The organism is Pseudonocardia charpentierae, from assembly GCF_031845345.1.
Classification (GTDB): Bacteria; Actinomycetota; Actinomycetes; order Mycobacteriales; family Pseudonocardiaceae; genus Pseudonocardia; species Pseudonocardia charpentierae.
Genome location: NZ_JAVREJ010000003.1, coordinates 283,492 through 398,585, shown reverse-complemented (window position 1 = coordinate 398,585; position 115,094 = coordinate 283,492). Strand labels below are relative to the sequence as shown.

General features: G+C 74.0%; 102 protein-coding genes (2 of these 102 only partly in view). 44 read left to right on the top strand and 58 right to left on the bottom strand.

Annotation, left to right across the window (positions count from 1 at the left end; genetic code table 11):
• Nucleotides 1–1,326 carry the 3' portion of a DUF2252 domain-containing protein gene (locus RM445_RS07295; RefSeq protein WP_311555332.1) on the top strand. 96 nt of this gene lie to the left of the window's left edge, so only the last 1,326 of its 1,422 coding nucleotides appear in the window; the start codon falls outside the window, past its left edge; its stop codon occupies nt 1,324–1,326.
• A 173-nt stretch (nt 1,327–1,499) separates the two neighbouring features.
• Nucleotides 1,500–2,141 carry a universal stress protein gene (locus RM445_RS07290; RefSeq protein WP_311555331.1) on the top strand — a complete coding sequence of 214 codons (642 nt, stop codon included), beginning with the start codon at nt 1,500–1,502 and terminating at the stop codon, nt 2,139–2,141.
• A 7-nt stretch (nt 2,142–2,148) separates the two neighbouring features.
• Here the strand turns inward: RM445_RS07290 and RM445_RS07285 are convergent, their stop codons facing one another.
• The 4 genes from RM445_RS07285 to RM445_RS07270 are packed head-to-tail and all read right to left on the bottom strand — an operon-like array spanning nt 2,149 to nt 6,421.
• On the bottom strand, nt 2,149–3,714 hold the full coding sequence (locus RM445_RS07285; RefSeq protein WP_311555329.1) for a CYTH and CHAD domain-containing protein: 1,566 nt from the start codon (nt 3,712–3,714) through the stop codon (nt 2,149–2,151).
• A 32-nt stretch (nt 3,715–3,746) separates the two neighbouring features.
• Nucleotides 3,747–4,979 (bottom strand): cysteine desulfurase-like protein, encoded by a 1,233-nt coding sequence (locus RM445_RS07280; RefSeq protein ID WP_311555328.1) that lies wholly within the window; start codon nt 4,977–4,979, stop codon nt 3,747–3,749.
• A 21-nt stretch (nt 4,980–5,000) separates the two neighbouring features.
• Nucleotides 5,001–5,534 carry an Rv1733c family protein gene (locus RM445_RS07275; RefSeq protein WP_311555327.1) on the bottom strand — a complete coding sequence of 178 codons (534 nt, stop codon included), beginning with the start codon at nt 5,532–5,534 and terminating at the stop codon, nt 5,001–5,003.
• A 44-nt stretch (nt 5,535–5,578) separates the two neighbouring features.
• Nucleotides 5,579–6,421, bottom strand: a complete 843-nt coding sequence (locus RM445_RS07270; RefSeq protein WP_311555326.1) for an alpha/beta fold hydrolase — start codon at nt 6,419–6,421, stop codon at nt 5,579–5,581.
• Between the two features lie 496 nt (nt 6,422–6,917).
• On the opposite strand from RM445_RS07270, the gene RM445_RS07265 reads away from it, so the two are divergent.
• Both RM445_RS07265 and RM445_RS07260 read left to right on the top strand, forming a co-directional pair.
• On the top strand, nt 6,918–8,039 hold the full coding sequence (locus RM445_RS07265; RefSeq protein WP_311555325.1) for a hypothetical protein: 1,122 nt from the start codon (nt 6,918–6,920) through the stop codon (nt 8,037–8,039).
• 150 nt (nt 8,040–8,189) lie between these two features.
• Entirely contained in the window at nt 8,190–8,420 is a 231-nt protein-coding gene (locus RM445_RS07260) for a hypothetical protein (protein WP_311555324.1), read from the top strand.
• Between the two features lie 24 nt (nt 8,421–8,444).
• Here the strand turns inward: RM445_RS07260 and RM445_RS07255 are convergent, their stop codons facing one another.
• From RM445_RS07255 to RM445_RS07225, 7 genes are all read right to left on the bottom strand, one after another.
• Nucleotides 8,445–9,740: a hypothetical protein gene (locus RM445_RS07255; protein WP_311555323.1), complete on the bottom strand. Its 1,296-nt coding sequence runs from the start codon at nt 9,738–9,740 to the stop codon at nt 8,445–8,447.
• 216 nt (nt 9,741–9,956) lie between these two features.
• Nucleotides 9,957–10,385, bottom strand: a complete 429-nt coding sequence (locus RM445_RS07250) for a DUF1810 domain-containing protein (protein ID WP_311555322.1) — start codon at nt 10,383–10,385, stop codon at nt 9,957–9,959.
• A 63-nt stretch (nt 10,386–10,448) separates the two neighbouring features.
• A complete protein-coding gene (locus RM445_RS07245; RefSeq protein ID WP_311555321.1) occupies nt 10,449–10,778 on the bottom strand; it encodes a putative quinol monooxygenase in 330 nt (109 codons plus the stop codon).
• 108 nt (nt 10,779–10,886) lie between these two features.
• A complete protein-coding gene (locus tag RM445_RS07240) occupies nt 10,887–11,456 on the bottom strand; it encodes a nitroreductase family protein (protein WP_311555320.1) in 570 nt (189 codons plus the stop codon).
• 113 nt (nt 11,457–11,569) lie between these two features.
• A complete protein-coding gene (locus RM445_RS07235) occupies nt 11,570–12,559 on the bottom strand; it encodes an SPFH domain-containing protein (RefSeq protein ID WP_311555319.1) in 990 nt (329 codons plus the stop codon).
• A gap of 8 nt (nt 12,560–12,567) precedes the next feature.
• Nucleotides 12,568–13,008: an NfeD family protein gene (locus tag RM445_RS07230; RefSeq protein ID WP_311555317.1), complete on the bottom strand. Its 441-nt coding sequence runs from the start codon at nt 13,006–13,008 to the stop codon at nt 12,568–12,570.
• Nucleotides 13,009–13,116: 108 nt separating this feature from the next.
• Nucleotides 13,117–14,343, bottom strand: a complete 1,227-nt coding sequence (locus RM445_RS07225) for an MFS transporter (RefSeq protein ID WP_311555316.1) — start codon at nt 14,341–14,343, stop codon at nt 13,117–13,119.
• A gap of 160 nt (nt 14,344–14,503) precedes the next feature.
• Between RM445_RS07225 and RM445_RS07220 the strand changes: the two genes are divergently transcribed.
• Nucleotides 14,504–16,366, top strand: a complete 1,863-nt coding sequence (locus RM445_RS07220; protein WP_311555315.1) for a glycoside hydrolase family 15 protein — start codon at nt 14,504–14,506, stop codon at nt 16,364–16,366.
• A gap of 14 nt (nt 16,367–16,380) precedes the next feature.
• Here the strand turns inward: RM445_RS07220 and yidD are convergent, their stop codons facing one another.
• Both yidD and RM445_RS07210 read right to left on the bottom strand, forming a co-directional pair.
• Nucleotides 16,381–16,878: a membrane protein insertion efficiency factor YidD gene (yidD, locus tag RM445_RS07215; protein WP_311555314.1), complete on the bottom strand. Its 498-nt coding sequence runs from the start codon at nt 16,876–16,878 to the stop codon at nt 16,381–16,383.
• Between the two features lie 70 nt (nt 16,879–16,948).
• Complete coding sequence (locus RM445_RS07210) at nt 16,949–17,383, bottom strand: SRPBCC family protein (RefSeq protein ID WP_311555313.1); 435 nt, start codon at nt 17,381–17,383, stop codon at nt 16,949–16,951.
• 85 nt (nt 17,384–17,468) lie between these two features.
• Between RM445_RS07210 and folP the strand changes: the two genes are divergently transcribed.
• The 15 genes from folP (at nt 17,469) to RM445_RS07135 (ending at nt 38,663) form a co-directional block, all read left to right on the top strand.
• Nucleotides 17,469–18,365, top strand: a complete 897-nt coding sequence (gene folP / locus RM445_RS07205) for a dihydropteroate synthase (RefSeq protein WP_311555311.1) — start codon at nt 17,469–17,471, stop codon at nt 18,363–18,365.
• Nucleotides 18,366–18,474: 109 nt separating this feature from the next.
• Entirely contained in the window at nt 18,475–19,497 is a 1,023-nt protein-coding gene (locus RM445_RS07200) for a 3-oxoacyl-ACP synthase III (protein WP_311555309.1), read from the top strand.
• Nucleotides 19,494–22,169, top strand: coding sequence for an alpha/beta fold hydrolase (locus tag RM445_RS07195; protein ID WP_311555308.1), 2,676 nt, complete (start codon nt 19,494–19,496; stop codon nt 22,167–22,169). The genes RM445_RS07200 and RM445_RS07195 overlap by 4 nt, the downstream gene beginning before the upstream one ends.
• Nucleotides 22,166–23,164 (top strand): NAD-dependent epimerase/dehydratase family protein, encoded by a 999-nt coding sequence (locus tag RM445_RS07190; protein ID WP_311555307.1) that lies wholly within the window; start codon nt 22,166–22,168, stop codon nt 23,162–23,164. Before RM445_RS07195 ends, RM445_RS07190 begins: the two co-directional genes overlap by 4 nt.
• Nucleotides 23,165–23,175: 11 nt before the next feature.
• Complete coding sequence (locus RM445_RS07185) at nt 23,176–24,195, top strand: DNA polymerase domain-containing protein (RefSeq protein ID WP_311555305.1); 1,020 nt, start codon at nt 23,176–23,178, stop codon at nt 24,193–24,195.
• 24 nt (nt 24,196–24,219) lie between these two features.
• Nucleotides 24,220–24,408 (top strand): hypothetical protein, encoded by a 189-nt coding sequence (locus RM445_RS07180; protein ID WP_311555304.1) that lies wholly within the window; start codon nt 24,220–24,222, stop codon nt 24,406–24,408.
• Between the two features lie 34 nt (nt 24,409–24,442).
• Nucleotides 24,443–25,357 (top strand): SMP-30/gluconolactonase/LRE family protein, encoded by a 915-nt coding sequence (locus tag RM445_RS07175; RefSeq protein ID WP_311555303.1) that lies wholly within the window; start codon nt 24,443–24,445, stop codon nt 25,355–25,357.
• Nucleotides 25,358–25,427: 70 nt separating this feature from the next.
• Nucleotides 25,428–26,612 carry a xylose isomerase gene (gene xylA / locus RM445_RS07170; protein ID WP_311555302.1) on the top strand — a complete coding sequence of 395 codons (1,185 nt, stop codon included), beginning with the start codon at nt 25,428–25,430 and terminating at the stop codon, nt 26,610–26,612.
• A complete protein-coding gene (gene xylB, locus RM445_RS07165; RefSeq protein WP_311555301.1) occupies nt 26,609–28,015 on the top strand; it encodes a xylulokinase in 1,407 nt (468 codons plus the stop codon). Before xylA ends, xylB begins: the two co-directional genes overlap by 4 nt.
• A 115-nt stretch (nt 28,016–28,130) precedes the next feature.
• Nucleotides 28,131–29,273: an ROK family transcriptional regulator gene (locus tag RM445_RS07160; protein WP_311555300.1), complete on the top strand. Its 1,143-nt coding sequence runs from the start codon at nt 28,131–28,133 to the stop codon at nt 29,271–29,273.
• Nucleotides 29,274–29,412: 139 nt separating this feature from the next.
• Entirely contained in the window at nt 29,413–31,146 is a 1,734-nt protein-coding gene (locus RM445_RS07155) for an ABC transporter ATP-binding protein (protein WP_311555299.1), read from the top strand.
• Nucleotides 31,143–33,155 carry an ABC transporter ATP-binding protein gene (locus tag RM445_RS07150; RefSeq protein ID WP_397469246.1) on the top strand — a complete coding sequence of 671 codons (2,013 nt, stop codon included), beginning with the start codon at nt 31,143–31,145 and terminating at the stop codon, nt 33,153–33,155. Before RM445_RS07155 ends, RM445_RS07150 begins: the two co-directional genes overlap by 4 nt.
• Before the next feature lie 49 nt (nt 33,156–33,204).
• Entirely contained in the window at nt 33,205–36,357 is a 3,153-nt protein-coding gene (locus RM445_RS07145; RefSeq protein WP_311555298.1) for an arabinosyltransferase domain-containing protein, read from the top strand.
• Between the two features lie 132 nt (nt 36,358–36,489).
• Nucleotides 36,490–37,809, top strand: a complete 1,320-nt coding sequence (locus tag RM445_RS07140; RefSeq protein WP_311555297.1) for an oligosaccharide flippase family protein — start codon at nt 36,490–36,492, stop codon at nt 37,807–37,809.
• Nucleotides 37,806–38,663: a glycosyltransferase gene (locus tag RM445_RS07135; RefSeq protein WP_311555296.1), complete on the top strand. Its 858-nt coding sequence runs from the start codon at nt 37,806–37,808 to the stop codon at nt 38,661–38,663. Before RM445_RS07140 ends, RM445_RS07135 begins: the two co-directional genes overlap by 4 nt.
• Nucleotides 38,664–38,931: 268 nt before the next feature.
• Here the strand turns inward: RM445_RS07135 and RM445_RS07130 are convergent, their stop codons facing one another.
• The 5 genes from RM445_RS07130 to RM445_RS07110 are packed head-to-tail and all read right to left on the bottom strand — an operon-like array spanning nt 38,932 to nt 44,996.
• Complete coding sequence (locus RM445_RS07130; RefSeq protein WP_311555295.1) at nt 38,932–40,428, bottom strand: hypothetical protein; 1,497 nt, start codon at nt 40,426–40,428, stop codon at nt 38,932–38,934.
• A complete protein-coding gene (locus RM445_RS07125; RefSeq protein ID WP_311555293.1) occupies nt 40,428–41,360 on the bottom strand; it encodes a Gfo/Idh/MocA family protein in 933 nt (310 codons plus the stop codon). Before RM445_RS07125 ends, RM445_RS07130 begins: the two co-directional genes overlap by 1 nt.
• The gene (locus tag RM445_RS07120) at nt 41,357–42,355 is read right to left on the bottom strand and encodes a glycosyltransferase (protein ID WP_311555292.1); all 999 of its coding nucleotides are present in this window, start codon (nt 42,353–42,355) and stop codon (nt 41,357–41,359) included. Before RM445_RS07120 ends, RM445_RS07125 begins: the two co-directional genes overlap by 4 nt.
• A gap of 26 nt (nt 42,356–42,381) precedes the next feature.
• Nucleotides 42,382–43,944 carry a hypothetical protein gene (locus tag RM445_RS07115; protein WP_311555291.1) on the bottom strand — a complete coding sequence of 521 codons (1,563 nt, stop codon included), beginning with the start codon at nt 43,942–43,944 and terminating at the stop codon, nt 42,382–42,384.
• Nucleotides 43,944–44,996: an ABC transporter ATP-binding protein gene (locus RM445_RS07110; protein WP_311555289.1), complete on the bottom strand. Its 1,053-nt coding sequence runs from the start codon at nt 44,994–44,996 to the stop codon at nt 43,944–43,946. The genes RM445_RS07115 and RM445_RS07110 overlap by 1 nt, the downstream gene beginning before the upstream one ends.
• 74 nt (nt 44,997–45,070) lie before the next feature.
• Here RM445_RS07110 and RM445_RS07105 point away from each other — a divergent pair, with 74 nt between their 5' ends.
• Nucleotides 45,071–46,192: an extracellular solute-binding protein gene (locus RM445_RS07105; protein WP_311555288.1), complete on the top strand. Its 1,122-nt coding sequence runs from the start codon at nt 45,071–45,073 to the stop codon at nt 46,190–46,192.
• A gap of 7 nt (nt 46,193–46,199) precedes the next feature.
• Nucleotides 46,200–47,888: an ABC transporter permease gene (locus RM445_RS07100; protein ID WP_311555287.1), complete on the top strand. Its 1,689-nt coding sequence runs from the start codon at nt 46,200–46,202 to the stop codon at nt 47,886–47,888.
• Here RM445_RS07100 and RM445_RS07095 read toward each other — a convergent pair.
• Both RM445_RS07095 and RM445_RS07090 read right to left on the bottom strand, forming a co-directional pair.
• Nucleotides 47,782–49,284, bottom strand: coding sequence for an NAD(P)/FAD-dependent oxidoreductase (locus RM445_RS07095; RefSeq protein WP_311555285.1), 1,503 nt, complete (start codon nt 49,282–49,284; stop codon nt 47,782–47,784). The two genes, RM445_RS07100 and RM445_RS07095, sit on opposite strands and share 107 nt — an antisense overlap.
• Nucleotides 49,281–50,246 (bottom strand): UDP-glucuronic acid decarboxylase family protein, encoded by a 966-nt coding sequence (locus tag RM445_RS07090; RefSeq protein ID WP_311555284.1) that lies wholly within the window; start codon nt 50,244–50,246, stop codon nt 49,281–49,283. The genes RM445_RS07095 and RM445_RS07090 overlap by 4 nt, the downstream gene beginning before the upstream one ends.
• 128 nt (nt 50,247–50,374) lie before the next feature.
• Between RM445_RS07090 and RM445_RS07085 the strand changes: the two genes are divergently transcribed.
• The 6 genes from RM445_RS07085 to RM445_RS07060 all read left to right on the top strand — a co-directional run bounded on the left by RM445_RS07085 (nt 50,375) and on the right by RM445_RS07060 (nt 55,686).
• Nucleotides 50,375–51,046, top strand: a complete 672-nt coding sequence (locus RM445_RS07085) for a RidA family protein (RefSeq protein ID WP_311555283.1) — start codon at nt 50,375–50,377, stop codon at nt 51,044–51,046.
• Between the two features lie 51 nt (nt 51,047–51,097).
• Nucleotides 51,098–51,397 (top strand): DUF1330 domain-containing protein, encoded by a 300-nt coding sequence (locus RM445_RS07080; protein WP_311555282.1) that lies wholly within the window; start codon nt 51,098–51,100, stop codon nt 51,395–51,397.
• A 56-nt stretch (nt 51,398–51,453) separates the two neighbouring features.
• Entirely contained in the window at nt 51,454–52,383 is a 930-nt protein-coding gene (locus RM445_RS07075) for a dienelactone hydrolase family protein (RefSeq protein WP_311555281.1), read from the top strand.
• A 121-nt stretch (nt 52,384–52,504) separates the two neighbouring features.
• Complete coding sequence (locus RM445_RS07070) at nt 52,505–53,902, top strand: sugar porter family MFS transporter (RefSeq protein ID WP_311555279.1); 1,398 nt, start codon at nt 52,505–52,507, stop codon at nt 53,900–53,902.
• Between the two features lie 70 nt (nt 53,903–53,972).
• Nucleotides 53,973–55,193 (top strand): PP2C family protein-serine/threonine phosphatase, encoded by a 1,221-nt coding sequence (locus RM445_RS07065; RefSeq protein ID WP_311555278.1) that lies wholly within the window; start codon nt 53,973–53,975, stop codon nt 55,191–55,193.
• 1 nt (nt 55,194) lies between these two features.
• On the top strand, nt 55,195–55,686 hold the full coding sequence (locus RM445_RS07060; protein WP_311555277.1) for a DUF6197 family protein: 492 nt from the start codon (nt 55,195–55,197) through the stop codon (nt 55,684–55,686).
• A gap of 47 nt (nt 55,687–55,733) precedes the next feature.
• On the opposite strand, the gene RM445_RS07055 is transcribed toward RM445_RS07060, so the two are convergent.
• The gene (locus tag RM445_RS07055) at nt 55,734–56,102 is read right to left on the bottom strand and encodes a hypothetical protein (RefSeq protein WP_311555276.1); all 369 of its coding nucleotides are present in this window, start codon (nt 56,100–56,102) and stop codon (nt 55,734–55,736) included.
• 85 nt (nt 56,103–56,187) lie between these two features.
• Here RM445_RS07055 and RM445_RS07050 point away from each other — a divergent pair, with 85 nt between their 5' ends.
• Nucleotides 56,188–56,532: an MmcQ/YjbR family DNA-binding protein gene (locus RM445_RS07050; RefSeq protein ID WP_311555275.1), complete on the top strand. Its 345-nt coding sequence runs from the start codon at nt 56,188–56,190 to the stop codon at nt 56,530–56,532.
• Between the two features lie 132 nt (nt 56,533–56,664).
• Here the strand turns inward: RM445_RS07050 and RM445_RS07045 are convergent, their stop codons facing one another.
• From RM445_RS07045 to zwf, 3 genes are all read right to left on the bottom strand, one after another.
• On the bottom strand, nt 56,665–57,234 hold the full coding sequence (locus RM445_RS07045) for a YdeI/OmpD-associated family protein (protein ID WP_311555273.1): 570 nt from the start codon (nt 57,232–57,234) through the stop codon (nt 56,665–56,667).
• Between the two features lie 102 nt (nt 57,235–57,336).
• On the bottom strand, nt 57,337–58,206 hold the full coding sequence (locus RM445_RS07040) for an endonuclease/exonuclease/phosphatase family protein (RefSeq protein ID WP_311555271.1): 870 nt from the start codon (nt 58,204–58,206) through the stop codon (nt 57,337–57,339).
• A gap of 4 nt (nt 58,207–58,210) precedes the next feature.
• Entirely contained in the window at nt 58,211–59,707 is a 1,497-nt protein-coding gene (gene zwf / locus RM445_RS07035) for a glucose-6-phosphate dehydrogenase (RefSeq protein WP_311555270.1), read from the bottom strand.
• A gap of 186 nt (nt 59,708–59,893) precedes the next feature.
• On the opposite strand from zwf, the gene RM445_RS07030 reads away from it, so the two are divergent.
• Both RM445_RS07030 and RM445_RS07025 read left to right on the top strand, forming a co-directional pair.
• The gene (locus RM445_RS07030; protein ID WP_311555269.1) at nt 59,894–60,562 is read left to right on the top strand and encodes an HAD family hydrolase; all 669 of its coding nucleotides are present in this window, start codon (nt 59,894–59,896) and stop codon (nt 60,560–60,562) included.
• A 48-nt stretch (nt 60,563–60,610) separates the two neighbouring features.
• Nucleotides 60,611–62,011, top strand: coding sequence for an FAD-dependent oxidoreductase (locus tag RM445_RS07025; protein WP_311555268.1), 1,401 nt, complete (start codon nt 60,611–60,613; stop codon nt 62,009–62,011).
• 74 nt (nt 62,012–62,085) lie between these two features.
• Here RM445_RS07025 and RM445_RS07020 read toward each other — a convergent pair whose 3' ends face one another.
• The 10 genes from RM445_RS07020 to RM445_RS06975 all read right to left on the bottom strand — a co-directional run bounded on the left by RM445_RS07020 (nt 62,086) and on the right by RM445_RS06975 (nt 75,724).
• The gene (locus tag RM445_RS07020) at nt 62,086–62,523 is read right to left on the bottom strand and encodes a GlcG/HbpS family heme-binding protein (RefSeq protein ID WP_311555266.1); all 438 of its coding nucleotides are present in this window, start codon (nt 62,521–62,523) and stop codon (nt 62,086–62,088) included.
• Between the two features lie 28 nt (nt 62,524–62,551).
• Nucleotides 62,552–63,916 (bottom strand): NAD(P)/FAD-dependent oxidoreductase, encoded by a 1,365-nt coding sequence (locus tag RM445_RS07015; RefSeq protein ID WP_311555265.1) that lies wholly within the window; start codon nt 63,914–63,916, stop codon nt 62,552–62,554.
• Entirely contained in the window at nt 63,916–64,461 is a 546-nt protein-coding gene (locus RM445_RS07010) for a VOC family protein (protein ID WP_311555264.1), read from the bottom strand. The genes RM445_RS07015 and RM445_RS07010 overlap by 1 nt, the downstream gene beginning before the upstream one ends.
• A gap of 16 nt (nt 64,462–64,477) precedes the next feature.
• Nucleotides 64,478–65,305 carry a pirin family protein gene (locus RM445_RS07005; RefSeq protein ID WP_311555263.1) on the bottom strand — a complete coding sequence of 276 codons (828 nt, stop codon included), beginning with the start codon at nt 65,303–65,305 and terminating at the stop codon, nt 64,478–64,480.
• A gap of 61 nt (nt 65,306–65,366) precedes the next feature.
• Entirely contained in the window at nt 65,367–66,146 is a 780-nt protein-coding gene (locus RM445_RS07000) for an IclR family transcriptional regulator (protein WP_311555262.1), read from the bottom strand.
• Nucleotides 66,130–68,883 carry a pyruvate, phosphate dikinase gene (gene ppdK, locus RM445_RS06995; protein WP_311555261.1) on the bottom strand — a complete coding sequence of 918 codons (2,754 nt, stop codon included), beginning with the start codon at nt 68,881–68,883 and terminating at the stop codon, nt 66,130–66,132. The genes RM445_RS07000 and ppdK overlap by 17 nt, the downstream gene beginning before the upstream one ends.
• A gap of 150 nt (nt 68,884–69,033) precedes the next feature.
• On the bottom strand, nt 69,034–70,095 hold the full coding sequence (gene dmpG, locus RM445_RS06990) for a 4-hydroxy-2-oxovalerate aldolase (RefSeq protein WP_311555260.1): 1,062 nt from the start codon (nt 70,093–70,095) through the stop codon (nt 69,034–69,036).
• Nucleotides 70,092–71,000 carry an acetaldehyde dehydrogenase (acetylating) gene (locus tag RM445_RS06985; protein WP_311555259.1) on the bottom strand — a complete coding sequence of 303 codons (909 nt, stop codon included), beginning with the start codon at nt 70,998–71,000 and terminating at the stop codon, nt 70,092–70,094. The genes dmpG and RM445_RS06985 overlap by 4 nt, the downstream gene beginning before the upstream one ends.
• A gap of 112 nt (nt 71,001–71,112) precedes the next feature.
• Nucleotides 71,113–74,463, bottom strand: coding sequence for a SpoIIE family protein phosphatase (locus RM445_RS06980; protein ID WP_311555258.1), 3,351 nt, complete (start codon nt 74,461–74,463; stop codon nt 71,113–71,115).
• A 55-nt stretch (nt 74,464–74,518) separates the two neighbouring features.
• Nucleotides 74,519–75,724, bottom strand: coding sequence for a thiolase family protein (locus RM445_RS06975; protein WP_311555257.1), 1,206 nt, complete (start codon nt 75,722–75,724; stop codon nt 74,519–74,521).
• 139 nt (nt 75,725–75,863) lie between these two features.
• Between RM445_RS06975 and RM445_RS06970 the strand changes: the two genes are divergently transcribed.
• The 3 genes from RM445_RS06970 to RM445_RS06960 all read left to right on the top strand — a co-directional run bounded on the left by RM445_RS06970 (nt 75,864) and on the right by RM445_RS06960 (nt 78,607).
• On the top strand, nt 75,864–76,451 hold the full coding sequence (locus RM445_RS06970; RefSeq protein WP_311555256.1) for a TetR/AcrR family transcriptional regulator: 588 nt from the start codon (nt 75,864–75,866) through the stop codon (nt 76,449–76,451).
• 74 nt (nt 76,452–76,525) lie between these two features.
• A complete protein-coding gene (locus tag RM445_RS06965; RefSeq protein WP_311555255.1) occupies nt 76,526–77,779 on the top strand; it encodes an NAD(P)/FAD-dependent oxidoreductase in 1,254 nt (417 codons plus the stop codon).
• Nucleotides 77,780–77,794: 15 nt separating this feature from the next.
• Nucleotides 77,795–78,607 (top strand): alpha/beta fold hydrolase, encoded by an 813-nt coding sequence (locus tag RM445_RS06960; RefSeq protein ID WP_311555254.1) that lies wholly within the window; start codon nt 77,795–77,797, stop codon nt 78,605–78,607.
• Nucleotide 78,608: 1 nt separating this feature from the next.
• On the opposite strand, the gene RM445_RS06955 is transcribed toward RM445_RS06960, so the two are convergent.
• The 7 genes from RM445_RS06955 to RM445_RS06925 form a co-directional block, all read right to left on the bottom strand.
• Nucleotides 78,609–79,280: a hypothetical protein gene (locus RM445_RS06955; RefSeq protein WP_311555252.1), complete on the bottom strand. Its 672-nt coding sequence runs from the start codon at nt 79,278–79,280 to the stop codon at nt 78,609–78,611.
• A 219-nt stretch (nt 79,281–79,499) separates the two neighbouring features.
• On the bottom strand, nt 79,500–80,384 hold the full coding sequence (locus RM445_RS06950) for a dioxygenase family protein (protein WP_311555250.1): 885 nt from the start codon (nt 80,382–80,384) through the stop codon (nt 79,500–79,502).
• Nucleotides 80,385–80,398: 14 nt separating this feature from the next.
• Nucleotides 80,399–81,430: a uroporphyrinogen decarboxylase family protein gene (locus tag RM445_RS06945; protein ID WP_311555249.1), complete on the bottom strand. Its 1,032-nt coding sequence runs from the start codon at nt 81,428–81,430 to the stop codon at nt 80,399–80,401.
• Between the two features lie 78 nt (nt 81,431–81,508).
• Nucleotides 81,509–82,498 (bottom strand): quinone oxidoreductase family protein, encoded by a 990-nt coding sequence (locus RM445_RS06940; protein WP_311555248.1) that lies wholly within the window; start codon nt 82,496–82,498, stop codon nt 81,509–81,511.
• A complete protein-coding gene (locus RM445_RS06935) occupies nt 82,498–83,310 on the bottom strand; it encodes a citryl-CoA lyase (protein ID WP_311555247.1) in 813 nt (270 codons plus the stop codon). The genes RM445_RS06940 and RM445_RS06935 overlap by 1 nt, the downstream gene beginning before the upstream one ends.
• Nucleotides 83,311–83,323: 13 nt before the next feature.
• Entirely contained in the window at nt 83,324–84,493 is a 1,170-nt protein-coding gene (locus tag RM445_RS06930; RefSeq protein ID WP_311555246.1) for a CaiB/BaiF CoA transferase family protein, read from the bottom strand.
• 61 nt (nt 84,494–84,554) lie between these two features.
• Nucleotides 84,555–85,358, bottom strand: coding sequence for an IclR family transcriptional regulator domain-containing protein (locus RM445_RS06925; RefSeq protein ID WP_311555245.1), 804 nt, complete (start codon nt 85,356–85,358; stop codon nt 84,555–84,557).
• A gap of 144 nt (nt 85,359–85,502) precedes the next feature.
• Here RM445_RS06925 and RM445_RS06920 point away from each other — a divergent pair, with 144 nt between their 5' ends.
• Nucleotides 85,503–86,927, top strand: a complete 1,425-nt coding sequence (locus RM445_RS06920) for an amidohydrolase family protein (RefSeq protein ID WP_397469252.1) — start codon at nt 85,503–85,505, stop codon at nt 86,925–86,927.
• A gap of 4 nt (nt 86,928–86,931) precedes the next feature.
• On the opposite strand, the gene RM445_RS06915 is transcribed toward RM445_RS06920, so the two are convergent.
• On the bottom strand, nt 86,932–88,716 hold the full coding sequence (locus RM445_RS06915) for an ABC transporter ATP-binding protein (protein ID WP_311555243.1): 1,785 nt from the start codon (nt 88,714–88,716) through the stop codon (nt 86,932–86,934).
• A 77-nt stretch (nt 88,717–88,793) separates the two neighbouring features.
• On the opposite strand from RM445_RS06915, the gene RM445_RS06910 reads away from it, so the two are divergent.
• Together RM445_RS06910 and RM445_RS06905 are read left to right on the top strand one after the other, a co-directional pair.
• Nucleotides 88,794–89,234 carry a MarR family winged helix-turn-helix transcriptional regulator gene (locus RM445_RS06910; RefSeq protein WP_311555241.1) on the top strand — a complete coding sequence of 147 codons (441 nt, stop codon included), beginning with the start codon at nt 88,794–88,796 and terminating at the stop codon, nt 89,232–89,234.
• A gap of 131 nt (nt 89,235–89,365) precedes the next feature.
• Nucleotides 89,366–89,635 carry a hypothetical protein gene (locus RM445_RS06905; RefSeq protein WP_311555240.1) on the top strand — a complete coding sequence of 90 codons (270 nt, stop codon included), beginning with the start codon at nt 89,366–89,368 and terminating at the stop codon, nt 89,633–89,635.
• Nucleotides 89,636–89,662: 27 nt separating this feature from the next.
• On the opposite strand, the gene RM445_RS06900 is transcribed toward RM445_RS06905, so the two are convergent.
• The 3 genes from RM445_RS06900 to RM445_RS06890 form a co-directional block, all read right to left on the bottom strand.
• Nucleotides 89,663–91,522 (bottom strand): FUSC family protein, encoded by a 1,860-nt coding sequence (locus RM445_RS06900; RefSeq protein ID WP_311555239.1) that lies wholly within the window; start codon nt 91,520–91,522, stop codon nt 89,663–89,665.
• A 2-nt stretch (nt 91,523–91,524) separates the two neighbouring features.
• Nucleotides 91,525–92,940 (bottom strand): protein kinase domain-containing protein, encoded by a 1,416-nt coding sequence (locus RM445_RS06895; protein WP_311555238.1) that lies wholly within the window; start codon nt 92,938–92,940, stop codon nt 91,525–91,527.
• 99 nt (nt 92,941–93,039) lie between these two features.
• On the bottom strand, nt 93,040–94,641 hold the full coding sequence (locus RM445_RS06890; RefSeq protein ID WP_311555236.1) for a phytoene desaturase family protein: 1,602 nt from the start codon (nt 94,639–94,641) through the stop codon (nt 93,040–93,042).
• 80 nt (nt 94,642–94,721) lie between these two features.
• Here RM445_RS06890 and RM445_RS06885 point away from each other — a divergent pair, with 80 nt between their 5' ends.
• Complete coding sequence (locus tag RM445_RS06885; protein ID WP_311555234.1) at nt 94,722–94,874, top strand: hypothetical protein; 153 nt, start codon at nt 94,722–94,724, stop codon at nt 94,872–94,874.
• 29 nt (nt 94,875–94,903) lie between these two features.
• Here RM445_RS06885 and RM445_RS06880 read toward each other — a convergent pair whose 3' ends face one another.
• Both RM445_RS06880 and RM445_RS06875 read right to left on the bottom strand, forming a co-directional pair.
• On the bottom strand, nt 94,904–95,425 hold the full coding sequence (locus RM445_RS06880; RefSeq protein ID WP_311555233.1) for a gamma carbonic anhydrase family protein: 522 nt from the start codon (nt 95,423–95,425) through the stop codon (nt 94,904–94,906).
• Nucleotides 95,426–95,453: 28 nt separating this feature from the next.
• Nucleotides 95,454–97,961 (bottom strand): hypothetical protein, encoded by a 2,508-nt coding sequence (locus tag RM445_RS06875; protein ID WP_311555232.1) that lies wholly within the window; start codon nt 97,959–97,961, stop codon nt 95,454–95,456.
• 139 nt (nt 97,962–98,100) lie between these two features.
• Here RM445_RS06875 and RM445_RS06870 point away from each other — a divergent pair, with 139 nt between their 5' ends.
• From RM445_RS06870 to RM445_RS06860, 3 genes are all read left to right on the top strand, one after another.
• A complete protein-coding gene (locus RM445_RS06870; RefSeq protein ID WP_311555231.1) occupies nt 98,101–99,081 on the top strand; it encodes a zinc-binding dehydrogenase in 981 nt (326 codons plus the stop codon).
• Nucleotides 99,082–99,094: 13 nt separating this feature from the next.
• Entirely contained in the window at nt 99,095–99,691 is a 597-nt protein-coding gene (locus RM445_RS06865) for a class I SAM-dependent methyltransferase (protein ID WP_311555230.1), read from the top strand.
• An 86-nt stretch (nt 99,692–99,777) separates the two neighbouring features.
• Nucleotides 99,778–100,239 carry a VOC family protein gene (locus RM445_RS06860; RefSeq protein ID WP_311555229.1) on the top strand — a complete coding sequence of 154 codons (462 nt, stop codon included), beginning with the start codon at nt 99,778–99,780 and terminating at the stop codon, nt 100,237–100,239.
• Between the two features lie 126 nt (nt 100,240–100,365).
• Here the strand turns inward: RM445_RS06860 and RM445_RS06855 are convergent, their stop codons facing one another.
• Entirely contained in the window at nt 100,366–101,358 is a 993-nt protein-coding gene (locus RM445_RS06855; RefSeq protein WP_311555228.1) for a hypothetical protein, read from the bottom strand.
• Nucleotides 101,359–101,498: 140 nt separating this feature from the next.
• On the opposite strand from RM445_RS06855, the gene RM445_RS06850 reads away from it, so the two are divergent.
• Both RM445_RS06850 and RM445_RS06845 read left to right on the top strand, forming a co-directional pair.
• Entirely contained in the window at nt 101,499–103,217 is a 1,719-nt protein-coding gene (locus RM445_RS06850; protein WP_311555226.1) for an NAD-dependent malic enzyme, read from the top strand.
• Nucleotides 103,218–103,265: 48 nt separating this feature from the next.
• Entirely contained in the window at nt 103,266–104,075 is an 810-nt protein-coding gene (locus RM445_RS06845; protein ID WP_311555225.1) for an enoyl-CoA hydratase, read from the top strand.
• Nucleotides 104,076–104,094: 19 nt separating this feature from the next.
• Here the strand turns inward: RM445_RS06845 and RM445_RS06840 are convergent, their stop codons facing one another.
• From RM445_RS06840 to RM445_RS06815, 6 genes are all read right to left on the bottom strand, one after another.
• The gene (locus RM445_RS06840; protein WP_311555224.1) at nt 104,095–104,736 is read right to left on the bottom strand and encodes a class I SAM-dependent methyltransferase; all 642 of its coding nucleotides are present in this window, start codon (nt 104,734–104,736) and stop codon (nt 104,095–104,097) included.
• A gap of 63 nt (nt 104,737–104,799) precedes the next feature.
• Nucleotides 104,800–105,768 carry an acyl-CoA thioesterase gene (locus RM445_RS06835; RefSeq protein ID WP_311555222.1) on the bottom strand — a complete coding sequence of 323 codons (969 nt, stop codon included), beginning with the start codon at nt 105,766–105,768 and terminating at the stop codon, nt 104,800–104,802.
• Between the two features lie 97 nt (nt 105,769–105,865).
• The gene (locus RM445_RS06830; RefSeq protein WP_311555221.1) at nt 105,866–106,357 is read right to left on the bottom strand and encodes a pyridoxamine 5'-phosphate oxidase; all 492 of its coding nucleotides are present in this window, start codon (nt 106,355–106,357) and stop codon (nt 105,866–105,868) included.
• Between the two features lie 76 nt (nt 106,358–106,433).
• Complete coding sequence (locus tag RM445_RS06825) at nt 106,434–106,868, bottom strand: TIGR03668 family PPOX class F420-dependent oxidoreductase (protein WP_311555220.1); 435 nt, start codon at nt 106,866–106,868, stop codon at nt 106,434–106,436.
• A 43-nt stretch (nt 106,869–106,911) separates the two neighbouring features.
• On the bottom strand, nt 106,912–107,961 hold the full coding sequence (locus RM445_RS06820) for a molybdopterin-dependent oxidoreductase (protein WP_311555219.1): 1,050 nt from the start codon (nt 107,959–107,961) through the stop codon (nt 106,912–106,914).
• Between the two features lie 71 nt (nt 107,962–108,032).
• The gene (locus tag RM445_RS06815; RefSeq protein ID WP_311555218.1) at nt 108,033–109,598 is read right to left on the bottom strand and encodes an FGGY-family carbohydrate kinase; all 1,566 of its coding nucleotides are present in this window, start codon (nt 109,596–109,598) and stop codon (nt 108,033–108,035) included.
• Between the two features lie 151 nt (nt 109,599–109,749).
• Here RM445_RS06815 and RM445_RS06810 point away from each other — a divergent pair, with 151 nt between their 5' ends.
• On the top strand, nt 109,750–110,781 hold the full coding sequence (locus RM445_RS06810; protein WP_311555217.1) for a zinc-binding dehydrogenase: 1,032 nt from the start codon (nt 109,750–109,752) through the stop codon (nt 110,779–110,781).
• 74 nt (nt 110,782–110,855) lie between these two features.
• Here RM445_RS06810 and RM445_RS06805 read toward each other — a convergent pair whose 3' ends face one another.
• The 4 genes in view from RM445_RS06805 to RM445_RS06790 are tightly spaced (at most 58 nt apart) and all read right to left on the bottom strand, a layout consistent with a single transcriptional unit that may run on beyond the window.
• On the bottom strand, nt 110,856–112,415 hold the full coding sequence (locus tag RM445_RS06805; RefSeq protein ID WP_311555216.1) for an FGGY-family carbohydrate kinase: 1,560 nt from the start codon (nt 112,413–112,415) through the stop codon (nt 110,856–110,858).
• Nucleotides 112,416–112,473: 58 nt separating this feature from the next.
• Complete coding sequence (locus tag RM445_RS06800) at nt 112,474–113,844, bottom strand: iron-containing alcohol dehydrogenase (protein ID WP_311555215.1); 1,371 nt, start codon at nt 113,842–113,844, stop codon at nt 112,474–112,476.
• Nucleotides 113,841–114,701 carry an HAD-IIA family hydrolase gene (locus RM445_RS06795; RefSeq protein ID WP_311555214.1) on the bottom strand — a complete coding sequence of 287 codons (861 nt, stop codon included), beginning with the start codon at nt 114,699–114,701 and terminating at the stop codon, nt 113,841–113,843. Before RM445_RS06795 ends, RM445_RS06800 begins: the two co-directional genes overlap by 4 nt.
• A 2-nt stretch (nt 114,702–114,703) precedes the next feature.
• On the bottom strand, nt 114,704–115,094 hold the 3' portion of the coding sequence (locus RM445_RS06790; protein ID WP_311555213.1) for a dihydrolipoamide acetyltransferase family protein. Its footprint extends 1,031 nt past the window's final position; only the last 391 of its 1,422 coding nucleotides appear in the window; its start codon lies beyond the right edge, outside the window — the gene reads right to left on this strand; the stop codon is at nt 114,704–114,706.

Below are 115,094 nucleotides of genomic sequence, written 5' to 3'. Positions count from 1 at the left end.
GCACTCGGCCGCCAGTTGCGCCAGCAGGCCCCGCGGTCCGCGCTGGGCCGGTGGAAGCCTGCGGACGGCCGGACCGATCCCGTCGACCTCGTGGTGGCCACCAACCAGGGCCGCGTCGAGCGGCTGGTGCCCGTGCGGGTCGGCCGGATGTCGGCCTCCCCGTTCGCCTTCCTCCGCGGGGCGGCGGCGATGATGGCCGAAGACTTCGCCGGGCTGCCCGCGACCGGGATCCTGCCCGTCATCTGCGGCGACGCCCACCTGAGCAACTTCGGCTTCTACGCCTCCCCGGAGCGCGACCTCGTCTTCGATCTCAACGACTTCGACGAGGCCCACCCGGGGGCGTGGGAGTGGGACGTGCGCCGGCTCGTCGCGAGCGTTTGGATGGCCGGGCGGCAGAACGGGTCGACCGAGTTGCAGTGCGGCGACGCCGTGGCGCGGTGCGTGCGCGCCTACCGCGACCACCTGGCGAACCTCGCCGAGCAGCCCCTGCTGGAGCGCGCCTACGAGCGCGTCGACCTCGACCGGCTGCGCGGGGCCGCCACCGACCCCGCGACCCTGCACGAGATCGAACGGGCTGTGCGCCGGGCCCGCCGCAAGACCAGCGACCGGGCACTGCCGCGGTTCACCGAGGGCGGCGGCACGAACGGCGGGCGGCGCATCGTCGACGACCCGCCGCTCATCACCCGGCCCGACCCCGAGCAGTACGAACGGCTCGTCGAGTCCCTCGACGCCTACCTCCGCACAGTGTCGACCCAGTGGGCGCGTGTGCTCGGCGGCTACCGGGTCGTCGACATCGCACACAAGGTCGTCGGGGTCGGGTCCGTCGGGCTGCGGGCCTACCTCGCCCTCTGCGAGGGCAGCAGTTCGGACGACGTGCTGTTCCTCCAGCTCAAGCAGGCCAGGCGGTCGGTGGTCGCCCCGTTCGTGCACGGCGACCGGGCCTGGCACGCCCACCAGGGCCAGCGCGTGGTCGAGTACCAGAAGGCGTTGCAGACCGTCAGCGACCCGCTGCTCGGCTGGACGACGGTCGGCGACCGCCAGTACTACGTCCGGCAGTTCCGCGACATGAAGGGTGCGGTGGTCGTCGACGGCCTCGACGCGACCGCGCTGGCCGACTACGCCGGGGTGTGCGGGCTGCTGCTGGCCAAGGGCCACGCCCGGACGAGCGGCGCGTCCATGATCGCGGGCTACCTCGGGGGCTCCGACAAGGCCGTCGAGGCACTGTGCCGGTTCGCGCGCCGCTACGCCGACCAGACCGAGCGCGACCACGCCGCTCTGGTGGCGGCGATCCACCGCGGGGTGCTACCCGCCGAATCGGGGATCTGAGACTTCTCGCCGGCGTCGACCAGGCATCCACGCTGGCACGAACGGGTGATGCAAAGATCCACGTCTCGCGTGGGGTGTCCCGCACGGGACGTGCGGAGCACACTGGCAGCGCGTACCGTCAGCAACGGCGGATCTACGCAACGTCGCCATCTGGCACGAGCCCCGGAGGGCCGATGTCCACGAGCACCCTGTCCCGCCCCCAGGCGCGGCGCACGACCGTCCTGGTCGTCGTCGGGCCCGCGCCGGGAGTGCCGGACTGGGCGGCGCGCTGGGCCGGCCGGTCGGGCTGGACCCTGCAGCGCCAGGCCGGCGGAGGGCCCGGGGAGGCGGCGGCCGCCGCAGGCCCCGGTGCACGCGCCCTGCTGCTGCGACCCGACTCCCCCGTCGACCGGCCCGCCGAGCGCCGGCCGCACGTCGTCGCCGCGCTCGAGACGCTGCCCGACGACGACGCCGTGGTGGCCGACGCCGTCGCGTGCGCAGTCGCCGTCGGCGGCACGCTGACCCTCGTGCACGCGGTGCCCCGCTCGTTCGGCGAGCGCAGCGTCGGCCTCGACGGGGCCGTGGCGCACGGGCTGCGCGTGCTCGACGCCGCCGTGGCGCACGCCGTGGCCCTGCACCCCGAGCTGGTCCCGGCCACCCAGCTCCTGCGGGTGCGGCCGCACGAGCTCGTCGGCGAGGCGCTCGACGCGGACCTGCTGGTGGTCGGCGGACCGCATAGCGACCACCGGGGGTCCGTGCAGCCCGGTGGTCTCGGCCTGGTCGCCCACAGCGCGCTGCACCACGCCCCCTGCCCGGTGCTGGTGGCGCCGCGCTGATCCCGGGTCAGCCCGTGACGGCCGCGGCCCGCCGCTTGACCGTCGCCCAGGCGTCGTCCACGGCGGCCTCCACGCCCTCGGCGCGGGCCTGCTCGTCGCGCAGGAGCCAGCCGTACGCGAACCCGTTGGCGCCCTCGGCAGCCGCGGCAGCTCCCAGCTCCCGCAGCAGGTCGCGGGCGACGAACGAGTCCTGGTGCTCCCCCAGCAGCTCCTGGAGCTCCTTGACCGCCTTCACGAGCCGCTTCGCCTTCTTCCCCAGCGCCGGCTCGCTCACCTCGGCGGCGTAGCGCAGGCGCTTTCCGGCCTTGCGCATCTCGTGCAGCTCCAGGTCGCGCTCGTGCCCGGCCGGGTGGGCGTGTGCGGCCTTCAGGTGCTTCGCGGCGCGCTTCGTGGCCTTGCCGATCAGCCCGGGCAGGACCTCGACGGCCGGGCCGGCTGCCTCGTCGGTCAGCGGGGGGTGGGCCAGCAGCGCGTCCACGGCGTCGAGCAGCGCGAGGTAGCGGTCGCTGTCCAGGGCCGCGGTCGCGGTGGCCCCCGCCGAGGCGCGGCGCGTGGCGAAGAACCGCGTGGTCTGCGCGGCGACAGGACCCAGCGCGAGCTCGGGCGGGAGCGCTGCGACATCGGCGGTGATCCGGGCCTCCTGGACCTCCAGGTCGCGCGCCCCGCCGAGTTCACCCGCCAGCCAGCGCAGCTCGGCGACGAGGTCGTCGGTGTGGTTGCGGTCGAGCAGCCCACGGAAGGACTGGAAGGTGCTGCGCATCCGCCGGCAGGCCACGCGCATGGTGTGCACCCCGTCGGGGGCGTCGCGGCGGACCTGCGGGTCCGTGGCGCGGATCGTCTCGGCCTGCTCGGTGAGGTAGGCGAGCACGACCTCGCCTGCGGTCGCGTCCTTCGAGGCCTCGGGCCGCGGCGGCGCGGGCGGGACCCGGTCGGCGAGCACCCGGCCCAGCTTCGAGGACGAGGCCGACCGGTGCACCCCGGCCCGCTGCAGCGCCTCGTCGATCCGGTCGAGCACGTCGACGGTGCCCTGCCCGGTCAGCTCGACCTCGATCTCGGCCCATTCGATGGGCTCGGTCTCGACGGACGTACCGCTGCCGGCACCGGCGCCCAGGGTGCGGGCGGTGACCCGGTCGTCGGTGACGGTGGCGACGGCCTCGCCGTGGCTGTCGGTGAGCGTCCACTCGTTCCGCACGGTGTCGAGCTCGACGACGGGCTCCAGCGGCGCGTCGCGGTGCGCCGCCCGGCTGAGCGTGACCAACGGCTTGGGCGGTTTGCGGGCTCGGCCCAGCGGGTGCCGCACCTCGTCGCGGCTGTCCGCGCCGGCGGGCAGCTTGAGGTGCCAGCCGGCGTCGTCGCCGCCGACGCGGCGGCGCAGCGTGAGCTTGGACCGCAGCAGCCGCAGGTCCGCGGTGTCGTAATACGTGGCCGACAGCTCGTGCCGGGCGGGCGCGGCCGGTGCGGCGCCGCCCGCCGCCGCGGCGAGCTCGGCGATCAGCTCGGCTCCGGGCGGCTCGGCGGACTCGTACTTGCGCTCGGTCTCCCGCACGATCTGCGATTCGCTCCCGTTACCCACGGCACTAGTCCTACCCGACTCGGCGCGCGGGATCACGGTCGAGCGAGGAAGTCACCCAGCGCGGCGAGCAGCCGGTCGACGTCGCCGTCGTCGGTGTAGGGGGCGAGGCCGACCCGCAGCGAGCCCCGGTCGCCGAACCCGAGGCGCCGCGAGGCCTCCAGCGCGTAGAAGGTGCCGGCGGGGGCGTTCACGCCCCGCTCGGCCAGGAACCGGTAGGCGTCCTGCGGGTCGCGCCCCGGGAACGACAGCAGCATCGTCGGTGTGCGCGACTGGGCCCGGGAGTGCACGACGACGCCGGACAGCTGGGCGAGCCCGTCGTCGATCCGGTGCCGGAGCCGGTCCTCGTGCCGCTCCACCACGGTCATGCTCGCCGTCAGCCGCTCCCGCCGGGTACCGGTCGCGGCCGGATCCAGACCGGCCAGGAAGTCGACCGCGGCGGTCGTGCCGGCGAGCAGCTCGTAGGGCAGGGTGCCCAGCTCGAAGCGTTCCGGCACGGAGTCGGGCGACGGCAGCAGCTTGTGCGGCGTGAGCGACTCCAGGAGATCCGGGGCGGCGGCGAGCACGCCGCAGTGCGGGCCGAGGAACTTGTAGGGCGAGCAGGCGTAGACGTCAGCGCCCAGAGCGGCGACGTCGACCGGCGTGTGCGCCGTCAGGTGGACGCCGTCGACGACGACCAGCGCGCCCCGCTCGTGCGCCGCAGCGGCGATCAGCGGGACCGGCGGGCGGGTGCCGAGCAGGTTCGACGCACCGGTGACCGCGACGACACGGGTCCGCGACGACAGCTCACGCGCCACGTCGGCCACCGTGAGCTCGGCCGTGCGGGGATCGAAGTCGGCCCAGCGCACCGTCGCGCCGACGGCCTCCGCGGCGTACACCCAGGGGCGGATGTTGGCGTCGTGGTCGAGCCGGGTGACGATCACCTCGTCGCCCGCCCGCCACGTCGCGGCGAGCGTGCGGGCCAGGTCGAACGTCAGCGCCGTCATGCTGCGGCCGAACACCACCCCGCGCGGGTCGGCGCCGAGCAGGTCGCCCATCGCGGCCCGCGCCGCCAGCACGATCGCGTCCGCCGCCCGTTCCGCCGCGGTGACGGAGCCCCGGTTCGCCAGCGGCGACAGCAGGGTGCCGGCGACGGCCGCCGCGACCGTGTCGGGGACCTGGGATCCGCCGGGTCCGTCGAAGTGCGCCGCGCCTGCGGCCAGTGCCGGGAAGTGGGCGCGGACCGCCCGGACGTCGTACGTCGTACCCATGCCCGTGCCCACACCCATGCGGACCAGCCTTGCAGATCGCTACCGGGCCATGTGTCGCCACCGGGGCTCGACGCGGGCCCACTCCCGCGTCCAGCCGGCGTCGTTGCACGCCGCGGTCACCCGGCAGACCGCGGACCAGAGCAGAGCCAGGACCGCCCACGTCAGCGCGATCACCGTCAGCCCGGCGCTGATCCCGAAGGCGACGGCCTGTGCGGTCCGCTCCGACGGATCGGCGACCACACGCCCGGTGCGGTCCAGCCACACGGTGACCGACGAGCCCGCCGGTAGCGCGGGCGGGACGGTCACCTCGACGACGTGCACGATGCCGTCCACGCCGGTCCACGCCACCGGAACGCGGTGCCGCCCCGCCGGAACGCGCTGGTGGGCCGCCGACCTCGCCGGGGCGTCGTCCAACAGGACCGCCCGTATCGGGATCGGCGCGCCGTCGCGACCGAGGGCGGCGCCGTGCGCGGCGTGGCCGACGAGCACCGAGCCGAGCACCGCCAGCAGACCCAGGCACGTCAGCAGCCAGGCGACGAGGTCCTCGACCCGGTCGGTACGCCGTCGTGACATGCACCGGGGGTCGCGGAGAGAGCGCGGAGCGTTACCACCCGGTGCTAGCTGGCCTGCTCGCTGCCCTCCGGCCGCCGGTCGTCGACACTGGTGGCGAGGCAGGCGTCGACCAGCGCGTGTGCGAACGCCCGTGGCGCGCCGAGGAAGACGTCGTGGTCGCCGTCGATCTCGACGACGACGGCACCGGGCAGCGCGCGGGCCAGGCGCATCTGCCGGCTCGGCGGGACGACACGGTCGTTGCGCGTAACCAGCACCGCCGCGGGGACGTCGACGGCGGCAATCCAGCGGTGCGAGCTGAAGTGACAGACCGCCTGCATGGCGGCGAGCGCGGTGACGAGCGGGATGCGCCGCATGCGGGCGAGCGCGGCCCGGCGGACGCGGGGCTCGAGACCGTCGCCGAGCAGATGCCCGCCGACCAGGTCCGCGCGCATCGGAAAGACGGGCGGGATCCAGCCCATCGCGCCCACGACGAACGGCATCGTCATCGCCGTCAGCTGCTCGAGGAAGGAGCCCGACACGTTGCGGGCCGTCGCACAGAGCACGAGCCCGGCGGTCAGCTCCCGGTGCCGGCGCCAGAACGTTTGGGCGATGATGCCGCCCATCGAGTAGCCGACGACGATCACGGGACCGGTGCGCAGCTCGCGGACCACGGCGGCGACGTCGTCCGCACAGTCCTCCAGCCGGTACGGCATCCGCGCCGGTGGCCCGTCTCCGTGCCCGCGCAGGTCCATGGCCAGCACGCGGAAGTGCTGGGCGAGCGTCGGGATCGCGCCCGACCAGTTGGTCTCGACGTCCAGGGTGACGCCGTGCAGCAACACGAGTGTCGGTGCGCCCACGGGGCCGGCCGCGTCCCAGACGACGAAACGGCCGCGATCGGCCGTTTCCACGATCCGGGCTACCGAGCCCACTTCAGCGTGAGGTACTCGCATGCTGACCCCCATTGGCCGCAAACACACTGCTCGGCAACCCGCCGTCCACCTGGGTACCACGGTAACGCCCGTCGTAGTCCTCGCGGAGGAGCGAAACGGCTGTATCCCCCTCCGGGGCGTGCCTCCGCTGCGTGAGCGCCGCCGTCGCCGTGGACGATCCGGACCGCTCACGGACCTGCTGTCGGTGTGGCCGCACCCGCGCTGTTGCTCCGGTCGAGTGAAATTCGCGACTACGCCGGGTATCCGTCGCTGAGAGTCCGGAACGGCCGTCGGTACGACCTCGCTCGGCCGGATGGCCCAGTGGTGCGCGTCGAGCGGTAGATCACGCACGTCGGGTGCACACCGCTTCGTTCCGAAGGCAAGGATCGCGGTGGGTGCCGCGTGTCGCGGCCGAGGACCTGGTCGAGTAGACAGCGACGGTCCGCTCCCCGCTCCCCGGCGAAAGGCGTCGCCCGTGGCATCTGCCGCCGCTCCCCGGCACGGCCGCACCCGCGTGTCACCTCTGATCGCCCCCACCGACGCGCCTCCGGACGGTCCCGTCTCCGTCGGCTCGCTGCTGCGTCGGGAGGGCCGTCGCGCGGCGCACGCCCTGGACCGGCCGCTGGTCCCCCGCGCACGCGACCTCGCGGAGGCCGGCGCGCGGTCGTCACACGGGGTCGCCGTCGCGGCAGGTGCGCTGATCGCGGTCACCGCCGTCCTCGGCAGCAACGCCGTCGGCGACCCGACCATCCTCGCCGGGCTCGGGGTCGACGACGCGGCGGACACCGGCCCGGCCGGTGCGCCGGCCCCCGGCACACCGCTGTCGCCGCCCGCGGGCGTCCCGGCACCCGGGCAGGCGGCGGCACCGCAGGCGGAGCTCGGCGACGCGATGCAGGGGGTCCTGGCCGACAGCATCGCGGCCGCCCCGGTGGCGACGGTGTCCGGCGCGGGGATCGTCGCGGCGGCACTGCAACAGCCCGCCGACGGTGGCGGGCAGCCATCCGTCACGCCGGTGGCCGACGACTCGTCGGGTGAAAGCACCGGGGGACGGCACCGCGCCGACGACACGGACTCGGACGGCTCCGGTTCCCGCTCCGGCGACTCGGGTGCCGACGACCGCGCGTCGGAGAACCGGTCGACCGGCAGCTCCGAGCGGGTGCGGGAGCGGAGCTCGGACCGGGACCGCGGTTCCGAGTCCGCCGACGACTCCGACGACTCCCGTGGACCGGATTCGGCTCCTGCACGACCGACGGTCCCCGCCGTGGACCCCGTCGACGAACCGGCGGAACCGGCCTCACCTTCGGGTGGGGAGAAGCCCGACAGCTCCGTGTCGCCCGACGACAGCGACAACGGGTCCGGCGACCCCTCGACGGACGGCTCCGGCGACAGCGGCTCGGACGACAGCGGCGCCGACAGCGGCGCCGACAGCGGCTCGGACGACAGCAAATCCGGCGACAGCGGCTCCGACGGCACGGACGGCGCCGCCGGCGCTCAGGACGGCGATTCCGGCGGCAGCACGGCCGGCGACAGCAGCGGCAGTGACTCCTCGGACGGGAACGACGGGCAGGACGGCAGCGGGTCCACCAAGAACGCCTGACCTTCTGATCGGACTCCGGACGGATCGTGACGGATCCGTGACCCAGGTCACCCGATCGACGCGGAACGCGTCCATGATCCACGACGACGAAGGGATGCCCGGCCTGTTCGGCCGGACGACGCGGGGCGGCCCGCGAGAGACGGAGTGCCGGTGTCCCTCCCCCTCGACGACCTGCCGCAGCGCACGCTGCTGATGCTCCTGCTGCTCGCGCGCGAGGCGGAGCTGCCCGCCGCGCAGGTCGACAGCCCGCGGTCCCGGGCGCTCGTGCGTCGCGGACTCACCGAGGGCACGCGGGTGAGCCTGCCGTGCAACCCGGCCCGCCGGACCGCCGACTCCGCGGGCAGCCGCATCTGGATGTGTCAGGCCCGCCTGGCGGGCTGACATCCGCGGCGCTCGACCGGAGCCCTACCAGCCGTCGGCGGTCCACGCCTCCGGTGCATCGGCCTCGGCCGGGGCGTCCGCAGCCCGGTGGCGGCCCTGCTGGAGGCCTCGCTGGTAGGTCGCCAGCCGGTCGCGGACCCGCTCCGGCACCCGCTCGTCCGGCGGTGCCGCCGGGCGGGAGGCGCGGGGCGGCGGGACGAGCCGGTCGCCGGGGCTGCGCCGGGGCAGGCCGCTGGCGGTGGTGGCCGGCGGCGCGTCGGTACGCGTGGCGCGTGCGGCGGCCGCACGCCACTCCCGGTCGCCTGCGGTCTCCCAGTCGACCGTCGCCGGCCCGCGCTCGTCGTCGCGGAACCAGGCCGACGCGACGGCCTCGAAGATCGGCGTACCGACGGTGCCGACCGACGTCGGCAGCGGGCCGAACAGCTCGTCGCCGCCGTTGCGGGGGCCCCCGCGGGTCGGGAGCGAGGAGCCGGGCAGCGCCGATGCCATGAGGTGCGTGGAGTCCGGCGAGGTCGAGTTCATCAGGTGCGTGGAGTCGCCCAGGTACCAGGGGTCTCCGCCGCCCTGCGCAGTGACCAGGGCCGCCGGGCAGTGCAGAGTGGCGACCACGCCTTCGCGGTGGTCGATCAGCGGCCGCTCGAGCCGGATCCCGCCGCTCGACCGCCGGGCGAGCCGCTCGGCCACCCGCGACATCCGGCCCGAGCCACTGCCGGTGCCGCCCAGGGCGTCCGTCCAGCCGCGACCGGCCACCAGGACCTCGACCCTGAGTGCGCCGTCGGGCTCCAGGCGCGCATCGACCTCGACCCGCGCACCGGGCGACGCCGCGGCGGCCTCGTCGACCAGCTCCGCGACCAGGTGCCGCAGCTCCACCGCGGCGGTCGTCGACAACGTCGCCTGCGGCGCGGGGTGCACCGTGGCGCGCGAGGGCTCGTCCACCAGGGCCACCGCGTCGCCGAGAACGGCGGACACGGTGTGGGGCGCACCGCGGTGTACACCGGGGTCCGAGCCGCACAGGAGCAGGAGCGCCTCGCTGTCGCGCCGGAGGCGGCGGCCGATGTCGCGCAGCTCGGCGATCCGGGCGCGGTCGTCGGACAGCTGGGCGAGAACGGCCACCCGCTCGAGCAGCGCCTCCTGGCCGTCGACCCGGTCCTGCAACCTGCGGGCCAGATCCGCGACGGCACGGTCGTCGCCGGGCGCGTCCGACCCGTTGCCGAGCCTCGGATACGACCCCGACGAGGGACCGGCGGCGAAGCCTGCCCAGGGGTCGCGTCCGCCCATCGGGCCTCCACCCACCGAGCTGGGCTCGGGGACGGACCTCATGTCACCCACAGTCGGGCCTCCCGAACGGGTCGATGCGCTCGCGCCGCTCCTCGCGTGGACCCGCTCACCCGTACGGGCCGGTCCTCCTGCGGCAGGCACACTACCGGGCGTCCCGTACGGCGCCGCACGGGCGCACGTCCACCGCCGGACGGGGCCCCGTGGAGGCGCCCGTCCGGGTGACATCCGCGCTGGTCGTGACCGTGCGTGTGAACCGGATCATCGCAGCAGGTCCACGGTCCGCGGGTCAGGCTCGCCGTCGAAGTACCGCTCGAGCACCTCGGCGAACACGGAGGTCCCGTCGGCGGCGCGGGCGAACAGCGTCATCGACGACCGCAGCTTGAGGTCGTCGGGATAGCCGAAGATCTCCGCTGCGGTCCGCCCCTGCACGGCGGCCACCAGCTCGGCGCACTCCTGCAGCCGTGGGCCCAGGACCGGATGCGCCAGGTACGCGCGCGCCTCGTCGAGCCCGGACAGGGCGTACGCGCGGGCCGTGGGGCTCGATCCGAGGCCGGCGACCTGCGGGAAGACGAACCACATCCAGTGGCTCGTCTTCCGGCCCTGCCGCAGTTCGGCCCGCACCCGGTCGATGACGGTGTCCTGGGCGGCCACGAACCGCTCCAGGTCGTAGGGGTCGGAGGACGGCACGCGGCCATGATCGCGGTGACGCGGTCCGGGCGCACCCCGGAGGTGCGCCCGGACCGCGGAGGATCACGCCTGGCGCGGGCTGATCTCGCCCATGGGGCCCCAGTCGTTCTGCTCGATGGTCGTGTTGATGATCAGGGGCTGGCCGGAGACGAGGTCGGGGGCCACCTCGACCATGTTCTTGAACGCTGCGGAGTTCACGTGCGCGACGGCAGCGTCCTGGTCGCGGAAGCCCTCGACGCAGACCCACTCGTTCGGGTCGTCGAGGGTGCGGTGCCAGGTGTAGAACAGGCAGCCTTCCTCGGAGTTCACGTCGCGCGCGTACTGCCGGGCGAGGGTCTCCCACTCGTCGGCCTTCTCGGGGCGCACCGGGAACTTCACGACGATGAAGATCATGGAATGCGTGTCCTTTCTCACGGACAGGGCTGGGCTCCGGACGCTACCGCGGATCATGCCCCGCGTCCGTCGCACTGTGCGACATCAGGCGCGACATCAGGCGCGACATCACGCCACGTCGAGCAGCAGCTCGTCGAGGGGGCGGCGACCCCGGGCCGGGAGCCGGGTCGCCGGGTGTCCCTCGGGGATGCGGTCGGCGGGGAGCGCGACACCGACGGCCACGACGACCAGCGGGGTGATCCGCTCGGGCAGGGCGGGCAGGTCGGCCGCGGTGAACCCGCCCATCTGGCGGATCGAGAGACCGAGCGCCGAGGCCTGGGCGGTGAGGTGCGCCGCCGCCTGGCCGGCGTCGTACGTGGCCCAGGGCCGCGGGGTGCCCTCGGCGTCGGTCGTCTCGGCGGCGACCAGCACGAGCGCGGCGGCGTCGCCCGCCCACTCCCGGTTCGCCGGGGCCAGTGCGGCGAGCAGGGCGTCGAAGGCGCGGTCGCCCCGGCGCCCGGCGAGGAACCGCCACGGCTGGGTGTTGGATGCCGACGGGGCCCAGTGCGCGGCGTCGAGGAGCAGGTCGAGCTGGTCCGCGCCGAGTGTCGCGGTGGCGTCGAAGGCGCGGGGGCTGCGGCGGTCGGCGAGCAGGGGGTGCAGGCCGGTGGTCGGGGCGGAGTGCGTCGCAGCGGTCACGGTTCTCCTAGCACTGCTATCGGTTGAGCTTTCAATGACTCTCAACCGGACCGTGACCGCCGTCGTTCCCCACCGTCCTGTGATCCAGGACGCGTGCTCCCGTACCCGTCGCCTCAGCCGCTCGTGCCGGTCCTCCCGCTGCCGTTGAGCTCGGCCGGGCGGGGTTCCGCCCCGTCGATCTCGGCGACGGCCGCCTCGGGCCGGGTCGGGATCTGACCGGCTGCGGCCGGGGGCGTCCCCGGACCGAACGCCTGCGCGATGCCCGACAGCGCCGAGGTCACCTCGCTCGGGATCACCCAGAACGTGTTGCCCTCGCCGCGGGCGAGCTCCGGCAGCGTCTGCAGGTACTGGTAGGCCAGCACCTTCGGGTCGAGGTCGTTGCGGTGCACCGCGGCGAAGACCTGGTCGATGCTGCGCGCCTCGCCCTCGGCCCGCAGGATCGCCGCGGCCCGCTCGCCCTCGGCTCGCAGGATCGCGCCCTGCTTGTCGCCCTCGGCCGTCAGGATCTGGCTGGCCCGCGCACCCTCGGCCGTCAGGATCGACGCGCGCTTGTCACGCTCGGCGCGCATCTGCTTCTCCATGGCGTCCTTGATGCTCTTGGGTGGGTCGACGGCCTTGATCTCCACCCGGTTGACCCGCAGCCCCCACTTGCCGGTGGCCTCGTCGAGGACGCCGCGCAGCCGGCTGTTGATCTCGTCGCGCGAGGTGAGCGTCTGCTCCAGGTCCATCGACCCGACCACGTTGCGCAGGGTCGTGACCGTCAGCTGCTCGACGGCCTGCAGGTAGCTGGCGATCTCGTAGGCGGCCGAGCGGGGGTCGGTGACCTGGAAGTACAGGACCGTGTCGATCTCGACGACCAGGTTGTCCTCGGTGATGACCGGCTGCGGCGCGAAGGTCACCACCTGCTCGCGCAGGTCGATGGCCGGGTACACGCGGTCCACGAACGGCACGACCAGGTTCAGCCCGGGGGTGAGCGTGCGCTGGTACCGCCCGAGCCGCTCGACGTTGCGGGCGCGCGCCTGCGGCACGATCCGCACGGCCTTCATGAGCACCGCCACCGCGAAGAGCACGATGACGAGTGCGACGATCAACAGCGGTTCCATCTCTCCACTCATTCCTGTGGGTACACGAGCGCGGTGGCGCCGCGTATCGCCATCACGGAGACCGTCGCCCCGGTGGGGATGACGTAGGCCGGGTCGTACGGGTCGCACGGCCGGGCGCTCCACTCCTCGCCGTCGATGCGGACGGTGCCGCCCTGGCTGCTGACCTCGCGGACGACGTGCGCCGTCCGCCCGATCAGCGCGTCGACGCCGAACTGCTGCGCCGGCGCGGAGTGCAGATGCCGCAGGACGACGGGCCGCACCAACCCCATCGCGGCGGCGGATCCCGCGAGGAACACCAGCAGCTGCACCGGCACCGGTGCCCCCAGCGCCGACGCGGCAGCGGTGATCGCCGCGGCGCCGCCGAGCAGTCCCAGGGCAGCACTCAGCGTGAACAGTTCGGCGGCGCCGAGCACCGCGGCCAGCAGCAACCAGATGAGCCAGACGTCCATAGTCGACCGGACCTCCGTGGAACGGGGCGGGTGTGCCCCGTACCTCCACGTTAGGCCTGGTTCGGCGGGCGCGCGCGGACTTGACCCAGGTTTGACCTGACGGGGTTCTCAGCCGGTCCGCGACCCCGTCAGACCGGCCGAGAAGGTGCCGGCCGTACCCAGCAGGATGATCGCCCCGAGGACGACCAGGAGCGGCGCCGTCCACCCCGCGGTCGCCTCGTGTACCGCACCCACCACCGTCGGTCCCGTCGACGCGACGACGTACCCGCCGCCCTGCACCAGCGCGGAGATCCGCCGGTTGTCGGCCAGGTCACGGGCCGACCGCACGATCAGCGAGAAGACCACCACGAGCCCACCACCCTGGGCCGCACCGCCCACGGCGCACCACACCGGCCACAGCGCCGGCGCGAGCAGCAGGCCGAGCGGCAGGGTGGACCAGGCCGCCACGACGATCAGCACGACCGCGCGGGGCCCGGGCAGCACACGCAGCAGCACCGGCACTCCGAACGCGCCGGTGATGGCGGCGATCTGGAAGATCGACGCGCTCAGGCCCGCGGCGCCGGGGGCCATCCCGAGCTCGTCGCGCAGCAGCAGCGGCAGCCACGCCGTGACGCCGTAGTAGGCGAAGGCCTGGCCGGAGAACGCGATCGTCAGCAGCCACACCACGGGGCGGCGCCACCACGTGCGGTCGTCCTGGGCGGTCGTGGTGGCTCCGGCCCCGTCGGCAGCGCCCGGTGTGCTGCGGACCGCGCCCCGGGTGGCGTAGACCCAGAGGGCCAGGGCCGCCACCACCAGCACGCCCCACGACGCCACCGCCGTCCGCCAGCCCAGCGACGCCGCGAGCGGCACCGTCAGCGAGAGGGTCAGCATCGAGCCGACGTTCAGCGCCGCGGTGTAGGCCCCCAGGACCGGCCCGGCGTGGCGCGGCAGGTCGCGGGCGATCACCACCGGCACCGCCACGTTGCCGACCGTGATCGCGATGCCGATGAGCAGCGTGCCCGCCAGCGCGGTGGGCAGCCCGCCGACCGAGCGCAGCAGCATGCCGGCCAGCAGCACGACCAGCGAGATCGACACCCCGCGACCGAGCCCGACGCGCGCGAGCAGCGCCGACGCCGCCGGGGTGGCCAGGCCGAAGCACAGCACGGGCAGGCCGGTGAGCAGTCCGGCCGTCGTCGCGCTGATGCCGAGGTCGGCGCTGATCGCGTCGAGGACCGGCGAGACGGCGACGATCGGCCCGCGCAGGTTGATCGCGAGCAGCAGGATCGCCGCGACGACCAGGAACGGGGGCACGACGACGGGGACGCCCGCGGCACGGGACGGACGGGCGAGGGTCACGTGTCTTCATCCTCCGCGCCGCCGGGCGGGAACGCACTCCCTGGTGACGGGCCCGACAGTGGCGTCGCTCCTGGGGCGCCGCTGCAGGGGCGGCGCTGCCGGAACGGCCCGGCCGAGTGAGACTGGCACGGCGCCCGGCCCCGTCCCGACCGGAGGTTCCATGCCCGCCCCCGACCTCGACCCCGTCACGAGCGCGTCAGGGCCCGGTCCGGACCGCCCCGACGGCTACGCAGACCTGCGCTCCTACGCCCCCATCGGCGACACCCGCACCGTCGCGCTGGTCGCGCTCGACGGACGCATCGACTGGTGGCCGATCCCCGACCTCGACTCCTGCCCCACCTTCGCCGCGATCCTCGACGCGCCCAACGGAGGCCGGCTGGAGCTGGCTCCCACCGAGCCCGCCCGCACGACGCGGCGCTACCTGCCGGGCACGAACGTCCTGGAGACCACGCACGTCACCGCCTCCGGGACCGTGCGCGTCCTCGACGCGCTGAACACCGGCGGGGCAGGCCGCCTGCCGTGGACCGAGCTCGCCCGCCGGGTCGAGGGGGTCGCGGGGCGGGTGCCGATGCGCTTCGCGGTCGCGCCCGGGACGTGCCTGAACTCGGCGTCGCCCTGGGCCCACGACACCGTGCACGGCACGGTCCTGCGCGTGCACGACGTGACGCTGGCCGTCCGCCTCCTCGGCGAGGTCGAGACCGAGGTGACCGACCAGGCCGTCCACGGCACGTTCCGCACCACACCCGGGTCGCGCCACCTGGTGGGCGTGACGGCGTCGGAGTCGGAGCCCCTGCACCTGTCCACACCGCGCGAGGTCGATGCGCGGCTGGACCGGACCGTGGAGGCGTGGCGGCGCTGGTCCGGCCAGTTCCGCGCCCCCGGGCCGTGGGCGGACGACGTGGAACGCAGCGCGCTGCTGCTCAAGCTGCTGCTGCACGGCCCGAGCGGGTCGGTCGCCGCGGCGGCGACGACGTCGCTGCCGGAGAGCCTCCCCGATCGTGGACAGAGTGGGGCCAAGAACTGGGACTACCGCTTCGCCTGGATCCGCGACGCCGCCTACACGCTCAAGGCGCTGTTCCGGTTCGGGATCCGCGAGGAGACCCAGGCCGCGATCAGCTGGCTGCTGCACGCCATCCACCGGCACGGGCCGCAGATGCAGGTCTTCTACACGCTGCAGGGCGAGCTGCCCGCTCCGCCGGAGTTCCCGGAGGTCCCCGGCTGGCGCGGGATCGGGCCGGTCGTCGTCGGGAACGCGGCGGTGGACCAGCTGCAGCTGTCGGTGTTCGGCGACGTGTTCGACATGGTGCGGCTCTACGTCGACCACGGCCACGTCCTCGACGCCGGCACCGGGCGGCTGCTGGCGGGGATGGCGGACCAGGCGTGCGACGCGTGGCGCCACCGCGACGCCGGACTGTGGGAGCTGGAGCGCCAGGAGCACTACACGTCGTCCAAGCTCGGCTGCTGGCAGGCGCTGCGGTGCGCCTACCACCTGGCGCGGATGGGGCAGATCCCCGGCGACCCCGACCGGTGGGCGGGCGAGGCGGAGCGGATCGCCCGGTGGGTGCACGAGCACTGCTGGTCCGAGCGGCGCGGCGCGTTCGTCTGGTACCCCGGCACGGACGACCTCGACACCTCGATCCTCCTGCACGCCGGCAGCGGTTTCGACGTCGGCCCGCGCATGTCGTCGACGATCGACGCCCTGCGCGCCGAGCTCGGCGCCGGCCCCCTGCTGTACCGCTACACGGGTGCGGCGAAGGAGGAGGCGGCGTTCGTCGCGCCGTCGTTCTGGGCGGTGTCGGCCCTGCACGCGGTGGGCCGCACCGGCGAGGCCCTGGCGCTGATGGACGAGCTGGTGCCGCTGGCCAACGACGTGGGCGTGCTCGCCGAGATGATCGACCCCGCGGACGGCGCGTTCCTCGGCAACCTGCCCCAGGGCCTGAGCCACCTCGCCCTGATCGGGGCGGCGCTGGACCTGGAGGAGGAGCCGGAGGTGGTGCGGGAGGCCCGGGCGCGGGAGGGCTGAGGCCGCGCGGGTGGTCAGGCGGGTCGGGGGACGGGGTCGGCACCCCGGCGCCCACCCGGACGGCAGCGGACGATCCGGCGCAGCGCCAACGCGGCACCCCGGGCCGCGCCGTGCGCCTGCAGCGCCTGGGCGGCGTACTCCGAGCACGACGGGGTGAAGCGGCAGACCGCCGGCCGTCCCGCGCTGACCCGCTGCTGGTAGACCCGGACAGCACCGACGAGCCGGTCCGCGATGCTCCGCCTGCCCGATCCGCTCCCCCGCGCCCCACCGAGGAGGACCGCGGCCAGCTGGGGGCCGGAGAGCAGGGTCAGGACCAGGCAGTTGCCGTCGAGGCTTTCCGCGACGCAGCACCCGGTCTGGAGCAGGCAGGCGTCGCGCAGGCACGATCCGCCCGGGGCCGGGGCGTAGTGGCGGCGGGGCGGGCCCCACCGGCGCCGGTTGCGCGGGTCGTAGGGGTCGTAGGGGTCGTACGGGTCGTCGTAGCGGTCGTACCGTCGTCGGAACCGGGCCACGCCGCCGAGTGACCCCTTCCGCGTGCGCTCAACCCGGCGTCTTGTGTGTCCAATGTCGCCCGCATCGCCGTCAGGGCGTGCCCGCCTCCGCCAGCAGCGCCAGCCGCCGCAGCGTCTCGACGTTGCGCGCCCCGATGATCGCTGCCCGCACCCGGGCCGGGACCAGGTGCGCGGGGCCGGACACGACATCTTCGGTGATCTCCAGCACGCACCCGGACGGCGCGTCGTCGACCCGCACTCGCACGTCGACCCCACCGAACGGCGTCCGGCCGTGCAACGCCAGCTCGCGCCCCGGAATGCAGGCCGTCACCTCCGCCGAACCGGGCAGTACCAGCGGCCAGCCGCCGATGCCGTACCGCAGCTGCGCACCGACCACGGGCCAGGTCCGGTCCACCGCGGCGACCCGCGCCGCACCGACCACCCACGCCGGCAGCCGCCATCCGTCCGCCAGCACCGCCCACACCGCGTCCGCCCCGGCCGTCGTCGCCCGCCGCACCGTCACCATGCCCGTGGATATCCCGACGGCAGGACGGCAACCCGACGCGGCGGTTATCGTGGCTGGGACCGCCGCCCGCCCGGGAAGGACCTGAATGCGCTTCCCGACCGTCGAGCCGGAGCTGGGCGACCCCGTCCGCACGATCGGCGCGCGGACGTTCGACTTCTCCCGTCAGGTCGCGGTGATGGGCATCGTCAACCGCACCGTCGACTCGTTCTACGACCGCGGCGCGACCTTCGCGCTCGACAAGGCCGTCGGCGCGGCGCTGCAGGCCGCCGAGCACGGGGCGGACTGGGTCGACATCGGTGCCGTGCCGTTCTCGCCGATCGCGGAGAGGGTCGACGAGCGCGCCGAGCTGGACCGTCTGCTGCCCGTCGTCGAGGCGGTCCGGGCCGGGACGGACGCGGTGATCTCGATCGACACCTTCCGCGCCGAGGTGGCCCGGCAGGCGCTGCGGGCTGGCGCGGACGCCGTCAACGACACCTCCGGGCTGCACGACCCGGACATGGCCCGGGTCGTGGCCGACGCCGGCGCGACCCTCGTCGTGACCCACAGCCGCGCCGCTCCCGGCCGGGAGCTCGCGCGGCCGCACTACGACGACGTGGTCGCCGAGGTCGGCGCGTACCTGCTCGACAGGGCCGGGCGCGCCGTCGCGGCGGGCGTCGCGAAGGACCGGATCGTGGTCGACCCCGGCCACGACCTGAACAAGAACACCATGCACTCGCTGGAGCTGACGCGGCGGCTCGGCGAGCTCGCCGTGCTGGGGTTTCCCCTGCTCGCGTCGGTGTCGAACAAGGACTTCCTGCAGGAGACCCTCGATCTCCCGCGGGACGACGTCGCGGAGGCAACCCTGGCGACGGTGGTGTTCTGCGTGCTGGCGGGGGCACGGATCGTGCGTGTGCACGACGTCCGTGCGGTGCGGCGGGTGGTGACGATGACCGAGGCCGTGCTCGGTTGGCGCAGGCCTGCTGTGTTGCGGCACAACGTGTGACCCGGGAACCGGGGGGAAGTACAGGAGACGAGCGGCACGTCCGGGAACCGTCGGACGGCCGCTCGCGTGGTACTCACGGGGACATGTCAGCGGCCAGGAAAGGCAGTTCATGAGCGGCAACGCGACCCAGCGCTACGCGAACACGACGGTGTTGTCCGTCTGCGGAGTGGACGCTCCGCACGTCGTCACCTCCGCCGAGCTGGACGAGCGGCTCGCCGCGACCTACCGGCGGGTGGGGCTGCGCCCCGGCCTGTTGGAGAACCTGGCAGGGATCACCGAGCGCCGGTGGTGGCCGCGTGACGTCGGTTTCGCCGACGCCGCGGCCATGGCGGGGGCGAAGGCACTCGCCGAGGCGGGGGTGGACCCGGCGCGGGTCGGGCTGCTCGTCGACAGCTCGGTGAGCCGGGCCCACCTCGAACCCTCGGCCGCCGTCGCCGTGCACCACGCGCTCGGCCTGCCGCCGATGTGCATGAACTTCGACGTGGCCAACGCCTGCCTCGGGTTCCTCAACGGCATGCAGCTCGCCGCGATGATGATCGACGCGGGGCGGATCGACTACGCGCTGGTCGTCGACGGGGAGGGTGCCCGGGAGATCCACGAGAACACCCTGGAGCGGCTGGTGCGACCGGACGCGACCCGCGACGACGTGCTCAGCCAGTTCGCGACGCTGACGCTCGGCTCGGGTGCCGCCGCGATGGTGCTGGGCCGCGCCGACGAGCACCCGGAGGGGCACCGCCTCGTCGGTAGCGTGCTGCGGGCCGCCACCGAGCACCACGAGCTGTGCATCGGCGACCTGAACGGCATGAGCACCGACACCAAGGGCCTCCTCGACGCCGGGATGGCGATCTCCGCGGCGATGTGGGCGGACGCGCGGTCCGAGTTCGACTGGTCGGACATGGACCGCTACATCGCCCACCAGGTCTCCCAGGTGTTCACCGCGGCGATGTGCCGGACGCTGGAGATCGACTCCAACCGCGTGCCACGGTCGTTCCCGTTGCGCGGCAACATCGGCCCGGCGTCGATCCCGTTCACGCTGGCCAGCCAGGTCGACTCGCTGCAGACCGGTGACCGGGTGCTGCTCATGGGGGTCGGTTCGGGCCTGAACGGGTGCTGCACCGAGCTGGAGTGGTGATCCCCGCAGAATCCGGCGCAGCATTCCCCCCGGCGGGCCTGCCCGGACTCGACCCGGCCTGGTCGCGGCTGGTCACCGACTCCCGCGGGCACACGTGGCACGTCCTCGACCACGGGTCGCCGGAACACGGCACGGTGGTGTGCGTCCACGGCAACCCCACGTGGTCGTACCTGTGGCGACGGTTCGTGGCCGCCGCACCGCCGGGATGGCGCGTGGTGGCCGTCGACCAGCTCGGGATGGGCTACTCGGAGCGGGGTACGGCGCGGACGCTGGCGGAGCGCATCGACGACCTGGACGCCGTGCTCGACGCCCTCGACGTCACCGGGCCGGTGGTGACGGCGGGCCACGACTGGGGCGGAGCGGTCTCGCTGGGCTGGGCGGTGCGCAACCGCGCCCTCCAGAGGTACGACGCCGCGGAACCGGGCACGAACCTCTCGAGCGGCCGGTCGGCCGCGGCCTCCTCCCCCTGTCTCCTCGCCGTGGTGCTGGCCAACACCGCGGTGCACCAGCCGGCCGGCGCGGCGGCACCGTCGCTGATCCGGCTGGCCCGGACGCCCGCGCTGCGGCAGGCGGTGTGCGGGGCGACGCCGATGTTCGTGCGGGCGACGACGGCGCTCTCGCGGCCGGCGCTGCCGTCGGCGGTGCGCGACGCGTTCGCCGCTCCCTACGCCTCGGCGGACCGGCGACGCGCGGTGGACGAGTTCGTGGCCGACATCCCGCTCGAGCCCGAGCACGTCAGCGCCGCGACGCTGGACGGGATCGCCGAGGAGATCCGCAAGCTCGACGACGTGCCGGTGCTGCTGCTGTGGGGCCCGCGCGACCCGGTGTTCTCCGACCGCTACCTGCGCGACCTGCGCGCGCGGCTGCCGCACGCGGACGTCCAGCGCTACGAGCGGGCGTCGCACCTCGTGCTGGAGGACGCCCCGGAGGCGGCCGCCGACGCGTGGAACTGGATCAGCGATGTGGCCGGTCCGGACGAAGGGCCCGTTCGTCGCCCAGGTTCGGACGAACGGGCCGGTCGTCCATCCGGTGACGGGGACGGGCAGGGAGCGCCGACGCTGTGGGCCGCGCTCGAGGCCCGCGCAGGCGACCCCTCCCCCGCTGTGGTGGAGCCGGGCGTCCGCGCGATCTCCTGGGACCTGCTCGTCCGGCGCGTGCACGAGCTGGCAGTCGGGCTCGCCGACCACGGGGTCTCCCCCGGCGACCGGGTCGCACTGCTCGTCCCGCCCGGCGCCGACCTGACCGCGGCCGCGCACGCCTGCTGGCGGGCCGGGGCGTCGGTCGTCGTCGCCGACCCCGGGCTGGGTGCCGCCGGGCTCGCGCGGGCCCTGCGCGGCGCGCACCCGGCGCACGTCGTCGGCGCCCTTCCCGGGCTCACCCTCGCGGCCGCGCTGGGCATCCCGGGCAGCCGGATCGCGGCCGGGCCGATCCCGCCGGGGCGACTCCTGGGCGCGCCCGTCACGCTCGCCGCGCTGGCCCGCCGAGGCCGGGCCCTGCTGGACCGCGGCACGGCGCTCCCGGCCGAGGCGGGGCCCGACGACGAGGCCGCCGTCCTGTTCACGTCCGGTGCGACCGGGCCCGCCAAGGGCGTCGTCTACCGGCACCGGCAGGCGCGCGCGCAGATCGCGGCCCTGCGCGCGGCGTACGGGATCACCGGCGACGACCGGCTGGTCGCCGCCTTCCCCCCGTTCGCGCTCTACGGCCCGGCACTGGGCATCCCGTCGGCCGTCCCGGAGGTGCGCAAGCCCGGCGCCCTGACCGCCGCCGCGCTGGCCCGTGCCGTCGCCGCGGTCGACGCGACGATGGTCTTCGCCTCACCGGCAGCGCTCCGCAACGTCGTCGCCACCGGTGCCGTTCTCGACCCGGGTCAGCGCGGCGCCCTGGCCGGCGTCCGCCGCGTCGTGTCCGCCGGTGCACCGGTGCCCGCCGCGCTGCTCCACGCGTTGCGCGGCGTCCTGCCGAACGCGGCGGCGCACACCCCGTACGGGATGACCGAGGCCCTGCCCGTCACCGACGTCGCGCTCGCGGAGATCGACGCCGCCGGCCCCGGGAACGGGGTGTGCGTCGGGCACGCGCTTCCCGGCGTCGACGTCGCGGTGGTGCCCCTGTCGCGGCTGGGTGTTCCGGACGGGGAGCCGACCCGCGCGCCCGGGATCACGGGTGAGATCAGCGTCGCCGGGCCGCACGTGAAGGACCGCTACGACCAGCTGTGGGCCGTGCAGCGGCGCAGCGCCCGCGAGCCGCGACGGCACCGCACCGGCGACGTCGGGCACCTCGACGCCGAGGGCCGGCTGTGGGTGGAGGGCCGGCTGGTGCACGTGATCACCGCCGCCGACGGCCCGGTGACCCCCGTCGGGGTCGAGCAGCGGGTCGAGGCGGTCGACGGGGTCGCGTCCGCGGCGGTGGTCGGGGTCGGGCCGGCCGGTACCCAGCAGGTGGTCGTGGTCGTGGTGCCGGAGCCGATGATCGCGGCCCGGCGCGCGGGCGCACCGCTGCTCGCCGTCGCTCCCCTGACGGACGCGGTACGCGCGGCCGCAGGGGTGGCCGTGGCGGCGGTACTGGTGGCCGACGCCCTACCCGTCGACATCCGGCACGCGGCGAAGATCGACCGCACGCGGGTGGCGGCGTGGGCGGGCCGGGTGCTGGCGGGTGCGCGGCGGCGGCGGCCGTGAAGGTCCTCGTCACCGGCGCGCGCGGGATGCTCGGCGGCGCCGTCGCGCGGGCGCTGGCCGCCCGTGGCGACGTCGTCACGGTGCTGCAGCGCCGTCAGTCGGGGCTGCCGGTCCGGGAGGTACTCGGCGATCTCGGCGATCCGCATGCGCCCCTGGACGCGGCGCTCGCCGGGCACGACGCCGTCGTGCACCTCGCCGCGAAGGTCGACGTGGTCGGGCCGTGGCGGGAGTACCTGCGGACGAACGTCGACGGCACGCGGCGGTTGCTCGCCGCCGCCCGCGCGGCCGGCGTGGGCCGCTTCGTGCACGTGTCGTCGCCGTCGGTGGCGCACGCGGGCGACGCGCTGGTCGGCGTCGGCGCCGGTGCGGCCGACCCGGACGGGGCCCGCGGCCACTACGCCCGCAGCAAGGCCCTGGCCGAGAAAGAGGTGCTGGCCGGCGTACCGGAATGCGCGACTCGCCGAGCAGGAACGCGCAACTCGCCGGGCGGAGACGCGCAACCCGCGGTCGTCGTCGTGCGGCCGCACCTGGTGTGGGGGCCCGGCGACACGCAGCTCGTCGGCCGGATCGTCGCGCGGGCCCGGGCCGGGCGGCTCGCCGTCGTCGGCACCGGGGCAGCGCTGATCGACACCACCTACGTCGACGACGCCGTCGACGCGCTCGTCGCCGCTCTCGACCGGGCCCCGGACCTGCACCGCCGGGTGCTCATCGTCTCCGGCGGGGAGCCGCGCCCGGTCGCCGAGCTGCTCGCGTCGATCTGCGCCGCCGCCGGCGCCCCGGCCCCCCGGATCGCCGTGCCGGCCTCGCTCGCCCGCGCCGCAGGAGCCGTCGTCGAGACGCTGTGGCGGCACGACCCGCCGATGACCCGGTTCCTCGCCGAGCAGCTGTCCACGGCGCACTGGTTCGACCAGCGCGAGACCCGCGCCGCGTTGGGGTGGACCCCCCGGATCGGTCTGGACGAGGGCTTCCGGAAGCTTCACGCGGCCGGTTCGTGACAGGCTGCAGCATGGCCGCTGCCAGGACCCGCGCCGCCCGGACCGGAACGACAGAGACCCGCGATGGCGTCGAGCTGACGAGCCTCGACGGCCCGTTGTTCGACGGTGCTGCGTCGGACGGCACAGCGTCGGACGGCAAAGGGCACACGAAACGCGACCTCGTCGACTACCTCGACGCCGTCCGCCACGCGATCCTGCCCGCGCTCGCCGGCCGGGCGCTGTCGGTGATGCGGGTCCGACCAGGGCAGCAGCCGTTCATGCAGAAGAACCTGCCGAAGTACGCGCCGGAGTGGATCGCCCGCACCACGGTCTGGGCCGAGGCCTCGCACCGCGAGGTCACCTACCCGCTGTGCGACGACCGCCGCACGCTGCTGTGGCTGGCCAACCAACGCGCCGTCGAGTACCACCCCGCGCTGATCCGGGCCGGTGAGCAGCACGCGACGCACCTCGTGCTGGACCTCGACCCGCCCGAGGGCGACGGCCCCGTCCCGGTGAACTGGGCGCACGTCGTCCGGGCCGCGATGCTGATCCGCCGGGTGCTCGACGACCTGGGCCTCGTCGGCGCCGTCAAGACCAGCGGCAGCAAGGGCGTCCACATCTTCGTGCCGATCACGCCTGTCCCGGTCATGGACTCGGCGGCGGCGACCCGGGCGATCGCCGCCCGCGCCGAGGCGCTCGACCCGGAGATCGCGACCACGGCGTTCATCCGCGCCGATCGCGCCGGCAAGGTCTTCCTCGACTCCACGCGCTCGATCGGCGCCACCGTCGTCGCGGCCTACAGCCCGCGGATCCGCCCGGGGCTGCCGGTGTCGTTCCCGGTCGCGTGGGACGACCTCCCGCACGTCACGCCCGCCGACTTCACCGTCGCGACGGCGCCGGGGCTGCTCGGCGACGGCGACCCGTGGGCGGCGGCGCTCCCGGACCCCCAGGAGCTGCCGGCCGAGCTGCTGGAGCACGGCCACACGATCCCCGTCGCCCGGGTGGCCGCGATGCACGAGGGCAAGCGCCGCAAACGCGCCCAGCAGGAGTAGCCCGCTCGACCCCACAATGGGCCCATGGGTCAATGGGTCGGTCGGATCATCGGTGTGGTGCTGGTGCTCATCGGCGGGTTGTGGACCCTGCAGGGTCTCAACCTGGTCGGAGGCAGTTTCATGACCGGCTCCGCCCTGTGGCTGGTGATCGGGGTCGTCGTGGTCATCGCAGGCCTCGCCCTCCTCTTCCGCCGGCCCAGGCGGCGGGTCTGAGCGTGGCGCGGCCACCCGCCGGGTAGCCCGCGGGGTGCTCACGTTCCCGAACACCCCCGACGCGAACCTCCCGCCCGGCGTCCCGGTCCTGACCGCCCGGCCCGTCACCCCCGCCGTCGCCGAGCACGGCGAGGGGCCGGTGTGGCACCCGTCGTTCGGCGGCGTCCGATGGGTGGACATGCAGGCCGGCGACATCCTGGAACTGGCCGGCACCGAGGACGTCCGCCGCACCCACGTCGGCACCGTCGCCGCCTGCTTCCGGCCCCGCCGCGGCGGCGGGATCGTGCTCGCGGACCAGCGCGGCTTCGTCCTGCTCGACGAGGCCATGCAGGTCGAGCGGCGGCTCCCCGAGGTGTGGCACGACCCGGGCATCCGGATGAACGAGGGCGGTGCGGACCCGGCGGGCAACTTCTGGGCCGGGTCGATGGCCTACGACCAGACCCCCGGCGCGGCGGCGCTCTACCGGCTCAGCCCCGATCTGTCCGTCGAGAAGGTGCTCGACGGCGTCACGGTCTCCAACGGCTTCGGCTTCTCCCCCGACGGCGCGCACGCCTACTACGTCGACACCCCGACGAAGAAGATCGACGTCTTCGACCACCGAGACGGCACCCTGTCCGGCCGTCGCACGGCCTTCACGATCGCCGACGGCCCGGGCTCGCCGGACGGGCTGACCGTCGACGCCGAGGGCTGCCTGTGGGTGGCCCTGTTCGCGGGCGCCGCGGTGCACCGCTACACGCCGGACGGTGAGCTGCTCGCAGCCGTCCCGCTGCCCGTCGCCCAGGTCACGGCGTGCACCTTCGGCGGTCCCGAGCTGGACCGGCTCTACATCACCACCTCGCGGGAGAACCTCGACGCCGACGCGCTCGCCGCGCAGCCGCTGGCCGGGGCGCTGTTCTGCGTCGACCTCCCGGGCGTGCGCGGCCTGCCGGTGCTCGAGTTCGCCGGCTGAGGCTTCCGTCCGCCGAGGTCCGGCGCTACGCTCGCCGAAGTTTGTACGATGGCCGAACAAAGGAGTCGCCATGGCGCCCCAGCCCACCCGGGACGACAAGTTCACCTTTGGACTCTGGACCGTCGGCTGGCAGGCGCGCGACCCGTTCGGCGACGCCACCCGACCCCCCCTCGACCCGGTGGAGACCGTGCACCGCCTGGCCGAGCTCGGCGCCTACGGCGTCACCTTCCACGACGACGACCTCATCCCCTTCGGCACCGACGCCCCCGAGCGCGACCGGCTGATCGCCCGGTTCCGCGCGGCGCTGGACGAGACCGGCCTCGTCGTGCCGATGGCGACCACCAACCTGTTCACCCACCCCGTCTTCAAGGACGGCGGGTTCACCAGCAACGACCGGTCGGTGCGCCGCTTCGCGCTGCGCAAGATCATCCGCAACCTCGACCTCGCCGCCGAGCTCGGCGCGTCGACCTACGTGTTCTGGGGCGGCCGCGAGGGCGCCGAGGTCGACCAGGCCAAGGACATCCGTGCCGCGCTCGACCGCTACCGCGAGGGCATCGACCTGCTCGCCGGCTACGTCAAGGAGCAGGGCTACGGCATCCGCTTCGCGATCGAGCCCAAGCCGAACGAGCCGCGCGGCGACATCCTGCTGCCGACCGTCGGCCACGCGCTGGCGTTCATCGCCGAGCTCGAGCACGGCGACATGGTCGGCCTCAACCCCGAGGTCGGCCACGAGCAGATGGCCGGGCTGAACTTCACCGCCGGCATCGCGCAGGCGCTGTGGGCGGGCAAGCTCTTCCACATCGACCTCAACGGCCAGCGCGGGATCAAGTACGACCAGGACCTCGTGTTCGGGCACGGCGACCTGCTCAACGCGTTCTCGCTGGTCGACCTGCTCGAGAACGGTAGCAACGGTTCTGGGGCATACGAGGGCCCGCGGCACTTCGACTACAAGCCGCTGCGCACCGAGGACATCGACGGGGTGTGGGCGTCGGCCGCAGCCAACATGCGCACCTACCTGCTGCTCAAGGAGCGCGCTGCGGCGTTCCGGGCCGACCCCGAGGTGGCCGAGGCGCTGGCGGCCTCCGGGGTCGCGGACCTCTCGACCCCGACGATCAAGCCGGGCGAGACGATCGCGGACCTCGTCGCGGACCGCAGCGCGTTCGAGGACTTCGACGCCGACAAGACCGCCGAGCGCGGCTACGGCTTCGTGCGGCTCGGCCAGCTGGCCCTCGAGCACGTGATGGGTGCGCGATGACTCTCGTCGCGGGGGTCGACACCTCCACCCAGTCGTGCACCGTCGTCATCCGCGACGCCGAGACCGGTGAGCTGGTCCGCCACGGGCGCGCCCCGCACCCCGACGGCACGGAGGTCGACCCGGCCGCCTGGGAGGCGGCGCTCGGCGAGGCGGTCACGGCGGCCGGCGGGCTCGACGACGTCGAGGCCATCGCCGTCGGCGGCCAGCAGCACGGGATGGTGTGCCTCGACGCGTCAGGGGCGGTCGTCCGGCCCGCCCTCCTGTGGAACGACACGCGCTCCGCGCAGGCCGCTGCGGACCTCGTCGCCGAGCGGGGAGCCCAGGAGTGGGCCGACGCGATGGGCAGCATGCCCGTCGCGTCGTTCACCGTCTCGAAGCTGCGGTGGCTGGCCCGCAACGAGAAGGAGAACGCCGCCGCGACGGCCGCGGTGTGCCTGCCGCACGACTGGCTCACGTGGCGGCTACGCAGCGGGCTCGGGTCGGCTCCGGGTGCGCTCGACGACCTGATCACGGACCGCTCCGACGCCAGCGGCACCGGCTACTGGTCCGGGGTCACGAACGCCTACCGGCACGATCTGCTCGAGCTCGGGTTCGGCCGCTCCGACGTCACGCTGCCCCGCGTGCTCGGTCCCGCCGAGCAGGCGGGCACCGCCGCCACGGGCCAGATGCTCGGCCCGGGGGCCGGCGACAACGCCGCCGCCGCGCTCGGGCTCGGCGCGGTGCCGGGCGACGTCGTGGTGTCGATCGGGACGTCCGGGGTGGCGTGCGCGGTGAGCGAGGTGCCCACGGCGGACCCGACGGGCACGATCGCGGGGTTCGCCTCGGCCACGGGCGAGCACCTGCCGCTGGTGTGCACGCTCAACGCGGCACGGGTGCTCGACTCCACGGCCGCGCTGCTCGGCGTCGACCACGACCGGTTGGCCGAGCTGGCGCTCAACGCGCCGGCCGGGGCGGGCGGGCTGACGCTCGTGCCGTACCTGGAGGGCGAGCGGACGCCGAACCGCCCGGACGCGACGGGTGCGCTGCACGGCCTGACGTTGGGCACCGTGCACCGGGAGTACCTGGCCCGCGCCGCGGTGGAGGGCCTGCTGTGCGGGCTCGCCGACGCGGTCGACGCGCTCGAGGAGGCCGGCGTGCCGGTGCGCCGGGTGTTCCTGATCGGCGGCGGCGCGCGGTCGGAAGCCGTGCAGGTGATCGCCCCCGCGGTGCTCGGTCGGCCGGTGGTGGTGCCGGCGCCGGGCGAGTACGTCGCCGACGGGGCAGCACGCCAGGCGGCGTGGGTGCTGCGCGGCGAGCTGCCTCAGTGGAAGCCCGCCGGGACGGTGCTGCGCGAGGCCGACCCGACGCCGGCGGTGCGCGCCCGGTACGCCGAGGTCCGCGACCTCACCGCGACCCGGGTGTGACCTCGACCCGCGGGGTCCTTCTGCAACGAGCGGCCCGTTCGTCCGGCTTCATCGGACGAGCGGGCCGCCCGTCGGATCCTGTCGGGCGAGCGGGCCGCTCGTCGGCGTACGCGACATGAGCGCGTCCCTCCCGGCCGGCCAGCACACGGTGCGCCGGCACAACCGCGCCCTCGTGCTGCACACCGTCGCGGCCGACGAGCCGGTGTCGCGGGCCCGCATCGCCACGCGCACGGGCCTGACGCGGGGCACCGTGTCGTCGCTGGTCGAGGAGCTGCTCGCGGCCGGGCTGGTCGCGGAGCTCGCGGCCGCCCGCGGCGGCACGGGCCGCCCGGCCAACCCGCTCGAGCTCAACCGGTCCGGGCCGGGCGGGCTCGGGGTGGAGATCGGCGTCGACGCCGTGGGCGCGTGCGTGGTCGACCTGACCGGCGCGGTCCGGGCCCGGCGCGTCGCCACGTCGGACCACCGGACGCACGGGCCGGCGGTCGGGCTGGAGGCAGCGGCCGCGCTGGCGGCCGACGTGGTCGCCGAGGCCGGACTGCCGGTCACGGGGGTCGGCCTCGCGGTGCCGGGTGTCGTCGCCGGGAACGTGCTGGAACGGGCGCCGAACCTACCGCTGTGGCGCGACGTCGACATCGTCGCGCGGGCCGCCGCGGTGCTCGGGCCGGTCGTCGGCGACGTGCCGGTGACCGTCGGGAACGAGGCCGACCTGGCCGCGCTGGCCGAGCAGCGCGCCGGCGGGGCGGGCGACGACTTCCTCTACGTCTCCGGGGGCATCGGCGTCGGCGCCGGGATCGTGCTCGGCGGGCGGCTGTTCGGCGGGTCCGGGGGCCGTGCGGGCGAGCTGGGCCACGTCGTCGTCGACCCCGCCGGACCGCCGTGCACCTGCGGGGGCCAGGGGTGCCTCGAGCGGGCGGTCGGAGTGGAGGAGCTGTGCCGGGCGGCGGGGGTCGACGACCTCGACGCGCTCGCCGCCGCGGCGGACCGGGGCGAGCCCGCCACGGACGCCGCGCTGCGGGCGGCAGGTCACGCGCTGGGCGTCGCCCTGGCCGGTGCGGTGAACCTGCTCGACCTGCCCACCGTCGTGCTCGGCGGCGGCTACCCGCGCCTGGGCGCGGTACTGCGCGGGGCGGTCGCGGACGAGCTGGCGCGCCGCGTGGTGTGGCGCTCCCCCGTCGCGGTGCGGATGTCCGCGCTGGGTGGCGAGGCGGCGCTGCGCGGGGCGGCCATGGCCGTGGTCCGCGCAGTGCTGGACGGCTGACGCCCGACGGTGATCCGGCCGGGGCCGGAGCATATTCGCGCGGTCCTGTCGGACCCGGGTGGTATGACGGAGCGGTCGCGATCCCCGTGCGACCATCCCTGATCCCCGCTCCTGATCCGACCGGTTCGAGAGGACGCCCGTGCTCGCCCGCCTGCTGCGCACCCACCTGCGGCCCTACCGACGGCCACTGGCGGCGGTCGTCGTGCTGCAGCTGGTGGGCACGATCGCGTCGCTGTACCTGCCCAGCCTGAACGCGGAGATCATCGATCGCGGCATCGCCACCGGCGACACCGAGCTGATCATGCGGCTCGGCGGCATGATGCTGCTGATCAGCCTCGTCCAGGTGGCCTGCTCGATCGCCGCCGTGCATCACGGCGCGCGCACCGCCACCGCCTTCGGGGCGGATGCGCGCACCGCGGTCTTCCACCGCGTCGGGAAGTTCTCCACCCGCGAGGTGAACCGGTTCGGCGCCCCGTCGCTGATCACGCGGTGCACGAACGACGTCCAGCAGGTGCAGATGCTCGTGCTCACCTCGTGCACGATGCTGGTCGCCGCGCCGATCATGTGCGTGGGCGGGATCGTCATGGCGCTGCGGGAGGACCCGGGCCTGTCGTGGCTGGTCGCGGTCTGCGTCCCGGTGCTGGCCGGGACCATCGGGGTGATCGTCAGCCGGATGGTGCCGCGGTTCCGCCGGATGCAGACGATGATCGACGAGGTCAACCGGGTGCTGCGCGAGCAGATCGGCGGGATCCGGGTGGTGCGGGCCTTCGTCCGCGAACCGCTGGAGACCGCCCGGTTCGGCAGGGCGAACGCGGACCTCACGGCGGTCGCCACCAGCGCGGGCCGGCTGCAGGCGCTGATCTTCCCGGTCGTGATCCTGGTGCTCAACGTGTCCAGCGTCGCGGTGCTGTGGTTCGGCGGGATCCGGGTGGACGCCGGGCTGATGCAGATCGGGGCGCTGACGGCGTTCCTGGCCTACCTGCTGCAGATCCTCATGGCGGTCATGATGGCCACGTTCATGGCGATGATGGTCCCGCGGGCCGCGGTCTGTGCCGAGCGCATCGTCGAGGTGCTCGACACGCGGACGTCGGTCACCCTCCCGGCGGAGCCGGTGACCCCGGACCGGCGCGACGGCCTGCTGGTGTTCGACCGGGTGGGGTTCCGCTATCCCGGCGCGGACGCCCCGGTGCTGTACGAGATCTCCTTCGCCGCCCGCCCGGGCACCACCACGGCCGTGGTGGGCAGCACCGGCTCGGGGAAGACCACGTTGATGTCGCTGGTGCCGCGGCTGTTCGACGTCTCCACGGGCGCGGTGTCGGTCGACGGGGTGGACGTGCGCGACCTCGCGCCGCAGGAGCTGGTCGGGCGGATCGGCTACGTCCCGCAGCGGCCCTACCTGTTCTCCGGCACGGTCGCGTCGAACCTGCGGCACGGCCGCCCCGACGCCACGGACGACGAGCTGTGGGCGGCGCTGGAGGTCGCCCAGGGTGCCGACTTCGTGCGGGCGATGCCCGCCGGTCTGGACGCACCGGTCGCGCAGGGCGGCACCAACCTCTCCGGCGGCCAGCGGCAGCGGCTGGCGATCGCCCGCGCGCTGGTGCGCCGACCGGAGATCTACCTGTTCGACGACTCGTTCTCCGCCCTGGACGTCGCCACCGACGCGCGGCTGCGCAGCGCGCTCGGCCCGGTCGCCGCGAACGCGACGGTGGTGATCGTCGCCCAGCGCGTCTCGACGATCACGGGTGCCGACACGATCGTCGTGCTGGACACGGGCACCGTCGTCGGGATCGGCACGCACGACGAGCTGCTGTCGACGTGCCCGACCTACGCCGAGATCGTCGAGTCGCAGCTCAGCACGGCGGACGCGGCATGAGCACCGCCAATCAGAACGGCGCCCGCCCCGCCACCGCTGCGGGTGCCGACGAGACCGCCCGTGCCGCCCGCGCGATGGCCGCGCAGCGCCGGCCGGGCGGTGGCGGTCCACCATGGGCGAGCCTCGGCGTGCCCACGGAGAAGGCGTCGTCGTTCGGCCCGTCCGCGCGGCGCCTGCTGGGGCGCCTGGCCCCCCACCGGCTCGGGGTCGTCGCCGTGCTCGTCCTCGGCGTCGTCAGCGTGGCCCTCAACGTCGTCGGGCCGGTGATCCTCGGCCGCGCCACGGACCTCATCTTCGCCGGTGTCCTCGGCCGGCAGCTGTCGGCGGGCATCTCCACCGCCCAGGCCGCGGCCGACGCCCGTGCCGCCGGCAACGACACCACGGCCACGCTGATCGAATCGCAGAACGTGATCCCGGGCGTCGGTGTCGACTTCGCGGCGCTCGGTCGCGTGCTGCTGTTCGTCGTCGCGATCTACGTCGGCGCCTCGCTGCTGGCCTACCTGCAGGGCTGGCTGCTCAACGGCATCGTGCAGCGCACCATCGCGGCGCTGCGCCGCGACGTGGAGGACAAGCTGCACCGGCTGCCGCTGTCCTACGTCGACGCCCGCTCGCGGGGCGAGCTGCTCAGCCGCGTCACCAACGACATCGACAACGTCTCCCAGAGCCTCCAGCAGACGATGAGCCAGCTGCTGACCTCGCTGCTGACCGTCGTCGGCGTGCTGGTGTTCATGGTGGTGATCTCGCCGCTGCTGGCGGTGATCGCGCTGCTGACCGTGCCGTTGTCGACGTGGATGACCCGGGCGATCGCGAGGCGGTCGCAGGGCCAGTTCGTGGCGCAGTGGCGCTACACCGGCGAGCTGAACGGGCAGATCGAGGAGGCGTTCACTGGCCACGAGCTGGTGAACGTGTTCGGACGGCGTGCCGAGGTGGAGGCGGACTTCGCGGCGAAGAACGCCGAGCTGCGCGGCGCGAGCTACCGGTCGCAGTTCGTCTCCGGGATCATCATGCCGTCGATGATGTTCCTCGGGAACCTCAACTACGTCGCCGTCGCGGTGGTCGGCGCGCTGCGGGTCGCGTCCGGGGCGATGACGCTCGGCGAGGTCCAGGCGTTCATCCAGTACTCGCGGCAGTTCACCCAGCCGCTCACGCAGCTGGCGTCGATGACGAACCTGCTGCAGTCGGGGGTGGCCTCGGCCGAGCGGGTGTTCGAGCTCCTCGACGCGCCCGAGCAGGTCGCGGACCCGGTCGTACCGGCGGTGCGCGCGCAGCGGCGGGGCCGGGTGGCGTTCGAGCACGTGTCGTTCCGCTACCGCCCGGACGTGCCGCTGATCGACGACCTCTCCCTGGTCGCCGAGCCGGGGCAGACCGTCGCGATCGTGGGCCCGACGGGCGCAGGCAAGACAACTCTGGTGAACCTCGTGATGCGGTTCTACGAGCTCGACGCGGGCCGGATCACGCTCGACGGCGTCGACATCGCGACGATGTCGCGCGCCGACCTGCGCTCGGGGATCGGCATGGTGCTGCAGGACACCTGGCTGTTCGGCGGCACGATCCGCGACAACATCGCGTACGGCAACCCGGACGCGACCGAGGAGCAGCTGCAGGCGGCGGCCCGCGCGGCGTACGTCGACCGGTTCGTGCGCAGGCTGCCCGACGGCTACGACACCCGCGTCGACTCCGACGGCGGCGCCGTCAGCGCCGGGGAGAAGCAGCTGATCACGATCGCCCGGGCGTTCCTCGCCGACCCGTCGCTGCTGATCCTGGACGAGGCCACCAGCTCGGTCGACACGCGCACCGAGGTGCTCGTGCAGCGCGCGATGGCCCGGCTGCGCAGCGACCGCACCAGCTTCGTCATCGCGCACCGGCTCTCCACGATCCGCGACGCCGACCTGATCCTCGTGATGGACGGCGGCCGGATCGTCGAGCAGGGCACGCACGACGAGCTGCTCGCCGCGCACGGCGCCTACCACGCGCTGTACGAGGCGCAGTTCGCCGCCGCGCAGTCCTGAGATCCGGCAGCCGGTCGATCATCGGGCCGGAGTGCACCAGGATGGCCCGGTGACGACCACGCGCGACGCGGGCGACGCGCCGCCGGAGACCGGCGCCGTCCCGGCCGCTCCGCCCGCGTCGTCGCGGTCGCCGTGGCCGCTGCGCGTGGCAGCGCTGGCGGGGCTCGTCGCCGTCGTCTGCGGGTTGGCCCTGCCGTTCGCCCCCGTCGTGGTCAGCACCCCGACGGTGACCTGGCCCCGCGACCCGGCACGCGTGGAGTCGACCCTGCTGCCGCTGACGGCCTACCGCCCCCTCGGGCTCGACGTGCGGTTCGGCTGCGACGCCGTCCGCCGCGCTGCAGCCGTCCCCGACACCGGCAACGGCCGGGGCGCAGGCACCGTGCTCGCGACCGCGCTGCCCGGTTCTGGACAGACCGGAGCGGCCCTGGTCGTCAGCGCCGTCGCCGACCGCGTGCAGGTCCGGGTGCGCGACACCCTGGCCGTCGACGAACCGGTGCCCCCGGGGGCGTGCACCTACCGGCTGACCGGCACCGACGCGGGGTTACCGGCGGACGTGCGCGGACCGCCCACCCCGCTCGGCGGCATCGACCCCGCCGTTCCGATCGAGCGCGTGCCGAGCGACCCCGACGCGGTGGCGGGCCCCCGGTCGGCGGAGATCGTCGTGACCCGCGACGGCGTCGAGGTGGGCCGGTGGCAGGGCGAGCGGCTGCCGGACGTCGACCTGCTGCTGAGCAGCCTCACCGGCGTCGCGCCGGGCGAGCTCGCGGTGTCGCTGCGGGTCGACGACGAGTCGACCACCACCCCGACCACCGTCAAGTCCGTGCTGACCGTCGTGCTCGTGCTGGCGCTGCTCACCACGGTCGTCCTGTTGGCGCTGGTCGACCGTCGCGTCCGGCGTCCCGGTCTGCGGTGGCCGCGGCACCCCGGGCCCGGGGCGCTGGTGGATCTCGTGGTCGTGGGCGTGCTCGTGTGGTGGATGTTCGTCGCCCCAGCGACCGACGACGACGGCTACTTCGTGCTGCAGGCCCGCAACGCCGCCCTGACCGGCTCGGTGGGCGACTACGTCCAGTTCCAGAACCGCGGCTTCACCCCGTTCACCTGGCCCTACCTGGCTCTGGCGGAGTGGCAGCAGTGGGTGGGCACCGCACCGGTGCTGCTGCGCGTGCCGGCTGCGGTCTGCGGGGTGCTCACCTGGGCCGCGGTGCGCCGCCTCGGCGGGAGCGGAACGCTCCTGCGGGCCGCCACGGCCGTGGCGTTCCTCGCGTGGTGGCTCCCGTACGACATGGGGGTCCGGCCCGAGCCGGTGGTGGCCCTGTGCGCGGCCACGGCGACGGCGCTGCTGCTCCGGGCCGCGACGAGCCGTCGGCTCGCGCTCGCCTGGCTCGGCCTGGCCGTCGCCGGAGCGGGCGGGGTCGCCCACACCGGCGGCGTGGTGCTGCTGGGCGTGCTGATCGCCGCCCTGCCGCTGCTGGTACCCCTGCTCCGCGGCGCAGGGCAGGAGACCGTGCTGCGGTCCGTCGCCGTGGGATCCGGGCTGACGACGGCGCTGCTCCTCGGGTTCGCCGACGGTGCTGTCCGCGACTTCCTCCGCGGGCAGGCGGTGACCGCGGCGGTCTTCACCCCCGACGGCTGGGCCGACGAGGCCGGCCGGTACGCGTTCCTGCTCGACCCCATCCCCATGGGCAGCTTCGCACGCCGTGCCGCCGTGCTCACCTGCCTGCTCGGGCTCGCCTGGTTCGCGGTGCTGGCGGTCGCCGCGCGGGCGCGCCGGGTCCCGGTGCCGGTGCCGCTCGTACTGACGGCCTCCGCGACCGCTCTCGGGTTCGCGGCCCTGGTCCTGACGCCGTCGAAGTGGACCCACCACTTCGGGTCGCTCGCCGGGGTCGGTGCTGCGTTCCTCGGGTTGCTGCTGGTCTCCGCGGTCCCGCTGTGCCGCGCCGTGCTCCGCGGAGAGCGGCTCCCCGTGGCCGTACCGATCGCGCTGGCGGTGTCGACGGCGGCGGTGTGTGCGCTGGTGTGGCACGGCCCGAACTCGTGGCCGTACGCCTGGCTCGACGGGATCGCCGACCCGTACGCCCGGCTCTCCCTGCGCGGCGTCACGATGGACCACCCGCTGCTCTGGCTCGCGCTGCTCGCCGTCGCGGCCGCCCTCGTGCTCCTCCGCCGCCGACGGACCGGGACGCCGCGCGACGCCCGCGACGCCGCCGTGCGCGCCGTCCCGCTGGTGCTTGCAGCCTCGCTCGCGGCCTCGGTGATCGCGACCGTCGGGATGTTCACTGTCGCCGGGTTGCGCAGCACCCCGCCGGGATCGCTGTGGGCGCAGAACGTCGCCGATCCGGCAGGGCACCACTGCGGAGCCGCCGCCGGGCTCCGCGTGCTCGACGCCACCCGGGCGACGACGCTCGACGCGATCTCCGAACCAGGACCCGTCGACGGCTTCGCCGACGGCGGAGGGTTCTTCGCGGGCGATCGGCCGCCTCCCGGCCCGGTGTGGGGCTCGTTGACCGACCGCCCCGGCGGGTCGGCGACGACCGCCTGGTACTCACTGCCCCCGCCTGCGCGGGAGGCGACGTCCGTCGTTCTCGCCGCCGGGAACCTCGTCGCCGGTGGCGGCACGACGCTGACCGCGGTCTACGGCCGCCGCGCCGACGGTTCCGTGACGCCGCTGGACCGCGTCCCGCTCGCCGACGAAGCCAGCTCGCCGCACTGGCGCACCTTCCCGCTCCGGCCGCCCGCCGGTGCAGACGCCGTCCGGATCGAGGCGACGGACACGACGGATGCGCTGCACGGCTGGCTGGCGTTCACCGCGCCAGCGCGCGCCCGGACGGTGCCGCTGTCGACGCTGCTTCCGCCGGCCGCCCCTGTCGCTCTGGGCTGGCAGGTCGCGTTCGCCCATCCCTGTACGCGGCCTCCGGCCGCAGTCGACGGGGTCACTGAGCCCGCCACGTTCGGCGTCACCCGCGCCGCCGCCCCGGACGGCCCGCCGCTGGCCGGCCTGGCCGACATGGCCTGGGCCGCCGACCGCGGTGGGGTCTACGCGCAGGTGCCGCGTTCGCAGTCGGTGCTGGCGCTGCCCACCGACGGGCCGGGCGACCCGTACGTCCGGGTGTACGCGTTCACCTCCCCGCTGGCCCGCGACGCGTACGTGCTGACCCGCGGCGGGCGGACGGTGGCCGGGGCCGATGCCGGGGTCGCGAACTGACCACCCCGCGCGCGTCCTCGCAGAGCCCGTCGCGTCCCCGCACGGCCGATCGACTTGGCGGGGACGCCGGCGACTCTGCGGAGACGGGCCCGTCGCGCGGGGTAGGGTCCGCAGCCATGGGTCAGGACAGCCTTGCCTGAATCGGTGCGCGCCGGGCCGCGGGGTACGTCGTCGGCAAGCGATCTGCGCCGTCCCGTCGTCGCCGGGGTGCTGGGCAAGGTGGCCGAGGCCGCGACCCTGGTTCTGCTCGCCACGGTCGTGCCCCGGCTGCTCGGGCCCGCCGACTACGGGCGGTTGTCCGTCGCGCTGACGCTGGTCGCGGTGGGGTCGGTCGCCATGACGCTCGGCGGGGCGACGCTCCTGGCCCGCTACGTTCCGGCCGCTCCCCCCGAGCAGCGCCGCGGTCTCGCCCGGGCGCTGACCCTCCGGCTCGCTCGGAACCGGATCGCGCCGTTCGTCCTGCTCACCCTCGTCGGAGCGGTTCTGGCGGCGGGCGGCTGGTTCCCGCCGCGGGAGACGGTGTGGGTACTGCTCGCCCTCGCCCTGAACGTCGTCGCGACCCTCGCCCTGCAGGCCGACCTCGGCCTGGGTCGCGCCGGCGCCTGGTCGGCGCGCTTTCCGGTGCAGAACGCCGTGCTCATCGCCGCGGTGGTCGCGCTGTACGGAGCGGCCGGGGTGGACGGTGCGATCGCCGGTGTGACCGTCGCCGGCGCCGCGGGGCTCGCCCTCGCCGCCGCGACGACCGCCCCGCTCTGGCGGACGGCTCCGCGGGTGCCCGTGGACCTGCCCCCGGATGCCGCGCGGTTCGGGCTGGTCGCCGCGGGCACCGGGGCGTTGACCCAGTTCGTGCAGCGTGGCGGCGTGGTCGCGGCGGCGGCACTGAGCACGGACGAGGAGACCGGGCACGCGGCGGTCGCGATCGGGGTTGCGCTGGCCGCGACGTACGCCGTCGCGCAGGTCTTCGTCGTCACGCTGCCCGCGCTCTCCGCGCGGCAGGCGGAGGGTGCGGCGGAGCCCGCGTTACGCCGGCTGGCCGGCGTGCTGCTGGCCGCGGTGCTGCCGGCCATGGCCCTCGCGGTGCTCGCGATCGGCGTCGCGGTTCCCCTCGTGCTCGGTGCCGCCTACACGGATGCGGTCGTAGCCTTCCCGCTCGCGCTCGCCACGGTCGTCCTCGCCCCGCTCAACGCACTGCTCCTGCAGGCGGCGGCGCTGCGGCTGCGGCCGGTGGCGACGTTGACGGCCGCGGCGGCGGGAGCGGCCGTGTTCGTCGGTGTCGCCGTGCTCGCCGTACCGGTCTGGGGCGCGGCCGGAGCCGCCGGTGCCGCGCTGGCCGGCACGACGGCCGCAGCGGTGGCCGGAGTCGTGGCCGTGCCCGGGGCCGCGGGGTGGCGGCTCGTGACAGCGTCTCTCGTGGGGGCGGCCGCCGTCGCCGGATGGGGTGTGCTCGCGTGAACCCGCAGGTCGTCCCGCAGATCTCCGTCGTGGTCCCGACCCGCGACCGGCCGGACCGGCTCGCCGTCTGCCTCGCCGCGCTGGAGCGCCAGACCGTGGCCGACCTGGAGATCGTCGTCGTCGACGACGCGTCGCGGGACGCCGCCGCCGTCGCCGCGGTCGTCGCCGGGGCGCCCCGCGCGCGGCTGGTGCGCGGGGCCGGCCGTGGACCGGCGGCCGCCCGGAACGCCGGTGTGGCGGCGGCGGCGGCCCCGGTCGTCTGCTTCACCGACGACGACTGCGACCCCGTGCCCGGCTGGGCCGCCGCGCTCGCCGCGCGCATCGCGACCGGGGCCGACGCGGCCGCCGGGCCCACCCGCAACGGGCGCCCGCACAGCGTCGTCGCCGCGGCAGCTCAGGCCGTCGCCACACATCTGGCCGAGGCGACCGTCGACCCGGCGGGCCGGATGCGGTTCGCCCCGACGAGCAACCTCGCGTGCCGGGCGGAGGTCTGCGCCGCCGTGCCGTTCGACGGAAGCTACCCGCTCGCCGCGGGCGAGGACCGCGACTGGTGTGCGCGGCTCGTCGGATCGGGCCGCACGCTCGCCTTCACCCCGGAGGCGCTGGTCCGCCACCACCAGGAGCTCTCCCCCGCCGGGTTCTGGCGCCAGCAGGTCCGGTACGGCCGCGGCGCCTACCGGTTCCGCGCCGGGCACGGCACCCTCCGCCGCCCGGAGCCACTGAGCTTCTACGTCGGTCTGCTCCGCCGGGGCTTCCGCGCCGGCATCCGCGCCGGGGTGCTGGTGGGCGTCGCGCAGGTGGCGACGGCCGTCGGGATGGTCCAGGAGGCGGCCGCGGCCCGCCGCCCGAGGTGAGCGAACGCGGCGTCGGGTAAGTCTGACGAAGCCAACGCCGCGTTCGCTCGAGCCCGGCGGGCCGCGCCGGCCGGCCGGGCATGGCGCCGCACGATCAACCGAGCTGATCGTGCGAGCCTTCAGCCGGGCCACGGGGCCGGTTTTCGTGCCGCACGATCAGGCAGGTTGATCGTGCGAGCCTCCAGCCCGGCCACGGGGCCGGTTTTGGTACCGCACGATCAGGCAGGTTGATCGTGCGGACACCGCCGTTCCCCGCGGGCGCCGCCCGCTAGCGCTCCAGAAGGGGCTCGCCCGGCAGGTCCGCCGCGTCGCGGCCCGCCAGCGCCGCCGCCGTCGCCGCGATGTCCACCAACCGCGGCGGGCGTGACGGCGTGACCGGCGTCGACGCGCCCGGCACCACGAGCGCCCACGCGTCGCCCGCCGTGTGGTTGCCGGAGCGGCCGCTGCCGTGGCCCCGCCGCTTCACCGTCCCGAACCGCGGCGACACCACCTCCGTCAGCCGGGTCGCCGGCCGGTCGCTCCACCGGACGATGAGGTCGGGCAGGCGGTCGGAATGCACGCCGGTGTCGAAGGTGTCGGCCACCCGCTCGACCGCCTTCACCGCGGGCGCACCGTCCGCGTCGGTGAAGGTCATCAGGCCCGACGCGATCTCGTGCATCAGCGCCTCGGCCTCGCCGGGTTCGACGATCCCGTCGCGCTCCCGGCCGCGCAGGTTCACCCGCACGTAGCCCTGGTTGTCGGCGGGCTGGGCGAAGGCGCGGGTCGTCGTCCAGTCCTGGCCGCGCAGCTCCAGCCGCTCGGTCAGCGCCAGCGCCACCCGATCCGGCAGCGCCGACGCGACCCGCGCCCGCAGCCCGGTCGGCAGCGCGGCCCGCAGCTTCCAGACGAACCCGGAGCCGGTGTCGGCGTCGTCGGCGACCCCGCCCGTGAGCACGGCGTCGAGCATCTCGGGCAGCAGGTCCGCGCGGCTGGTGTTGACGTCCATCCCCACCGGCGACGTCACGATCACGTCCGTCCCGTCGGGCAGGGCGCCGAGCACCCGGGCGAACGCGGCGTCGACGCTCTGGTACACCTCCTCCAGCGCGCCACCGAGCACCCGGCGCGTGGCGGCGTCCGCGTCGTCGAGCTGGGACAGGTCGAAGAACTGGTGCCCCGCCACGTGCCCGGCACTGAAGGTCAGCCACGTCAGGTCGTACGACGACTCGGCCAGCAGCAGTGCGGCGGCGTCGGCGGCCCGGCCGGACGAGGCGAGCAGGTCGCGGCGCAGGCGCAGCAGGTCGCGCGGGGAACTGCGGCCGAACACCTCCTCGACGGCGGCGGGCGGCCCGAACAGCGTCTCCAGTCGGCTGTTGAGCCCGGGCGGCGACGACCACGGCTGCAGCACGACCCGGTCCGTGAACTGCCACCCGCTGACGACGGTGCCCGAGGGCGGCGTCAGCGGCGGGCGGCTCTCGTACGGGTCCATCGCGAGCGCTCGCCCACCCGGCCGCTCCCACACCGGCGATGGGGCCGGGAACGCGGTGGTGTACCGGACGCGCTGGTCCACCGCCGACCACTGGAACGGGTAGAACAACCCGTGGTCGGCCAGCTCCGTGCCGCTGTAGAGGGTGTGGAAGGCACCCGCGGCGAAGTGCGTCGCCGGCGTCTCCAGCTCGTGCCACACCCCGCGCTCGCGCAGGCCGGCGAGGGCGGGCAGGCGGCCCGCGCCGAGCATGCGGTCGAGCACCGCGAGGCTCGGGGAATCGAACTGCAGGACCGCGAGCATCAGACCTCCCCAATGGTTCTGGCTGAGTGGTGCGGGGTGGCCCGGGCGCGGACCTCGTCGAGCACGGTCATCACCGCGACGCCGTCGGCAGCGCGGCCGAGGACGGGATCCGGTCCACCGCGCACGGTGCGGGCGAACGCCTCCAGCTCGGCGGTGAGCGAGGCGACCAGGGGATGCGGGCCGGAGCGCAGCCTGCCGAGCACCGCGGCCACCGGACCGCCCACGCGGTGCCGGGCGACGCGTCTGCCGTCGCGGTGCCGGACCTCGACGCGCTCGTGGTGCGGCCGGTCCATGGCACATCGGATGCGGGCCCGCGCGGCGCCGAGCTCGAGGTCGAACGCGGCGCGCTCGGGCGTGACCTCCGCCCGGAGCACGCCGGTCACCTCGGCGCCGGTGATCCAGCGCGCAAGATCCACCAGGTGCGGGCCCAGGTCGAGCAGCGCGTCGTCGGCGACGGCGTGCGGGTTCCACCCACCACGGCGGTAGGCGATCTCCGCGATCACCGACACCTCCGCCCCGGCCGGCGTGGCTGAGCGCAGCGCCGCGACCGCGGGATCGAACCGCCGGTTGAAGGCGACGAACGGGGCGGGGTCGAGCGCGGCCAGCGCCGCGGCACCGGCCCGGTCCGGCGCGGGCGGCTTCTCCACCAGCACCGGCAGGCCGCGGGCGGCGGCGCGGCGGGCGTCGTCGAGGTGGACCGAGGCGGGCGTGGCGAGGACGAGGGCGTCGACGTCCGCGCCGTCGAGCAGTGCGGCGGCGTCGGCGAAGGCGGGCAGGCGACCGGCGAGGGCGGCGAGGCGGCCGCGACGCAGCGGGTCCGGTTCGGCGACGGCGGCGAGGACGACGTCACGGGCAGCAGAGGCGGCGGGCAGGTAGCCGACCTGGGCGAGCCGCCCGGCCCCGACGAGCCCGATCCGCACGGGGCCGGTCACGAGGCGACCATGATCGTCGGCTCGGGTGTGGAAGCCGCAGCGGTGCGGCTCCCGCACCCGAATTGCTGATCACGGGCACGGCGGTCGCGCAGGTGCGCGGCCACCCCGACCGGAAGGGCGGCCAGCGCCGTCAGGTGGTGCACCACGTGCAGCCCGACCCCGACCATGGCCTCCCCCAGCCCGCGGCGCCGCGCCAGCAGGCCGTAGAACTCGCGGTTCGCCCCGAGCAGCACCAGCAGCGCCGCCAGCACGGTGGCGGGCCGGCGGATCGCGAGGCCCGCGACGCCGGTGGCGCAGGCGGCGGCGCTCGCGCGGTGCCGCCAGCCGAGGTTGAGGGTGGTGGCCGCCGTGGAGCGCAGGTGCCCGGACCGCAGCAGCAACGCCACCCAGGGCACGCCGCGGCGGGCGAAGTCGGTGCGGACCATGCTGCGTAGCGTCCACGCCTTGAGGTGGGTGCCCTGGATCGCCGGGTCGAGCACGATGCGGGCGCCGTCGGCGACGAGCCGGACCCCCAGGTCGACGTCCTCGATCGACGGCTGCGGGAACCGCTCGCCGTCGAACCCACCTGCCGCGAGGAAGGCGTCGCGGCGGATCGCACCCAGTCCGGACCAGAACGTGGCGGCCGGACCGGCTCCGCGCTGGTGGACGTAGTGGTGCAGCAGGTTGCGGAAGGCCGCGACGGTCCCTCCGGGCGGGGCGTCGTCGTAGGAACCGAAGACGGCGGTCAGCGCCGGCTCGTCCGCGAAGGCGGCCCGGACGCGGACGAGCGCGTCGGTGTGCACCTCGACGTCCGAGTCGACGAACACGATCACGTCGCCGCAGGCGCGGGCAGCCCCGGTGTTGCGGGCGGCGCAGACACCCAGGCCGCGCGGGCCCTGCACGACCACGATCTCGATGCCTCCCGCCGCGGCCACCGCGCGATCAAGGGCCGCGACGCAGCGAGGCAGCGTCGCCGGCCGGTCGGTCGCCGGCACGACGACGGAGAGGGTGGTCATCGCGCGCACTGTAGCTCAGGCTGCCCTTACCCCCGCGGCAGCCCGACCGGGCAGTACTCGGCGTACGCGACCCAGTCGCGGCTGCGCAGCAGCGGCCGCGCGAGGTCCGGCGGGCGCAGCGCGAGGGTGTGGTCGAGGAGCGTTCCGGAGCGCATGACCGTGATCCCGGGGCCGTTGTCGAGGCTGTTGCGGACGCCGGCCATCGGCAGGTCGAGCATCCAGGCCAGGCGCGGACGCACCTCGCCCGCGGGCCAGGTGGCGTCGACGGACAGCGGCCCACACGCCAGCAGGCCGTCGCGGCCACCGGCGGCCACGACGAAGGCGACGAGGTCGGCCTCCGCGTCGGCCCGCACCGCGGCGGCGGCGAGCTGGGCGGGCAGCCATTCCAGGCGGGGCGTGACCGAGGGCGCCGCGGCGAGGGCGACCACGGCGAGAACGGCAGCGGTGGCCACCACCGGCAGCGCGCCACGCGCGGCGGACCCGAGCGAAAGCCGCGTTCGCTCAGTTGAGTCGAGCCAACGCCGCGTTCGGTCGCTCCGGACGACACTCACCCACACCGACCCCGCCAGCCACCCGACCGCCACCCCGGCGAGCACGCACAGCAGCGCCGCCGCCGGCGCGTAGAACCGCCCGATCGCCGCGTACCCGAGCTGCGCCGCCATCACGACCACCAACACCGCCCACGCCAGCGCCGCCCCGGCGAGCAGCGCCGGCGCGACCCGCCTGCGGTGCGCACCCCACACCACCGCCACCGCCGCCGCGGCCCACACCGCCGCCGGCACCATCGCCAGTGCACTGTCGACGGCGAGCACCAGCCGCTCCTCCGGGGTCTCCAGCAGCACCTGCGCCGTCGCGGCACCGGCGAGCGCATTGCCGGACGCCAGCCGGTCGCCGCCGAACCACAGCACCGGCACCGCCGACAGTGCGGGCACCAGCACCCACCACCGCCGCGGCGCCCGCCACTGCAGCCACGCCGCGTACATCAAGAGGAACGGCCAGGTCTCCGGCCGGGTCAGCCCGGCCAGCGCCCCGAGCACCATGGCCTGCCCGGGGCGGCCGTCGAGGTGCCGCCGGACGGCCCACACACAGAGCGCGGCCGTGACCGGCTCGATGTTGCCCTGCAGCAGATGGCGCAGCCACCGCGCCTCGCCGTCCGGGGTCAGCAGGAACGCGACGACGGCCACGGTCGCGGCGACGGCCCCGACGAGCGGCGCACGGGCACCTCCGCGGGCGAGCCGGGCCGCCACGCTCCCGACCGCCACGAGCCCGGACAGCCCCACCGCCCGCGACACCAGCAGCCACAGCTGCGGCGCCGCCTCGCCGAAGGGCGCCAGCAGCGCCGTGACCAGGACCGGCAGCGGCTTCCACGCGATCGTGCCGTCCGAGCTCAGGGTGCCGCCGGTCAGCTCGCGGCCCCAGATCAGCCACACCCACGGGTCGTAGCCGACGATCGCCGGCAACCGCAGCGACACCGCGGCGAGCACGACACAGCCGACCAGGAGCGCGGGCGTCGCCCACCGCCGCCGCCGACCCGTCGCCGTGACCTCGACGTCCGGCGCCTCCGTGATCACGGCCGACGAGCCCGGCATCACGCCGACTCGGCCGCGGGCTCGGGGACCTCCCCGCCCGCCAGCACCACCACCGGCCCCGTCACCCGCACCCGGACCGCATCGCCCGGCCGCCACGGCAGCGACCCCTCGGTCCGCGCCCGCAGCCGTGTGCCGCTCGCCAGCTCGACCTGCACGAGCTGGTCGTGTCCGAAGTACGAGCGCCGCACCACCCGCCCGGGCACCCCGTCGACGTTCCTGCCCTCCGGGCCCAACGCCACCCGCTCGGGCCGCAGCACGATCTCGACGGCCCCGCGCAGACCGGGCGCGGCGAAACGACCCAGCTCGGTCTCCGCCGTGCCGTCGACGGCGTGACCCTCGACGACGTCCGCGTCGCCGAGGAACTCCGCCACCCACCGGTCGGCCGGCGCCCCGTACACCTGCTCGGGCGGCCCCACCTGAACGACCCGGCCCTCGCGCATCACCACGACGACGTCGGCCAGCGACAACGCCTCCTGCTGGCTGTGCGTGACGAGCAGCGCGCTCGCCCCGGCGGCCCGCAGGATCAGCGCCACCTCCTCGCGCAGCTCCACGCGCAACGCCTCGTCGAGCGCCGTGAACGGCTCGTCCAGCAGCACGACCGCCGGATCGGCGGCCAGCGCGCGGGCCAGCGCGATCCGTTGCCGCTCGCCCCCCGACAGCTCGTGCGGGTAGGCCGACGCCCGTGCCGCCAGGCCGACCAGCTCGAGGCACTCCCCCGCCCGGCCCTGCCGGGGCCGCCCGAAGGCGAGGTTGTCGGCGACCGTCAGGTGCGGGAACAGCGCACCGTCCTGGAACACCATCCCGATCCGGCGGCGGTCCGGCTCGCACCACACGCCCTCGCCCGCCACGGGGCGTCCGCCGATCGCGACGCGGCCGGCGTCCGGCACCTCGAAACCGGCGAGGAGCCGCAGCAGGGTGGTCTTCCCGGAGCCGCTCGGACCCAGCAGCGCGACGAGCTCCCCGGCCTCCACCCGCAGGTCGGCGGCGTCGACCGCGGCCGTCCGGCCGAACCGCTTGGTGAGATCGACTGCATCGATGGCGGGCGCTGGCATGGTGAGGCCAACCTAGCCTATGGTCCGGGCAGGCGGACCTTCCTCGGCCCCGCTCACCAGGGAGGGACACCGGAATGCTCGCGAGCCTGCTCCGCCGTCCCTGGCTGCTGGGAGTGGCGCTCGTCGCGGTCGTCGCGCTGCTGGTGGGCGGTGCGGTCGCGGTGTTCGGCAGCGGTGGCGACCGCGCTCCCGCCGCGGCCGAGGGAGCCGCGCCGACGAGTGCCGCGCCCGCCATCCGCGAAGTGAGCACCGCGGGGATCGCCTACTCGCCGACGCTCGTGGTCTACAACGGCCGCTCGCACTACGGCGACGAGCAGGTCTTCACGGACTTCGAAGCCGCCACCGGCGTCAAGCTCGAGCTGCGCGGCGGCACCGGCCCGGAGCTGTTCGAACGGCTGAAGCGCGAAGGGGCCGACACCCCGGCGGACGTCTACGTCACCACGGACCTGGCCAACCTCTGGCGGGCCGAGCAGGCGGGCCTGCTGCAGGGCGTCACCAGCCCGACCCTGCGCGCCCAGATCCCCGACTCGCGGCGGGACGCCGCGGGCAACTGGTGGGCGCTGTCCACCCGGCTGCGGGTGCCCGTGGTCTCCACCGAGCGCGTTCCCGCGGGAGCCGTCACCAGCTACACCAGCTTCGGGGACCCGCGGTTCAAGGGCCGCACCTGCTTCCGGACCAGCAACAACGAGTACAACCAGTCGTTCGTCGCCGACCACATCGCGAAGCACGGCCGCCCGGCCACCGAGCAGCTGCTGCGCTCCTGGATGGCCAACGACCCGAAGATCATCAACTCCGACGGCGAGATGCTCGCGGTCATCGCCGCGGGCGGCTGCGACGTCGGGCTGGCCAACCACTACTACCTGGGCCGGATCCTCAAGGACAAGCCGGACTTCCCCGTCGCCCCCGCGTGGCCGGACCAGGACGGCGCGGGCGCGCACGCGAACGTCTCCGGCGTCGGGGTGGTCGCGAGCTCGAAGAACGTCCCGACGGCCGTGGCCCTGATGGAGTGGCTGACCTCCCCGCCCGCCCAGCAGGAGATCATCGCCGGCAGCGAGTTCGCGGCGAACCCGACCGTGCCGCCGCCCGCGCACATCGCGAGCTGGGCGAACGTGAAGGAAGACCCGATCGACGGCGAACACGCGGGCCCGCTGCTCGCCGACGCCGTCGCGTTGATGCTCGAGGTCGGCTGGAACTGAGGATCGGGTGGCCGAACACACCGCGACCGGTAGGCGGACGCCGGGCTGGGCCGTCGTCGGCGTCCTCGTCGCCCTGGCGGTGGCCGGCCCGCTGGTCGCGCTGCCGCTGAGCTTCCTCGGCGGGGTCGGCCCGACCACCCTCGCCCTGCTGCCGCCCGCGCTGGGCCGCAGCGTGCTGCTCGGCGTCGGGGTCGCCGCCGGAACGCTGGTAGTGGGCGGGGCGCTGGCGGTGCTCGTGTCGTTCTGGGACTTCCCCGGCCGCCGCCTGCTCGACCGGGCGCTCGTGCTGCCGCTGGCGATGCCGTCGTACGTGCTGGTGTTCGTGCTGGTCGGCCAGCTCGGCCTGGCCAACCCCCTGCAAACCAGCCTGTTCGGCGGTGGGCTGGAGCTGCCCGGACTGCGCGGGCCGGCCGGCGCGATCGGGGTGCTCACGGCCGTGCTCTACCCGTATGTCTACCTGCTGGGCCGCAGCGCGTTCCTCGGCCAGTCGCGCCAGGCGCTGGAGGCCGCGCGCACGCTGGGCCGCGGCTACGGCCGGGCCGTGTGGGCCGTCGCGGTCCCGCTGGCCCGGCCCGCACTCGCCGCCGGCGCCGCGCTGGCCGCGATGGAGGCGCTGGCCGACTTCGGCGCGGTCAACCTGCTGGGCTACCGCACGCTCACCGACGCGATCTACCGCGTCTGGTACGGGGCGTTCGACGAGGCCGCGGCGCTGCAGCTGGCGTCGGTGCTCGTGAGCCTGGCGCTGCTGATGGTCGTCGCCGAGCGGGTGCTGCGCGGGCGGGCCCGCTACCACCAGGCACTGCACCGCGGCGACGAGATCGTCCCCCGTCGGCTGCACGGGCCGCGGGCCGCCCTGGCCACGGCCGTCCCGTGCCTGCTGCTCGCGGTCGTCTTCGGGCTGCCCGTCGCGCAGCTGGTCGCCTGGTCGGCGGAGACGGTCGCGGCCGGCCTCGTCGCCGACCGCCTCGGCGAGGCGGTGCTCAGCACGCTGGTGCTGGCCGTCGCGGCGGCGGCCGTCGCCGTGGTGACGTCGACCGCGGTCGTCTACGGCCAGCGGGTGGCCCCGTCGCGGCTCGGGTCGGCCGGGGCCCGGCTGGCGGCGGTCGGCTACGCGGTGCCGGGCTCGGTCGTTGCCGTCGCGATCTACGTGCCGCTGGTGTGGGTGGACCGCCGCCTGATCGCCGCCGCCCGCGAGCTGTTCGGGATCGACATCGGGCTGTTGTTCACCGGGACCGTGCTCGGGCTGGTCGGCGCGTACGTGGTGCGGTTCCACGCGCAGGCGTACTTCTCGCTGGAGTCGCGGATGACGCGGATCCCGCCGAACCTCGACGACGCCGCCCGCGCGCTCGGCGCGGACCGCGCGCGGCTGCTGGCCGACGTGCACGTCCCCCTGCTGTGGCCGGGCGTGGCCACCGCGGCACTGCTCGTCGCCGTCGAGGTGATCAAGGAGCTGCCGGCGACGGCCCTGCTTCGCCCGCTCGGCCGCGACACACTGGCCATTCTCACCTGGGAGGCCACCAAGGACGCGCGGTTCGACGTCGCGGCGCTGCCGGCGCTGCTCATCGTCGCCGTCGGGCTGGTACCCGTGGTCAGCCTCGTGCGGCTGCGGGATCGTGGCGGGCCGGGGGCAGGACCGGGGCGTCGCGCCCGGTCCCGGCCGGCCGGCTCTCCTCGTGGTAGTCGCCCTCGACGTTGACCGACCAGACGTCGTGCGCGCCGAGCCCGACGATGTTCTCCACCGCGAGCATCGCGGTGAGCATCGAGTGGTCCTGGTTGTTGTAGCGGTGCATGCCGTTGCGGCCCACCGGGAGCACGTTCGACGCGTGGGCCGCGAGCCAGTCGCGCAGCACCGCGACGTTCGCCGCGAAGCCCTCGTCGTAGACGGGGTACGCCTTGGGCATCCGCACGACGTACCCGGCCTGCACGCGCGACGCCTCCACGAGGCCCAGCGCCGCGAGCTCGCGCGTGCCGAGCGCGACCAGATCCGCGTCGGGGAGCTCCCACAGGTCGCCGCCTGCGAAGACGAAGTACTCCAGTCCCAGGCAGGTGTGGCCGGGCTTGACCATGTCCGGCGACCACGCCCCGAAGTTCTGGATCCGCCCCACCCGGACCTCGGGGGAGTGCACGTAGATCCAGTTGTCGGGGAACGCGGCGTCGTCGGGCACCACGAGAGCGACGGTGAGGAAGTCGCGGAACCGCAGCGCGTCTGCGGCCGCCCGGACCTCGGCCGGCACCGGCGGGTCCATGACGCGCAGCAGGTCGGCCAGCGGCATCGACGACACGACGTGCGTACAGGGGTAGGTGGTCACCGCGCCGTATGCGGTGGTCTCGACCTGCACCGCGCGCCCGCCCTCGTGTCGGATCCGGGTGACGGGCCGGTCGAGGTGGACCTTGCAGCCGGCGGCCTCGACCAGCTCCCGGCAGCGCTCCCACATCATCCCCGGCCCGAGCCGCGGATAGTGGAACCGCTCGATCAGCGACGTGATCGTGGCACCGCGCCGCAGGCCGAACGCGGTGAGCACCGCCCCACCCAGCGACAGGTTCTTGATCCGCTGCGCCGCCCAGTCGGCCCGGATCGCCGTGGCCGGGACACCCCAGACCTTCTCGTTGTAGCTCTGGAAGAAGTGCCGGTAGAGCCGCTCGCCGAAGCGGGCGGCGACCCAGCCCGCCAGGTGGCTCTGATCCGCGGGCGGGCGGATCCGGGCCCGGACGTACGACGCGGCGCAGCGCGCCGCCTCCACCGCGCCGAGGTTGCGCAGGGCGCCGAGCGGGCGCAGCGGGTAGTCGTAGAACCGACCCCGGTACAGGATCCGGCTGCGGCGCGGCCGCACCAGGAAGTCGTCGTCGGGCAGCACCTCGTGCCAGAACCGGCGGACTCGCGGCACCTTGGTGAAGAAGCGGTGGCCGCCGATGTCGAAGCGCCAGCCGTCGCGCTCGACCGTCCGGCTGATCCCGCCGACGACCCCGTCGGCCTCGAGCACGGTGGCGGCGACGTCGTGGCGGGCGAGCTCGCGCGCCGCGGTGAGCCCCGCAGGGCCCGCGCCGACGACGACGACCTCCGCCCGTCGACCGGGGCCGGGCGCGGCGCTCATACGGTCGAGCTGACGGCGTACCGGGCCTCGGGCCGCTGGAACCAGGCGATCGTCCGGCGCAGGCCGTCGGCGAGCCCGACCTGCGGCTCCCACCCGAGCGCGGCGCGGGCCAGCGTGATGTCCGGGCGCCGGACGGTCGGGTCGTCCTCCGGCCGTGGGACGTGCACGACCGCGCTGCCGGACCCGGTCAGCTCGCACACCAGCGCAGCCAGCTCGGTGATCGACACCTCGTGCGGGTTGCCGATGTTCACCGGCCCGGACAGCGTCGAGCCGAGCATCCGCAGGACGCCCTCGACCAGGTCGTCGACGTACTGGATCGAGCGGGTCTGGCTGCCGTCGCCGGCGATCGTGAGGGGCTCGCCGGCCAATGCCTGCCGGACGAACGTGGGCACGGCGCGCCCGTCGTCCGGGCGCATCCGGGGGCCGTGGGTGTTGAAGATCCGCACGATCGCGGTGTCGACGCCGCGGGCGCGCCGGTAGGCCATCGTGGTCGCCTCGGCGAAGCGCTTCGCCTCGTCGTAGACCCCGCGCGGGCCGACCGGGTTGACGTGCCCCCAGTAGGTCTCGGGCTGCGGGTGCACCTGCGGGTCGCCGTACGCCTCGGAGGTCGACGCGAGCAGGAAGCGCGCCTGCTTGCCCTCCGCGAGGTCCAGGGCGTGCAGGGTGCCGACCGACCCGACGCGCAGCGTCTCGATCGGCAGCCGCAGGTAGTCGAACGGGGAGGCGGGCGAGGCGAAGTGCAGCACCGCCTCGACGGGCCCGCCGATCCTGACGACCTCGGTGACGTCGGTGCGGACCAGTTCGAAGGGCCCGACGTCGGCCAGGTGCACGACGTTCGCCGCGGCACCGGTCGACAGGTCGTCGAGGCAGAGCACGGACCAGCCGTCGAGCAGCAGGCGTTCACACAGGTGCGAACCCAGGAACCCGGCACCGCCCGTGACGACCGCTCTGGGTCGTGCCATCCCCACCGCCTGTTCCCGCGCTGCCGTCCCCCGACGATCACCTGGTTGGTGAGGTGACCCTAGCCGAAGTAAAGCCTTCACATACTTAAGAGATCATGGGAGTGGCGGCGGTCACGTACGGTGCCGGAATGCCGCTCCCGCAGCGCCGGCGCGTCTCCTCCGGCTCGCCCTTCGAGACCACGATCGGCTTCTCCCGTGCCCTCCGCGTCGCCGACCGCGTCCTGGTCTCCGGCACCGCTCCGGTGTTCCCGGACGGCTCGTGCCCGGACGACGTCGCCCTCCAGGCCCGGCGGTGCTTCGCGATCATCGAGACCGCCCTCGCCGAGGCCGGCGCCGCACTGCGCGACGTCGTGCGGTCGCGGGTGTTCCTCGTCGACCCCGCCGACGCCGACGCGGTCAGCGCGGTGCACGGCGAGATCTACGGCGACGCCCTCCCGGCCGCGACGATGGTCGCGGTCTCCGCGCTGCTCGACCCGCGCTGGAAGGTCGAGATCGAGGCCGAGGCCGTCGTCCCGCCGAGTTCGCTGACGCTCGCGCTGGTCGTCGACCTCGCCGCCGACGCCGTCGCACCGTTCGACACCTACGAGCGCCGCGTCCTGCCGTTGCTCGAGCGCCACGGCGGACGGCTCGACCGCCGCCTGCGCACCGCGGACGGTCGCGCCGAGGTGCACGTGCTCTCGTTCGCCGACCGCGCCGGGTACGACGCCTACCTCGCCGACCCCGACCGGGCCGCCGCGGGCCGGCTCCTCGACGGCCTCGACGTGCAGCGCCGCCTACTGGAGGTGGACGACGTCGGCTGAGCGCGCGCCGAAGCATCTGCGAGCAGACGTACCCGACCTGAGGAGAGACCCATGACCGCCTACTGGATCAACTTCTTCACCCGCATCTCCGACCCGGACCGCGTCGCCGCGTACGCCGCCCTCGCCGGGCCGGCGATGCGCGCCGCGGGCGGCCGGTTCCTCGCCCGCGGCGAGCCGGCGCACACCTTCGAGGGCGGGACGTCGTGCCGGACGACCCTGATCGAGTTCGACAGCGTGGAGGCCGCCGTGGCCGCCTACCACTCCCCCGACTATCAGGAGGCGCTGCGCGTGCTGGGCGACGCGGCCGAGCGCGACCTGCGGATCATCCCGGCGGTCGACCCCGCCCACTGACCAGACGTGGTCCCGATCACACGCGGACTTGAAGCGTCCATTACTACGGTGCCCGCATGGCGCTGCGGAGCTACCTCGCGACCGAGATCGCGATCGACCACGCCGACGGGCTGCTGTCCCGCCGGGACGCCCTGCACAAGCTCGGCCTGCTCGGCCTGACGACGGTCGCCGCATCGAGCCTGCTGGCGTCGTGCAGCAGCGAGGCGCCGCCGGCGGCACCCGGAACGGCGCCCGGTCCGAGCGCGGCCCCTGGAGGTGCCTCGCAGTCTCCGGCGACCCCGACCGCTCCCCCGGACTACGACGTGGTCGCCGCCCGCGCCCGCTCCGAGGACGTGACCTTCCCCGGTGGCACCGGGACGATGTCCGGCGCGTACGCCGCAGCGGAGAGCCCGCGGGGCGCGGTACTGGTCGTCCACGAGAACCGCGGCCTCACCGACTACATCCGGGCCGTGGCCGGCCGCCTCGCCGGCGACGGGTACAGCGCCCTGGCACCGGACCTGCTGTCGCGCGCCGGAGGCACCGCCGGTGCGCCCGACGCCACCGCCGCGCTCGGCGCCATCAGCACGGCCGACCTCGTCACCGACCTGCGCAGCGGCCTCACCGAGCTGGCCCGGCGGGCGGACGGCCTGAAGCTCGGCGCGATGGGCTTCTGCTTCGGCGGCGGCATGACGTGGCAACTGCTCGACTCGGGCCCGTCGGAACTCGCGGCGGCCGTTCCGTTCTACGGCCCGTCTCCGGACGCCCCCACGTTCACCGGTTCGCAGGCGGCCGTGCTGGGCGTGTTCGCCGAGAAGGACGCCCGGGTCAACGCCGGCCGAGACAAGCTCGAGGCCGCGCTCACCGCGGCCGGGGTGACCCACGAGCTGGTGACCATCCCCGGGGTCGACCACGCGTTCTTCAACGACACCGGTGCGCGGTACGACCAGGCGGCGGCGTCGCAGGTCTACCAGCAGGTGCTGAGCTGGTTCGGCACCCACCTGACCTGATCGGCCGCAAGCGTTTTCACCCGTTGGGCGGCGCCCATGGCCCGTGGAGCCCATTGCATGTGACGCCGCACACGCCCAGGCTCGGGTACCGCACCGGTATCCGACTCGGGGGAGCTCGACGATGAACGCACTTGTGCTGCGCAGTGCCATCGTCGCGGCGCTCGGAGGCCTGCTCTTCGGCTTCGACACCGCGGTGATCTCCGGCACGACCCAACAGCTCACGCAGGTCTACCAGTTGAGTCCCGGCGGGCTGGGCTTCACCGTGGCCACCGCGCTGATCGGCACCATCTTCGGGGCGCTGATCGCGGGCAAGCCGGTGGACAGGTACGGCCGCAAGAAGGTGCTCTTCGCGATCGGCATCCTGTACTTCATCGGCGCACTGGGCAGCGCCTTCGTGACCAACCTGCCGCTGTTCCAGATCTTCCGTTTCCTCGGCGGCATCGGCGTCGGGGTGGCCTCGGTCGTGGCACCGATCTACACCGCCGAGATCGCTCCGCCCGCGCTGCGGGGCCGGCTGGTCGGCCTCGTGCAGTTCAACATCGTGCTCGGCATCCTGCTGGCCTACCTGTCGAACTTCATCATCGGCAGCCTGCTTCCCCCCGAGGTCGCCTGGCGCTGGATGTTCGCCGTGATGGCCATTCCTGCCGCGATCTTCTTCCTGCTGCTGTTCACCGTTCCCGAGACGCCGCGCTGGCTGTTCCAGGTCGGCCGCCGGGACGAAGCCGTCGCCGTGGTCAACCGGACCACGCAGTCGAAGGACGAGGCCGAGTTCGAGATCCGCGAGATCGAGGAGGGCCTCGCCGCCCAGCAGGGCCAGCGGCAGGTCGCGTTCTTCAAGCGCCAGAACCGCAAGGTCATCCTGCTGGCGTTCGCGATCGCCGCGTTCAACCAGCTCTCCGGGATCAACGCGATCCTCTACTACGCGCCCGACATCTTCCGGTCGGCAGGCGCCGGTGAGAACGCCGCGGCCCTGGAGAGCGTGATCATCGGCCTGGTCAACCTGATCGTCACGATGGCCGCGCTGACCGTCATCGACAAGATCGGGCGACGGAAGCTGATGATCATCGGCTCGATCGGCTACCTGGTCAGCCTGGGTGTGCTCGCCGGGGTGTTCTTCGCCTACGAGGGCCAGTTCTCCGGCTTCTCCAGCATCCTCGTGCTGGGCGGCCTCGTGGTGTTCATCGCCGCACACGCGTTCGGGCAGGGCTCGGTGATCTGGGTGTTCATCTCCGAGATCTTCCCCAACCGGATCCGCGGCCGCGGCCAGTCGCTGGGCAGCCTGACGCACTGGGTGTTCGCCGCCGTGGTGTCGTCGATCTTCCCGGCGATCGCCGCGGCGCTCGGTGGCGGCATGGCGTTCCTGCTGTTCTTCGTCTGCATGGTGGGCCAGCTCATCTGGGTGCTGAAGGTCATGCCGGAGACGCGCGGGGTGCCGCTGGAGGAGATGGAGCGCAATCTCGGAATCGAGCTCAGCGAAGAGGACATAGCGGGCGCGGATTCGGGGCCGCGGGGGCATTGAGCCGAGAGACGACGATCTGCTGCGACGAACGGTCGATGCTCCCGGCCCCCACCGGCCGTAGTGTTCGCTTGTGACGATTGCCGACCGCTCGCGGGTCGACCTGCGCGACGTACTGCGAACGACGTGCGCGGCGTCGCCGGTGGAGGCCATCGACGTGATGGCCGACGGCCTCGCCACCCTGACCGGGGCGACGTACGTCCAGTTCCTGATCACGAACGTCACGCACCGGGCCGTGGTGCGCTTCGCCGGATCGAACGCGAACGCGGCCCGGGTGCAGGAAGAGAACGGCGACATCGCGGTCCTCCCGCTGCGCGGCACGCTCTACGAGCAGGTGCTGCGCCGCCAGCGGATCGTGCGGCTCGACGAGGGGGGCGGCGAGCGCATCCTCGTGCCGGTCACGGAGAGCGGCGACGCCCTCGGCGTGATCGACCTGCACCTGCCCCGCGACGCCGACGAGCTGGTCTTCGCCGACATCGCCGCCGTCGCCGAGGCGCTGGCCAGGGTGGTGGTCGCCAGCCGGCGGCACTCCGACCTCATGGACTGGGCGCAGGACACGTCGCCGTTCTCGCTGGCCGCGGAGATCCAGCGGCGGCTGCTGCCCGGGTCCTACACGTGCGAGACCGACCGGTTCACCGTCGCCGGCTGGCTGGAACCGGCGAACGCCGTCGGCGGCGACACGTTCGACTACTCCCTCTACCGCGACACCCTGCACCTGTCGGTGACCGACGCCGTCGGCAACGACGTCAACGCCGCGCTGCTGGCGAGCGTGCTGCTGGGCAGCCTGCGCAACAGCCGCCGCCGCGGCGCGGATCTCGCGGCCCAGGCGCGCATCGCCAACGACGCGCTCGCGGCGCACGCCAACGTCGGCCAGTTCGTGACCGGGCAGTTGGCCCGGCTGGACCTGCACACCGGGGTGATGACGTTCGTCAACGCCGGTCACCCCTTCCCCTACCTGACGCGCGACGGGCAGGTCCGCGAGATCGAGCTGGACATCGACATGCCCTTCGGCCTGTACCCGGGCCGCGAGCTGCGGGTGCGCCGGCTGCAGCTCGAACCCGGCGACCGCGTCGTGCTGATGACCGACGGCATGCTCGAGCGCAACGCCGAAGATCTCGATCTGCCCGGCATGCTCAGCAGCAGCGCGGGCGCCCACCCGCGCGAGCTGGTCTACGAGCTGGCCGAGACGGTGCTGCACGCCACGGGCGGCGACCTGAACGACGACGCCACTGTGCTGTGTCTGGATTGGCGCGGCGGCCCCGATGAACCGGACCGCCCGGACCGCGAGGAGTGACATGATCGCGACGACCACGACCCGGCCGGTCTCCGACACACCGGGCAGGCGGTGGTGGACCTCCCGCCCGCGCCACTACGACCGGCCCACCGAGGTGCTGGCGGTGCTCCAGCACGCCCGGGCGATCGTCGAGGCCGGATGGGTGCAGAACCGGTGGACGGCCGCCGCGGTCGACGAGACGGCGGGCGGTCCCGGAGGCGACGGCAGCGTCCGCGCCTGTGTCGTCGCCGCGGTCGCACTGGCCGTCCGCGCCCGCGATCCCCGCGCGGACCTGGCCGTCGACACCGGTCCGGCGGTGGCGTTCGTCTGGGACGCCGTCTTCGACGGGCGCGCCGCAGGCCGGTCGGCCCCGCACCACGTCCGCGTCGCCCGCATGCGGGAGCTCGCGCGGTGGAACGACGAGCGCGGCCGGACCCGCGCCGACGTCGTCGCGGTGCTGGACCGGGCCGCGGCGCGGGTGGTCGCGCGGGTGGTGGAGCCGGCAGGGGTGTGAGCGCCCCTTCCCGGACATCCACCGACCGCACGCGATCGTGCGGTCGGTCAGCCGGTGCCGGTTCCGCCGGTGCCGCCACCGCCGGTCGCCGCGCCGGTCCCGGTGCTGGTTCCGGTTCCCGTGCCGGTGCCGGACCCGCCGCCCGACCCGCCTGTCGACCCGCTCCCGCCGGAGCCGACCCCGGACGGATCGGGCGGCACGGGCGTGGCGCGCTCCAGGGCTGCCTGCGTCCTGAGGTGGCCCACCGTGTAACCGAGCACGAAGGTCCCCGCGAGCAGCAGCGCAGAGGCCAGGGCGATGCCGATCCAGGCGCCGTGGGGAAAACCACCGAGCGACGGGCGCTTCAACCAGGCCGTCTTCGTCTCCGACGACGTCTCCTCGCTGGGAGTCCAGTCGCCCTGAACTGTTCGGGTCACGCCCGGCGGTTACTCGCGTGGCGGCCCAACCCAGCCTCGAGGGAAGTGAGCCGGATCACGGACGCTCCACGGGCATACTGCGGCGATGGTGACCACCGCGCAGCTTCGTCAGCTGGCCCTGGGCCTACCCGGCGCGCAGGAACGCGAGACCTGGGGTCACCCGACGTTCCGGGTCCGCGACAAGATCTTCGCGACCGTGTACGAGGGCGACGGCGTCGCGATCGCGACGGTCAAGGCGTCGCCCGAGGACCAGGAGGCGCTGGTCGGCGGCGACCCGCAGACGTTCGGCGTCGCGTCGCACGTCGGCCGGTACGGCTGGACGACGATCCGCCTCGACCGCATCGACCCCGACGAGCTGCGCGAGCTGGTGGTCGAGGCCTGGCGGCGGACGGCGACGAAGCGCGCGGTGGCGGCCTTCGACGCGGGCTGAGCGCGACTGCCCGGGGACCGCATCGCCGGTGTCCGCTCTCCCCGCACGATCAGCCGGGTTGATCGTCCGGCACGAACGGAGCGGACGATCACATCGGCGCCGTGCCGCGCGGCGCGCACGTCAGCGCGCGCGTCACCGCTCGTTCGCCCGCCGGCCCTCCGCCGCCTCCGCCGCCGTCTGCGCCACCCGCTTCTCCCGCGTCGCCGGCCGCTTCGCGGTGACGATCCACGTCAGCAGCGCGCGCCGGGCGCCCGGCGGGAACGCGTCCCAGTGCCGCCGCGCGTCCGGGAACGAGTCCAGCGCCGCCGCGAGATCGGGCGGCACCACCAGGTCCTCGACCCCGTCCAGCAGCGTCCACGAGCCGTCGTCCTGCGCCGCCTGCACCACCCGCCGGCCGGCCTCGGTCATCAGACCGTCGCGCTCCAGCGCCTCGAGGCGCTGCTTGTTCGACCGGGCCCAGCCACTCCCCCGTCGGCGCGGCGCGAAGTACATGCGGGAGCGCTCGGCGTCCACCGTTCCGGCCGTGCTGTCGATCCACCCGAACGCCAGCGCCTCGCAGACGGCGTCGTCGTAGCCCACGGCCGGGCGCCCGGTGTGCCGCTTCCACGACACCAGCCACACGCCGACGTCCGTGTCGTGGTGCGCGGCCAGCCAGTCGCGCCACTGCGCCCGCGTCTCGAGGTGCACCTCCTCGGCGTTCACAGCCGCCGACCCTCTCACACCTCACCAGCCGTGAGGTGGACGTCAGCGCGACCAAGCGGACGCGGAATCGCGCTCACGTTCACCTCACGACGCACCGCCGGGTCAGGCAGCGCCCGGCCCGACGAATACCGGCGCGCCGAGCTGCAGGTCCGCCACCACCGCGGCGTGGTCCGAGGGCCAGATCCCGTCCCGCGGCCGGTCGCCCACCACCCGCGCCGACTCCACGAGCGCCGCCCCGCCCGCCCGAGGCGTGCCGACCAGCACGTAGTCGATCCGCGCGTCCGGCTCGCCCGTGACCGCCGCGTGCGGGTTGCCGCGGCTCCAGGTGATCCCCCGGTCGTCCGGCGCGGCGTAGCGCCAGGCGTCGACGAGCAGGAGGTCCGGCACGGCCGGCTCGGTCAGGAAGCCCTCCATCAGCCGGACCTCGTCCGACTCCGGCACCGCGTTGAGATCCCCGGTGACCACAGGCGGCAGCCCGGCGTCCGGCGTGTGCGCGGCCACGAACTCCGCGATCCGCCGGACCTGCGCGCAGCGCAGGGCGGACCGCCCGGGGAAGGCGCTGAGCTGGGTGGTGAAGAACGGCAACCGGCCGGCCGGGGTGTCGAGTGCCGCGAGCAGCACCCGGCGCCCGTCGGGCGCTCCGGACGACGGCGCGGGCAGGTCGGCGTGCGCGACCCCCGCCACCGGCCACCGCGACAGCACGGCGTTGCCGAAGGCCGAAGCGTCGTCCAGTTTGCGCTGCCACCGCTCCGGCGCCGGCGAGGGCACCCACGCCCAGTGCATGCCGAGCCGCTTCGCGAGCAGCCCGGCCGCGTTGACCGAGTCCACCCCCGAGCCGCGCGCCCACACCTCCTGGAGCCCGACGACGTCCGGGGCCGCCTCGGCCAGCACCGCGGCGATCACCTCGAACCGCCGTGCCCAGTCGCCGAAGCGCCACCACAGGTTCCAGGTGACGACACGGCACGGCGTCACGGCGTCAGGACTTCTTCACGCGCCACGCCCGCTCGAACGGCAACCGCCAGGCGTTGGGCGCGATGAGCTGGTGGATCGCGTTCGGCCCCCAGCTGCCCTGCGGGTAGAACTTCACCGGCGGCGGGTCGTCGAGCAGCGGCGCCGCCCGCTCCCACAGCGACTCGATGCCGTCCGCCGTGGTGAACAGCGTGTGGTCGCCGCGCATAGCATCGAGGATGAGCCGCTCGTAGGCCTCGAGGACGTCGCCCGCCCGGTCCGTCTCCTGCGTGGAGAACTGCATCGACAGCTTCTCCAGGCGCATCCCCGGGCCCGGGCGCTTGCCGTAGAACGACAGCGACACCCGCGAGTCCTCCGCCAGGTCGAACGTCAGGTGGTCCGGCCCCTGCGCGCCGACCCCGGAGTTCGACGGGAACATCGTCCGCGGCGCCTCCTTGAAGGCGATGGAGATGATGCGCAGGCCCTCGGCGAGCCGCTTGCCGGTGCGGAGGTAGAACGGCACACCCGCCCAGCGCCAGTTGTCGAGGCCGACCTGCATGGCGATGAACGTCTCGGTGTCCGAGTCGCGGTTCACCCCCTCCTGCTCTCGGTAGCCGCCGTACTGCCCGCGGACCACCTTCCGCGGGTCGATCGGCAGCATCGAGCGGAAGACCTTGTTCTTCTCCTCGCTGATCGCCCGCGGCTCCAGGGCCGTCGGCGGCTCCATCGCGACGAAGGCCATCACCTGCATGAGGTGCGTGACCACCATGTCCTTGAACGCCCCGGTGGCCTCGTAGAAGCTCGCCCGCTGGTCGAGCCCGAGGGTCTCCGGGATGTCGATCTGGATGTGGTCGATGAAGTTGCGGTTCCAGATCGGCTCGAACAGCCCGTTCGCGAAGCGGAACGCGAGGATGTTCTGCGCCGCCTCCTTGCCGAGGAAGTGGTCGATCCGGAAGATCTGCGACTCGTCGAAGACCGAGTGCACGAAGTCGTTGAGCTTCACCGCGCTGGCGAGGTCGTGCCCGAAGGGCTTCTCCATCACCACCCGGGCGTGGTCGGCGAGGTCCGAGTCGCGCAGCATGGCGATCACGGCCTCGGCCGCTTTCGGCGGCACCGACAGGTAGTGCAGGCGGCAGCACGTCGGGCCCTGCAGGGCCTCCGCCTCCTTCACCGCCGACGCCAGTCCCTCCGGTCCCGCGCCCTGCGGCACGTAGGTCAGCCGCTCGGCGAACTGCTGCCACGCGGCGTCGTCCACCTTGTGCGTGCCGAAGCTCTCGACGGACCGGCGGGCGAGCGCGCGGAACTCGTCGGTGGTCAGGTCTTCCATCGCCGTGCCGACGACCCGGATCTCCGGTGCGAGGTCGGACGACGCGAGGTAGGCCATGCCGGGGATCAACTTGCGCTTGGCCAGGTCGCCGGTGGCGCCGAACAGCACGATGACGTGCGGGGCCAGCGGCGCGAGGTCGCGCGAGCGCGGGCTGGAATCGGGCGCCGGGTAGGCGATGGTCTGAGGGCGGTCGGCCACGCTCGCTCCTTCGACAGAATTGCGGTCGTCCCCGGGACGACGTTGTGGGCGAGGACCAGGTCGCACACTATCCATCGGACCCACCCCATGCCACGCGTACGCCTGCTCCCCGGTTTCCCGTCGCGCGACGGTGTGACGCACGCTGCGCGGGGAAAGCCCGACCGGACCCCGACGGAAGGTGACCCGATGCCCGACCTGCGCCCCGGCGTGCTGTTCGACGTCGACGGCACTCTGCTCGACACGAACTACCTGCACGTGCTCGCGTGGTGGCAGGCGTTCCGGGACGCCGGGCACGACCCGGTGGCGATGGACCGCATCCACCACGCCATCGGCATCCCGAGCGAAGGTCTCGTCCGCCACCTCGTCGGTACGGACGACGACGCCGCCGTCGAGGCGCACAGCCGCCGCTACGAGCCCCTGCAGGAGAACGTCGAGCCCTACCCACGGACGGCGGACCTGCTGCGCGCATGCGCCGAACGCGGCCTCGCCGTCGTCCTGGCGACGAGCGGCAAGGCCGCCGACCTCGACTGGATGCAGCCCGCGATCGGCGCGGAGGACGCCGTCACCGGGGCGACGACGTCGGAGGACGTCGACGAGGGCAAGCCCGAACCCGACCTGCTCACCACCGCGATGCGCGACCACGGCCTCGACCCGGAGCGGACGGTGGCGGTCGGCGACACCGTGTGGGACGTCGAGGCCGCGCGCAAGGCCGGCATCCCGTGCATCGCGCTGACGTGCGGCGGCATCGGCGGCGGTGAGCTCTCCGACGCGGGCGCCGACGCCGTCTACGACGACCCCGCAGACCTGCTCGACCACCTCCGCGACTCCCCGCTGGGACGGATGACCACGCGCTGAACCCGCCACCCCGCGCGGGGTGGGCGCCGCAGCCACTACCGTCCGGCCATGGGTGCGCAGCGGCTGGTGGTCATCGGGGGCGACGCAGCAGGGATGAGCGCGGCGAGCCAGGCGCGCAAGCGCCGCGGCCCGGACGAGCTGACGATCGTGGCGTTCGAGCGCGGGCGGTACACCTCGTACTCGGCCTGCGGGATCCCCTACTGGATCAGCGGCGCGGTCGAGGACATGGACAAGCTCGTCTCCCGCACGCCGGAGAAGCACCGGGACAACGGGATCGACATGCGCACACGCACCGAGGTGATCGCGATCGACGTGGCGGCGCGCACGGTCCGCGCGCGCGACCTGGACGGCGGCCGGGAGTACGACGAGCCCTACGACGACCTCGTCTACGCCACGGGCAGCGTCCCGGCACGCCCGCCGGTCCCGGGGATCGACGCGGCCGGGGTGTACGGCGTGCAGACCCTCGACGACGGCGCCGCACTGCGCGCCGAGCTGGACGGCGGCCACGTCCAGCATGTCGTGATCATCGGGGGCGGCTACATCGGGCTGGAGGTGGCCGAGGCCTGCCAGGTGCGCGGCCTGGACGTCACCGTCGTCGACCGTTCCGCCACCCCCGTGGGCACCTTCGACCCCGACGTCGGGGAGTTCATCGCGGACGCCGTGCGCAACATGGGGGTCAAACTCGTCATGTCCGACGGGGTCGCCGAGATCGAGACCGGCGCGGACGGCCAGGCGGTGGCGGTGCACACCGCGTCCGGCAGGCGGCTGCCTGCGGACCTGGTCGTGCTGGGACTCGGCGTGCGGCCGAACGTCGCGCTCGCCCGCGAGGCCGGGATCCCGCTCGGCCCGTCCGGGGGCATCGCGGTCGACCACCGGATGCGCACCCAGGCCGAGGGGGTGTGGGCGGCGGGCGACTGCGTCGAGTCGATCCACCGCCTCTCGGGCCAGCGCGTCGTGGTCGCGCTCGGCACGCACGCGAACAAGCAGGGCCGGGTCGCGGGTATCAACCTCGGCGGCGGCTACGCCACGTTCCCCGGCGTGATCGGCACGGCCATCACCAAGGTCTGCGATCTCGAGGTGGCGCGCACCGGCCTGTCGGAGAGGGAGGCCGACGAGGCGGGCTACCGCTTCGTCACGGCCGTGGTCGACTCGACGACCAAGGCGGGCTACTTTCCCGGCGCCGCGCAGATCCGGCTCAAGCTGATCGCCGAGCAGCGGACGGGCCGGCTGCTCGGCGCCCAGATCGTCGGGCGCGAGGACGCCGCGAAGCGGATCGACGTGCTGGCGACGGCGATCTGGAACGAGATGGACGTCGACGAGGTGCTCTCGCTGGACCTCTCGTACGCCCCGCCGTTCTCCCCGGTGTGGGACCCGGTGCTGATCGCCGCGCGCAAGGCGTTCGACGCCGTGGACGCCGAGGCGCGCTCCCCCGACGATCAACCCGGCTGATCGTGCGGGCGCTATCACGCTCTGTGGACGCCGGATACCTGCCGCACGATCAGCTCAGCTGATCGTGCGGGCGCTCAGCCCTCGGCGCCGGTGACGGGGACGAGGCCGGCCGCCTGGATCCCGGCGACCGCGGCCGCCTCGTCGTTCAGCGACGCGTCGCCCGTGACGCCGACGGCCCCGAGCAGCGCGCCCGCGGAGTCGCGGACGAACACGCCACCCGGCACCGAGAGGATCTTCCCGCCGGCCAGTGCCGCGACCGAGGTGAAGAACTCCGGGGAGTCGGCGGCGCGGGCGGCGATCGCGCGGTTCGTCATGCCGAGGGCCAGCACGCCGTAGGCCTTGGCGACGGCGAGGTCCGGGCGGAGATTGCCCGAGCCGTCCTGCCGGGCCAGCGCGACGACGGCGCCGCCCGGGTCGAGCACAGCGACGGTCAGCGGGTTGAAGCCCTGTTCCGTGCCGTGGGCCAGCGCGGCGGCGACGACGGTCTGGGCCTGCTCCAGAGAGATGGTCATGACCGGGCACTCTGGCAGAGCCCGCGCGTCAGTGCCGACCGGACACCGCGTCCGCGATCCGGGCCAGCGGCGACGTCGTCGGCCGGCCGCGCTGCTCGGCCCGGTCCGCCGCCCGGTAGGCCGTGTACAGCCCGCGCACCCCCAGCCAGCGCAACGGTTCGGGCTCCCAGCGCCGCACCCGGTGGCCGACCCACGGCAGCGCGGTCAGTTCCGTCGACCGGTAGAGGATCAGGTCGGTGAGCGTGCGGCCCGCCAGGTTCGCCGCCGCCACACCGGTACCGACGTATCCGCCTGCCCACGCGAGGCCCGTCGCGGGGTCGAGCCCGACGGTCGCCGTCCAGTCGCGCGGCACCCCGAGCACCCCGGAGCAGGCCCGTTCGACCTCGACGTCGCCGGCGGCCGGGAACAGCCGCCGCAGCGCCGCATTCAGCGCGGACACGGTGGCTGCCGGCGTTGCGCCGTGGTGGTCGAGCCGGGAGCCGAACCGGTACGGCACGCCGCGCCCGCCGAGGGCGATCCGGTCGTCGGCGGTGCGCTGGGCGTAGACGTAGGCGTGCGCGGCGTCACCGAGCACCTCCCGGCCCGCCCAGCCGATCTCCGCCCACGCCGCCGCGGGCAGCGGCGCGGTGACGACCAGGGACGAGTTCATCGGGAGCCACGTCCGCCGCTCCCCGGGCAGCCGCGCGGTGAACCCCTCCGTCGCCCGCACGACGAACTTCGCGGTCACGGTGCCGCGGTCGGTCTCGACGAGGCCGGGCGTGAGCGCGGTCACCCTGGTGTCCTCGAGGATCTGCACCCCCCGGGCCTCCACGGCCCGGGCGAGCCCGGCCACGAGACGCGCCGGTTGGACCCGGGCCGCGTGCGGTTGCCAGGCGGCGCCACGCAGCCCGGGCACCGCGACACGGGAACGGGCCCGGTCGGCGTCGAGGAGCTCGACGTCCGTGTCGCCCCAGCGCTGCTCCGCCACGACCGCCGCCGCCAGGCGCTCCCACTGGGCGGCGTTGGTCGCCACGGTCAGCTCACCGCCCCGGGCGACGTCCGCGTCGATGCCCTCCGCCGCGGCCACCCTGAGCACCTCGTCGACGGTGTCGTTCAGAGCCAGTTGCAGGCGGCGGGCGGCGTCGGCGCCGTGGCTGCGCACGTACCGGTCGCGACCGCCGGTGATCGAGTTGGTCAGCCAGCCGCCGTTGCGCCCCGAGGCGCCGTAGCCGGCGAACCGCTGCTCGACCACCACGACGCGCCACTGCGGCGCCGCGCGGGCGAGGTAGTAGGCCGTCCAGAGCCCGGTGTAGCCCGCCCCGACGATGCAGACGTCCGCGGACGTCGGACCCAGCAGTGGCGGGCGCGCCGCATCGCGGTCGACGCCGTCCCACCAGAACGAGACCTCGGGCACTACGTCGTCGGCTTGCCGTACATCTCGCCGAGCTCGTCGTAGAGGAACTCGATGCGGGCCCCGTCGGGATCCGTCGTGTAGATCGACGAGCCGGAGTGGATCACGTACTCGATCTTCCGCTCGTCCAGCCTGCCCCGGATCTCGTGCCACTGCTGCTCGGGCACCGAGATGGCCAGGTGGTGCAGCCCGCCCAGTACCTCCGCGTACGGCCCGGGCTCGACGCCCGGCAGGTCGAAGAACGCCAGGCAGTTGCCGTTCCCGACGTCGAAGAAGAAGTGGGTCGACCCCGCCAGGTCGCGGTTCTCGAACAGCACCGTCACCGGGAACCCGGCGACGTTCTGGTACCACTCCACCGTCGTCTCGACGTCCCGCGAGATCAGGGCGACGTGGTGGACGCCGCGCCCGGTGGTCGGTGGGCGGTGCTCTCGGGAGAACAGGTACTCCGCCCGGATCCGGTCGCGCGCGGTCGTGAGGGCCTGCCGCTGCTCCTCGCTGATCAGCGACGCCTTGTCGGGACGGGTGTAGGCGTCCTCTTCAGTGGTCATCGTCGACGCTCCTCTCTCACGCGGCCGCGAGGGTCGCGTGCATCTCCCAGACCAGGATCTCGGCCTTGGGATCCGGCGCGGGGCGGCCGACCCGCACGGAGTGCGGGGTGGACGCGTCGTGGTCGGATCGGTTACTGGCGGTGACGCGCTGGCCGCCGGTCGCGGTGAACCGGACCGCGTCGCCCCGGCTCAGTGCACCTGCGCCCTCCAGGGTCACCTCGCCCCGCGCGACGAACAGGTGCAGGAACGGCGCCTCGGGCAGTGTCACCGACTGCCCGGGTTCGAGCCGCGCCGCGTGCAGCGTCGCGTGCCGGTTCTTGATCCGGACGGCGCTGTCGCCGTGCCGGGCCATGCCCGAGGCGACGGGCACGAGCCCGCCCGCCAGGAGGTCGGCGTCGACCTCGCGCTGGGCGTAGCCGGGCTCGATCCCGGCTTCGTCGGGCACCACCCACATCTGCACGAAGTGCACGGGGTCGGTGTGCCGTGCAGCATCGGATCCGCCCTGCAATCGCCACGAATCGTTCTTCTCGGAGTGCAGGATCCCGGTGCCCGCGCTCATCCGCTGCGCCAGGCCCGGATAGATGACGCCGGCGTGGCCGGTGGAGTCCTGGTGCACCAGCGACCCGCGCAGCACCCAGGTGACGATCTCCATGTCGCGGTGCGGGTGCGTGTCGAACCCGGTGCCGGGCGCCACGACGTCGTCGTTGTTCACCAGCAGCAGCCCGTGGTGGGTGTTGTCGGGGTCGTAGTGGCCGCCGAACGAGAACGAGTGGTGCGAGTCCAGCCACGGGATGCGGGTGGCGAAACGGTCGGCCGCGCGGCGGACGTCGATCGATGCCGTCATGCCCCACCTCCATGCGTCCGGCGCACGGGAACACTAGCGCCGTGGCGGTCGGTCGCGCCCGTCAGTCACGCCGCCCGCGCAGCACCCGCGACACCCCCAGCGCCGCGGTCCGCACCGCCGGCGCCAGCCGGTCCGGGTCGAGCCGGTTGACCCAGCCCGTGATGGAGATGGCGGCCACCGCCGCCCCGTCGACGTCCAGCACCGGCGCCGCGACACAGGTGACCCCGGCGCCCGACTCCTCCCGCTCCAGCGCCACGCCCGACTCGCGGATCGCCACCAGTTCGGCGTTCAGCCGGCCCGGCGTGATGATCGTGCGCGGGGCGATCCGGGTCAGCCCGGCGTCGAGCACCGCGGCGAGCCGCTCCGACGGTCCGAACGCGAGCAGCGCCTTGCCCACGCCGGTGCAGTGCATCGGCATCCGCCCGCCGACCCGCGACGGGACGCGCGGGCCCCGGCGCCCGTCGAGCTTCTGCACGTAGACCACCTCGACGCCGTCGGGCACCGCGAGGTGCACGGTCTCGTGGGTGGCCTCGAACAGGTCGGTGAGGAACGGTGCCGCCGCCTCGAGCAGTCCGCGTTGGCGGGGCACGAGCTGCCCGAGCTCGAACAGCCGCATCCCCAGCCGGATGCCGGTCGGCGTCCGCTCGATCACGTCCCACCCGTCGAGCTCGGCGAGCAGGCGGTGGGCCGTGGGCTTCGCGATCCCGGTGCGGCGGTGCAGCTCGGCGAGCGTCAGCTCGGCGTCGCCGGGCCGGAACGCTGTCAGGAGGGTGAGCACCCTCCCGACGACGCTCTGCGGCAGAACGTTCCGGGGCCCGTCCGGATCAGCGGCTGTCGGCACCCGCCCCGCCTTCAGCCAACTGATCCACCAGAGCCACGCGGCCCGCTTCGAGCCGGGCGACCGGGATGCGGAAGGGCGAGCACGACACGTAGTCCAGGCCGACCTTGTGGAAGAAGTGCACCGAGTCCGGGTCGCCGCCGTGTTCGCCGCAGACCCCGACCTTGAGGTCCGGCCGCGTGGCCCGCCCGCGTTCGGTGCCGATCTTGACCAGCTCACCGACGCCCTCGACGTCCAGGGTCTCGAACGGCGAGACCCCGAAGATGCCCATCTCCAGGTAGGTGGAGAAGAACGCGGCCTCCACGTCGTCACGGGAGAACCCCCACGTGGTCTGGGTGAGGTCGTTGGTGCCGAAGGAGAAGAACTCGGCGGCCTCGGCGATCTGCCCGGCGGTCATCGCCGCACGCGGCAGCTCGATCATCGTCCCGATCAGGGCCGGGAAATCGACCCCGGTCTGCTCGGCGACCTCGGCGAGGACCTTCAGGCTGTCCGCGCGGATGATCTCCAGCTCCTGCACGGACCCGACGAGCGGGATCATGATCTCCGGCTGCGGGTCGCGGCCCATCTTGATCAGCTGGGCGGTGGCCTCGGCGATCGCCCGGACCTGCAGGTCGAACAGACCCGGGACGACCAGCCCCAACCGGACGCCGCGCAGGCCGAGCATCGGGTTCTGCTCGTGCAGCGAGTGCACGGCCTGCATCAGCCGCAGGTCGTTCTCGTTGGCCTCGCCCCGCGACTCCGCCAGCGCCACCCGCACCGACAGCTCGGTGATGTTCGGCAGGAACTCGTGCAGCGGCGGGTCCAGCAGCCGGATCGTGGTCGGCAGCCCGTCCATCGCCGTCAGGATCTGCAGGAAGTCCCAGCGCTGCAACGGAAGCAGGGCGTCGAGCGCCTGGGCGCGCGCCTCGTCGTCCTCGGCCAGGATCAGCCGCTCGACGTGCTGACGCCGCTCCCCCAGGAACATGTGCTCGGTGCGGCACAGCCCGATGCCCTCGCCGCCGAACCGGCGCGCCCGCTCGGCGTCCGCCACCGTGTCGGCGTTCGCCCGCACCCGCAGCCGCCGTACCTCGTCGGCGCGGGCCATCACCCGGTCCACGGCCCGGACGAGGTCGTCGGCCTCCGCGGCGTCGGCGTCCAGCGCGCCCTCGAAGTACTCGACCACCGGCGGCGCCATCACCGGCACCTCGCCCGCGTACACCAGCCCGCTCGACCCGTCGACCGAGATCACGTCGCCCTCGTCGATCACCGTGCCGTCCGGGGCGGTCAACCGGCGCCGCTTGGTGTCGACGTTCAGCTCCTCCGCACCGCACACGCAGGTCTTGCCCATCCCCCGGGCGACGACCGCCGCGTGGCTGGTCTTGCCCCCGCGCGAGGTGAGGATGCCCTCGGCGGCGATCATCCCGTTCAGGTCGTCCGGGTTGGTCTCGCGCCGCACGAGGATGACCTTCTCCCCGGAGCGGCTCCACTTCACCGCCGTGTAGGAGTCGAACACCGCCTTGCCCACGGCCGCGCCCGGCGAGGCCGACATGCCGCGGCCGAGCACCTGCGCCTTCTCCCCCGCCGACCCCGGCGAGGTGTCGAACCGGGGGAACATCAGCTGCACCAGTTGGGCGCCCGAGACGCGCCGCACCGCCTCGTCGGCGTCGATCAGCCCCTCGTCCACCAGCTGGGTCGCGATCCGGAACGCCGCCGCCGCGGTCCGCTTGCCCACCCGCGTCTGCAGCATCCAGAGCGTGCCGCGCTCGATGGTGAACTCGATGTCGCACAGGTCGCGGTAGTGCCCCTCCAGCAGGGCCATGATCCGCAGCAGCTCGTCGTAGGAGACCTTGTCGATCTCCTCGAGCTGCGCCAGCGGCACCGTGTTGCGGATCCCCGCCACCACGTCCTCACCCTGGGCGTTCTGCAGGTAGTCGCCGTACACGCCCTGCGCGCCGGTGGCGGGGTCGCGGGTGAAGCACACCCCGGTGCCGGAGTCGGGCCCCGTGTTGCCGAAGACCATCGCCACCACGTTCACCGCGGTGCCCAGCTCGTTCGGGATCCGCTCCTGGCGCCGGTAGAGCACCGCGCGGTCGGAGTTCCACGACGAGAACACCGCGTCGATGGCCGCTGCCAGCTGCTCCCGCGGGTCCTGCGGGAAGTCGCTGCCGGTGTGCTCGCGCACGATCTCCCGGAACGCTCCCACCAGCTCCTCGAGGTCGGCGGCGTCCAGATCCAGGTCGCCGTGGACGCCCTTGCGCTCCTTCAGCTCCTCCAACGCGTGCTCGAACCGCTCGCCGTCGATGTGCTGCACGGTCTTGCCGAACATCTGGATCAGCCGCCGGTAGGAGTCCCACGCGAACCGCGGGTTGTCCGACTGCGCCGCCAGGCCGTGCACCGACGCGTCGTTCAGCCCGATGTTCAGGACCGTCTCCATCATCCCGGGCATCGAGAACTTCGCTCCGGAGCGCACCGACACCAGCAGCGGGTCGTCGGGGTCGCCCAGCTTCTTCCCCCGGGTCTCCTCCAGGGTCGCGAGGTGGGCGGCGACCTGGTCGTCCAACCCGGCAGGGACCGTCCCCGCCTCCAGGTACGCCCGGCACGCCCCGGTCGAGATCGTGAAGCCGGGCGGCACCGGCAGCCCGAGCCTCACCATCTCGGCCAGGTTCGCGCCCTTCCCGCCGAGCAGGTCCTTCTGGTCCTTGTCCCCCTCGGAGAAGTCGAAGACGTACTTCGTGGTCTGCGCTGGGTCCGTCGTAGTCATCGGGGTCGCTCCTCGCTCCGCGCGGCGGAGGCGCGCAAGGGTCTGGGGTGGCCGGCCGGGATCGTCGGACCGGTTCGTGCAGGTCGGATCAGTGTGACGGCCGAGCGCCGTGCTGAATCGGTGCGGGAGACGTGGATCTCCGCCCGCGGGTCAGCTCGCCGTGCGCTCGGCCGCCAGCTCGAGGGCGACGTCGATGATCATGTCTTCCTGGCCGCCGACCAGACCGCGCTCGCCGCAGCGGGCGAGGATCTCGTGGGCGGGAACCTTGTAGCGGTCGGCCGCGCGCTCGGCGTGCAGCAGGAAGCTCGAGTACACCCCGGCCCAGCCCTGCACGATCGCGTTGCGGTCCATCTTCGGCCAGCGCTGCAGGTAGGGCCGCACGACCTCCTCGGCGGCGGTGAGCAGGCCGAGCACGTCGACGCCCGTCGAGATGCCCATCCGGTCGAACACCGCACCCAGCACCTCGGTCGGCGAATTGCCCGAGCCGGCGCCCAGCGCGCACAGCGAGCCGTCGATGCACCGCACCCCGGACTCGTACGCGATCACCGAGTTCGCGATGCCCAGGCTCATGTTCTGGTGGCCGTGGTAGCCGACCCACGCCTCGGCAGTGTCGTCCGAGCCGACCTCGGCGACCAGCGCCTCGAACCGCGCCCGGGCCTCGTGCATGAGGAGCGCCCCGGCGGAGTCGGTGACGTACGGGCACTGGCACCCCGCGTCGACCATGATCCGGGCCTGCCGAGCCAGCTCCTCGGGCGTGGTCCGGTGGCTCATCATGAGGAAGCCCGCGGTCTCCATGCCCAGCTCGCGGGCGACGGCGAAGTGCTGCGGCGAGACGTCGGCCTCGGTGCAGTGGGTGGCGACGCGGACCATCGTCGCACCCGCGTCGTGCGCGCGGCGCAGGTCGTCGGCGGTGCCGATGCCGGGCACCAGGAGCACCGCGATCTTGGCCCGCTTCGCCTCCTCGGCGGCGGCGGCGATCAGCGTCATCTCGTCGGTGCGGGAGAAGCCGTAGGTGAACGACGAGCCGCCGATCCCGTCGCCGTGCGCGACCTCGATGACCTCGACGCCGGCGGCGTCGAGCGCGCGGACGGTGTCACGCACCTGGTCCTCGGTGAACCGGTGCGCCATGGCGTGGCTGCCGTCGCGCAGGGTGGTGTCGGTGATGCGGACGTCCCAGTTCAATCCAGGACGGGTGAGCTGCGGCCGGCTCATGCGCGTGCCCCTTCCGTGTGCAGGGCCATCAGCTCACCCACGCGGGCGGCGGCGGCCGTCATGATGTCGAGGTTCCCGGCGTACGGCGGCAGGAAGTCGCCGTTGCCCTTGACCTCGAGGAACACGCCGACGCGGGCCCACGGGATTCCGGCTGGGCCGCCCCAGTCGTCGTTCGGGTCGTCGAACTGCGGTTCGGCCCGCATCGCGTAGCCCGGGACGTACTCGCGGACGGCGTCGACCATCTCGTACACCGACGCCCGGATCCTGTCGTGGTCGGCGTCGGGGCCGATCGCGCAGAACACCGTGTCCCGCATGATCATCGGCGGGTCGACGGGGTTGAGGACGATGATCGCCTTCCCCCGGTCGGCGCCGCCGACCTCGGCGACGGCCTTCCCCGTGGTGTGGGTGAACTCGTCGATGTTGGCGCGGGTACCGGGGCCGGCGGAGCGCGACGCGATCGAGGCGACGATCTCCGCGTAGGGCACCGGCGTCACGCGCGAGACCGCGTGCACGATCGGGATCGTCGCCTGCCCCCCGCAGGTGATCATGGAAACGTTGAGGTCGTCGAGGTGCGCCGCGCCGTTGACCGGCGGGCAGACCATCGGTCCGAGGTGCGCGGGCGTGAGGTCGACGGCCCGGACGCCGGCCTCGGCGTACCGCGGGGCGTTGGCCCGGTGCGCGGCGGCGGAGGTGGCCTCGAAGACGATGTCGGGAAGTGGGTCCTGGCGCAGCAGCCAGTCGACGCCCTCGGCGGACGCGGTGATCCCGCCGCGGCGGGCTCGCGCCAGCCCCTCGGACTCCACGACCCCCACCATGTACGCGACGTCGATGGCGCTGCTCTGCTCGAGCTTGGCGAGCAGGTCGGTGCCGATGTTCCCGGGCCCGACGATGGCGGCGATGCTCATGCGGTCGAGAGTGACGGGCGCCGCACCACCTGCGGAAGCACACCGTTCCGCTCACCGAAACGCGCGCGACTTGACCGATTCCGCCCCGGACGAGTGGGCCGTTCGTCGGAATCTATCCGACGAGAGTGCCGCTCGTCGGGGACGACGACGGGTCGTCCGCAGGCACCACCCCCGCCAGGCCGGTCAGCGCGCACACCCGCGCCGGCGCCGACCCCGGCGCCACGACGATCGACAGCGCCGGACCCGCCAGCGCCGCCGCCTCGGCGAGCAACGCCACCCCGGCGCTGCTCAGGTAGCGCACGCCGGTCAGGTCGACGACGCACGGCACGGGCGCGCCCGCCGCGGCCAACAGCGCCGGACCGATCGCCTCGCGGCCCGCGAGGTCGACGTCGCCGGTGACGACGAGCCGGCCGCCCTCGGTCCGCACCGCCGCCGGATGCTCCGCAGTTCGTGTCGCACCCCAACGAGCCGCCGGGACGGGCAGCACGTCCACGCCGGGTGCCGGCAGCCGGAACCGCACGAGAGTCCCGTCCGGACCTCGGCCGATCTCGAGGTCCTCGACGAGGGCATCGATGACGCGGAGCCCGTGGCCGCGGTGGCCGTTGTCGTCGGGCACCGGACGCCAGGCGCCGTGGTCGCGCACGGACACGGCGATGTCGCCGTCCGCGCACCGCTCGACGGTGTACTCGAACTCCCCGTCTTCGCCTTCCGGGTAGGCGTGCTCCGCCGCGTTCGCCGCCGCCTCGCCGAGGGCCAGCTCCAGGTCCTCGGCGAGCTCCGCGGGCAGGCCCGCGGCGGCCTCCCAGACGGCGACCGCGCGACGCAGGACCCGCATGCTCTCGCCGCGGGCGGGCAGCCGGCCCGCCAGCGGTGCCGGGATCGCGCGCACCACGAGCAGCGCGACGTCGTCGGCCGGCCCCGCATCGCCGAGCGTCGCGTCGGCCAGCGCCGCCACCAGTGCGGCAGGGCCCAGCTCCGCCAGGCCACGGGCGGCCGCCGCCAGCCGGTCCAGGCCCGCGTCGAGGAGCTCGTCGCGGCGCTCCACCAGGCCGTCGGTGTAGAGCACGATCGACGAGCCCGGCGCGACCTCGGTGCTGCCCTCGACGTAGGGCAGCCGGCCGCGCACGCCGAGGACGGCCCCGGTGCCGCCGGAGTCGGGCCCGCCCACGAAGCGGGTGCCCGAGTCGTCGAGCAGCAGCACCGGCGGATGCCCGGCGAGGGCCCAGCGCAACGCTCCGGTGGACCAGTCGTAGAGCAGGCACGCGCAGGTGCTGCCCGCGGAGCCGGCCACGCGGGTGGCGAACCGGTCCAGCCGCTCGAGCGCGAGCGCGGGCTGGCACCCGTCGAGCAGCTGCGCCGCCAGCACGGCGCGCAGCTGGCCCATCACGGCCGCGGCGGGCGGCCCGTGCCCGACGACATCGCCCACGACCAGCGCGACGACCGTCTCGCCGACCTGCAGCATGTCGTACCAGTCGCCGCCGGACAGCGCGTGCTCCGCCGCCGGTGTGTACCGGGCCGCGCCCGCGAGCCGGGCCAGCGGCGGCAGCCGCGCGGGGAGCAGGCTGCGCTGCAGGACGTCCGCGACCTCGTGCTCGGCCTGGTGCAGCCGGGCCCGGTCAAGTGCCTGCGCGCACTGGCTCGCGGCGGTGAGCATCGCCGCGTACCCGTCGTCGCCCAGGTCGGGCAGGCCGTCGGGGAACCACATGCCGACGGCGCCGATCGCCCGGTCCGACAACGGCAACGGCACGACGACCGGGTCGCCGGCCCCGGGCGTCCACGCCGGCTCGCACGTCCGGACGGCCCGCGCGAGCGGATGGTCGTCGGCGGCCGCCGACGGCAACGCGCCGTACGTACCCCGGGCCCCGACGAGCTCCAACCGGCCACCCTGGTGCAGGACGACCACGGCACCGGCCGCGCCAAGGGTCTCGGCCCGCCCGAGGACGAGGTCGACGACGTCGTCCGGGCGGGTCGCGCCCGAGAGCCTGGCGACGAGACGGCCGAACTCCTCGGCCGAGCGACGGGCCCGGCGCTCCACGGCGAGCAGCCCCGCACGGTGCAGGGCCTGGGCGCACTGGTCGGCGAGGGTCGTTGCGGTCGCGCGCTCCGCCGCTCCGGGCGTGCGCGACGCGGTGAAGGTCGCGACCGCGACCCCGAGACAGGTCCCGGCCACCATGAGCGGCAGGCACGCGAGGCCGGTGTAGCCGTGCTCCTCCAACGAGTTCTGCTGTGCCGGGTACCGGTCGCCCCAGTCGGCGTCGTCGGCGAGCCACACCTGCTCCCCGCGGCACACGGCGTCCGTCGCGGGGTTGCCGGCATCGAGCGGCATGTGCTGCCAGCGTTCCTGTGTTCCCTTCGGCCAGTTCTCCAGCCCTAGACCGACCAGCGCACCGTCGCGCAGCTCCCACGCCGCGACCGACTCCACGTCGAGCAGCTGCCGCAGCTGCGCGACCATGATCGCGCCGACCTGCGCAGGCGTCGCGGCCGCCGACAGCGCCGCGGTGGCGTCCTGCAGCAGCCGCAGCCGGTGGTTGGCCCGCCGCTCACGTTCCAGCAGCTCCTCGCGCTCGGCCTCGGCGCGGCGGCGCGCGGTGATGTCGCGGCCGATGGCCTGCATCCGACCGGGCCCGGCGGAGCGCATGCTGAGTTCGAGCGCCACCCAACTGCCGTCGCGCCGGCGCAGGTCCCACACCTCGGTCCGCGAACCCCCCGCGCGCAGTGCCGCCCACAGCGCCGCCAGCCGGGGCAGCTCCGCCGGGTGGACGATGTCGCCGATGCGTAGGTCGAGGTCGCCATCGCCGGAGTACCCAAGCATGTCGCGGGCCGCCGGGTTCGCGGTGAGGACGCGGCCGTCGTCGTCGGTGAGCCAGATGCCGTCGCTGGCCCGCTCGACCAGCAGCCGGTAGCGCTCCTCGTTCTCCCGCAGCGCGTTGAGGGCATGCACGCGCTGGAGCGACTCCCAGCAGCGGTTGACCACCGTGAGCAGCAGCGCGATCTCGGCGTCCGTCCACCTCCGCGGCGTCGCGTGGTGCACCGCCATCGCGGCGACGAACCGGCCTGCCTTGTGCAGGGGCACACAGACCACGGCGGTGATCCCGGTGTGGCGGTAGATCTCCCGCTGGTCGGGTAGTACGCGCTCGTCGTGGAAGGCGTCCGCGACGACGTACGGCTCGCCCGCCCGCATGCACCGCAGGGTCTCGGCGCTGAAGTCCGACATCGCCATCCGCCCGGTGAGCGGGGGGAGGCCGCGGGCGTAGCTGCCGGTCATCGTGAAGTGGTTCTCGTCGGCCTCGGCCTCGGCGTAGGCGCACCGGTCGCAGGCGAGCCGCTCGCCGACCAGGTGGGCCACCGTGGCCATGATCGCGGCGGGATCGTCGAGGGGCTGCACCGCGCGTTCCAGCCCGGCGAGGAAGAGCTCCCGGTCGGCGGCCGCGGTCGCCGGGACGTCGCGCTCACCGGCGTTCACCCCACCGGTAGCATCCGGTGGGGTGAACGACGGCCCGGTGTGGTCAGGAGGGTGGTTACGAGACCCGCTCCACCACCGCGGCGATGCCCATGCCCCCGCCGATGCAGAGGGTCACGAGCCCGTAGCGGGCCTGCCGACGCTCCAGCTCGTGCAGGGTCTTGACCGTCAGGACCGCGCCGGTCGCGCCGATCGGGTGGCCCAGCGCGACGGCTCCGCCGACCGGGTTCATCTTCTCGTCGGGCACCTTCAGCTCGCGCTGCACCGCGAGGGCGACCGACGCGAACGCCTCGTTGGCCTCGACCACGTCGATGTCCTCGATGGTCAGCCCGGCCTTCTCCAGGGCCTTGAGCGACGCCGGGACCATGCCGATCCCCATGTACGCCGGGTCCACACCACTCACGGCCGCCGACACGAGCCGCCCGGCCACCGGCAGCCCGAGCTCCTCGGCCTTCGCCTTGCTGGCCACCAGCATCAGCGCCGCACCGTCGTTGACGCCGCTGGCGTTCCCCGCGGTGACCAGGCCGTCCTTCTTGAACACCGGACGCAGCCGGCCCAGCCCCTCCGCCGTCGCGTCGGCCCTCACGTGCTCGTCGGTTGTGAAGTCGACGGTCTGCTTCTTCGACTTGATCTGCACCGGCACGACCTGGCCGGAGAAGACCTCCTCGTCGTGCGCCTTCGCCGCGAGCTGGTGGCTGCGCGCGGCGTAGGCGTCGCAGTCCTCGCGGGTGATGCCGTAGCGCTCGGCGACGTTCTCGGCGGTCAGGCCCATGTGGTAGTCGTTGAACACGTCCCACAGGCCGTCGTAGACCATGTGGTCGAGAATCTTCGCGTCCGGCATCCCCATCCGGTAGCCGTAGCGGCCCTTGGGCATGAGGAACGGCGCCTGGTCCATGTTCTCGATGCCGCCGGCGAGCACCACGTCCGCCTCACCGAGCGCGATCTCCTGCCCGGCGTTGACGAGCGCCTGCAGCCCCGAGCCACACATCCGGTTCAGCGTGATGCCGGGCGCCGCGACCGGCACACCGCTCTTCACCCCTACCTGTCGACCCGGGTTCATGCCCTGCCCCGCCGACAGGACGTTGCCGACGATCACCTGGTCGACCCGCTCGGGGTCGATCCCCGAGCGCTCGAGGACCGCCTTGCCCACCGTGGCGCCGAGATCGGCCGCCAGCACGTCCTTCAGCGAACCGCCGAACGTCCCGATCGCCGTACGCAGCGGGGTGGAGATCACGATGTCCACGTCACTCGTGCCGAAACCCATGTCACACCACTCCTTCGTTGCACCGATGCACTCGGGTACCCCGATCGTGCCCAGGCGTGCCTCCACGGGTCAATGGTTTCGGACCGACCGTTCCGATACGTTGGCCACACCCGACGGGCCGCAGCAGGAGGTGATGGCCGTGCCCCGGAGACCGACGACCGGTGCCCGCGAACGCATCCTCGACGCCGCGGGCTCGCTGTTCTACGCGCGCGGTGTGCGCGCGGTCGGGATGAACGAGGTCGTCGAGGCGGCCGGATGCGGAAAGAACCTGCTCTACGCACAGTTCCCGAGCAAGGTCGCCCTGGTCGCGGCCTACCTCGAGCGGTTCCGGGCCCGTCGCGAGGCGACCGCGGACGCGGTGCTGCGCGGCCACGACGGCGACCCGGCGGCCCAGCTCGTCGCCCTGACCGCCGAGGTGGCCCGGCGGGCCGCCGCGCCAGGCTTCCGCGGCTGCGCCATGCGCAACTACCTCGTGGAGTTCCCGGACGCCGACGACGCCGCGAGCCGGGTCGCCCGGAGCTACCTGCGCGACTCCCGCGCCGCGGTGGCGGCCCTCGTCGACCACCTCGGAGTGACCGACGCCGTCGGGGTGGCGGAGCGGATCTGGCTGGTCGTCGAAGGCCTGTACGCCAGCGCGACCCGGCCCACCGAGGGGGCGAACGCGCGGACGGCGGTGGCGCTCGTCAAGGAGATCATCGCGTGCGCGCCCCGCAGGAATCCGACATAGATACGTAGTTCTCCCCGATGTGCCCGGCCCGGCCTCGGCGCGACCCTGTCGGACGACGACGAGGGAGGGCTTCTGTGGACAAGCGCGCCGATGTCACCGTGGACGTCGCCATCGTGGGAGGAGGGATCGCCGGGGCGGCGCTCGCCACCGTGCTGGCTCGCGACGGCTACGAGGTACTCCTCCTGGAACGCCAGACGAGCTACCGCGACAAGGTCCGCGGGGAGATCCTCGTCTGTTGGGGCGTGGCGGAGATGCTCGCACTCGACCTCGAGAAGCCGTTCCTCGATGCCGGCGGGCACTACGTCACGCGCGCCGTGATGTACGACGAGGTGATCGACCCGTCGACCGCCGAGGCGAACGCGGTCCCGCTGGACCGTCTGCTGCCCGGGATTCCCGGGCCCCTGGACGTCGGGCATCCGCAGGCGTGCGAGGCGCTGGCCCGCGCTGCCGCCGAGGCCGGGGCGACCGTGCTGCGCGGGGTCGGCGACATCGAGGTCGTCCCCGGGACGCCGGCAACGCTGCGGTACGAGCTCGACGACCTGGTGACGACCGTGTCCGCCGGGCTCGTGGTCGGCGCCGACGGACGTACCTCTAGCGTGCGCCGCCAACTCGGGCTCACCCTGCACGAGACGAGGCCTCGCACCATGGCCGGCGGCATGCTCGTTGACGGCCTCGACGGGTGGCCCGCGGACCAGATGTCGCTGGGCACCGAGGACGACCTCTACCACCTTGTGTTCCCCCGGGCACACGGCCGAGTCCGCCTCTACCTGCTGCACGACATCACGCAGCGCGGCCGGTTCGCCGGGGCGGACCGGCAGGCGACGTTCCTCGACGCGTTCCGGCTCCGCCGCTGCCTGCCCGACACGGAGATCTTCCGGGCGGCCCGCCCGGCCGGCCCGTGCGCGTTCTACCCGATGAACGACACCTGGACCGACGGCCCGTGCGCGCCCGGTGTGGTGCTGGTCGGCGACGCCGCGGGCTGGAACGACCCGATCATCGGGCAGGGCCTGTCGATCGCGCTGCGCGACGTGCGGATGGTGGCCGACGTCGTCCGGGCCGGCCCGGACCGCGCGGTCGAGGCCTTCGCCCACTACGTGCAGGAGCGGCGCGAGCGGATGCGGCGGTTGCGGGTCGCGGCCGAGGTCCAGACGGCACTCGTCGCCACCTTCACCCCGGCCGGAGCGGCCCGCCGGAAGGCGTTCAACGCGGCCTTCCGCACCGATCCCGTGCTGGGCGGCCCGCGTATGGCGGCGCAGCTGGGACCGGACAACGTCCCCGCGGAGGCGTTCGGGCCGGAGAATGTCGCCCGCATCCTCGCGATGGGCTGAACCGAAGGACACACGATGCCCGTCGCCGCCAACGGCCTGTCGTTCCACGTCGTCGACGAGGGCTCCGGGCCACCCGTCCTGCTGCTGCACGGATTCCCGGACTCGTCCGCGTTGTGGCGCCACCAGATCCCGGCGCTCGTCGACGCCGGACACCGCGTGATCGCGCCCGACCTGCGCGGATTCGGTGCGAGCGACCGGCCCGAGGGCGTCGCGGAGTACGCGATGCCGACCCTGGTGAGCGACGTGGTCGGGATCCTCGACACGCTCGGCGTCGAGCGGGCGGACGTCGTCGGGCACGACTGGGGCGCGGGTGTCGGCTGGGCGCTGGCGACGATGGTGCCGCAGCGGGTGCAGCGCTACGCCGCCCTGTCGGTCGGGCGTCCCGCGACCTACTTCGCGGAGATGCGGCAGCGTGAGATGTCGTGGTACATCCTGCTGTTCCTGTTCGACGGCGTGGCCGAGGAGGAACTGCCGCGCGACGACTGGGCCGTCCTGCGCAGTTGGCTCCGGGGTGCAGTGGACATCGAGCGCTACGTCGCGGACCTCTCCCGGCCGGGGGCCCTGACCGCGGCGCTCAACTACTACCGCGCCAACATCACGCCCCACGCCGTCGCCGGCCGTCCGGGCCCGCCCCTCCCCCCGGTCACCTGCCCCGTGCTGGGTGTCTGGTCGGATGGCGACGTCGGCTGCGGCGAAGCGCAGATGCTCGCTTCGGAGCAGTCCGTGACGGGACCGTGGCGGTACCACCGGATCACGGACGCCGGACACTGGATCCCCCTGGACGCCCCGGACGAACTCTCGACACTCCTGGTCGAGTTCCTGCGCTGACTCAGCGCGTAGTGGGGACCGCGGTCACCGACGCCGGCGAGGTCGCTGAGGTCGGCGCCGTCGGCGTGGCCGGCGACGTCGACACCGTGGTGTTCACCGACCGCGACGAGGCCGCCGCCGGCCCGGTGCCGGTCGCCGTCAACGTGATCTTGTGGTCGGTGCCGTCGCAGGGCACGGCGATGTTGCCCGTGCCGGTGGTCGGGAAGCCGGCGGCGGCCGGCAGCGGCTGCCCGTCGACCGAGAAGTTGACCGCCTGCGCGTTCTGCGTCACCCAGGCCGCCGCCACCTCGGCGGTGCCGCCCGGGCAGGTCACGTCTTCGAGCATGCTGAACCGCGTGATCAACGGCGCGCCCACCGGCGGCGGCGCGTTGAAGGTGTTGACCTGGCGCGACACCGACGCCCGCCCGCTCGTTCCCGCGGCGACGAGGGCGACCTCGTGCTCCTTGCCGTCGCAGGGCACGAGGACGTTCCCGGTGCCGCTGACCGCGTAGCCGGCCCCGGCCGTGACCGGCGCCCCGTCGACCTGGAACTCCACCGACTGCGCGTTGCGCGTCGACCACGCCATCGGCACCGCCGACGTCGTGCCGGAGCAGGTGACGTCCGGGATCACCGAGAAGCTGGTGACCACGGTCTCGGTGCTCGTGGCCGGGGCCGCGGTGGGCGAGGCGGTCACCGTCACGGTGCCGGGCGAGGTCGACGCCGGAGTGGTCCCGCTCGGCGTGGCCGGGGCGCAGCCGGCCAGGAGAAAGGCACCTGCCGCGATGAGTAGGACAGCAGCTGATCGGGCAGCTGATCGGACTCCGCCCATGGCGCCCCTCCCGGATCGCGCCGGCGACCCCGGCGAGATGATCAGCCAACCAGCACGGTAAAGGCCGGTCAATACGCCGGTCGCTCAGGCACCCGTCGCCGGCTCCGGCTGCAGCACGAAGTCGTACACCGCCAGCAGCCACGGCACCTCCGACGTGCCGCCGTCCGGGGTCGGGCCCGGCTCGCGGTGCTCGAACTCGACCACCAGCTCCGCCTTGGTGCCGAACACGACGTCGCTGTCGAGGTACTCCGCGCCCTTCTGGAACAGGTGGGTGATCAGCGGCTCGTAGCCGGGGACGTTGAGCAGGAAGTGGACGTGCGCCGGGCGGAAGTGGCTGATGGCGGTCTGTGAGATCAGCTCGCCGACCGGGCCGTCCATCGGGATGCTGTAGCCGAGCGGAGCGATCGTCCGGACGCAGTAGGTCCCGTCCGACTTCGACGAGTACTTCGCGCGCAGCCGCGCCTCGTCGGCCCCCACTACATCGTCCAGCTGCGCCTCGTACGCGCCGTCCGTGTCGGCCTGCCACACGTCGAGCACGGCGTCACCGACGGCCTTGCCGTCGAGGTCGCGGACCGTGCCGGTCACGAAGAGCGGGGTTCCGGCCAGGCCCTCGGACATGTCGGCGCCGTACTCCAGCTCGGGCGAGCCCTCGATGTGGAAGGGGCCCAGCACCGTCGCGGGGGTGGCGCCCTTGTCGAGACGGTGGTTCATCTGGACGACGAGCATCGACAGGCCCAGGACGTCTGACGCGAGGATGAACTCCTCGCGCTTGTCGTCGCTGATCTGCCCGGTGCGCTTGAGCCACTGGATCGCGGCCATCCACTCGGGCTCGGTGAGCCGCACCTCGCGCGCGAAGTCGTGCAGGTGCCGCACCAGCGCCTGCATGATCTCCGCGAGCCGCGGGTCGTGGGCGGTGCCCCAGCGCGCCGCGGCGAGGTCGGTGATGTTCTCCTCGGTGACCAGCTGCATCTCGGCTCCTCCTCCTACGACAGCTCGGCGCGCAGCAATGCTGCTGCTCCGGCCATGGATCGCATCTTGCCCTCCGCCGACGCGCGCGGCAGGTACTTCAGCCCGCAGTCCGGTGCGACGACGAGACGCTCGGCCGGGCGGTACGGGTACGCCCGCCGCACCCGCGCCGCGACGACCTCCGCGGCCTCCACCTCGGACGTCGACAGGTCGAGCACGCCGAGGATGATCGTCTTGTCGGACAGGTCGGCGAGCACGCCGAGGTCCAGCCCCGACTGCGCGGTCTCGATCGAGATCTGGTCGGCCGGGCAGCCGGCGAGCTCAGGCAGGAACGAGTAGCCGGCCGGGCGCTCGTGGATGATCGCCGCGTAGCCGAAGCACAGGTGGACGGCGGTCGTGCCCTCGACGCCGTCCAGCGCGGCATTCAGCGCGGCGAGCCCGTAGGCGCGGGCGGCGTCCGGCCGGGCCTGCAGGTACGGCTCGTCGATCTGGACGACGTCCGCTCCCGCCGCGAACAGGTCCTTGATCTCCGAGTTCACGGCGGCGGCGTAGCCCATCGCGGCCGACTCGAGGTCCGGGTAGTGGTCGTTCTGGGCCTGCTGGCTCATCGTGAACGGTCCGGGCACGGTCATCTTCACCGGCCGCTCGGTGTGGCTGCGGAGGAACTCGAGGTCGCGGACCTGCACCGGATGCGGCCGGTGGATCGGGCCGACGATGCGGGGCACCGGGTTGGGGTGGCCGGAACGGTCGAGTGCGGTGCCCGGGTTGTCGACATCGACGCCCTCGAGCGCGGTGGCGAAGTGGTTGGAGTAGCTCTCGCGCCGGATCTCGCCATCCGTGATCAGGTCGAGCCCGGCGCGCTCCTGGGCGCGGATCGCGACCTGGGTGGCGTCGTCCTGGGCCTGGGCGAGCAGCGCCGGCTCCACCCGCCACAGCTCCTTCGCCCGCACCCGGGGCGGGAAGCGGCCGGCGAGCTTCGCGCGGTCGATCAGCCAGTCGGGCTGGGCGTAGCTGCCGACCAGCGAGGTCGGGAGGACGGGGAGCGACACTGCGCGCCTCCTCTGCTCGGTGTCTCCACCCGTGGATCTCCGCCTTGCTGCGCTGCGGCGTTGATCCACGGGACATGCCTAGGGGATGAGGACGATCCGGTCGCCGCCGCGGTCCCACACGCCGGTGACGTCGACGAGTGGCACGGCCTCGTGGGCGGTGGTGAGCCGACCGGCGCGCACCTGCGCCACGACATGGGCCAGGGCCTCGGCACGCTGGGCGGGGGTCAGCTCGTTGTTGGTGTACCCGAGCACAGCCACGGAGCGGCTGCGCAGCGTCGACGAGTCGATCGGCGCCGTCTCCCCCGCGGAGCTGCCGAGGTTGACCAGCCGTCCGTGCGGGCGCAGCACGCGCAGGGCCGCCGCGGCCGCGGCGCCGAACAGAGGGTCGACGACGAGGTCCACCGGACCGTCGACGCGCATGCGGTCGGCCAGCTCGGTGACGTCAGCCACATCGTCGGACGCGGTGTCGCCGAGGGGCACCGCGACGTCCGCCCCTAGCGCGAGGGCCCGCTCCCGCGACCGCTCCCCGCGGGCCGCGGCGACGATCCGCCCGGCGCCCGCGGACCGGGCGAGCTGGACGGCGGCCTGCCCGACCACGCCGCCCGCGCCCAGCACCAGCACCCGCTCCCCCGCCGTCAGACCACCGCGGAAGGTCAGCGCCATCCAGGCCGCCACGGCCGAGAGCCCGAGGGCGGCGACCAGCACCGGGTCGGCGCCGTTAGCGAGCGCGACGACGTCGTGCTCCGGGACCGCGGCGACGGAGCGCATGCTGCCGTCGCCGGGCTGCATGCCCGCGTTCGTCGCGAACCAGACCGGTGTCCCCTTCGGCAGGTCGGCCGAGCCTTCCAGCACGAGCCCGACCCCCTGCACCCCCGGGACGTACGGCGTCGACGGCACGCCGAAGTACGAGGTGCCGGAGGCGCACAGCCGATCGAGCGGGACGATCGGCGCCGCTGACACGGCGACCAGCACCTCGCCCTCGCCGCGGGCCGGCTCGGGGCGCTCGCCGGCCACCGCGGGTGAGCCGGGGGTCTCGATCAGGGCGGCACGCATCGATCTGGGCGGCATCAGCTCTCCGGGGTCCAGGGGTCGGGGGGCACCGAGCGGTTGTGCAGGTCGACCGACAGGAAGATGTCGTTGGCGACCGGGTGGCGCAGCTCCTCGGCGAGCTGCCCGATCAGGCCCGCGGTCCGGGCCAGCAGCGCGAAGCCGCGCAGCAGCGGCAGCGGCAGGCCGAGGTCCGCCAGCGCCGCCCCGCACACCCCCGCCCCGTTGAGCGGCAGCGTCTTGCCGAGCACCTGCGGGTGCACCCGCCCGATCGCGGCGAACAGCTGCAGGTGCGGGCCGAACCGCCCCTCCTCCCGCGCGATCTGCATCAGACGCGGGGTGCGCGGGTCGCCGTCCTTGTGGACGTGGTGGCCCAGGCCGGGGACGAACCGGCCGGCGGCCCGCTGGGCCTGCACGGTCGCCACGGCGAGCGCGTCCCAGCCCGCGTCGTCGGTCGGGAGCTCGGTGGAATAGTCAAGGCCGGTGAGCACGTCGTGCAGGAACCGGCCCGTGTCCTCGGTGACGCCGAGGAACCGGGAGCCGCCGCCGAGCAGGCCGGCGGCGAGCGCGCCCTGGATCGAGTCGGGCGCCGAGAGGTAGGTCAGGCGCGTGACGATCGCCGTCGGGGTGAAGCCGTGGTCGGCCAGCGCGGCCAGCACCGCCTCGAAGACCCGCACCTCGCCGGGGTCGGGACGGCGCTGGGTGGCGAGCCAGAAGGCCAGCTCGCCGAACCCGACCCGGCCCATGACGTCGTCCGCGAGGTCGTGGCCGAGCAGCGTGATCGCGTCGCGGGACGACGCACCGAGTGCGGTGGGATACGACTGATCGGTCATGGCCGCGTTCCCGTCATGACGGCCTCTCGGCGAGCCACGCGCGCAGCTCGGCCCCGTGCTCGTCCAGCTCCGGCGGCGGCAGCGGGTAGCTCGCGGGAGTCTCCGAGAACGTGATCGGGTGCCGCGCCATCGGCAGCGCCCGTTCGCCCTCCCCCACGGTCACCACGGGTTCCAGTGCGAACTGCTCGGCCATCGCGAACCCGCCGTCGATCGTGTTGATCGGTCCGCACGGCACGCCCGCGTCGACCAGCAGGTCGAACCACTCGTCGGCGCCCCGGGTCGCCAGGCGCTCCACGAGGATCGGCGTGAGCTCGGCCCGGTTCACGGTCCGGTCGCGGTTGCGGGCGAACCGCGGGTCGTCGGCGACGTCCGGGATGCCGAGGACGTCGCAGAGCTTGCGGAACAGCCGGTCGTTCGCCGCCGCGATGATGAGGTCGCGGTCCGCGGTGGGCAGCGGCTCGTACGGGAAGACGCTCGGGTGGGCGTTGCCCATGCGGTAGGGCACGACGCCGCCCGCGACGTAGGCCGAACTGTGGTTGACCAGCCCGGAGAGCGCCGACGACAGCAGGTTGACCTCGACGTGCTGGCCCCGCCCGGTCGCATCGCGGTGCCGCAGCGCCGCGAGGATGCCGATCACGGCATGGTTGCCGGCCATCACGTCGAAGACCGAGATCCCGGCGCGGTAGGGCGGCCCGTCCGGGTCGCCGGTGAGGCTCATCAGGCCGGACACCGCCTGCACCATGAGGTCGTAGCCCGGCACCCGCGCCCCCGGTCCGGTGCCGAACCCGCTGATCGAGGCGTAGACGATCCCGGGGTTGGCCGCGCTGACGGTGGCGTGGTCCAGCCCGAACCGGGCCAGGCCGCCCGGCCGGAAGTTCTGGATCAGCACGTCCGCCCGGCGGGCCAGCTCCTGGGCCAGCTCGAGATCGCGCGCGTCGCGCAGGTCCAGGGCCACCGAGCGCTTGCCGCGGTTGATACCCAGGTAGTAGGTGGAGACAGCGTGTTCGGCGGAGCCGCGGGCGGGCGGGGTCCAGGTGCGCGTCTCGTCGCCGTCGGGCGACTCGACCTTGACGACCTCCGCCCCCATGTCGGCGAGCAGCATCGTGGCGTACGGCCCGGCGAGAACGCGGGAGAAGTCGGCGACGAGCAGTCCCGACAGGGGGCCTGGCGAGCTCTCACTCATGGCGCTGACCCCCTTCCTGACGGCAGACGGACACGTGTCCGGGATCGTGCCACAGGCGCCCTCACGACGCGACGGTCACGTGCGGCACGGTCTCGAGGCGGGCGAAGTCCGCGCTGATCTCGCTCGCCGCGGCCAGCAGCACGGGCAGGTGCTCGCCGACCAGCCGCTCGACCGGGGTCTCGGCCGCGTGCGCGTTCACGTTCAGCGCGGCGACCACGCGCCCGGCCCCGTCGCGCAGCGGCGCGGCGACCGAGCGGATCCCGGGCGCGAGCTGTTCGTCGGTCAGCGCCCAGCCCCGCGCCCGCACCTCGCGCAGAGCCGCGTCGCGTTCGGCACGGTCCGGCTGCGGGCGCGGCGAGAGCCCGGAGCGGGAGGGCTCGGCGAGCACGCGCTCCAATTCGTCGACCGGCAACGACGCGAGCAGCACCTTGCCCAGCGAGGTCAGCAGCGCCGGGAACCGCGTCCCGATCTGCACCGACAGTCCGACGATCTTCGGCACCGCGACGCGGGCCACGTAGACGATGTCCGACCCGTCGAGCTGGGCGATCGAGCACGACTCGGACGTGCGGGACACCAGGCGTTCCATGTGCGGGCGGGCGACGTCCCACAGCCCCTGCGACCGCACGTACGCGACGCCGAGTTCGAGCACCCGCGGCGTCAACGCGAACGTGCCCTCGTCCGCACGCACGTAGCCCAGCTCGGCCAGCGTCAGCAGGATGCGCCGGGCCGTCGGCCGGGCCAGGCTCGTGGCCGTCGCGACCTCGGCGAGCGTCAGTGCCGGCCGGCCGGGCCGGAACGCCGCGATCACCTCGAGGCCCCGTGCCAGTGCCTCGATGAAGTCGGGTCCGGCGCCCTCGCGCGGCATGGCGTCTCCCTCCCGGATCCGGTCGCCCGTGATTCTTGACACGGCGTCCGGCGCGGCACCACAGTACCGGCTGACCGCAACGCGGACAGCTGTCCGCCCAGGGCGCCCGGGAGGTCGGCGATGACGCAGGGATCCGGTTCGGTCGTGCTCGGTTCCGTCGTACTGCGAAGCGGGACCGTGCTGACGGTCGACGCCACCCACCGGGTGCTGGCGGACACCGACGTGCTCGTCACCGGCGACCGCATCGTGGAGATCGGCCCGAAGCTGCGGGTGCCCGAGGGCACCCGCGAGATCGACGCGTCGGGCGGGATCGTCATGCCCGGCATGATCGACACGCACCGGCACATGTGGCAGACCGCCATGCGCGGCTACGGCGCCGACTGGACGCTCACCCAGTACTTCGTCTGGTACTACCTCGAGTCGGGCCGGCACTTCCGCCCCGAGGACGTGCACGCCGGCAACCTGCTGGCCGCGCTGGAAGCCGTCGACGCCGGCGTCACCACGTGCGTCGACTGGTCGCACGGCCTGCAGACCACCGGCCACGCCGACGCCGCGGTGGACGCGCTGCGCTCGGTGCCCGGCCGGTTCGTGCTCGCCTACGGCAACATCCAGCAGGGCCCGTGGGAGTGGTCGACGTCGCCGGACTTCCAGGCGTTCGCGCGCCGACAGATCGACGCGGCCGACGACATGCTCGCCTTCCAGATGGCCTTCGACGTGACCGGCGACCCGGCGTTCCCCGAGCGGGCGGCTTTCGAGGCGGCGCGCGAGCTGGGCGTCCCGGTCACCACCCACGTCGGCGTCTGGGGCGCGACGAACGACGAGGGCATCCGCATGCCCCACGAGGCCGGGTTCTTCGACGAGACGACCACGTTCGTCCACGCCACCACGCTCACGGCCGACTCCTACCAGCGCATCGCCGCCACCGGCGGCTCGGTCTCGGCGGCGACGGAGAGCGAGCAGAGCGCGGGCCAGGGCTACCCGCCCACGTGGGGACTGCGCGCGTACGGGATCCCTGTGTCGCTGTCGATGGACACCAGCGTGTGGTGGAGCGGCGACCTGTTCTCCGCCATGCGCGCCACGCTGAGCGCCGACCGGTCACGGGACCACCTGGAGTCGCACGGCAAGGGCAACACGGTGACCAACCACGCGCTGCGGGCCGAGCAGGTCGTCGAGTGGGCGACGCTCGGGGGCGCGAAGGCCCTGGGCCGCGAGTCGGACCTCGGCAGCGTCGAGGTCGGCAAGAAGGCCGATCTCGTCCTGCTCAAGAACGAGCACTCCCCCGCCGCGTTCCCGGTGCTCAACCCCTACGGCCACGTCGTCTACCAGGCCCAGCGCGACCACGTGCACACCGTGCTGGTCAACGGGCGTGTGGTGAAGTCGGAGCACCGCCTCGTCGATGCCGACCTCGCCGACGCGCGCCGCCGGATCGAGGCGACCGTCGAGCACCTGCGCTCGACGCTCGGCGACGAGGCGTGGGAGAAGGGCATGCACCCCGACATCCCGGAGGCCGCCCTGGTGGAGAACCCGTACCAGTACAGCGACTATGACGGGGCGATGCCGGGACAGTGAGCCGTCACGCGGCCAGGGTGGCGTAGCGGCCGCGCTCGGCCACCAGCGCCTCGTGCGTGCCCGACTCGACGATCCGGCCGTGGTCCAGCACCGCGATCCGGTCCGCGCCGCGCACCGTCGAGAGCCGGTGGGCGATGGTGATCGTGGTCCGGCCCCGGCCCAGCTCGTCGAAGGCCTGCTGCACCGCGCGCTCCGTCGCGGTGTCGAGGGCGCTCGTCGCCTCGTCCAGCACGAGCACCCGCGGGTCGCGCAGGAGCGTGCGGGCGATCGCCATGCGCTGGCGCTCGCCTCCGGAGAAGCGGTGGCCGTGCGAGCCGACGAGGGTGTCGTAGCCCTCGGGCAGGGTTCCGATCAGATCGTGGATCTGCGCTGCACGCGCCGCGGCCTCGATCTCGGCGTCCGTGGCGTCGGGCCGGACGTGGCGCAGGTTCTCCCGGGCGCTGGTGTGCAGCAAGTAGGTCTCCTGGCTCACCACGCCGACGATGCGGGCGAGGTCGGCCAGGCGCAGGTCGCGCAGGTCGATCCCGTCGATCGTGATCCGGCCGGCGTCGGGGTCGTGCAGGCGGGTGATCAGCGCGGCGAGGGTGCTCTTGCCCGACCCGGTCTCCCCGACCAGCGCGAGGGACGTGCCGGCGGGGACGTCCAGCGTCACCCCGGCGACCGCGGCCGTGTCGCTGCCCGGATAGGCGAACGTGACGTCGTCGATCCGCACGTGGCCGCGGACCCGGGCCGGGTCGACGTCGATCGGGTGCTCCGGGTCGTCGACCTCCACCGGCAGGTCGAGGTACTCGAAGATGCGCGCGAACAACGCAAGCGAGCTGACCAGTGACACCCCGACGTTGAGCAGCCCGGTGATCGGCCGGAACAGCCCGGCCTGCAGCGCCGTGAACGCGACCAGGGTACCGATCGTCATGCCCGCCGGGAGCAGGCCCGCCCCCAGGTAGATCACCGCAGGGATCGCGGCGAACACCACGGTCGTGGCGGCCATCCGCCAGCGGCCGGCGAGCTGCGCACGCAGTTCGAGGTCGACCAGCCGGGACGACGACGCGGTGAAGCGGTCGACCAGAGCGGGACCGGTGCCGGTGGTGCGCGACAGCAGCACGCCGCCGATCGAGAGTGACTCGTCGACGGTGACGTTGAGGTCGGCCAGCTCGCGTTGCTGAGCGGCGGTGATCGCCCGGCGCATGCGCGCGACCCGGCGCGTGAGCCAGATCGACGGCGGCAGCACGAGCAGCGACACCAGCGTGAGCTGCCAGCTCAGCGCGAGCATGGCGACCAGCGTGGCGACCGCGGTGGTGAGGTTCGAGGCGACCGACGTGGCGGTCGAGGTGACGACGGACTGCATGCCGCCGATGTCGTTGGTGATCCGCGACTGCACCTCGCCGGTGCGGGTGCGGGTGAAGAAGGCGACCGACTGGCGCTGCAGGTGCGCGAACACGTCGGTGCGCAGCCGGTGCATGACCTGCTGGCCGGCCTTGGTCGAGATCAGGGTCTGGACGACGCCCAGCACCGAGGTCACGACGGCGACGGCGACCATGCCGATCACCAGCCGGACGAGCAGGGACAGGTCCTGGTGCGGCAGGGCGTCGTCGATGACGGCGCGCAACAGGAACGGCGAGGCCATCGACACGACCGACGACATGGCGATCAGCGCGGTGACGGTGACGATGGACCAGTGGTGCGGGGCGAACAGGCGCGTGATCCGCCGCAGCGAGACCTCGCGGGCCTGCGCCTTCTCCGCTGCGGTGACGGTGGGCCGCCGGGACGGCCGGGTGGCGTCGCCCTCCAAGGAGCGCTCCCTTCGTTCGATTTACTGAGGTTACCTCATCATGAGGGAACAACACCATTTCCTGCTACCGTGTTCCCATGCAGGAGCAGGAGGAGTGGGGGAGGCAGGAGAGCCTGTCCGACTCCTTCCGCGCCGTCTCCCGCCGCCTGCGGATCCAGAGCCAGAAGGCGCTCGCGCCCTGGGACGTCACGCCGGGCCAGGCCCGCGCGCTCGGCGTGCTCTCGCGGCACGGCCCGGTCCGGCTCGGCACGCTCTCCGAGCACCTGCGCATCGCCGCTCGGTCGGCGACGGAGGTGGCCGACGCGTTGGAGATGCGCGGGCTCGTCGACCGCCGCGCCGATCCCACCGACCGGCGCGCCACTCTGATCGCCCTGACCCCGCGCGGCGAGGAGGTCACGACGGCCATCCGTGCCGCCCGCGGCGTCGAGGCGGAGGAGTTCTTCGCCCGCCTCGACGCCGACGACCGAGCCGCTCTCGCCCGCATCCTCGACGCTCTCTTGGATCAATCTTCCGGGTAGCGCAACCGCCGACCGGGTGTGTCGTGCGTAACGCATTCCGCCGCAGTGCGATCCTCCGTACAGAGTCTGCGGCGGCGGGGTCCGCAGACCGCACCACGAAGTGACGAGGTACGGGCGCGATGAGCACGGCGATGAACACGGACACGACATCGGACGTGATCGACGGGGAAACCTTGACCTGGCGGGACCGCGCGATCCTGCGCGCTGTCGCCGGTGGGGGCGCGGAGCTGGTCTACGGCGCCGAGCCCGACCTGATCATCGACGGCCGCTGCTGCTGCGACCAGTCCGCGGCGCACCGCCTGGCCCGCGCCGGTCTCATCGCCCCGCTCGCCACCGCCACCGTCGGCCAGCGCGTGCCGGCATGCCTGACGCCCGCGGGTACGGCCCGACTGTCCGCCTGATTCGCACACCGGCTGCTTCCACACGGATCATCCGCGGGCCACCTCCACCGCCGCCGTCAGCGCGGTGGCTGCCGCCGCGGTCCGCGGATGATCCGGCAGCGCCGGGATCCCGGTCGGCGGCCGGGTCGACCCGGAGAGCGCCGCGTCGAGCCCGTCCAGGTGGGCGAGGAACGCGTCGGCAGCTGCGGGTGGCGGCTCCGGACGGTGCGCTGGGAGGGACAACGCGAGGAACGCGAGCTCTTCCGCCGCTGAGGACACCGGCCACGCGGCGTCGGCCCCGCCGGCGTCGGCCAGGGCGTCGGCGTGCACCACGCGCAGCGCCGCCAGTTCGGTCTGCAGCATCCGCCGCCGCTCCGGCAACCGCGGTCGCAGCTCGGGTGACCACGCGGAGGCGAACACCGCCCGCACCGCGGCGACGACCCTGGCCTGCCGCTGGGGCAGCCGCGCCACCGTCGCCCGCGGCCACAGCACCCGCCGCAGCACCAGCGCCAGCGCCGCCCCGATCGCGGTGTCGATCAGCCGCGCGCCCAGCGCCGAGCTCACGTCCTCGGTGGGCGAGCCGAGGTGGAACAGGCCCAGCGCCAGCACGGTGATCGCGGTGACCGCCAGCCCGTAGTGGACGGGGATCACCAGCTCGACGGCGAACTGCGCGGCCGCCACGGCGAGCACGACCACCCACAGCGGCGGGTTCCATCCGAGCACCGCGAACGTCAGCACGACGCCGGCGACGGTGCCGGCCAGCCGGTGCAGCACCCGCCCGCGGGTCACCGCGAGGTTGCTGCCCTGCAGCACCGCGGCGGCGGTGAGGCCCACCCAGTACGCGTGACCCAGCCCCAGAGCCTGTCCCAGCCCGACGCCGACGGCCACGGCGATCCCGATCCGCGCCGCGGAGGGCAGCACGACGGAGTGGCGGCGCAGCCCGGCGGCGAGCTGCCGGTGCAGCGTCGGCCACGGCGGCAGCGTGCGCGCGGCGGCCGGCGGGACGCTCGCCGTGCGCGCGTCGGTCAGCGCCCGGGTCAGCAGCCCGGCACCGGCCGTCCCGACGGTCTCCGGCAGCACCACGTTCCCGACGGGAAGCCCGTGCACCGCCGGGGTGAGCGCGCGTACCGCAGCCGCCCATCCAGGGTCCAACGGTGCGGTCGCCTCCACCTCGACGTGCAACGCCGCTTCCAGCAGCGCCTCCGCAATCACCACGAGCCCGGCGAGCGGGTGCCCGGGCGGCAGCGCGGCCTGGCTCACCGCCGCGCGGGCCCGCTGCACGCCCGTGACGGCGGCGTGCCGGGCGGCGCCGGCCCCGGCGGATCCCACGGCGTCCAGCAGCCCGGCCACGGCGCCGATCGCCGCGATCACGGCGGCCTGTTCCGGAGCCCGCCACCGGCCGGCCAACGCCGGTGCCATCGTCAGGAGCCAGGCGACGAGCGCACCTGCGGCCGCCAGGCCGGCGCGCGTGGCCGCTCCTGCCGGGTCGGACGGCATGTCCGTCGCCGCGAGCACGGCCATCACGAGCATCAGCTCGCGTGGCGGCGGCAGCTCGGCGGCCTGGCAGACGAACGACGCCGTCCCGGCCACCAGCCCGGCGACGAGGACGGTGACCACACCATGGCCGGCGGCCAGTGACCCGAGCAGCACGGCCGCCGCCAACCCCAGGCCCACCCGGCGCACGACCCGGGCCCGGAAGCGGTAGGGCGCCTGCGGCACGTAGAGCACGGCAAGCGCCCCGAACGACGCCGCAGCGCCGAGCTCGGGGCGACCGGCGGCGACTCCCGCACTCAGCGGCAGCGCCACGGCCAGCGTGGCACGGAGCGCGACGGTGACGCGGCCGGGCGCGACGGCACGGACGGCCTGCACGGTGCGGCGCACGTCGCCGGCCACCCGGGCGGGGAGCACTCTCAGCCGCTCTTGCCCTTACCGCTGTTGCTGCCGCCCTTGCCGCTGTTGCCCTTCTTGCCGCCCTTGTCCTTGTCGCCCTTGTCGCCCTTGTCGCTCTTGTGGTCCTTGTCCTTCTTCTGGTCGCCGCCCTCGTCCTTGCTGCTCTCGCCCTTGTCGCCCTTGTCGCTCTTGCCCTTGCCGTCCTTGTCCTTCGAGTCGCTCGAGTGGTCCTTCGACTTCTCGTCCGACTTCTCGGCGACCGTGCGGGTCACCGTCCGCGTCGCCGGCACCGGCCGTGCCCGCTTCGACATCGCGACGGGCACCGGTGCCCGCTGCGTCGTCGGCGCGACCGCGACGGCCTCCTCGACCACGGCCGGCGTGGTCGTCGGGGACGGCGGGGCGGCGATCAGCGCCGGTACCGGGCCGGCGACCTGGACGACGGGTTCGTCCGCTGCGCCTGCCGACGTGTCGGCGCCGCCGAGCAGCACCATGCCCGCCACGACCGAGGCGGCCAGCGTTGCGAGTGCCCCGGCGGAGACGAGCCGCCGGCTCAGGGCGCCGTCGGGCCCCCGGCCGAAGCCTGCGCCGAAGTTCCGGTGCGGCTCCGGAAGCGCCCGCAGGGCCGTGGCGACGTCCGGCGCCGTGGGGCGCTCGGACGGGTCGGTCGCGGTCATCCGCCGGATCGTCGACGCGAGCGGCTCCGGGAGGTCCGCGGGGATCACCGGGCTGCGGTGCAGCCGGGCGATCGCCGACTCCAGCGCGGCACCCTCGAACTCGCGGCGCCCGGTGGCCGCCTCCAGCAGCAGGAGCCCGAGCGCGTAGACGTCGGCCGGCGGTCCGACGACCTCGCCGCGGACCTGCTCGGGTGCCATGAAGGCGGCGGTGCCGACGACCAGCCCGGTGGCCGTCACCCGCGTGGCGTCGATGAGCCGGGCGATCCCGAAGTCGGTGAGCTGCGGGCGCCCCTCGCCGTCGAGCAGCACGTTGCCCGGCTTGACGTCGCGGTGCACGATCCCCCGCGCGTGCACGTAGGCCAGGGCGTCGGCGAGCGCCGCGCCCAGCCGGGCTGCGGCCGGAGCCGACAGGACACCCGCGCGCAGCCGGGTGGCGAGGCTCTGCCCGTCGACGAAGTCCATGACGACGAACGGACGCCCGTCGTCGTCGATCCCCGAGTCGTGCACTCCCACCAGGCCGGGATGCTGCATCCCGCTCAGCAGCGCCAACTCGCGGCTGCCGTCGCCGCCGGGACCGGCCGCCGACCCAGGCGGGAAGATCTTCACCGCGACGGTGGTGTCGGCAGCCCGGTCGCGGGCACGGTGGACGCGCGCCGTGCCGCCCAGCCCGACCAGGTCGCCGACCTCGTACCGGCCCCCCAGAAGCGCGCCGGAACCCCCCAGGTCCGGTACCGCGTCCATGTCGCCCCCGTCGCCCCGCACAGCCCCCGCTGTACCCACGATTGCAGAAACCGCTCCGACATGTGAGTTATCGCCGGTGGGGTCGCGGGAGTAACAGCTTTCTCGTAATGGTCTCCGCGATCACCCGTCCGCGAGCACCGCCATGGCGGCGTTCTGCCCGCCGATGCCGCTGACCCCGCCACCCCGCACCGCGCCGGCCCCGCAGAGCAGGACGCGCGGGTGGCCGGTCGCCACACCCCACCGCCGGGCCGGGGTGTCGCGGGGCGCACCGTCGTCGAGGAACGGCCAGGCCAGATCGCCGTGGAAGATGTGGCCGCCCGGCATGCCCAGCGTGCGTTCGAGATCAAGCGTCGTGCGGGTCTCGATGCACGGCCGTCCGGTGGCGTCGGTGAGCAGCAGGTCCTCGACGGGTTCGGCGAGCACCGACCGCAGGGAGGCCAGGACGGCCCGCTCGAGCCGGTCCCGCCAGACGTCGGGGTGCTGTGCCGGATCCGCGGCAGGAACCTGGAGGCCGAACACGGTCAGGGTGTGCGCGCCCGCCGCGGCCAGCTCCGGCGAGAGGATCGTCGGGTCGGTGAGCGAGTGGCAGTACGCCTCGCACGGCAGCGGGTCGGGCACGTCGCCGTTGCGCGCCGCCAGGTAGGCCTGGTCGAGCCGGGTGTAGCCCTCGTTGACGTGCAGGGTCCCGCCGAACGCGGCCGCGGGCGACACCGCGGGGTCGAGCAGTCCGGGGAGCCTGCGCAGCAACAGGTTGACCTTGACCTGCGCTCCGGCCGGCTTCGGTCCGGGGCAGGTGCCCGGGCAGAGCTGCTCCAGCATCCACGGGGCGACGCCGGCGAGCACCCGGGAGGCGCGGGCGGACCGTTCCGCGCCGTCGTGCGTGTAGGCGACCCGGCCGTCGGGGTCGATCGCCGTCACCTCGGCGCCGGTGACGATGTGTGCCCCGAAGCGCCGTGCCGCCTGCGCCAGGGCGTCCGTGATCGTGCCCATCCCGCCGATCGGCACGTCCCAGCGGCCGGTCCCGTTACCGATCACGTGGTAGAGGAAGCACCGGTTGGCGGCCGACGACGGGTCGTCGAGCCGGGCGAGGGTGCCGATCAGCCCGTCGGTCGCGACGACCCCGCGCACGAGGTCGTCGCGGACCCTGGCGGTGATCGTCTCCCCGAGCGGGCGCTCGACCAGCGCCGCCCACAGGGCGTCGTCGCCCACCTGCTCCCGCAGCTCGGTGCGGGTGGGCAGCGGCCCGGTGAGGGTCGGGAACACGGCCCGCGCCAGACGCCCGGTGCCGGCGTACAGCGCCGTCCAGCCCGCGTGGTCGCCCGCCGCGCCGATCCGGGCGAAGGACCGGCGGGTGACGTCCGGGTCGGGGTCGTCGACCAGGAGGCCGCGCGCCGGGTCGGCGGGGTCCGGGGTGTAGGAGGAGACACTGCGGCGGGCCAGGCGGACGTCGAGGCCCAGGTCGTCGACGATCTGCCGGGGCAGCAGGCTGACCAGGTACGAGTAGCGCGACAGCCGGGCCGCGACGCCCGGGAACGGCGCTTCCGAGACGGCCGCGCCGCCCACGTGCCCGGCCCGCTCGAGCACGAGCACGCGGCGGCCCGCGCGGGCGAGGTAGGCGGCGGCGGTCAGCCCGTTGTGGCCGCCCCCGACGACGACCAGGTCCCACGTGGGCCTCTGTGCAGGACTTCTCTGTGCAGGACTTCTCTGTGCAGAACTACTCATCCCCACCCGTCGCGCTCCGCGGATCACCGGCGTCGGAACCGGAAGGGTCGACACCGCTGGCCCCTCCACCTCCTCGGGAAGTGACCCTCATGCTCACCGCCGTCGCCGCACTGCTCCTGCTCATCCTGCTCGCCGCGACCGTCACCGTCATGGACGCGGTGCGCGCGGCCCACTGGCGCCTGGTCGCCGTCGAACGCCGGCGCTCGTGGGACGACCGGATCGCCGGCGGCTGACCTCACCCCGTCTGTCGGCCCGGCCCGCCTCAGTGCCCGGCGTGGGTGCGGGCCAGCGCGCAGTAGTTGTCCGCGTTCCGCAGGATCGCCGCGCGCTCGTCGTCGGTCAGCTCGCGGCGGACCTTCCCCGGCAGGCCGGCCACGAGCGATCCGGGCGGGATCTCGGCGCCCTCCAGGAGCACCGCCCCGGCGGCGATCAGAGTGCCGGCGCCGATGCGGGCACCGTTGAGGACGACGGCGCCCATGCCGACGAGCACGTCGTCGCCGATGGTGCAGCCGTGCAGCACGGCCCGGTGACCGACGCTGACCCCGGCGCCCACGGTCACGGGGACGCCCGGGTCGGCATGCACGACCACGCCGTCCTGCAGGTTCGTCCGCGGGCCGATCGAGATGGTCTCGGTGTCGGCGCGCACGACCGTGCCGTACCAGACGCTCACCTCCGCGGCCAGCGTCACCGCGCCGGCGAGGACGGCGGTGGGGGCGACCCACGCGTGCTCGTCCACCGCGGGGCTGCGGCCGTCGATCGGGATGATCAGGGGCGTCGGCGGCATCGGGCCCTCTCTCCGTCGGGGGGCCCGATCATCGACGCTCGACGCTCGGTCTGTCGAGCCGGCCGACACCGTCCGGCGACGGCGACTTCCTCCGCACGACGGGGGAGGTCGTGCCGGAGCGCAGCAGGGCGTCGGCGGTCCGCGCGAACGCGGGGTCGGCGAAGTAGTTCGAGTGGCCGCGGATCGGGGGGTAGCAGGGGTCGCCCGGCGGCCGCGCGAAGGCGGGGTCGCGCAGCGGTTGGTCGACGTCGCCAGTGTCGGTGCCGACCCGGGCGGCCAGCAGGGCGTGCTCGACGAACACCGCACCGCCGATCGGGTCGCTGGGCCGGTGCAGGTTGCGCCACCGCCATCCGGCGCGCTCGCCCGGGCCGGCGGCGCCGTCGGGACCGGTGGCGTCGTCGCTCAGGGGGTCGCGGAGGAACTCGCCCAGGCGAGCGAGCGCCTGCGCGCTGAAGTAGGCCGGGAAGAACCGGCCGTAGAGCCGGGCCAGCGGGCAACCGTAGGTGAGGAACGACGTCCGCGCGCTCGTCGCCGTCTCGACCTGCATCAGGACCACCGCCCCCAGCACCGAGCCCTGCGAGTGGCATGAGAGGAGAACCGTGCCGGCGTCCTGGTCCGCGCCCTCCTCCTCGGTGCCGGTGAGGTACTGGAGGCGCCCGATGAGGTCCGGGATCGCGCGTTCGGCGTAGCACGGCGGCGCCAGGGGGTGCACCGCCCGCGGCCAGAACGTCCCGAGGTCCCAGATGATGCCGACGGTCCGGCGCTGCGTCGGGTTACGGTAGGCCTGGCGGCCCACCCACAGCAGGCCGAGGACGAACAGGCTCAGCACCGCGTTGCCGGCGGTGACCACCCACGTCTGGGCGACCAGGATCTGCTTGTCGAACAGGAAACCGACACCGGTCAGCGCCACGACGACCGCGGTCACCGCCAGCAGGAACCCGAGCGCCCGCCGCAGCTCCCCCGTCAGCTCCGACGCCCGCGCCCAGGTCAGGGCGATCTGCTGGGTGCGTTCGTCGCTGCCCTCCGCGAGAAGGCCGTAGGCGTCGTCGACGGCCCGCTTCATGTGCGTCCACCGGCGCAGTCGCCGCCAGGCGAGCAGCGCGGACAGCACTGCGACGACGGCGAGCGCGAAGGCCGCGGCCGCCGACCACTGGTACGCCAGCGGGACGACGAGCGGGTACGGATCACTCCCCCGGTAGCCAGGGGCGACGGGCGTCCCGAGGGTCTGCGCCGTGCGCAGGACCGTGCCCGCGGAGAACCCGCCCGCGAGCACCCAGGCGAGCAGCGCGACGGCGGGCATCGCCAGCCCGCGCCACGCCCGCCGGATCTCGACCGGTGCGTGTCCGCCCTCGAGGGCCGGGAAGTCCTCGCCGGCACCATGCGGTCCGCTCTGCGACGACCGCCAGATCAGCAGGAGGCACGCCACGAGCAGCAGCAGGAGCAGGACGGCCTGCCCGGCGAACAACCCCTGCAGCGCGCCCACCAGCCACGGGAGGGTGCCGGTCACGGGTGCCGTGGCCGTCGTCGTCGCCACCACGACGAGGGCGAGGGCGGTGAGTACGGCGGCGCACCACGGCAGGAGGCGGAAAGGACTCCGCCGCTCCGTGGGCTTCTCGTCCGCGGCAGAGGCGGCGGTCGGCCGCTCCCGGCGCGCGATTCCGGGGTGGGCGACGGCGACGACCACCGCCAGGAGGAAGGCCAGAAGCGCGAGGAGGACGAGCCGCGACGGCACCCCACCCGACCGCACGGGTGCGAGGGCGAAGACGCCCGGCAGCGCGAGGCCCGTGGCGATGTGCACCGCCCGCAGCCGGCGCACGGGACCGCGGCCGTTCCACATCGCCCGGTCCTCGAGCGGCGTGCGCACCACCACCGGACGCGCCGCCGTGTCCGATGCCGGCGGCTTGACCCGCTCGTACCTGTCCCAGGTGGCGCCGGCCAGCCACCAGAGCAGCCCGACCACTGCCAGCGGGACGAGCGCGGTCATCGCCACCTGCTGCCCCGGCGCCACGCCCGGACGGTCCAGCCAGCTCAGCCAGGACGTACCGCAGACGTCGCCCACCGCAGGCGCCGCCGCGCACTGCCAGCCGACCAGGTCCATCGCCACGGCGACCGCCGTGAGCGTAAAGGTGGCGGTGAACGACAGGGCCAGCAACCGCTGCACCGCCGCGCTGGCCCGGTCGAGCACCGTCTCACCGACGACGACAGCGCGGCTCCGCCCGCCCAGCTGGGTCGGCCGCCGGTAGGGCGCCATGTAGAACGCGACGTTGAGCAGCATGAACGGGAGCAGGAGCAGCCACAGGGCCCGGAGGTTGTCGCCGGAGGTCAGCCCGCCCCACGAGTACACCTCCCGACGGCGCCGGGGAGAGTCGGCCGACACCGACTCGGCCTCCCACCACCGCCGGAAGAACCCCGCGTCCCTGTTGCCCGCCACCTGCTCGGCGTGCGGGTGCTGCAGCACCGCCTCCGGCGCCGTGCCCGCGACGCCGTGCACGCGCAGCTCGGTGCACCCGCCCGCATTCCGCTCGACGTACCCCACCGTGGTCCCCCTGTGGTTCGACGGGCTCGCGCGGGAATCTCGTCGCGCCGCGTACCGGGCTCGTTACCGGCCTTGACCTCGACGGCGGTCGAGGTTGAACGCTGAGTGTGCCGGGAGTCGAGACGGAAGGACGGCGGCCATGCGAGTGGCAGAGGTGACGAGGTTCGGTCCACCCGAGGTGCTGGTGACAGGGCGGCGACCGGATCCGGTGCCCGGACCCCGTGACGTCGTGATCGCGGTCGCCGCGGCGGACACCCTGTGGGTGGAGACGCTGATCCGGAGCGGCGCCGGCCAGGACGTGTGGCCGATGCGGCCGCCCTACGTCCCCGGAGGTGCTGTCGCGGGCCGTGTCGTCGCGGTCGGCAGCGAGGTCGAGCCCGGGTTGTCGGGTCGCGCGGTGGTCGCGCACGTCCGCACCGACGGACGCGCCGAGGGCGGGTACGCCGAACAGGCCGTCGTCCCCGCCGCGGCGCTGGTCGACGTGCCGGACGGGCTGCCGCTCACGGTGGCGGCCGCGGTGCTGCACGACGGGCCCACGGCGCTCGCGCTGTTCGACCTGACCGGGATCGGCGCGGGCGACACGGTCCTCGTGGTCGGCGCGAGCGGCGGGCTGGGCATCGTCAGCGTGCAGCTGGCACGCGCCCGGGCGAAGCGGGTGGTGGCGACGGCGCGCGGCGCCGCGAAAGTGGAGCAGGTGCGCCGGCTCGGGGCCGACGCCGTCGTCGACTCCGCTGCTCCGGACTGGCCTGCGCGAGCGCGCGACGCCCTGGGCGGCGCGGCGGACGTGGTGCTCGACAACATCGGCGGGGCGGTCGGCGAAGCGGCGTTCGCACTGCTCGCACCCGGTGGCCGGTTCTCCGCGCACGGCACGCCCAGCGGCCGGTTTGCGCAGATCGATCCGCAGGAGGCGCAGCGCCGCGACGTCCGGTTGTTCGGCATCGGTGACGTGCAACTGCCGGACGAGCAGCGCCGGCGGTACACCGCGACGGCGCTCGCGGAGGCCGTCGCCGGCACGGTCGCGCCGGTCGTCGGCCAGACCTTCCCCCTGGACGACGCGGCGGCGGCACATGCCGCGATCGAGGCGCGGACGGTGTTCGGCACGACGCTCCTCATTCCCTGACCAGACTGTGCTCGTGGGCGGAGACGACGGTTACCTGCTGGACAACCGGCAGCCCCAGGCCGGTGCGCGGTTCGAGGCGTTGGCCGCGCTGTTCGATCCCTCGACGTTCCGCCATCTCCGGGACATCGGCGTCGGCTCCGGGTGGCGGTGCTGGGAGGTCGGCGCCGGAGGCATGTCCGTCCCGCGGTGGCTGGCCGACCAGGTCGGCGGCACCGGCCTGGTCGTGGCCACCGACATCGACACCTCGTGGATGACCGCCGCCGGCGCGGCAATCGACCAGGTGCGCGTCCTCCGGCACGACGTCGGCGCCGAGGACCCGCCGGCCACCGATCTCGATCTCGTGCACGCCCGCCTGGTCCTGACGCATGTCCCGCACCGGGACGCCGCGCTGACGTCCATGATCAACGCGCTGCGTCCCGGTGGCTGGATCCTGATCGAGGAGGCCGACCCCTGCCTCCAACCGCTGATCTGCCCGGACGATCACGGCGCCGCCCAGCAGTTGGCGAACCGACTCCGCCACGGCTTCCAGCACCTCGACAACATCGCCGCGGGCCGGCTCCCCGACCTCGCCACGTCGCCCATGGTCTCGGCCTGGGGGCGCAAGCCCTGATTCTCACCCCAAGTCACCGATGAGTTCCGCCGGTCGGGCTGGTCCACCACGCCGTACCCCGCGAACCCACCGACTGGAGACCCTCCATGACCACCCCCGCACACCCCGGCCGCATGCTCTTCGTCGCGCTCCCCGTGGCGGACCTCGAGCGCAGCAAGGCGTTCTTCGCGAAGCTCGGGTTCAGCTACGACCCGACATTCAGCGGCGAGAACGCCGCCTGCATGCCGATCGGCGAGCAGGCCGTCGTCATGCTGCTCGCCCGCGAGACGTTCGCGCAGTACTCGCACCGCCCTGCAGGTGACCCCACCACGCACTCGCAGGCGCTCTACAGCCTCGGCGTCTCCACCCACGACGAGGTGGACACCGTCGCCGACGCCGCGCTGGCCGAGGGCGCCACCGAGGCGGACGGCCCCGAGGACCTCGGCTTCATGTACACGCGCAGCTTCTTCGACCTCGACGGCCACCCGTGGCAGATCATGTGGATGAACCCGGCGGCGCCGCAGGGCACCGAGGAGTCCAGTGCCTCCAAACAGGACATCGCGGTCTGACCACCCGCACGCCGGCGCCGCCCCGTACCGTCGTCGCAGAGCCGTGCGTGCGCTCGCAGAGGCGGCCGCCCCTGCGACGACGACGCGGCACCTGCGACGACGGCGTGGCCTCTGCGAAGACGGGTCTCACTCGGCGCGCAGCACCGGGTCGGTCACCTCCAGATCCGCCTCCAGGCTGCGCTGGGCGGCGGTACCGGCCTTGGCCAGCGCATCGTGGTACTCCCGCACGGCCTGCTCCGGGGTCAGCTCCCCGCGCAGCACCGGGCGCATGAGGCCGACCAGGTCGAGCTGCGACTCCGCCCGCTGGATCTTGCGCCCGAACAGCGCGACCCGGGCGCCGTGTGCCTGGGCGCGCTGCAGCAGCTCGAACGTGTCGCGGGTGGTGCCCGCGGACCCGCCGAGGATGCCGACGACCAGCGACGGGTCGTGCTCGACCAGCTCCGCCACCGCACCGGCCCCGTTGTACGGCATCTTCAGGAACAGCGGGCGCTCGCCGCGGGTGACGCCGGCCAGCGTCCGCACGATGCAGTCGTTGACGAACGCGCCGACGTCGCGCGGAGCGAGCCCCACCGGGGCGTTCGGGTTGAAGACCTCGAGGAAGTACCGCATCCCCGCGGCGGCGGCATCACGCCGGAACGTCCGGTACGCCTCGAGGGTCGCGATGTCGCGGTCCAGGTCGTTGTTGAACGTCACCGAGTAGAGGACGAGATCGCAGAACGGGCGGACCGCGGCCAGGTCCGCGGTGCGGAACGGGCGTGAGGGCTGTGCGACGTAGGTACCGCCGCGGGGGTTCCAGACGTCGGTCGTGTCGTTGGCGCGCACGGCCAGCGTGACCCCGTTGCCCAGCGCACCCTCGTCGGCGAGGCGTTCCCCGTTCGACGCCGACGTCAGCAGGATGTCGAGCGCGCGCGCGTCGACGAGGGCGCGCATCGCGTCGAGGTACTCGGTCCGGCTGCGGTACCGCCCGTCCGCACCCGGGACCGGGCCGGCCGCTGCGGCGCCGAACGCCATGTCGGCGTCCTTGGCGTCGGCGATCACGAAGTCGTCCGGGGTGTAGCGGCCGGCGGCGATGGTCGCCAGCTTGCGGTCGAGGTCGCGGGTCGTGTCGGAACCGGGCACCGGGTCTCCGCCCTTCGTCGATGAGGACCGTGTCCGTCTCACCCTGGCGGGTGACGCGGCGCGGCGCGAGGTGTTGGGTAGGGGCCGGTGGCCGTGGGCCGTGCGGCTGCCGTTCCGGCGCGACGCGAAGGAGCGTGCACGTGTACGAGGGAGCCTACGAGCTGGACCGGTCCGCCGACGGCGGCTACACCGCCCGCATCTCGGCGCGGGGGACGTCCGTACTGGCCTCGCCGATGATCAACCGGGGGACGGCGTTCACCGCCCGGGAACGCCAGGAGCTGGGGCTGACCGGGCTGCTGCCGTCGGGGGTGTCGACGCTCGACGGGCAGCTGCGGCGGACCTACGCCCAGTACTCCCGCCAGGCGGGCGATCTGGCGAAGTGGGTCTATCTGGCGAACCTGCGCAGCCGCAACGAGGTGTTGTTCTACAGGCTCCTCAGCGAGCACATCGAGGAGATGCTGCCGATCGTCTACACCCCGACGGTCGGGTTGGCGATCGAGCGGTTCTCCAGCGAGTTCCGCCGCCCGCGCGGGGTGTACCTGTCGGTCGACCACCCTGAGGACGTGGAGACCGCGCTGCGCAACACCGGCCTGGGCGCCGAGGACGTCGACCTGCTGGTGGCGACGGACTCCGAGGGCATCCTCGGCATCGGCGACCAGGGCGTCGGCGGCATCGAGATCTCCGTGGGCAAGCTCGCGGTCTACACCGCCGCCGCCGGGATCCACCCGTCGCGGGTCATCCCGGTGGTCCTGGACATGGGCACCGACAACCTCGCGTTGCTCAACGACGAGATGTACCTGGGCGAGCGGCACGCCCGCATCCGCGACGAGCGCTACGACCAGCTCATCGACACCTACGTCACCGCCTGCACGAAGCTGTTCCCGAACGCGATGCTGCACTGGGAGGACTTCGGCGCCTCCAACGCGCGGCGGATCCTCGATCGCTACGCGACGCAGGTCTGCACGTTCAACGACGACATGCAGGGCACCGCCGCCGTCGTGCTCGCCGCCGCCTTCTCCGCCGTCCGGGCGGCCGGTGGACGCATGCGCGACCAGCGCGTGGTCATCCACGGCGCCGGCACCGCCGGGCTGGGGATCGCCGACATGATGCGCGACGTCATGATCCGCGAGGGTCTGTCGCACGAGGAGGCCACCCGCCGGTTCTGGGCGCTGGGCAGCCGGGGGCTGCTCGTCGACGACAACCCGCGCCTGCGCGACTTCCAGGTGCCCTACGCCCACCCGGCCGCAGAGGTGGCGGGCTGGTCGGCCGACGGCCGCGGAATCGGCATCGCCGAGGTCGTCGCCAAGGTTCGCCCGACCATGCTGATCGGGACCTCCACCCAGGCCGGGGCGTTCACCGAGTCCCTGGTCCGCGACATGGCCGCCCACACCGACCGCCCGATCATCATGCCGCTGTCCAACCCCACCTCGAAGGCCGAGGCGATGCCCGCCGACGTCCTCGCGTGGACCGGAGGCCGCGCGCTCGTCGCCACCGGCAGCCCGTTCGCACCCGTCGAGCTCGACGGGGTCACCTACCGGATCGCCCAGGCCAACAACGCCCTGGTCTTCCCCGGCCTCGGGCTCGGCGTCACGGTCGCCCGCGCGTCACGGATCACCGACCGCATGATCGCCGCTGCGGCCGACGCCGTCGCCCGGCTGTCCGACGCCACCCGCCCGGGCGCACCGCTGCTCCCGCCCGTCTCCGACCTGCGCCCGGTGTCCGCAGCCGTCGCCATCGCCGTCGCCGAAGCCGCCGTGGCCGAAGGCCTGGCCCAGGTGCCGGTCGAGCACCCCATCCAGCAGGTGCACGAGGCCATGTGGCGCCCGGACTACCCGCGGGTGGAGACGAAGCCGCTCTGACCGCGACCCGTCGTTGACCACACCGCCGCCGTCGAGCAGCATCGAGCCGTGACGACCATCGACGCGACGGCGACCGGCCCGGCGACCAGCACCGCACCCGTGACGGCCGAGGTGCGCGACGGGATCGGCGTTCTCACCCTCGACCGGCCGGCCCAGCGCAACCCGCTGTCCGTGGCCACGATGACGACCTTCACCGGGCTGCTGCGTGAGGTCGCCGCCTCTGAGGTGCGGGCGATCGTCGTCCGCGCCGCGGGGCCGGCGTTCTCGGCGGGCCACGACCTGCGCGAGATGGTCGGCCGGACCGTCGAGGACGAGCGCGAGGTGTTCGCGGTCTGCACCGAGATGATGGCCGCCGTCCAGGAGGTCCCCCAGCCCGTGATCGCGGCGGTCCAGGGCACGGCCGTGGCCGCCGGGTGCCAGCTCGTGGCCACCTGCGACCTGGCCGTCGCCGCGTCGACGGCTGTCTTCGGCACTCCCGGCGTCCGCATCGGGCTGTTCTGCTCCACGCCGATGGTCGCGGTGAGCCGGGCGATCGGCCGCAAGCGCGCCCTGCAGCTGCTGCTCACCGGAGAGGTCATCGACGCCGCCACAGCCGCCGACTGGGGGCTGGTGAACGAGGTCGTCGCACCCGACGAGGTCGACGCCCGCGCGTTCGCACTGGCCCACCAGATCGCCGGCGCGAGCCCGCTGACGCTGCGGATCGGCAAGCAGGCCTTCTACCGCCAGATCGACCTCCCGCAGGCGCAGGCCTACGAGGAGATGCGCGAGATCATGGCGACGAACGCCGTCACGTGCGACGCCCAGGAGGGCATGCAGGCCTTCCTCGACAAGCGCCGGCCCACCTGGCAGGGCCGCTGACCGGCCGAACCGGAGGCGATCAGCGCCGCCGGGCCCGCAGCACCGCGTCGGAGACCGGGACCTCCCGACCGTCCGGGGCCTGCGCGAGGCGCGGCCGCGACTCGGCGACGAGCACCTCCCAGCGCGCCGGATCGAGCCCGCCGGCGAGCTGCGTCGCGGTGACGAACATGTCCTCGGGATGGTCGTGGCCCATGCCCGTGTGCAGCTCCGACGGGTCGTGGGCGACGATCAGCAGGGTGCCGCCGGGGGCGACGGCGTCGGCCAGCCGGCTGTACACCCTCTCCCGCAGCGCGCTCGGGAAGTGCAGGAACTGGGCGTTGACGAGGTCGAACGCCGCTCCGCCCGGTTCCCACGTCGTGAAGTCGGCCTGCTCCCAGCGGATGCGGTCCGCGGCATCGGGTGGCGCGTGTGCGGCACCCCGAGCGAGGGCGACCGCCGAGACGTCCAGGGCCGTCACATGCCAGCCTCGGACGGCGAGCCAGTGAGCGTCGCCCCCCTCGCCGCAGCCCGCGTCCAGCACCGTGCCGGGACGCAGGTCGCTCACCTCGGCGACGAGCTGCGGGTTCGGCGCGCCGCTCCACACCCGCTCGGTCGACCCGTAGCGCTCGTCCCAGTACGCGGCGGTGAACCGCTCGTCCACCGGTGATTCGTGGTCGTTCATGAGGCCCACTGTCCTCCTCGGGCCCGCGTTCTGGCACAAGGTGTTGCCGGAACGGCAACCGAATCAGCGGGCGGCGCGGGGCAGTTCGCGGTCGAGCAGGTCGGTCTGCTTGCGGAGGTCGATCAGGTGCCGGGCGTGGGCGTCGAGCGCGACGTCCTCGTCCGACACCGGAACCCACTGCGGCACCGGCGCCGCGCGCTGCTCGTCCAACCCGACGAAGATCATCATGCAGTGCGTGGTGAGCTGCCGCTCGTCCGTCTTCGGGTCGCCGGAGCGGACGTGCACCGAGATGTGCATGCTCGTCCGCCCCGTGTGCACCAACCGCGCCCGCACCTCGACGACGGAGCCGATCAGCAGCGGCCGGTAGAACCGCACCCCGCCCGCGTAGACGGCGATGGCGGAGCCCCGGTTCCAGCCGGCGGCACACACGTACGCGGCCTCGTCGATCCACCGCATCACGGTGCCGCCGTGCACCTTGCCACCCCAGTTCACGTCCGAGGGGGCGGCCAGGAACCGCAGCGTGCGCTCCAGCCCGGTGCCGGCGGAGGTGTAGACCTGGTCCTTCATCGACGCCTCGATGTCGGCCCGCACCTGCGCGCTGCGCAGTGCGCTCGTCTGCAGCTCGGCCGCCTCCGGGGTCGGCGGTGTCCACGTCGGGACGGCGACCGGCCGCCCGTCACCGTCGACGGCGACGAACACGGTGACGCAGCGCGTGGCCTCGGTGTACTCCCCCGTCTTCGGATCGGCCGACGACACGGTGACAAGGATGTGCATGCTCGTCCGCCCGGTGTTCACCAGCCGGGCCTCCACCTCGACCAGCTCGCCGATCGCGACGGGACGCGTGAACCGGACGTCGCCGACGTAGACCGTGACGCAGTAGTGCGCGCTCCATCCGGCGGCGCAGGCGTAGCCGGCCTTGTCGATCCATTCCAGCAGCTTTCCGCCGTGCACGGTGCCGCCGTAGGTGATGTCCATCGGCGCGGCGAGGAACCGCAGGACGATCGAGGAGTCCTTCTGCGTGGTCGCGGTCACGTGCGGAGTGAACCAGACGACCGCGGCTTCACGGCAGGTCCAATGTGGCGGCGGCGGCGAATGTCCCGCGCACCCCACCCGGGAACACGCCCGCCGCCTATCGCGGCTCCCCCGCGGCCCTCCACGTCCGCAGCTCCACCCCGACCCCCGGCTGCGCCCGCCGGACCTGCACACGCCACGGGTCCATCCGGGCCACGACGAAGCCCGGTGCGGCGGGTGCGTCCCAGCCGGGGACCCCGATCGCCCCGGGGTCGAAGCCCAGGGGCGGCGGCGCGGCCCGGAAGAGCTCCCACACCCGGGTGCGACCGGCGTCGTCGGTGATCGGTTCGACGTGGCTGTCCGCCACGACCGCGACGGCCCACGAGTCCAGGTAGGTGCAGCTCACGTAGGGGCGCTCGGCGAAATCGCTCAGCTTGGGGCTGGGGGTGGTGGCGAGCCAGCCGGTGAGCCGGCTGCCGTCCCACTCCCAGATCGGGTGCATCACGCGCGATCGCGGCCGCCCGGCGCGGTCGACGGTGCCGACGCTGCAGTAGACGAGGGAGTGCGCGGCGTCGACGAAGTCGGGGGCCAGGGTGCTCAGATCGGTCATGGGGGCAGCCTGGCAGCGGAGGGGAGACCGGGGATGGGCAACGGTCGCCCATGTCGGGCGACACCACCCCCGACGTTCAGCGCGCCGCCCATCCGCTCCAGCGCTCGGGCGTGATCACGACGACCGGTCCGGCCGGGCGCGCGACGCGGTAGGGCGGGTACTCGGCGGCGAGCGCGTCGAGCGCCCGCTCCCGCAGCGCGCCGTCGGCGTGCACGGCCGCGGTCCCGTCGACGCGGACCCACCACAGCGCCGCCCAGTCGTCCTCGTAGTGGTCGACCAGGAGCGTCACCCGCGGATCCCGCGCGATGTCCTCGAGGCGGGCGAGCCGCGCGTCCCGCTTGGGCTTGACCTCGTCGACGGCGAAACACAGCAGGTCTCCGAGTTCTGCGAGCAGCGCGAACGTGACCGGCACGAGCCGGGGGCTGCCGTCGGGTCGCACGGTGGCGAGCCGGGCGACGGGCGCGGCGGCGACGCGGCGGCGCAGCTCGTCCGGGTCGTCGATCGCGGGCACAGGAGCAGTGTCGCGCAACGCGGTCCACCGGGGCCGCTCGATCTCAGTCGAGCGGGAATGGCGGCTGCGCCCACCACGGGCGCGGTGACAGCTCCACCCCGGCCACCCACTTGACCCACCAGAACCCGCGCCGCCCGGGCGCCACCAGCCGGGCCGGGTACCCATGCCCAGGCGTCAGCGGCGCCCCACCGACAGCGACCGCCAGCAGCAGGTGGTCCAGGTCGGACAGCGGCAGGTACCGGTCGTACCCCGTCAGGGAGCGCACCCGGATGCTCCGGGATGCGGGACCGACGGCCGTCAGCAGCCGCGACAGCGGCACACCGGTCCAGCCCGACGTGGCGTACCAGCCCGACGTGCAGTCCAGCGTCGCCTGCACGGTCGCCGTGCCCGGGGCGACGAGCTCGTCGAGCGAGAGGTGCCGCGTCCCGGCCGCGTCGGTCACGGCCAGCCGCCAGTCGGTTCCGGAGACGGCCGGCGTGGCGTCGTCCAGCCAGCTGGTGACCGGCATCCGGGCCGGGACGACCGCGTGGGACCCGGTGAACCGCCGCTGCGCGCCGGGCAGCCCGGCGATCCGGACGGCGCCCTCGAGCCCTGCGTACAGCGCGCCCCCCACGGCAGCGAGCAGTCCTGCGTGCACCAGGGTCCGCCGTCCGAGATCGACGGGGTGGCGGCGGAGCGGCCGCGCGACGACGTGCCAGGCCAGCAGCGGCAGGAGCACCAGGGCGAGCGCGATGTGCAGCCACAGCGGCTCGACCCCCGCAACGGGGCCCGGCACTCCCGTCGACGAGCCGACCCCGGCGGCGAGCGTGCCGAGCGCCACGACGGCGAGCCCGACGGACAGCCATCGGCCCGGCCGTCTGCGGCGCATGCCGCCGGCGGCGACCGGGCTCTTGCGCGGGATCAGCGCGACCACGACGAGTCCGACGACGCCGTGCACGACCGCGATCCACGCGCCCCGCGCCGACCCCGTCGCGTGTGCGGCCGCACCGGTGACGAAGGCGAGCGCGAGGACGCCGAACAGGGCGAGGTTGGTCGCCCGCCACGTCCACGGCCGGGACCGGCGCCGCAGGACGGCGCGCACGCGATCAGCCATCTGCGCTCCCGGGAACGCCTGCGGCCCGGCCGCCCGGAAGAACCGGACGACCGGGCCGCAGGACGACAGGATCAGCCGTTGTACGCCGCGGCCTTCCGGGTCGCCGCCTGCAGCTTGTCCCAGCTGCTCAGCGTCGAGATCCGCAGGTCGCGGTAGATCGCGAAGAAGTCGTCGTAGATGTCGGTCTTGGCCCGGTCCGGCTCGTACTCCCGGACGATGTTGACCGTCGCGTCGACGCCCGACTCGTAGCTGTCGAAGACGCCGAGACCGACGCCGCCCACGATCGCAGCACCCTTGGCACCGAACTCGGTACCGGCGGGGATGATGATCCGCCGGCCCAGGACGTCCGCGAAGATCTGCGCCCAGACGGCGCTGTTCGCGCCGCCACCGGCCATGCGGACGGTGTCGACCTGCGTCGGGATGGAGTCGAGGCAGTCGCGGATGCCGTAGGCGACGCCCTCGTACACCGCACGCAGCAGGTGCCAGCGGGTGTGGCTGCCGGTGATCCCGTTGAACATGCCCCGGGCGCTCGGCTTGATGAACGGCGCACGCTCGCCACCGGGCGCCAGGTAGCCGTGGAAGATCAGACCGGCCGAGCCGACCGGCGTGGCCTTGATCCCCGCGTCCAGGAAGTCGAACAGGCCGACCTCGCCCGGCTGGGCGAACGCCTCCAGGCGGAACGGCTCGCCGAACTCGCGCAGGTACCAGTCGAGGTTGGGCGTGCAGTTGCTCATGCCCAGTGCGCGGATCCAGGTGTCGGGGCTGTGCGGGATCACCCAGCCCACGTCCGGGGGCTGGAACCCGGTGCTGAGGTCGTTCGTGGCCACCGTGACGATGCCCGCGGTGCCGACCACGGCCATGCAGTCGCCCGGCCGTGCGACGCCGACGCCGAGCGACGAGGCCGTGATGTCCATCTGGCCCTTGAACACCGGCGTGCCCTCGCGGAGCCCGGTGACACCGGCGGCGTGCTTGGTGACGGTGCCGCACTGCTCGGTGGGATTGCGCAGCTTGGGCAGCGTGGCGCGGGTCTTGTCGTTGATCCCGAACGCCTCGAACACCTGGTCCGAGTAGGTGCGGTTGCGGGCGTCGATGCCCGACAGGCTGGCGTCCGACGGGTCGGTCGACGCGTCGCCGGTGAGGTTGTACTCGATCCAGTCCTTGCACCACAGGTTCGTGGCCCCGTCGAGCAGCTCGGCCTGGTTGTCCTGCCGCCAGCGCAGCAGCGCCGCGGTGGTACCCGCGTAGGGGCCGGTGCCGCTGACGTCGAACTGGCGGGTGATCGACCCGTCGGTGTTCCAGGCGTCGACGATCTCGCCGGCGCGGCCGTCGGTCCACAGCAGCGCGGGGCCGATCGGCTTGCCGTTGCCGTCGATGAGCCAGCTGCCGTCGCCCTGGCCGGTGGCGCAGACCCCGAGGATCTCGTCCGCGCGGACGGAGCCGCCCGTGAGCGCCTGGCTGATCGCCTCGGTCGCGGCGACCCACACCTCGTTCATGTCTTCTTCGGCCAGATGCGGCTCGGGGTTGGTGATGGGAACGCTGCGGGCGCCCCTGTTGAGCTCGTTGCCGTGCAGGTCGAAGATCGCCGCCTTGACCACGGACGTCCCCGCGTCCAACCCGAGGATGTACCCGTCTGGCATATCGTTTCCCCCATCGATTCTTCGCTGTATCGAGGTTGTCGTGCGTCACATCAACCGGCCAGCCGAGTCTGCCGGGCGGGTGCCCCCAGCGCAATAGACGTGTATGTACATGTCTGGTGAAGCCGAGGCCGAGTCGGTACCGTTCCGTACCGTGCGTGCACTGGTGAAGTTCGCTCCCGGTCCCGGCAACGTCGCAGTGCAGGAGGTCCCGGCGCCCGAACTCTCGCCCGGCAAGGTCCTCATCGACGTGCACGCCGTGGCGATCTGCGGCACGGACCGCAGCGCCATCGCGGGCGGGCACGACATGAAGGTGCCGCGGACGCTCGGGCACGAGGTCGCCGGGACGATCGCCGCCATCGCCTCCGACGTCACCGCGCACCTGGCCGTCGGCGACCGCGTGACGGTCGAGACCGACGCCTACCGCTGCGGGAACTGCGAGTACTGCCTCAAGGGCGAGTACAACCGCTGCCCCTACCGGCTCGGGATCGGCACCACCGTCGACGGCGGCCTGGCCGACCAGCTCGTCATGCCCGCCGAGACGGTGCACAAGCTGCCCGAGGGGCTGTCGATGGCCGCCGGCTCGCTCAGCGAGCCGCTGGCGGTGTCCGTGCACGCCGTGATCGAACAGAGCCCGCCGCTGGCGGGCGAGGTGGTCGTGGTGATCGGGCCCGGCGCGATCGGGCTGCTGTGCGCCCAGGTGGCGCGGGCGGTGGGCGCGACGGTCGTCCTCGTCGGGCGCAGCCGGCACGCGGACCGCCTGGAGCTGGCGCGCCGGCTCGGCGTCGACCGCACCGTCGACTCCGAGACGGAGGACGTCGAGGCCGTGGTCAAGTCGCTGACCGACGGCTACGGCGCCCACAGCGTCTTCGAGTGCAGCGGCGCCGCGGGCATCCTGGAGAGTGTCCCCCCGCTGCTGCGCAAGGGCGGCCGGATCGTGCTCGTCGCGTTCTTCCACACCCCGCCGACGGTCGACATCGACAAGCTGATCAACAACGAGCTCGAGCTGGTCGGCTCCCGCGGCAAGCGGGCGTCCAGCTTCCAGACCGCGCTGCGCCTGGTGGAGTCCGGCCACGTCGACCTGGAGCCGGTGATCGGCGCCCGGCTGCCGTTGGACGAGTGGGAGAAGGGCATCGACCTCGTCTCGCAGGGCGTCAAGGTCGTGCTGGAGGTCCGCCCGGACTGACCCGGCTCGTGCCAGGAAGGCCACCTTCACGGCGCCACGTGCCCTGAAGGTGGCCTTCCTGACAGTGAGCCCGGTCAGAAGTTGCGGGTCGAGAAGTCGTTCAGCTTCTGGTACTGCCCGCCCTTCGCGATCGCCTCGTACATACCGCGGTAGATGCCGTTCGCCTCGTCGTACAGCTCCTTGGTCGACTGGTTGGGCTCGAACTCGCCCTCGACGTTCACCATCGCCTCGACCGCGTCGCCGATGGACGAGAACGCCCCGGAACCGAAGGCGCCCAGGATGGCGGCACCGAACACCGTGCACTCGCGCTCACGGGTGACCTTCGTGGGTTGCCCGATGATGTCGGTCATGACCTGGGCGAACCCGTCGGACTTGGTGCCGCCGCCGGTGAGCCGCAGGTCGGTGATGCCGCCCTTGATGTCGGACTGGAACGAGTCGACGACCATCCGCATCTCGTGCGCACAGCCCTCCAGCAGAGCGCGGAGCATGTCCGCGCGGTCGTGGTAGAGGCCGAGGCCGATCCAGCCGCCGCGGGACGCGGCGTCGTAGTACGGCGTGACCTGGCTCGCGAGGAACGAGTGGAACAGCAACCCGTTCGCGCCGGCCGGCGCCGTCAGCGCCTTGTTCACCATCAGCGCGTAGACGCTCTCGCCGATGGTGTCGGCGGCGATCTGCTCGGTGGCGCCGAGGTTGTCGCGCCACCACTTCAGGGAGGCGCCCAGCGCGAACGCGCCACCCTCGATGTCCCAGGCTCCGGGCACCGCGTGGCCGCCCCACCAGAGATTGCGGCCCTGGATGCGGTCCAGGCTGTCGAGGTGGGCGACCATGACGCCGGCGGTGCCGACGGTGAACTCGGCCTGCCCCTGGCTCACCACGCCGGCGCCGATCGCCGCGCACTGCTGGTCGCCAGCACCCCGGCAGATCGGGATGCCGGCGGGCAACCCGGTCTCGGCCGCGGCCGTCGCCGACAGCGTGCCGGCCTGCCCGGAAGGGATACCCACCGGCGGCACCCGGTCGCGGTCGATGCCGCAGAGCGCCAGGATCCGGTCGCTCCAGTCGAGCTTGCCGATCTCCATCATGCCGTTGAGCGTGAGCGACGCGGGGTCGGTGACCCACTCCTCGGCGCCCATGCGGTGCAGGAAGTACTCCTGGCCGTTGGCGAACCAGCGGGTCCGCGAGAACACGTCACGGTCGTTGTCGCGCAGCCACGCGATCTTCGCGGCGGTCCACAACGGCGACAGCTGCATGCCCGTGTGGGTCTGGTAGTCCTCCGGCGAGATCTCCTTGGCGAATTCCTCCTGGTACTTCAGCGCGCGGCCGTCGTTCCACACGACCGACGGCATGAGGTTGTGCTTGTTCTCGTCGAGCATGAGAACCGTGCCGCGCTGGCTGGAGAGCCCGACCGACCTGTACGCCGACGCGGGCAGGTTCGCCGCCGCCACCGCTGCCTTCGAGGCGGCGCAGATGCCGTCCCACACCGCCTCGGCGTCCTGCTCGATCCACCCGGCGCGAGGGGACGTACAGGGGTACTCCTGGTAGCCCTGCCCCAGCCGCTTGCCGTTCTCATCGAAGATCATCACCGTGCAGCCGGTGGTCCCGGCGTCGATGCCGACGAATGCCTGCCCAGCGCTCATGCCTACACCTCGTTGTCGTCTTGGCCCAGAGTCGGGCGGGCGGAGTGGATCGGGGTTTCTACAGGCCGCCGCCGGTGCGGGCGGCACGGTCGAGGACGCGCTCCACGAGCTCGTCGTTCCAGCGGCCGGCCAGCAGGAGCAGGTCGGCCAGGGTGAAGCGGTCGCGCATGAACGGGAGGCAGCGGAGCGCCCACCGCGCCCGCTCCGGGTCCACGGCCGGGGTCAGGTCCGCGAAGCGCAGCGGGGCGCCCCACCGCTCCAGCGCGCGGGCGGGGACCTCCGGCGCGTACGCGTAGCGGTGCAGGGTCTCCTCGTGGGCGGCCCAGTCGCCGAGGAACCGGCTGGTGCCGCCGCGCTGCTCCTCCCACGTCGTGAACTTGCGCTCGACCGCCGCCCAGCACTCGGCCCCGAGGCGGCCCGTCGGGTCGAGGTCCATCCAGCACTCCTCCACCCGTGCGCGCAGGTCGTCCGGCGGCGCGAGGTCCGACGCGGTGAGCGCCCCGACACCGTCGTCCTCGAGCGCGATCTCCCACAGCGCGGCGGAGACGACGCTCGCCACGCCGACTTGCGCGCCGTGCAGGTCGTGCTCGGTGCCGTCGGCCATCGCCGCCATGTCGAGCAGGTGGCTGATCAGGTGCTCGCAGCCCGACAGGCTGGCGGTCGTGCCGGTCGCGCCGATGGCCAGCCCGCCCAGCGTCAGGGTGTCGGCCAGCGCGGTGAGGGCCTCCGGCGTCGCCGGATCGGCCGACAGCATCACCTCGGCGGCGTCCAGCACCGGCTGGAGGACCTCGCCGTCGAACGCGCGGTCCAGGCCGAGCGCGCACGCGAGGTACCAGTCGGCGGGTGAACACCAGGCCGCGGCCGCATCGCCGACACCGGCCCGGGTCAGCCGGTCCGGGGCGGCACGCAGCACGTCGTGGTCGATGATCAGGGCACTCGGCCACGTGCTCGGCCCGGTCCGCTTGGCACCGTTGCGGACGAGGACCGACAACGAGTCGGCGTAGCCGTTCACCGACGCGGCGGTCTGCACGACGACCACCGGCACGTCGAGCTCGGACGCGACCTGCTTGGCCAGGTCGGTCACCGTGCCCGAGCCGACGGACAGCAGGAGCGACGCGCCTTTCGCTGCGGCGACCCCCGCGGCCACGGTGGGCTCGTCGAGCACCGTGCCGTGCTCCCCGGCCAGGGCCGTGACGGTGCGGGTCGGGGTCCCGGCCGGCAGCAGCCCGCGGACCGCGGCGACGACGTCGCCCCCGGGGTAGGTGATCGGCGTCCCGTCGACCACCAGCGCGAGATCGGCGACGGGAACGAAGCGGTCGAGCACCGCGGGCAGGGTGGCCAGCGCGCCGGGCCCCGACTCGACGGCGCGCAGCGGCAGGTCCCAGCGGGCGATGTACGCGCCGGCCCGTCCCGGGTCCAGGCCGGTCACGACCGGTCCGCCTGTGTCCCGGCGGGCTCCGTGTCGGCGAACTCCGTGTCGGCGGGCAGGGCCGCGACGAGCAGGTCGTCGAGGCGCTCCAGCACGACATGGGGATGGTCGGCCGCCGGGGCGGCGGCGAGCATGGCGCGGTCGGTCTCGCCCGTGAGCACCAGCGCGCCGATCATGCCCGTGTTGTGCGCGAACCGGATGTCCGTCGACAGCCGGTCGCCGATCATCAGCGTGGTCGCCGGCACGAGGCCCGTGGCGTCGGCGATCATGTCGAGCAGGCCGGCCTCGGGTTTGCCGAACACGGCCTCGCACGCGACGCCCGTGCAGGCGTTGATCGCCGCGGTGATCGACGCGGCGTCGGGCTCCCCGCGACCGCCGGGGAACGGGCAGAACCGGTCCGGGTTGGTGGCCACCAACCGGGCCCGGCGGTGGAACCAGAGCGCGTCGAAGGCGATCTGCAGCTTGCGGTAGTCGAACGTCCGGTCGTAGGAGCTGATCACCAGGTCGATCCGGGCGGGGTCGTCGCAGATGTCGACACCGGCCGCGGTGAGTGCGTCGTGCAGCGGCTGCTCCCCGATCGGGAACACCGCCGCCCCGGGCATCGTGGTCAGCACCCAGCGGACGGTCGCGGCCAGGCTGGTGAACACCTCGGCGGGATCGGCCGGGATGCCGAGCCGGGTCAGCTTGGCCGCGTAGTCCTCCGGGTGCTTCGTGGGATTGTTGCTGCAGAAGATGATCCGCTTGCCCGCGTCCCGCAGGGCCGTGACGGTCCGGATAGCGCCGGGCAGGGCGGCCTCACCCAGGTAGACGGTGCCGTCGAGGTCCAGGATGACGGACTCGATCTCGTCGAGGATCACTCTCAGACCACGATCTGCATCGGCTCTTCCAGCAGTTCCTTCAGCCGGGCGAGCCAGCGGGCGCCGTCCGTGCCGTCGACCGGGCGGTGGTCGACCGACAGCACCAGCGAGAGCACCGAGGCGATCTCGAGCGTGTCGCCCTCGCCCACCACCGGCTTCCGCACAGCCGCACCGACGGCGAGGATCCCGGCCTGCGGCGGGTTGATGATCGCGTCGAACTCCTCGACGCCGAACATGCCGAGGTTGCTGACCGTCAGCGTGCCGCCCTGCAGGTCGGCCGTCGACAACTTGCCCTGGTTCGCGCGGCCCACCGCATCCTTGATCTTCGCCGACAGCCCGGAGAGCGACAGCGACGCCACGTCCCGGATCACAGGAGTGACCAGGCCCTTCTCG

What these genes read in the sequence shown, in the direction of transcription:
- RM445_RS07010 (WP_311555264.1), bottom strand. Translation starts at nt 64,461, where the DNA reads ATGACCACTGAAGAGGACGCCTACACCCGTCCCGACAAGGCGTCGCTG.
- RM445_RS07105 (WP_311555288.1), top strand. Translation starts at nt 45,071, where the DNA reads ATGCTCGCGAGCCTGCTCCGCCGTCCCTGGCTGCTGGGAGTGGCGCTC.
- RM445_RS06985 (WP_311555259.1), bottom strand. Translation starts at nt 71,000, where the DNA reads ATGAGCATCGCCGCCATCGTCGGGCCCGGGAACATCGGCACCGACCTG.
- RM445_RS06930 (WP_311555246.1), bottom strand. Translation starts at nt 84,493, where the DNA reads ATGAGTGAGAGCTCGCCAGGCCCCCTGTCGGGACTGCTCGTCGCCGAC.
- RM445_RS07210 (WP_311555313.1), bottom strand. Translation starts at nt 17,383, where the DNA reads ATGGTGACGGTGCGGCGGGCGACGACGGCCGGGGCGGACGCGGTGTGG.
- RM445_RS07245 (WP_311555321.1), bottom strand. Translation starts at nt 10,778, where the DNA reads ATGATCTTCATCGTCGTGAAGTTCCCGGTGCGCCCCGAGAAGGCCGAC.
- RM445_RS07230 (WP_311555317.1), bottom strand. Translation starts at nt 13,008, where the DNA reads ATGGACGTCTGGCTCATCTGGTTGCTGCTGGCCGCGGTGCTCGGCGCC.
- RM445_RS07085 (WP_311555283.1), top strand. Translation starts at nt 50,375, where the DNA reads ATGCCGCTCCCGCAGCGCCGGCGCGTCTCCTCCGGCTCGCCCTTCGAG.
- RM445_RS06905 (WP_311555240.1), top strand. Translation starts at nt 89,366, where the DNA reads ATGAACACGGACACGACATCGGACGTGATCGACGGGGAAACCTTGACC.
- RM445_RS07280 (WP_311555328.1), bottom strand. Translation starts at nt 4,979, where the DNA reads ATGGGTGTGGGCACGGGCATGGGTACGACGTACGACGTCCGGGCGGTC.
- RM445_RS06890 (WP_311555236.1), bottom strand. Translation starts at nt 94,641, where the DNA reads ATGAGTAGTTCTGCACAGAGAAGTCCTGCACAGAGAAGTCCTGCACAG.
- RM445_RS06840 (WP_311555224.1), bottom strand. Translation starts at nt 104,736, where the DNA reads ATGAACGACCACGAATCACCGGTGGACGAGCGGTTCACCGCCGCGTAC.
- RM445_RS07095 (WP_311555285.1), bottom strand. Translation starts at nt 49,284, where the DNA reads ATGAGCGCCGCGCCCGGCCCCGGTCGACGGGCGGAGGTCGTCGTCGTC.
- dmpG (WP_311555260.1), bottom strand. Translation starts at nt 70,095, where the DNA reads ATGAGCCGGCCGCAGCTCACCCGTCCTGGATTGAACTGGGACGTCCGC.
- RM445_RS06860 (WP_311555229.1), top strand. Translation starts at nt 99,778, where the DNA reads ATGACCACCCCCGCACACCCCGGCCGCATGCTCTTCGTCGCGCTCCCC.
- RM445_RS07070 (WP_311555279.1), top strand. Translation starts at nt 52,505, where the DNA reads ATGAACGCACTTGTGCTGCGCAGTGCCATCGTCGCGGCGCTCGGAGGC.
- RM445_RS07005 (WP_311555263.1), bottom strand. Translation starts at nt 65,305, where the DNA reads ATGACGGCATCGATCGACGTCCGCCGCGCGGCCGACCGTTTCGCCACC.
- RM445_RS07030 (WP_311555269.1), top strand. Translation starts at nt 59,894, where the DNA reads ATGCCCGACCTGCGCCCCGGCGTGCTGTTCGACGTCGACGGCACTCTG.
- RM445_RS06870 (WP_311555231.1), top strand. Translation starts at nt 98,101, where the DNA reads ATGCGAGTGGCAGAGGTGACGAGGTTCGGTCCACCCGAGGTGCTGGTG.
- folP (WP_311555311.1), top strand. Translation starts at nt 17,469, where the DNA reads ATGCGCTTCCCGACCGTCGAGCCGGAGCTGGGCGACCCCGTCCGCACG.
- RM445_RS07020 (WP_311555266.1), bottom strand. Translation starts at nt 62,523, where the DNA reads ATGACCATCTCTCTGGAGCAGGCCCAGACCGTCGTCGCCGCCGCGCTG.
- RM445_RS07075 (WP_311555281.1), top strand. Translation starts at nt 51,454, where the DNA reads ATGGCGCTGCGGAGCTACCTCGCGACCGAGATCGCGATCGACCACGCC.
- RM445_RS07235 (WP_311555319.1), bottom strand. Translation starts at nt 12,559, where the DNA reads ATGGAACCGCTGTTGATCGTCGCACTCGTCATCGTGCTCTTCGCGGTG.
- RM445_RS07200 (WP_311555309.1), top strand. Translation starts at nt 18,475, where the DNA reads ATGAGCGGCAACGCGACCCAGCGCTACGCGAACACGACGGTGTTGTCC.
- RM445_RS07080 (WP_311555282.1), top strand. Translation starts at nt 51,098, where the DNA reads ATGACCGCCTACTGGATCAACTTCTTCACCCGCATCTCCGACCCGGAC.
- RM445_RS07290 (WP_311555331.1), top strand. Translation starts at nt 1,500, where the DNA reads ATGTCCACGAGCACCCTGTCCCGCCCCCAGGCGCGGCGCACGACCGTC.
- RM445_RS07220 (WP_311555315.1), top strand. Translation starts at nt 14,504, where the DNA reads ATGCCCGCCCCCGACCTCGACCCCGTCACGAGCGCGTCAGGGCCCGGT.
- RM445_RS06820 (WP_311555219.1), bottom strand. Translation starts at nt 107,961, where the DNA reads ATGGCTGATCGCGTGCGCGCCGTCCTGCGGCGCCGGTCCCGGCCGTGG.
- RM445_RS06935 (WP_311555247.1), bottom strand. Translation starts at nt 83,310, where the DNA reads ATGACCGATCAGTCGTATCCCACCGCACTCGGTGCGTCGTCCCGCGAC.
- RM445_RS07050 (WP_311555275.1), top strand. Translation starts at nt 56,188, where the DNA reads ATGGTGACCACCGCGCAGCTTCGTCAGCTGGCCCTGGGCCTACCCGGC.
- RM445_RS07185 (WP_311555305.1), top strand. Translation starts at nt 23,176, where the DNA reads ATGGCCGCTGCCAGGACCCGCGCCGCCCGGACCGGAACGACAGAGACC.
- RM445_RS07160 (WP_311555300.1), top strand. Translation starts at nt 28,131, where the DNA reads ATGAGCGCGTCCCTCCCGGCCGGCCAGCACACGGTGCGCCGGCACAAC.
- RM445_RS07275 (WP_311555327.1), bottom strand. Translation starts at nt 5,534, where the DNA reads ATGTCACGACGGCGTACCGACCGGGTCGAGGACCTCGTCGCCTGGCTG.
- RM445_RS07110 (WP_311555289.1), bottom strand. Translation starts at nt 44,996, where the DNA reads ATGCCAGCGCCCGCCATCGATGCAGTCGATCTCACCAAGCGGTTCGGC.
- RM445_RS06960 (WP_311555254.1), top strand. Translation starts at nt 77,795, where the DNA reads ATGCCCGTCGCCGCCAACGGCCTGTCGTTCCACGTCGTCGACGAGGGC.
- RM445_RS06805 (WP_311555216.1), bottom strand. Translation starts at nt 112,415, where the DNA reads ATGAGCGCTGGGCAGGCATTCGTCGGCATCGACGCCGGGACCACCGGC.
- RM445_RS06830 (WP_311555221.1), bottom strand. Translation starts at nt 106,357, where the DNA reads ATGACCGATCTGAGCACCCTGGCCCCCGACTTCGTCGACGCCGCGCAC.
- RM445_RS07060 (WP_311555277.1), top strand. Translation starts at nt 55,195, where the DNA reads ATGATCGCGACGACCACGACCCGGCCGGTCTCCGACACACCGGGCAGG.
- RM445_RS06910 (WP_311555241.1), top strand. Translation starts at nt 88,794, where the DNA reads ATGCAGGAGCAGGAGGAGTGGGGGAGGCAGGAGAGCCTGTCCGACTCC.
- RM445_RS06975 (WP_311555257.1), bottom strand. Translation starts at nt 75,724, where the DNA reads ATGGGTTTCGGCACGAGTGACGTGGACATCGTGATCTCCACCCCGCTG.
- RM445_RS07150 (WP_397469246.1), top strand. Translation starts at nt 31,143, where the DNA reads ATGAGCACCGCCAATCAGAACGGCGCCCGCCCCGCCACCGCTGCGGGT.
- ppdK (WP_311555261.1), bottom strand. Translation starts at nt 68,883, where the DNA reads ATGACTACGACGGACCCAGCGCAGACCACGAAGTACGTCTTCGACTTC.
- RM445_RS06940 (WP_311555248.1), bottom strand. Translation starts at nt 82,498, where the DNA reads ATGCCGCCCAGATCGATGCGTGCCGCCCTGATCGAGACCCCCGGCTCA.
- xylA (WP_311555302.1), top strand. Translation starts at nt 25,428, where the DNA reads ATGGCGCCCCAGCCCACCCGGGACGACAAGTTCACCTTTGGACTCTGG.
- RM445_RS06880 (WP_311555233.1), bottom strand. Translation starts at nt 95,425, where the DNA reads ATGCCGCCGACGCCCCTGATCATCCCGATCGACGGCCGCAGCCCCGCG.
- xylB (WP_311555301.1), top strand. Translation starts at nt 26,609, where the DNA reads ATGACTCTCGTCGCGGGGGTCGACACCTCCACCCAGTCGTGCACCGTC.
- RM445_RS06815 (WP_311555218.1), bottom strand. Translation starts at nt 109,598, where the DNA reads ATGCCAGACGGGTACATCCTCGGGTTGGACGCGGGGACGTCCGTGGTC.
- RM445_RS06950 (WP_311555250.1), bottom strand. Translation starts at nt 80,384, where the DNA reads ATGCAGCTGGTCACCGAGGAGAACATCACCGACCTCGCCGCGGCGCGC.
- RM445_RS06925 (WP_311555245.1), bottom strand. Translation starts at nt 85,358, where the DNA reads ATGCCGCGCGAGGGCGCCGGACCCGACTTCATCGAGGCACTGGCACGG.
- RM445_RS07115 (WP_311555291.1), bottom strand. Translation starts at nt 43,944, where the DNA reads ATGCCGGGCTCGTCGGCCGTGATCACGGAGGCGCCGGACGTCGAGGTC.
- RM445_RS07090 (WP_311555284.1), bottom strand. Translation starts at nt 50,246, where the DNA reads ATGGCACGACCCAGAGCGGTCGTCACGGGCGGTGCCGGGTTCCTGGGT.
- RM445_RS07130 (WP_311555295.1), bottom strand. Translation starts at nt 40,428, where the DNA reads ATGCTCGCGGTCCTGCAGTTCGATTCCCCGAGCCTCGCGGTGCTCGAC.
- RM445_RS07180 (WP_311555304.1), top strand. Translation starts at nt 24,220, where the DNA reads ATGGGTCAATGGGTCGGTCGGATCATCGGTGTGGTGCTGGTGCTCATC.
- RM445_RS07120 (WP_311555292.1), bottom strand. Translation starts at nt 42,355, where the DNA reads ATGACCACCCTCTCCGTCGTCGTGCCGGCGACCGACCGGCCGGCGACG.
- RM445_RS07025 (WP_311555268.1), top strand. Translation starts at nt 60,611, where the DNA reads ATGGGTGCGCAGCGGCTGGTGGTCATCGGGGGCGACGCAGCAGGGATG.
- RM445_RS07255 (WP_311555323.1), bottom strand. Translation starts at nt 9,740, where the DNA reads ATGAGGTCCGTCCCCGAGCCCAGCTCGGTGGGTGGAGGCCCGATGGGC.